Here is a 115,085-nt window from a genome sequence, read left to right as displayed (position 1 = left end):
AGAGCGGCATGCGCAACTCCCTGCTCCTGGCCATCGCCCCGACGGCGACCATCGCCTCCATCGCGGGCGTGTACGAGTGCATCGAGCCGCAGGTCTCCAACCTGTTCAAGCGCGAGACCCTGAGCGGGGAGTTCCTCCAGGTCAACGGCTACCTGGTGCAGGAGCTCAAGCGGCTCGGCGTCTGGGACGCCCAGACCCGCGAGGCGCTGCGCGAGGCCTCCGGCTCGGTCCAGGGCTTCGGCTGGATCCCGGCCGAGGTGCGCGAGCTGTACCGCACGGCGTGGGAGATCCCGCAGCGCGGACTGATCGACATGGCGGCGGCCCGTACGCCGTTCCTGGACCAGTCGCAGTCGCTGAACCTGTTCCTGGAGACGCCCACCATCGGCAAGCTCAGCTCGATGTACGCGTACGCCTGGAAGCAGGGCCTGAAGACCACGTACTACCTGCGCTCCCGCCCCGCGACGAAGATCGCCCGCGCCGCCTCCGGCAGCACGGTCCCGGCGGCCGCCACCCCGCTCCCGCAGGCCGTCGACGCCGACGCGCTGGCCTGCTCCCTTGAGAACCCCGAGTCCTGCGAGGCCTGCCAGTAATGTCCGACACCACCAAGAACCTCCTGGACCCGGGCTTCGAGCTCACGCTCCGCCCCATGCGCTACCCGGACTTCTACGAGCGCTACCGGGACGCGATCAAGAACACCTGGACCGTCGAGGAAGTCGACCTCCACTCGGACGTCGCGGACCTCGCGAAGCTGACGCCCTCCGAGCAGCACATGATCGGCCGCCTGGTCGCGTTCTTCGCGACGGGCGACTCGATCGTCTCGAACAACCTCGTGCTGACCCTGTACAAGCACATCAACTCCCCGGAGGCGCGCCTGTACCTGTCGCGCCAGCTCTTCGAGGAGGCCGTGCACGTCCAGTTCTACCTGACGCTGCTCGACACCTACCTGCCCGATCCGGACGACCGCGCGGCCGCCTTCGACGCGGTCGAGGAGATCCCCTCGATCCGCGAGAAGGCTCAGTTCTGCTTCCGCTGGATGGACTCGGTCGAGAAGATCGACCGCCTGGAGACGGCCTCCGACCGCCGCCGTTTCCTGCTGAACCTGATCTGCTTCGCCGCGTGCATCGAGGGCCTGTTCTTCTACGGGGCGTTCGCGTACGTGTACTGGTTCCGGTCGCGCGGCCTGCTGCACGGCCTGGCGACGGGCACCAACTGGGTGTTCCGCGACGAGAGCGCCCACATGAGCTTCGCCTTCGAGGTGATCGACACGGTCCGCAAGGAGGAGCCGGAGCTCTTCGACGACGCGCTCCAGCAGCAGGTCGTCGACATGCTGAAGGAGGCCGTGGAGGCGGAGCTGCAGTTCGGCCGCGACCTGTGCGGTGACGGCCTGCCGGGCATGAACACCGAGTCGATGCGCGAGTACCTGGAGTGCGTCGCGGACCAGCGCCTGGTCCGCCTCGGCTTCGCGCCCGTCTACGGCTCGCAGAACCCGTTCACCTTCATGGAGCTCCAGGGCGTCCAGGAGCTGACGAACTTCTTCGAGCGCCGCCCGTCGGCCTACCAGGTCGCGGTCGAGGGAACGGTCGACCTGGACGAAGACTTCTAAGCGGCCGTCATCTGCTGTCGGCGCCCCCGCCCTTGGGGAGACGGACCTGGGTGACCGGGACTTCGGGCGGGGGCGCTCTGCCGTTCCCGGCGGCGGCGCTCGTCGGCCGCGCGGATCTGCCGGTCGAGGCGGCGCTCGCGCGCGGCCCCGTAGAGGGCGGGGCCCAGGAGGAGGGCGGCGACGGCGAGGACGACGAGGTAGTCGAGGAATGTGTTCATGACTCCACTCTCGCCAGGGCGGCCGAAACCCGACAGTGGCAGGACTGTCATGGAAGAGCGAATTACTGCCACACTTCCTGGCACACTGGAAGCATGCTGAAGCCTTCCTCCCTCAACAACGTGGCCGTGGCCGTGGTGAACGGGGTCACCCCCTTCGAGATGGGCATCTTCTGCGAGGTCTTCGGGATCGACCGCAGCGCCATTGGCCTGCCGACCTACGATTTCGCCGTCTGCGCGATGGAGGAGAATCCGATCACCGTGGGCGACGGCCACTACAGCCTCACGCTCCCCCACGGACCCGAGCGGCTGGAGGAGGCGGACCTGATCTGCCTGCCCGCCGACCGCGAGGCCGCCACGCGCGTCTACCCGGAGCCCCTCCTGGAGTCCCTGCGGCGGGCCGTGGACCGGGGCGCGCGGGTGCTGAGCGTCTGCAGCGGGGCCTTCGTGCTGGGCGCGGCCGGGCTGCTCGACGACAAGCGCTGCACCACGCACTGGATGCACGCCCCGACCCTGGCGCGCCGCTTCCCGCGGGCCAGGGTCGACCCGGACGTGCTCTACGTGGACGAGGGCTCGGTGATCACCTCGGCCGGCACCGCCTCCGGGATCGACGCGTGCCTGCACCTCGTGCGTCAGGAGCAGGGCGCCGAGGTGGCCAACACCATCGCCCGGCGGATGGTCGTACCACCGCACCGCGACGGCGGGCAGGCCCAGTACATCCAGCGCCCGCTGCCGCGCACCTCCTGCGACACGGTGGGCGAGGTGATCGGCTGGATGGCCCGCCACCTGGAGGAGGAGATCACGGTCGAGCAGCTCGCGGAGCGGGCCCACATGTCCGCGCGGACCTTCGCCCGCCGCTTCCTCCAGGAGACGGGGACCACTCCGTACCAGTGGGTCCTGCGCCAGCGGGTCCTGCTGGCGCAGGAGCTGCTGGAGGCCACCGACGAGACGGTGGACGCGATCGCGGGCCGCTGCGGATTCGGCACCGCCGCGGCCCTGCGCCACCACTTCCTGCGGACGCTGAGCACCACCCCGAACGCCTTCCGGCGCACCTTCCGGGGCCCGGCCGCGGCCTGACGGCCGACGTGCTCCCGCCCCGCACACGAAAGGCGCCCCGCTCCTGACCGGAGCGGGGCGCCTTGTGCCTGCGGGAGGGGGCTACGCGTTCGGAACGGTCTCGTAGCGGGCGGTGCCCTCTTCCATCTGCCGCAGCGCGTCCTTGCGGTCCCGCTTCGAGAGCCGGTCGATGTACAGGTAGCCGTACAGGTGGTCGGTCTCGTGCTGGAGGCAGCGCGCGAAGTAGCCGGTGCCCCGGACCTTGATCGGGTTGCCCTGCGCGTCCTGGCCGGTCACCTCGGCGTAGTCCGGGCGGGCCAGCGAGGCGTAGGCGGTCGGGACCGACAGGCAGCCCTCGTTCGAGTCGTCCAGGATCCGGGCGCCGGCCGGCAGCTCGACGAGCTTCGGGTTGATCACCACGCCCGTGTGACGGTTGCCGTCGTCGTCCGGGCAGTCGTAGACGAAGACCTTGGCGTCGACGCCGATCTGGTTCGCGGCGAGGCCCACGCCCTCGGCGGCCTTCTGGCTGGCGAACATGTCGTCGATCAGCTGCGCCAGCTCGTCACCGAACTCGGTGACGTCCTTGCACTCCCGGTGCAGGACCGGGTTGCCGACCACCGTGATGGGGCGGGCCGTGCCGCGCTCGCGGTGGGCGAGCTCGCGCGCCTCACAGTCCTCGGTGTCCACGACGTACCCGTCGTTCACCTCGCCGGCCACACCGACCTCGACAACGTCGTTCTCCTGCTGCGCCATGTCCGCCGTACGCCTTCCGTAATTCCACCAGTCACCGATGTGCCGGTACAGACTACGGCCCCGGCTCAGCAGACCTCTTCGAGATCCCGCCACTCCCGGCTGTCCGGGCTGTCCGCGACCCAGCCGTCGAGCAGCCCGCGCACCAGGCCCGCCGGCGCCGCGATCCCGCACTCCCGCTCGGGCACCCACAGGGATCCGGACCCGGTCGTGCGGTGGCCCAGCGGGCCGGGGTGGCCCGGTTCGCTGTGGTCGTGCGGGTCCAGGTGCTCGCCGTCCCCCTCGCCGCTCGGCATCGCGCTCTCCGAGCAGGTCCGGCACAGCAGCCGCACCGAGGAGGACCAGTCCTCGGCGGCGAAGCCGGCGTCGGAGGCCAGCTGCTCCAGGGCGTTGCGGTCGGCCTCGGTGGCCGCCTCCAGGAGCACCACCCAGGTCGGCACCGGGGACGGCGCCCACAGCTCGATCTCGTCGAATACGGGGTACGAGGGCCCGGCCGCGGTCACGCGCTCGCCGTGCGGGACCCCGTCGTGCAGGACGACCTCGCCCCAGCGCCGCCCCGAGGAGGGCAGCGGGATCGACAGGACCTCCATGCGGGCCGGGTCCAGCCGGCGGCCCCAGACCACCTCGGCCTCGCCCTCGGGCGACAGCCGTACGGCCGCGCTCCCCAGCTCCATGCCGACCGGTTCGCCGTTGGCGTGCGGGCCGCCGCCCGCGCCGTGCGGGTCTCCGGGCACCTTCAGCCCGTACGCCTGCCACGCGCGGCGGGCCAGCGGCCAGTCCTGCAGCGCGGTCGCGGCGATGCCGACGTTCCACCAGTCCGGGGCGCCGGTCTCCCGGTCGAGCAGGGCCACGGCACGCAGCCCGGCGGCCCGCGCCTGCTCCCAGTCGTGGCGGAACTTGTGGAGCAGCGCCAGGTTGAACCAGGACTCGGACAGCCAGGGCTCCAGATCCGCCGCTCTGGTCAGGAGCGCACCCGCGTCCTCGTACCGACCGTCGCCGATCAGCGTGAACGCGCGGTCGGTGGCCTGCCGCCACGAGGCGGAGGGCCGATGCCGTACCTTCCCGAAGATCCTCACGATTCCCGCCTGCCGGACACTCTTGCTCGGGACACTGCTCCTGGGAACACTCTCACTGGCATCCAACCATGCCCACTCGGACGGCCGCTCATTACCCATGGGTTACCCAGGCGGGACGGGTACGACTCTGGCACGTCCACCCCGGGCGAGCACCCTGGCAAGACATTCCACGACTTCGGGCTGGTAATCGTGCCCGGTCCCCAGGCGCAGCCGCTCCAGGGCCTCCAATGAGCCGCCCGGGTGACGGGCACCGCCGACGAGATCGTCGTACGCGTTGACCGCGCGCACGATCCGGGCGGCGACGGGCTGCTCGCGGTACGGGTCCGCCTGCAGTTCCACCACCACCGCGACCTCGGCCGGGACCCCGGTCTGGCGGGCCACCTCCCCGCCGAGCCCGGCGATCCGGCGGGCCTCGGCCTCGGGCAGCTCGGCGGTGGCCCCCGCCGGAACCGGGTCGACGAGGGAGAGCTGCCCGATGTCGTGCATGAGGGCGGCGTACTCCAGCACCCTGAGCTCCCGCTCCGAGAGGCCCAGCTCCCGTCCCACGGCGCAGCTGAGGGCGGCGACCCGGCGAGAGTGGCCGGGCCGGGTGTAGCCGGCGATCTCGGTGGCACGGGCGAGGGAGGTGATGGTCTGGCGGTAGGTGGTGCGGATGGCGGTGATCCGGTGGAAGGACATCTGGGTCAGGAGCAGCGGCACGCTGAAGACGGGCACCGCCCACAGACCGGCGACGGCGACGCCGAGGGCCATGACCACGCCCGTGGCGCAGATCGCGGAGCCGATGCCCAGCTGGGCGCGGAGCTCGTCGCGGAGCAGCGGGGAGAACGGCCAGCCGGTGCGGGCCCCGGCGAGGACGGCGCCGAGGACCGCGTCGCACAGGGCCGTGAGCCCGAGGACGAAGACCAGGAAGAGCACGAGGTACGGGCCCTGGCCGACCCATTGCTCCAGCCGCCCGGAGTTGTAGAGCGGCTGGAAGCAGACGGCGGCGAAGGTGACGGTGAGGACGCGGCGGGCCAGGTGGTCGAGGGCGGGTCCGCGGCCCCGAGCGATGTGCGGGACGATCCCGAGGAGCGCGGCCGTGACGGCCACGGCGACGATCTGCAGGACCCCGTGGTGGGTGGAGGCTCCGGCGTTCTGCCCGAGCAGGGCGTACGCGAGCGCCCCGGCGGATCCGAGCGGCGCGGGCTGCTGGCGGGCGGCGTCGCCGCCGTCCCGGCGGGCGAGCTCCCCGATGGTGATCAGGGTGCCGAAGGCGAGGGCGATGCCCGGCTCCAGCAGGCCGGTCCACACGGTGTGCCCGAGCGCGGCCGCGGTCAGCGCCCCGGCGGCCCCGCGCACGACGGCGACGGCCCAGCGCCTCACGCCTTCGCTCCCGTGGCGGGGGCGGGTGGGGAACCGGGGGCTCCCGGCGCCTCCTCGACGGCCGCTCCGGGCTCGGCGGCGGGCCCCGGCACGCAGTGGCAGGGGTCCCCGGTCCCGGCGGCCGGCAGCGGGCTCCCGGCCGCGCGGGCCTGGGCGGCGGCTCCGCCCGGGGCGGCCTGGGCGGGCAGTGCGGTCAGCGCCGCGCCGGCGGGCACGGCCTCCCGTACGGCCCCCTCGGTCCCGGCGGCGGGAACCCCGTCGCCGCCGGCCGGGATCACCTGGAGGTCGTCGTCCGAGGTCACCTTCGGATGCCAGCCCTGGCTGCCGATCGCGTCGACCAGCGCCCGCACCATCTCGGGGTCGAACTGGGCCCCCGCGCAGCGTTCCAGCTCGGCCAGGGCCACCGGCACCGGCCGGGCCCTGCTGTACGACCGGGTCGAGGTCATCGCGTCGAAGGCGTCGGCGACCGCCACCACCCGGGCCAGCACCGGGATCTGTTCCCCGGTCAGCCCGTAGGGGTAGCCGGAGCCGTCCACCCGCTCGTGGTGGTGCAGGATCGCCGCCCGGGCCTCCCCCAGGAAGCCGATGCCGCGGACCATCTCGTGGCCGTACTCGGGGTGCAGTTCGATGATCCGGCGCTCTTCGGGGGTCAGCGGTCCGTCCTTGCGCAGCAGTCGGGTCGGTACGCCGAGCTTGCCCACGTCGTGCAGGATCCCGGCGATGCGCACCACCTCGAGGCGTTCCTCGCCCATGCCCAGCTCGCGGGCGATCATCGCCGAGGCCTGCCCGACCCGCTCGCTGTGGCCGCGGGTGTAGCGGTCCTTGATGTCGACGGCCTGGACCAGCGCCCGGATGGTGGCCTGGTGGGCGGCGCGCTCGCGGTGGTACTGGGCGAAGACCCAGCAGGAGATGTACATCGGCAGCATGACGAGCAGCGCGGCCGGAAGCCCGTACGGGCTGCGCCACATGACGGCCATCATCAGCCCGGCGAGACCGTGCACGCAGTGCGGGGCGAGGGACCGGGTCGCGATGCCCCGCCAGGCGGTGGCGGCGGGCCGGCGTTCGGCGGCGGCCAGGATGCCGCCGTCGAGGGCGGTCAGCACCAGGCAGAAGGCGACGGCCGCGGCGGCGGCGGGGAGCATCACGTACGGGAAGTCGGCGACCCAGGCGGCGGGGCCCGAGGCGCCGTCCGGGCCCGGTGGCCCGGTCCCGCCGGAGGAGCCGGCGCCCAGCGCCCCGGGCCCGCCCAGCAGCCCGTAGAGCTGTCCGGCGGTCCAGGCGGCTATGGACTGCTGCGCCCCGTGCCAGATGCGCCGCACCCAGGCGGGCCGCGCCGTCACGGTCCCGGCGAGTCCGCCGGGCAGTGCGACGAGGGCGGCGGCGGCCGGCGGCAGGAGGAACACGGCGGCCAGCACCACCGGGAAGAAGGAGCCGAGGCCTTCGGGCACGCGGCGGCCCATGAGCGGGCAGACCTTGACGAGTTCGCAGCCGAGGTAGAGCACGGAGAGCAGGCCGACGCCGGGCCACGGGGTGGCGGAACCGGTGACGGCGGGAGCGGCGCACGCGCAGGCGGCGATGACGGCGCACAGGACGTAGGCGCGCGCCAACGGCGGAAGTACCCGCATGGCGCTCTCCTCCCCCTGAGCCGTGCAAGTCAGGTACGAATCAAACCAGTACCCGAATGGGGAGAATAAGTGGGGCCGGGAGCGAGGTGGGCCACATTTTTGCATTGCGCCGTGCGGACGCCCCCGGATTACCACCTTCGAGTGAAGGAAGTGCCCTTCCGGGGGCGGCTGTTCGAGATTGTTCAATCGGGTACTACTTCATCGGCGAACTTGGCCGACTTTCAACTTTTCAGCCCGACGCGGATCTCGGCATCGGCTCGGCGACGGCCGGCTCGGGCGGCGCGGCCGTGATGTCGTGATCCGGCACGGCCTGCCCGGAACGGATGAGCTCGATCCGTCCCATCACCTTCGAGCGCAGGTCGGTCGGTACGTCGTCCGATCCGCAGCAGCGCTTGACCAGCTTCTTCACGGCCTGTTCCAGGCCGTACTTCTCCAGACAGGGATTGCACTCGCCGAAGTGCGCCTCGAACTTCGTGCAGTCACTGTCGGGCATCTCCTGGTCCAGGAACTCATAAAGATGGTCCAGGACCTCGGAGCACTCCGTCTCGTGCGCATCTCCGCAGCTCATGAGCCCGAGCCTTTCAGGTCGTTCGACTCTCCCGCGCCGGCCGGGACGAGCCCGCGCTCACGGGCGTAGTCCTCAAGCATTCCACGGAGTTGACGGCGGCCACGGTGCAGTCGCGACATGACCGTACCGATGGGTGTACCCATGATGTCCGCGATCTCCTTGTACGCAAAGCCCTCTACGTCGGCAAGATAGACCGCGATGCGGAACTCCTCCGGAATGGCCTGGAGCGCTTCCTTCACATCCGAATCGGGCAGGTGATCGAGCGCCTGCGACTCGGCGGAACGCAGCCCCGTCGACATGTGCGACTCGGCGCGCGCCAGCTGCCAGTCCTCGATCTCCTCCGCCGCACTGCGCTGGGGTTCGCGCTGCTTCTTGCGGTAAGAGTTGATGAAGGTGTTGGTGAGAATGCGGTACAGCCACGCCTTCAGGTTGGTGCCCTCGCGGAACTGGTGGAAGGACGCGTACGCCTTCGCGTACGTCTCCTGGACCAGGTCCTCGGCGTCGGCCGGATTGCGCGTCATGCGCAGCGCGGCCGAGTACATCTGGTCGAGGTAGCCGAGGGCATCCCTCTCGAAGCGCGCATTGCGCTCCGGAGTCGTCTCCTCCGCGTGGCCTTCGTCGGTCCCGGCGACAGGACCCACCTCCTCCGACTGCGTGGCGACTCCGAAAGCGGACCCGCTCGAATCGGAGAATAGTCGACCATCCCGGTCGCCCGCCGCCCGAACCGTGCCGCGCTTGGGCGCAGGCAGCACTGTCCAGTCCAGGTCAGCGGCCTGCGGACGGTTCTGGCTGATGACCTGGGTCATGCGTTGCCTCTCCTCCGACGTGTTCCTGTGCGTACCGACATCCGGGACAACAGACGGCCCGGGTGGCGCATTCCCCGGCGGGGCGCGGTGTGCGGACGAAAGTCACCTCGGGACCCGGTCGCAGGTCACACCGGGAGCCGCCCGAGCCACCCGGCCACCGCCCCGGTGATCACCGAGAGGGCCTCCTCCTGGGTGGGGCCGGTCCTCTTCGGCACGGCGAAGCCGTGGTCCCCGCCCTCCACTTCCACCAGCTCGTACGAGGCTCCGCGCGCTCCCCGCCCCGGGAACTCCTCCGGTCGCCCGAAGGCGTCGCGGCCTCCCTGGACCACCAGCGCCGGCCGTCCGGCGCCCAGCAGCTCCTCGGCGCGGGACTTCTCCGGACGGCCCGGCGGGTGCAGCGGGAAGGCCAGCGCGAGCACCCCGGCCGCGCCCAGTTCGGCGGCGGTGCGGCAGGCCACCCGGGCCCCGGCGCTGCGGCCGCCCGCGACGACGGGCAGACCGGGCTCCGCGAAGGCGGGCCACAGGGCCGTCCAGCCCGCGTCCAGCACCTTGGGGGCGGCGGCGACCTTCTTCCCGGCGACCCGCCAGGGCTGCTCGGCCAGCGCCACGCTGATCCCCAGGGCGGGCAGGGCGGCGGCCAGGGCCTGGAGGTCCCGGGCCTCGATGCCGCCGCCGGCTCCGTGGCCCAGGGCGAGCACCAGGCGGGCCTTGCCCGCCGGGGCCGGGTGCCAGGTGATGCGGGCCTCGCCCGCCGGGGTGTCGATGATCTCGGTGCGCTCGGCGCGCGTGCTGCTCATGCCCCGATCATGCCGGGCGGCGGCCGCCGCCGGGGTGACGCCGGGGCCGCCGGGAGCGCCGGGATCGCCGGGATCGCCGGGAGAGCCGACAGAGCCGGGGCGGGCGCCGGGGCGCGCGCCGGGTCCGTCAGAAGAGCGTGCCCTCCTCGGGTCCTTCCAGTTCCTCCAGCAGCTCGGGCCCGTTGTTGCGGACGTTGCTCGCGGCCGTGGACACCGGATAGGCGCGCATCAGCCCGCCGGGCGGCGGCGCCAGCAGGGCCTGGAGCTCGTCGGGGTCGGTCCGCGCCGGGTCCAGCCAGGCGTCCCACCGGTCCGGGGTGAGCATCAGCGGCATCCGGGGGTGGATGTCGGCGAGCGAGCGCGGCCCCTCGGCCGGGGCGACGCCGAGCGGGCCGGTCTCGGCCTCGGCGGTGATCACGGAGCAGGTGGCCCACCAGGCGAGCGGGTGCGTGTCGGGCAGGGTCCGGTCGCGCCAGAACTCGTATATCCCGGCCATGGCGAAGACGGAGCCGTCGGAGGGGAGGACGAAGTAGGGCTGCTTGCGCGTCCGCTTCTTCTTCCCCTCGACCTCGAGCTGCCGCTCGTCGTGGGCGGTGACCCACTCGTAGTAGCCGTCCGCCGGGATGATGCAGCGGCGCTGCGCGAAGGGGCGGCGGAAGGACGGCTTCTCGGCGATGGTCTCGGACCGGGCGTTGATCATCCGGGCGGCACCGTCGGGATTCTGCGCCCAGGACGGGACGAGCCCCCATTTCAGGACCCGCAGCTGGCGAACCGGACGCGGGCTCGGAGCGTCTTTCAGTGGACGGTCGAGGACGACGTGGACCTCTTTCGTCGGAGCCACGTTCCAGTCGGGTGCGAGCACCTCCTCGGGCTCCCACCGTTCCACCCCGAAGACCTCGGCCAGCTCCTCCGGCCCACGACTCGCCGCATACCTTCCGCACATGGCTGCCACACTGCCATGTCACCCGATCGCCACCACAAGGAGTCCGCCACCTCATGAACACCAGCACCGCGGCCGGCCTGTGGGACCGGCTCACCGGCATACAGGCGGCGCCCGACCAGTGGCTGGTGATCACGACGGGGCTGGTGGCGCTCGTCGCGGTGGGCCCCCGGCCGCTGTGGAAGCTGTCGCGCAACGCGATCACCATCGCGCACGAGGGCGGTCACGGGCTGCTGGCGCTGCTGACGGGCCGCAGCCTGGACGGGATCCGGCTGCACTCGGACACCAGCGGGGTCACCGTCAGCCGCGGCAAGCCCACCGGCCTCGGCATGGTCCTCACCGCCGCCGCCGGGTACACGGCGCCCTCCCTGCTCGGCCTCGGCGGGGCGGCCCTGCTCTCGGCGCACCGGATCACCCTGCTGCTGTGGGCGGCGACCGCCCTCCTGCTGGCCGTGCTGGTGATGATCCGCAACGCGTACGGGCTGCTGACGGTGGTGGTCACGGGCGCCACCTTCGTACTGGTCTCCTGGCTGGCCCCGGCGGACGTGCAGGCGGTCTTCGCGTACGCCGTGGTGTGGTTCCTGCTCCTCGGCGGCGTCCGGCCGGTCTTCGAGCTGGGGGCGAAGCGCCGGGGCGGCGGGGCGCCCGACTCCGACGCGGACCAGCTCGGACGGCTCACCCACGTGCACCCGGTGGTGTGGCTCCTGCTCTTCCACGTGGTGGCGCTGTGCTCGCTGATCGGCGGCGGCCGCTGGCTGCTGGCCCTGTGACCGGCCCCCGACCGACCGCCCACCGGCCGCCGCTCACCCCCTGAGCGCCCCCTGCCCGGCCGCGGACCGGCCCCGCCCGGCGGGTGTCCGCCCGCCGAGACTCCCCCGGTGATCAAGATCTGCGGCCGTGGGAAGCCACTAAAGTGGTGGCCATGACCGAGACTCCCGCTCTCCCCGCCCTCTGGCCCGCCCCGCTCGCCGACACCGCCGTCCAGGCCACCGTCACCGTGCCCGGGTCCAAATCGGTCACCAACCGCGCCCTCGTGCTCGCCGCGCTCGCCTCCGAGCCGGGCTGGGTCCGCCGCCCGCTGCGTTCGCGCGACTCCCAGCTGATGTCCGACGCGCTGCGCGCGCTGGGCGTCGGCATCGAGGAGACGGTCTCCTCCAGCTCCGCGGGCGAGGGCGACGCCGGCGAGGCCTGGCGGGTCATCCCGGCCGCACTGCACGGCCCGGCCACGGTCGACGTCGGCAACGCGGGCACGGTCATGCGCTTCCTGCCGCCCGTGGCCACCCTCGCCTCCGGCGACATCCGCTTCGACGGGGACCCGCGCTCCTACGAGCGCCCCCTGGGCCAGGTCATCACGGCGCTGCGCACGCTCGGCGCCCGCATCGACGACGACGGCCGCGGGGCGCTGCCGCTGACCGTCCAGGGCGGCGGGGCCCTGGAGGGCGGGACCGTGGAGATCGACGCGAGCAACTCCTCGCAGTTCGTCTCCGCGCTGCTGCTCTCCGCCCCGCGCTTCAACCAGGGCGTCGAGGTCCGGCACGTGGGCACCAACCTGCCGTCCATGCCGCACATCCGGATGACCGTGGAGATGCTGCGCGCGGCGGGCGCGCAGGTCGACACCCCCGAGTCCGGCGGCGAGAAGAACGTCTGGCGGGTCGCCCCCGGCGCCCTGCTCGGCCGCGACCTGGTCGTGGAGCCGGACCTGTCCAACGCGCAGCCGTTCATGGCGGCCGCCCTGATCACCGGCGGCACGGTCACCATCCCGGACTGGCCGCGCCGCACCACGCAGCCCGGTGACGCGCTGCGCCGGATCTTCACGGAGATGGGCGGCTCCTGCGAGCTGACGGACGCGGGCCTGGTCTTCACCGGCACCGGCAAGATCCACGGCATCGACGTGGACCTGCGCGAGGTCGGGGAGCTCACCCCGGGCATCGCGGCGGTCGCGGCACTGGCCGACTCGGAGTCGGTGCTGCGCGGGGTCGCGCACCTGCGGCTGCACGAGACGGACCGGCTGGCGGCGCTCACCAAGGAGATCAACGGGCTGGGCGGCGATGTCACGGAGACCGCGGACGGTCTGCGGATCCGGCCGCGCGCGCTGCACGGCGGCACCTTCCACACGTACGACGACCACCGGATGGCCACGGCCGGCGCGGTGATCGGCCTGGCGGTGGAGGGCGTGCTCATCGAGAACGTGGCGACGACCGCGAAGACCCTGCCGGACTTCCCGAAGATGTGGGCGGACATGCTCGCCCGGGCCGAAGCGGCTCCGGCAGGCGTGGGAGCGTAGGGCCCGTCATGCGCAGGTACGGGAAGCACACCGACGAGGACGACATCCGCCAGCGGCCCAACCCCAAGGGCAACCGGCCGCGTACGACCATCCGCCCCAAGCACGAGGACGCGGCCGAGGGCTTCGTCCTGACCGTGGACCGCGGCCGGCTCACCTGCCTGGTCGAGGACCGTCCGGTGCACGCGATGAAGGCCCGCGAGCTGGGCCGCAAGGCGGCGGTGGTCGGGGACCGGGTCTGGATCGTCGGTGACCTGTCCGGCAAGAAGGACACCCTCGCCCGCATCGTGCGGATCGAGGCGCGCAAGTCCGTCCTGCGGCGCACGGCCGACGACGACGATCCGTACGAGCGCGTCGTCGTCGCGAACGCCGACCAGCTGGCCATCGTGACGGCGCTGGCCGACCCGGAGCCGCGCCCCCGCATGATCGACCGCTGCCTGGTGGCCGCGTACGACGCCGGGCTGGAACCGCTGCTGGTGCTCACGAAGTCCGACCTGACCTCCGCGGACAAGATCCTGGAGATCTACTCGACTTTCGGCCTGAACTACGTGGTCACCAACCGCGAGGAGCTGGCGACGGGCGACGCGGCCGAACGGGTGCGCGAGCGCCTGAACGGCCGGATCACCGCCTTCGTCGGCCACTCGGGCGTCGGCAAGACCACGCTGGTGAACTCGCTGGTCGCCGAGGGCCGCCAGCGCGCGACCGGCGTGGTCAACGCGGTGACCGGTCGCGGCCGGCACACCACCACCTCGGCGCTCGCGCTGCCGCTGCCGGGCGGCGACGGCTGGGTCATCGACACCCCGGGCGTCCGGTCCTTCGGCCTGCACCACGTGGACCCGTCGCGGGTCATCCTGGCCTTCCCGGAGCTGGTGCCGGGGACCGAGCAGTGCCCGCGCGCGTGCAGCCACGACGAGCCGGACTGCGCGCTCGACAAGTGGGTGGAGGACGGTCACGCGGATCCGGCGCGGCTGTACTCCCTGCGACGGCTGCTGCAGACGCGGGAGCGCCGCGAGGGCGACTGATCGATGGGCGATCGATGGGCGATCGACCGGCGGGGTTTGCCGTACCCGATGTCTGGTAAATGCATAATCGCACCAAGTGACGCTCGGGCCCGGCCCGTGAACGCGTCACATGACGCGGGGAGGCGTACGCCATGGCGTGGCTGCTGGTCGTGGTCGCCGGGATCCTGGAAACGGGATTCGCGGTCTGCCTCAAGCTGTCGCACGGCTTCACCCGGCTGTGGCCGACCATCGCCTTCGCGTGCTTCGCACTCGGCAGCTTCGGCCTGCTGACGCTGGCCCTGAAGAAGCTGGACGTGGGGCCGGCCTACGCGGTGTGGACCGGCATCGGGGCGGCCGGTACCGCGATCTACGGGATGGTCTTCCTCGGGGACCTGGTCTCCACCCTCAAACTCGTCTCGATCTCGCTGGTGATCCTCGGCGTCATCGGGCTCCAGCTCTCGGGCTCGTCGCACTGAGCAGGCCGAGCAGCCCGGCGTGGCCCGGCGGCTCGGCCGGGGCGACCAGGTAGGACAGCGCGAGCCGCACGGCGAGCTCGCAGCGCTGCGCCCCCTCCTGCGCCCCGAACACGGCGTCGGCCCGCTCGCGGACCCCGCGGATCAGCTCGGCGGGCCCCAGCGCGGGCAGCCCCGGCCGGACCCCGCGGCCGGCCGGGACGGGTAAGTTGCCGTTCCAGCACCCGGTCAGCAGGGCCCGCGCGAGGGGTCGCTCGAAGCCCGCGCGCACGGTCCACTCCACGACCGCCGCCAGCCGCTCGGCCGGGGCGCCCGAGGAGGCCAGGGCCCGGTCCACCCCGTCGAGGTACCAGGCCGCGTCGCGCCGGACCAGGGCGTGCCCCAGCCCCGTCTTGCCCGCGAACTCGTTGTAGAGGGTCTGCCGCGAGACCCCGGCGGCGGCGGCCACGTCGATCATCCGCACGGCCGGCCACGGGCGCGCCGCGAGCGCCGCTCCCGCCGCTTCGAGCAAGGACTCCCGGGCCGTCGGCACCGTCGCCTCCCCTTCGACGCCTCCGGTCGACGTCTCAGCCAGAGTTGACGGACCGACAGATCCTGTCAAGGGTGCCCGTGCCGTACCGTGGACGCCTTCCGCGTCGCCCCGGCCGCCTCGGTAGGGTTCTGGCATGCCCGAGTATGACGATGACCTGCGCCTTGCCCTCGAACTCGCCGACGCGGCGGACGCCGCCACGATGGAGCGGTTCCGCGCCCTCGACCTGAAGGTCGAGACCAAGCCCGACATGACCCCGGTGAGCGAGGCCGACACCGCCACCGAGGAGATCATCCGGGCCGGGATCTCCGCCGCGCGGCCCGCCGACGCCATCCTGGGCGAGGAGTACGGCCTCAAGGGCGACGGCCCGCGCCGCTGGGTCGTGGACCCGATCGACGGTACGAAGAACTACGTGCGCGGCGTTCCGGTGTGGGCGACGCTGATCTCGCTCATGGAGGAGCAGGCCGACGGCGCCTTCCGCCCCGTCGTCGGCGTGGTGTCCGCGCCGGCACTGGGCCGCCGCTGGTGGGCGGCGCGCGGCCGGGGTGCCTTCACGGGCGGCGCGCTCGGCGAGACCACCGCGCTCGGCGTCTCCAAGGTCGCCACCCTCGGCGACGCCTCCTTCGCGTATTCCTCGCTGAGCGGCTGGGAGGAGCAGGGGCGGCTGCCCGGCTTCCTGGACCTGACCCGCGCGTGCTGGCGTACGCGGGGCTACGGCGATTTCTGGCCGTACATGATGGTCGCCGAGGGCTCGCTCGACCTGTGCGCCGAGCCGGAGCTGAACCTGTGGGACATGGCGGCCCTGGCCGTCGTGGTGGAGGAGGCCGGCGGCCGCTTCACCGCTCTGGACGGGGTGGACGGCGTGCACGGCGGCAACGCGGCGGCCTCCAACGGGCTGCTGCACGCGCAGATGCTGGACCTGCTGCGCCCGCGCGGCTGACGCGTACGGGCCGGGCGCCGGCCGCCGGCGGCGGTGGCCGGCGCCCGCGGGCGCCGAAAGCGCCCCTCACGCGCCTCCTTGCTGGCTTTGCCCGCGCGTGGGAATCTGAGACTCCTCCGCTTGTGCGCTTGTGAAGGACTTCTCTAAGTGCGGCCCTTCGCGCGCACCCCACCCAAGCGGAGGGACTCACCAGGAGGTGGCTCTCTTCATGCTCGTCCGCGACGCCATGAGCACCGTGATCCTCACCCTCGGACCCACTCACACCCTGCGGCAGGCAGCCTGCCTGATGTCCGGCCGGCGCGTCGGCGCCGCCGTCGTCCTCGACCCCGAACACAGCGGCATCGGCATCCTGACCGAGCGCGACATCCTCAACTCGATCGGCGCGGGCCACGATCCCGACCGGGAGTCCGTGGGCGCGCACACCACCAACAACGTGGTCTTCTGCACCCCCGACGCCACCGTGCAGGAAGCCGCCGAGGCGATGGCCCACGGCGGCTTCCGTCATCTGATCGTCCTGGAGCAGGGCGGCCCGGTGGGCATCGTGTCCGTACGCGATGTCATCCGCTGCTGGGCCCCGGCGCGGCGCACGGGCACACCCGCCGCCGTGCCCGCGTAGGAACGGCCGACGGGCCGGCGCCCCCCTCTGGGGAGCACCGGCCCGTCGGCCTGCTACGGCAAACCGTCCATCAGCCGCGGAGGGCCTGGACCGCGGCCTCCAGACGCTTGCCGAAGTCACCGTCCGCCTGGCGGAAGTTGTTGATCGCACGCTCGACGATGTCGTCGCGGGAGACCTTGGCGATGAAGCCGGAGAGGTTCTCGATCAGACGGGTCTTCTCGTCCTCCGAGTACAGGCGGTAGAGGTTGCCCGCCTGGACGAAGTCGTTGTCCTCGGAGTGCGAGGGCGCGGCGTGGTTGCCCGTGCCACCGGTGACGGCGGAGGAGACCCACAGCGGACGGTCCGTCTGGTGCGGGCCGCCGAAGCTGTTCGGCTCGTAGTTCTTCGCACCCGCGTGGCGGCCGTCGTACAGGTAGCCGTCGCGGGAGTTGGTGCGCGCCTCGGTGGCGTGCGGGCGGTTCACCGGCAGGTGGTCGGCGTTGATGCCGACGCGGTAGCGGTGGGCGTCGCCGTAGCCGAAGAGACGGCCCTGGAGCATCTTGTCCGGGGACGGACCGATGCCGGGGACGAAGTGCGCCGGGCTGAAGATCGACTGCTCGACCTCGGCGAAGACGTTCTCCGGGTTGCGGTTGAGCTCCAGCTTGCCGATCTCGATCAGCGGGTAGTCCGCGTGCGGCCACACCTTGGTGAGGTCGAACGGGTTGAAGCGGTACTCGGCCGCCTCGGCCGCCGGCATGATCTGGACCTGCACGGTCCAGGACGGGAAGTCACCGCGCTCGATGGACTCGCGCAGGTCGCGCTGGTGGGAGTCGGGGTCCTCACCGGCGAGCTGGTTGGCCTCGGCCTGGGTGAGGTTCTTGATGCCCTGGTCGGTCTTGAAGTGGTACTTGACCCAGAAGACCTCGCCGGCCTCGTTGTTCCACTGGAACGTGTGCGAGCCGAAGCCGTTCATGTGGCGGTAGGACGCCGGGATGCCGCGGTCACCGAACAGCCAGGTCACCTGGTGGGTGGACTCGGGCGACAGACCCCAGAAGTCCCAGACGTTGTCCGCCTCCTGCGAGCCCGTGTACGGGTCGCGCTTCTGGGTGTGGATGAAGTCGGGGAACTTGATGGCGTCCTTGATGAAGAACACCGGGGTGTTGTTGCCGACGAGGTCGTAGTTGCCCTCTTCGGTGTAGAACTTCAGGGCCCAGCCGCGGGGGTCACGGACCGCGTCGGCGCTGCCGAGGCTGCCCGCGACGGTGGAGAACCGCAGGAAGGTCTCGGTCTCCTTGCCGACCTCGGACAGGAACTTCGCACGGGTCCACTGCGAGACGTCACGGGTCAGCGTGAACGTGCCGTACGCACCGGCGCCACGGGCGTGCACCACGCGCTCCGGGATGCGCTCGCGGTTGAAGTGCGCGAGCTTCTCCAGCAGCAGCTGGTCCTGAACCAGAACGGGGCCGCCGATGCCGGCGGTCTCGCTGTTCTGGTTGTCAGCAACCGGAGCTCCGGCCTCCGTGGTGAGCGGTCCCTGCGTCGTCACTATGCGCCTCCTGCGTAAATTTGCTGCAAACCTGTCCTGCGCCCTAACCTAACCGATCCTATGATGGACTCTGTCTAAGTCAAGCGAGCATCCAAGTTGACACAGATTCGGGAGTTACACCGAATCCCCCCGCTGTTACGCTGGCGTGCATGAGTGACCTGCTGGAACGACTTCGCGGACGCGGATGGCGCATGACCGCACAGCGGCGCGTCGTGGCCGAGGTGCTCGACGGTGACCACGTTCACCTGACGGCCGACGAGGTGCACGCGCGCGCCGTGGACAGGCTGCCGGAGATCTCCCGCGCGACCGTCTACAACACGCTGGGCGAGCTCGTCACCCTCGGCGAGGTCCTGGAAGTTTCCACGGACCGGCGCGCCAAGCGGTACGACCCGAACGCCCACCGCCCCCACCAGCACCTGGTGTGCGCCCAGTGCGGGGCGATCCGCGACGTCCACCCGGCGGGCAACCCACTGGCCGACCTGCCGGACACGGAGCGCTTCGGCTTCACGGTGTCGGCGGTCGAGGTCACGTACCGCGGCGTGTGCCCGAACTGCGCCGGGGCCTGAAGAACGACGACACGACAACACGACGAAGGGCCGGGGCTCACCGAGCCCCGGCCCTTCTTTTTCGCACATGGGATCCAGTTGGATCCTTTGGATCCAACTGGCGCATTGCATCCAGGAACGACCGAAGGCCCGGATCCAGAGGATCCGGGCCTTCGAGCCTTCAGTAGCGGGGACAGGATTTGAACCTGCGACCTCTGGGTTATGAGCCCAGCGAGCTACCGAGCTGCTCCACCCCGCGTCGGTAAACCTGACTCTACGTGAACGGGGACGGCAGATGCAAATCAGTTGGCGAGCCCTACGCGGACAGCTCCTCGGCCAGGGCCTCGCGCAGCCGGCCGGCCCGCTCCGAGACCTCCGCCGGGCCCAGCTCCATGGCCCGGACGCACCACTTCTGCCCCTCCGTGAGGTCTCCCTGCCGGGCGGCGAGCAGGCCCAGCCGCAGCGCCGCCCGCCCGTGCCCGGCCACCGCCGCCCGGGTCCACCACAGCGCCGCCTCGGGCTCGTTGCCCTCGCGCGCCAGCAGCAGCCCCAGGTTGAAGGCGCCGTTGCGGGAGCCGGCCTCCGCCGCCTCCCGGTACCACCGCGCGGCGGCCGCCAGCTCGCCCCGCGCGGCGGCCAGCATGCCGACCCGGACCTGGGCACGCCGGTGCCCCAGCTCCGCGGCCCGCTCGTACCACTCCTCGCTCTCGGTGCGCGCGGCTCCGCCCACCGGCTCGCCCAGGGCGACCGGCTCGGGCGGCGGCGCCAACGACTCCAACAGCGCGGCCAGCCGGAAGGCGGCCTCCGCGCTGCCGCCGCCGGCCGCGCACCGCAGGTGGCGTTCCGCCGCCCGCTCCTCGCCGTCGCGGACCAGCGCGATGCCGACCTGGAGCGCCGCGTCGGTGTGTCCCGCCGAGGCCGCCCGCTCGTACCACTTCAGGGCCGTCCGGTCCTCGTCCCGGCTGGCGAAGAGGATCCCGAGGTTGAAGGCGGCGTCCACGCTCCCCGCCTCCGCCGCCTTCGAGAACCACGGCTCCGCGCCCTCCGCGTCGCCGCCCTGCAGCAGCAGGATGGCCAGCGCGTTGGCCGCCTCGCGGTGTCCCGCGTACGCGGCGCGCCGGTACCACTGCTCGGCCGGCCCGGTCCGCTCCTGGGCGGCGCAGAGCAGCGCGAGGTTGTACGCCCCGTTCTGGTCGCCCGCGTCCATCGCGGCCCGGTACCACTTCTCCGCCGTCTGGGTCTCGCCGCGCGCGGCGTGCAGCGCGCCGAGCGCGTTGGCCGCGTTGCCGTCGCCGTCCTGCGCGGCGCGCAGCCACCAGGTGGCCGCGTTCTCCTCGTCGCCGGCGTCGCGCAGCAGGAAGCCGAGGGCGCAGGCCGCCCGCGCCTCGCCCTGCTTGGCGGAGGTCAGGTACCAGCGCCCGGCCTCCTTCAGCTCCCCGCGCGCCTCCAGCAGCGCGCCCAGGTGCAGCCCGGCGCGCCGGTGGCCGCGCGCGGCGGCCTGCCGGTACCACTGCTCGGCCTCGGCCGGGTCGCCCTTCCTCAGGTGCCGGGCCAGCCGGTACGCGGCCTCGCGGTGCCCCTGCTCGGCGGCCGCGCGGAACCACCGCTCGACGCCCTTGTCCCCGCGGTGCTCCAGCAGGTCGGCGAGGCCGTAGGCGCCCAGGGCATGGCCGGATTCCGCCGCCTGGCGCATCCAGTACTCGGCGGCGGGCTCGTCGCCCCGCTCGCGGTAGTAGCGGCCCAGGGCGTGCGCGGCGGGAGCGGATCCGGCCACGGCGGCCACGCGCCACCAGCCGGCGGCCTCCTCTGGGTAGCCGCGCTGGTGCAGGAGTACGCCCAGGTTGTTGGCGGCCGCGCGGTCGCCCTCCCCGGTCGCCCCGCGCAGGTACGGCTCGGCTCCCGCGAGGTCGCCGCGGCGCAGCAGGAGGGCCCCGAGTACGCTCATCGCGCCCGGGTCCCCCTTGTCGGCGGCGACCCGGTGCCGGGCCTCCAGCGCGGCGTCGCCGGCCGCGTCGGTCAGCCCGAAGACCGCGTCGTCGAACAGCGCATCGACCGACACGTCTGACACGTCCGACACGTCCGGCGTGGTCGGCGCCGCGGCCGTGGTCCGTACCGGCCGCGTGGTCATCGCGGTCCGCACGTCAACGGCCTGAGCCGCCCCATCGGCCTCCGCATCCGATTCGGAGTCCGCCCTCACAAACCGCCCTGTCTCCAGCAGAGTTGACCTGTCCCCCATAAATCCCATCGTCGCATCACCTGCTACCCGCGTACACCTGGTATGTCGCAGTCAGTGAGGTCACTACAGCGTTTTGTCGACATGCCCACAGAGAGACAAGTCAAACACGCTCACACCCCAACTCACCCACCCCAGTGACCCCGCGTCGGCGAAAAACTCGATCGGGCATGACGAAGGCCCGGATCCATCGGATCCGGGCCTTCGTCTTCAGTAGCGGGGACAGGATTTGAACCTGCGACCTCTGGGTTATGAGCCCAGCGAGCTACCGAGCTGCTCCACCCCGCGTCGGTAAACCAACAGTAGCACGACGCGGGGTGGAACCATTACCGCTATCCGCTGGGCGTCGGGGTGGCCGCGGGCGCCGCCACCTTCGCCTCGGCCTCGATGGCCCGCTTCAGCGCGGCCTGCAGGTCGCTCTGGGCCTTTCCGTACGCCGCCCAGTCGCCGGCCTTGAGCGCCTTGTCGGCGTCGTCGACCGCCTTCTGCGCATCCGCGAGGGCCGCCTTGACCGTCGGGTCCTGGCTGGCCGGCGGCGGGGTGGTGGTCCCGTCGCCCGGCGGGGTCGTCGGCGGCGTGGTCGCCGACTCGGCCCCGAACACCACGTTCAGCGCCTTCTCCAGCGTGTCCTCGAAGGCCGTCTGGTCCCCGTAGGTCACCAGGACCTTCTTCAGCAGCGGGTACTTGAGGCCGCCACCGCGCACGTACACCGGCTCGACGTAGAGCATTCCCTTGTCGAGCGGGACCGTGAGCAGGTTGCCGTACTCCACCTGGGAATCGCCCCGGCTCAGGATGTTGATCTCCTGGGCGATCTCCGGCTTGGAGTTGAATCTCGCCTGGACGAGCTTCGGGCCGTCCACCGGGTTCTGGGTGGGCAGCTTCAGCAACTGGATCTTGCCGTAGTCCGCGGTGGTGGGATCGGCGTTGACCGCCATGAAGGCGCTCAGGTTGTCCCTGCCGTTCGGCGTGAGCGTCGTGGTCAGCGAGAAGGCCTGGTTGGGATCCTTCTGACCCGGCATCTTCATGGAGAGGTAGTACGGCGGAACGGCCGTCCCCGCCTTGGTGGTCGGGTCGTCCGGCACCGCCCAGACCTCGCTGCCGCTGAGGAAGGTCTGCGGGTCCGTGACGTGGTAGCGGGTCAGCAGCTCACGCTGGACCTTGAAGAGGTCCTGCGGGTAGCGCAGGTGCTCCATCAGGGCCGGCGAGATCGCCTTCTTGTCCTTCACCGTGCCGGGGAAGGCCTTCATCCACGTCTTGAGGACCGGGTCCTTGGTGTCCCACTGGTACAGCTTCACCGTGCCGTCGTAGGCGTCGACGGTGGCCTTGACCGAGTTCCGGATGTAGTTGACCTGGTTCTCCTGCGCGACCAAGGCGCGCTGGGAGTTGGTCAGCGAGTCCGCCGTCGTGTCACCGAGCTGGGTGCGGGACGCGTAGGGGTAGCCGTTGGTGGTGGTGTAGGCGTCCACGATCCACTGGACGCGGCCGTCGATCACCGCCGGGTACACGGCTCCATCGATCGTCAGCCACGGGGCGACCGCCTCGACCCGGGCCTTGGGCGTCCGGTTGTAGAGGATCTTCGACTTGTCGTCGATGGCGCCGGAGTAGAGGATCTGCGGCTCGCTGAAGGCCAGGGCGTACGCGGCGCGGTTGACCGGGTTGCCCAGGCTCACCCCGCTGTCGCCCTGGTAGGTGGTCTCCTTCTCGCCCGAGTCGTTGGCGTAGTCGAGCTCCTTCTGCGGTCCGCCGACGATCGAGTACTGCTTCGTCTGCTCGCCGTAGTAGATCCGCTGCTCGTACTCCCCGAGGTTGCCCTGCGCGGGCAGGCCCGACTCGGTGAACAGCGGCTCCCCGTTCGAGGTCACCTCGGTGCCCTTGGCCGCGACCACACCGAATCCGTGGGTGTAACGGAAGTGGTCGTTGATCCAGTTGTTCTTCGGGATGCCCGCGAGGTTGATCTCACGGAGCCCGATGACCGTGTCCTGGCCCTTGTACCGGTCGACCGCCAGCGTGGCCGGGAAACCGTAGTAGCCCTTGTTCTGCTGGAGCTGCTGGAAGGCCGGGGACACGATGTTCGGGTCGAGCAGGCGGACGCTCGCCGTGGTGTCGGCGTCCTGGCGGAGCTTCTTCTTGTCCGCCTTGGGGTCCGGCAGGCCCGGGTAGTCCGTGACCGAGGCGTCGGCGACCCCGTAGGCGTCGCGCGTCGCCTTGATGTTCTTCTGGACGTACGGGGATTCCTTGGCCTGCTCGTTCGGCTGGACCTGGAACTTCTGCACGATCGCCGGGTACAGCCCGCCGATCAGGATCGCCGAGAGCACCATCAGGCCGAAGCCGATGACCGGGAGCTGCCAGGTGCGGCGCCACAGCGTCGCGAAGAACAGCACCGCGCAGATCGCGGCGATGGCGACGAGGATCGTCTTGGCCGGCAGGTACGCGTTGGCGTCGACGTACCGCAGGCCGGTCCAGTTGTCGGCGGCCTTGAAGTCGCTGGACTTCACGGCGAGGCCGTACCGGTCGAGCCAGTACGCGACCGCCTTGAGCGTGACGAAGAGACCGAGCAGCACCGACAGGTGACCGGTCGCCGCGGCGGTGGCCCGCGCACCCGGGCTCGTGACGCGCAGTCCCCCGTAGAGGTAGTGCACGACGGCGGCGGCGATCACCGAGAGCACGACGGCGGCGAAGCCGAAGCCGAGCAGGAAGCGGTACCAGGGCAGGTCGAAGGTGTAGAACGACACGTCCAGGTTGAACTGGGGGTCCTTCGTGCCGAAGGGCACCCCGTTCACGTACATCAGCCAGGTCTTCCACTGGCCCGCCGCCGAGGCGCCCGCGATCAGGCCCACCAGCGCGGAGATGCCGAGCAGCAGCCACTTGCGGTACGGCGCGACGGTCATCCGGTAGCGGTCGAGGCTCTGCTGCTCCATCGACATCGCGCTGAGCGGCGGCCGCAGCCGGTGGGCCAGCCAGATGTTCAGCCCGACGGCGCCGGCCATGAGGAGGCCGAAGACGGCGAAGAGGCCGACCTTGGTCCACAGGGTCGTCGTGAAGACGGTGGAGTAGTTGACGGAGCGGAACCAGAGCCAGTCCGTCCAGAAACCGGCGAACATGATGAACGCCATGGCCAGGACGGCCAGCACGCCCAAGGTCATCAGAAGAGTCCGGGCGCGCCGGGAGGGGCGGCCGACTCTCATCCGTGGCCCGGAGGGGCCTCCGCCGCGGTCCGGCATCTGGAAAGCCAAGGTGCGCACCTCGAAAGTCGCTGTGTGTAAGTGATGCTGAGAGTTTTCAAAGCATGGGCCCCCGATCGTAGAGCCCACTCATGCAACTTACTGAGGCTTTAGTCAGTTCCCGGTATCCCGGGGAAAGGAGGCAGGATGTTGCCCATGTCCAACCTTTCGCCGTCCCCCGGCACCCCTATGGCGGCAAGCCCGCTGACCCGTGCCGTCCTCGAAATCGACGAGTACGCCTCCACCCTCGGCTGGGACAAGCCCGCCCGGCTCTTCGCCCTGGTCGACACGGCCAAGCTGCGCAAGGAGGCGCCGGGCGTCGCCCGCCAGCTCGGCCTCGACCAGGACGACACGGGCAAGAACCAGCTCACCCCGATCGAGCAGGACGAAGTGCCGGCCGGGACCCCGCTGGACAAGTTCCTGGGAACCATCGCCTGGCCCCCGTCGATCCTCGGCTGCGCGCTGACCGTGGAGCGCTTGATGCTGCCGCCGTCCGCCGAGTCCTCCGTACCGGAGGGGCTCACCGACAAGCAGCTCACCAAGTGGGTCGCCACCCACCCGGAGCGCCAGGAAGTGCGGCTGACCGTGGGCGTCCTGCGCGACGGATCGCGGGAGTCGGCCGTGCGGCTGCGGGACAAGGACTCGGCGAACGAGGTGCTGACCGGCGCGACGCTGGTGCCGGGGCTCGCCGAGGCGCTGGCCGCGACCTTCCTCGACTAGCGGGCAGGGCGGCGAGGCCGCCGAAGGATCGAGGCCGCCGAAGGACGCGGTCAGGGCTTGGCGCACTGCGTCAGCCCGGCCGTGTCCCCCTTGCCGATCTTCTCCAGCGCCTTCACGGCGTCGTCGATGGTGGAGACCTTGACCAGGGTCAGCCCGTCGGGCACGTCGCCCGCGGCGGAGGCGCAGTTCTCGGCGGGCGTCAGGAAGTACTGGGCGCCGGCCTGGCGGGCGCCGATGGTCTTCATCTGGATGCCGCCGATCGGGCCGACCTTGCCCGCGTCGTCGATGGTTCCGGTGCCGGCGATGAACTTGCCGCCGGTCAGGTTCTCCGGGGTGAGCTTGTCGACGATGCCGAGCGCGAACATCAGACCGGCGCTGGGGCCGCCGACGTCGGCGAGCTTGATGTCGATGGTGAACGGGAAGGTGTGGTCGGTGCCGGCCCGGATGCCGACGATCGCGTGACCGTCGTCCTCCGCCTTGCCCGCGATGATCGTGACCTTCGTCGTGCCGGTGGGCTCGCGGTGCGCCTTCTCGGCCTCGGCGGCCTCGGGGGCGGGCACGATGGTGAACTCGACCGGCTCGCCGGGCTTGTGCTTGGTGACCAGCTTGGCCACGTCCTCGGGAGCCTTGACGGGGGTCCCGTCCACGGCCTTGATGACGTCCCCGGCGTGCAGCTTGCCCTCGGAGGGGCTGCCCTTGACCACGGAGGCGACGATCACGCGGGCGGCGACCGGGATGCCGAGCTGCTTGAGGGCGGCCACCTTGGCGCTCTCCTGCGACTGGCTGAACTCCTCGGCGTTCTCCTGCGTGGACTCCTGCTCCGTCTTGCCGTCCGGGTACAGGTTCTCGTGCGGTACGACGATGTTGTCGCCCGCGGCCCAGCCGTAGACGGCCTCCAGCAGGTTCATGTCGTAGTCCGCGCCGGTGACGCGGACCGTCGTCATGTTCAGGTGCCCGCTGGTCGGGTACGTCTTGTGCCCCGAGATGTTCAGAACGGGCTCGCCGTGCGAGTCCCCGAGCGTGTTCACGGTCGGGCCCGGGCTCATCTCGGAGTACGGGGCCTTCATGAACACTCCCGCGCAGAGCAGCGCGAACAGCATGAGGGTGGAGGCGAGCATCGTCGCAGTGCGGCGTGGCATGGATCGACAGTACGTGACGGCCCTGAAGAGCGGCCCCCGGGGCCGGTCCGTACGGGGCCCGGCGCCCCGCGTCAGAGGGAGTCGACCGTGTCCTTCTTGCGGTCCGCGTCCGCGGCGGCCTTCGCCGCGCCCGGTTCGTTCTGGCCCATGGCCTCACGGAACCGCGCGTAGCCCGCGAGCTCGGATATGTCACCGGCCGTGCGGTCGCGTGCCGCCCAGCTGCCCCATATCGCCGCTCCGATCGCGGCGAACAGCGGAATCAGCAACCACGCCAAAGACGCCATGGGCGTGTCTCCCTACCCCGAAGTACGTGTTGTTGGTGGCTTCAACGCTGCTGCCCGGGAAGGGGTTACGCAAATCGAGGGCGTGTTGCGCGTCCGAACGGGGCAACAAGCGGGCCCCGACCCCTGCCTCAGCAGGCCCCGACCCACTCCTCCGTGCCGTCGGCGAAGGACCCATCCTCCACGGCCCCCCTCGCACTGCTCGGCGCCAGGGGCGCCTCACAGGCTTCGGCCGGCCGCGCCGGACTCCGTCCGCCGACCGACCCGCGGGCCTACCCGCCGACCCCTCGGTCAGCAGGCCCCGACCCACTCCTCCGTGCCGTCGGCGAAGGTCTGGTGCTTCCAGATCGGAACCTCGTGCTTGAGGTCGTCGATCAGCATCCGGGCGGCCTCGAAGGCCTCGCCTCGGTGCGGGCAGGACACGGCGACGATCACCGCGAGGTCGCCGACGGACAGGTCGCCGATGCGGTGGACGGCGGCGAGGGCGCGGACCGGGTACTTCTCCACGACGCGCTCGGCCACGCGGCGCATCTCCGCCTCGGCGGAGGGGTGGCAGGAGTAGCCGAGCTGGTCGACGTCCGCCCCGCTGTCGTGGTCGCGCACCGTGCCGACGAAGAGCGTCGTACCGCCCGTCGCATCGTCGCCGACGGCCTGGAAGACCTCGTCGATCGAGAGCGGGGTCTCACGGATTTCGAGCAGCCGGATCGGGTCCGGAGCGGCGTGCTCGCCGGGGTGATCGAAGTGCGGTGCCATACCTTCCATCGTGCCTTAGCCGCTGACCGGGCGGAATAGCAGTTTCACCAGGGCCCCACCGGCCCCTTTGGGAGCCTCCTACAGAAATCCGTCGGCTACGGGAGGGCGGCCCGGGCCGTCCAGCACCGTCCGGGGCACATCCAGCCCCTCCGGCGTTTGAGGAGCGGGGTCCGGGGCAGCGCCCCGGGAGCCCGGGCGCAGCCCGGGGCCGCTTGCGCGACGGCGGTGCACCCGGCCGGGACGGGCCGCCCGGGCCCCGTCAGATGCCCCGGCGGCGGCGCGCAGCGCGGATCGCGGCTGCGGCGCCCAGCAGCGCGACGGTGGCTCCCGCCGCCCCCGCGGCCGTCGCGTCCTTGCGTCCCAGTCGGCGCCCCGCGACGGTGTGCCGCCCCGCGACCTCCTGGAGCAGCTCCGCCAGCACCTCCTCGTTGGTCCAGCGCGGCCGCCACCCCGCCGCGTGCAGCCGGCTGACGCTGACCACCCACGGGTGCATCGTGTACGCGAGGTCCCCGGCCGGGGACGGGGTGAGGCCGATCCGGTGCAGCCGGGCCGCCGCGCCCAGGGCCACGGCCGACGGGAGCTCCATGCGGCGGATCCCGCTCAGCTCCTCGACCTCCTCCTGTTCGAGCCAGCCCTCGCAGCCGACCGCCAGTTCTCCCTCGACCTTTTCCAGGGCCGCGTACTCCAGCGCGCTGACCAGGTCCTCGACGTGGCAGAACTGCCAGGTCGGGCGGGAGCCCGCCACCACCAGCAGGCGCGGGGACTCGAAGTAGCGGGTCAGCGCGGTGTCCGTGCCGCCGACCAGTACGGCCGGGCGGACCACGGTGACGTTCAGGCCGGGGTGCGCGCGCGGCGCCCGGCGGCCCAGCCGCTCGATCTCCAGGAGGTCGCCGACGCCGGTCGCCTCGGCGGTGGCGCGCAGCTCGGCGTCCTCCGAGAGCGGGATGTCGTTGTCCGGCAGGGCCCCGTAGACCATCGCGGACGTGCAGAGCACGACCCGGTGCACTCCGGCCGCCGCGGCGGCGGTGAGCACGGTCTGGGTCCCCCGCACGTTGTACGCCGTACGGGCGGCCGGGTCCGTCTCCAGGTCGAGGTCGAGGGCGAGGTGCACCACGACGTCCGCGCCGCGCAGTTTCTCCGCGATCGCGGGGTCCCGTACGTCCAGGAGGTGCCACTGCGCGTCGGTGCAGTCCCCGCGCCGCTCGTCGATCGCGACGACCTGCTTGACCTCCTCGGACGCGGCCAGCCTGGTCACCAAGGCCGCCCCGACCCCCGAGGCGGCGCCGGTCACGGCGATCACGGGGCCTCGGCGCGCGGAACCGCCCGGGTTTCGCGTCCGGCGAACGCCTTGGGCGTCCTCGCCGTGCTCAGGGCGGTCTTCCGGGCCCTGCTCGTCCAAAGCGTGCGGATCTGGGGAACTCACCAGGCGTCTCCAGCGGTTGTCTTCAGTAGGGACGCGCCGTGGCGCGGACCCACCAGTCGATGTCCATCCTGCCGCAGCCCAGCAGCCCGCGGAGCACCGAGCCCGGAAGCGGGTCTGGTGTCTACGCTGGTGGTGTTGTCGACCCATTGCCCGCCGGCTCCCGCCGGCGGCCCTACGAGCCGAGGAAACCCGTGAGCGACACCCCATTCGGATTCGGCCTTCCGCCCGAGGAGCCGGACAACGGCGACGAGGGCAAGAAGAAGGGCAACCAGGGCGGTCAGAGCGGCCCGAATCCGTTCGGGTTCGGCACGGGCCTGCCCGGCGGCTCCGGCGGTCCGGGGGGCGCCGACAACCCCTTCGCCGCGATGTTCGGCTCCATGAACCCGAACGACCTCGGCGCCGCCTTCCAGCAGCTCGGCCAGATGCTGAGCTACGAGGGCGGTCCGGTCAACTGGGACATGGCCAAGGACATCGCCCGCCAGACCGTGGCCCAGGGCACCTCGGACGGGGTCAAGGACGCCAGTGTGGGCCTCGCCGAGAAGTCGGCGGTCGAGGAGGCCGTGCGCCTCGCCGACCACTGGCTCGACGACGTCACCTCGCTGCCGTCGGGCGCCGCCACCGCCGTGGCGTGGAGCCGCGCCGAATGGGTCGAGGCGACCCTGCCGGTGTGGAAGGAGCTCGTGGACCCGGTCGCCGAGCGCGTCGGCGCGGCCATGGGCGGCGTCCTGCCCGAGGAGATGCAGGCCATGGCGGGCCCGCTGCTCGGCATGATGCGCTCCATGGGCGGGGCCATGTTCGGCCAGCAGATCGGCCAGGCCGTGGGCACCCTCGCGGGCGAGGTCGTCGGCTCGACCGACGTCGGGCTCCCGCTGGGCCCGGCCGGCAAGGCAGCCCTGCTGCCGCTGAACATCGAGAGCTTCGGCAAGGACCTGGGCGTCTCCTCCGACGAGGTACGGCTGTACCTGGCGCTGCGCGAGGCCGCGCACGCGCGGCTCTTCGCGCACGTGCCGTGGCTGCGCTCGCACCTCTTCGGCGCGGTCGAGGGGTACGCGCGGGGCATCAAGGTCGACACCTCGAAGCTGGAGGACGTGGTCGGCCAGCTCGACCCGTCGAACCCGGAGCAGCTCCAGGAAGCCCTCCAGGGCGGCATGTTCCAGCCGCAGGACACCCCCGAGCAGAAGGCCGCGCTGGCCCGTCTGGAGACGGCGCTCGCGCTGGTCGAGGGCTGGGTGGACGCGGTCGTCCACGAGGCTGCCAAGCCCCGGCTGACCTCGGCCGACGCCATGCGCGAGACCATGCGCCGGCGGCGCGCCTCGGGCGGCCCGGCGGAGCAGACCTTCGCCACGCTGATCGGGCTGGAGCTGCGGCCGCGCCGGCTGCGCGACGCGTCGCGGCTGTGGGCCTCGCTCACCGACGCGCGCGGCGTGGACGGGCGCGACGGGCTGTGGGAGCACCCGGACATGCTGCCGACCGCTTCCGACCTGGACGACCCGGACGGGTTCGTGCACCGCGAGCAGCTCGACTTCTCCGAGATCGACAAGATGCTGGGCGAGGCCGCCCAGAAGCGCGAGCAGGACGGCGACGACACCAAGTGACCCTGCACGAAGACGCGGTCCTCGTCCTCAAGGGCTACGACGGTCAGCCCGAACTGCGCGAGGTCTACCTTGAGCACCTCGCGGCCCATCCCGGCGGGGTCTACAAGCCTTGCGAGGCGGGCCACGTCACCGGCAGCGCGCTGGTGATCGATCCGGAGCGCGAGCGCGTCCTGCTGACCCTGCACAAGAAGCTGGGCATGTGGCTCCAGATGGGCGGGCACTGCGAGCCGGGTGATGCCACCCTCGCCGACGCGGCCATGCGCGAGGCCCGCGAGGAGTCCGGCATCACCGACGGGCTGACCCTGCTGCCCGGCGGCCCGGTGCGCCTGGACCGGCACCCGATCCCGGCTCCGTGCAACTGGCACCTGGACGTGCAGTACGCGGTGCTGGCGCCGGCCGGGGCCCTCGAAGCGATCAGCGACGAGTCGCTGGACCTGCGCTGGTTCCCGTACGCCCAGGTGGCGGAGGTGGCCGACACCTCGGTGGTGCGGCTGCTGGAGGCGACCCTGGCGCGGCTCTGAGCCTGCGGGAACAGGGGGAAGGGGCGGCCCCGCCGATGCGGGGCCGCCCCTTCCGTCCGTCCATCCGTGCCCGGATCAGTTCCAGGCGTTGTTCTGGTTCTGCGCGTGGGCGCCTTGCTGGCCCATGCCGAACTGCGCGGCCGCGCCCTGACCGATCTGGGCGTTCTGCGGCGGGAGCGCCTCGCTGGGCTGGACCAGGGCGAAACCGGTGCCGAGGAAGCTCAGCTCCCAGCCCTCGCCGGTGTTGCCGCGCCGCCGCCAGACGCCGGTGGAGTGCGTCTGGGCCTGCATCTGCACGCGCAGCGAGGTGGACCAGGCGACGATGGCGTCCGCGTCGGCGTTGACGTACTTGTCGGGCGTGACCTGCAGCATCAGCGGCTGCCCGGAGGTCATCAGCGCGACCTTGCCGCGGCCGGTGATGTTGAGCTGGTACTTGCCGGAGCCGGAGATCCCGTACTGGCTGTCCACCGCGATGGCCTCGGTGTGCAGGGTGGAGTCCAGGGCCAGCACGTAGCTGCTGTCGACCGTGAGGCCCTCCTGGTCCACGTCCACGACGTGGACGTACTGCGCCAGGTTGGCGAGGTAGACCGTGCCCTGGCCGGAGCAGCGCATCAGGTCGAGGCCCTCGCCGGTGCGGGCGCGGGCATTGCGCTGGGTGGTGCTCTGGTACTCGCCGTCGAAGTCGATGATCCCCTGGTAGGCGACCATCGCGCCCTTGCGGGCGAGGACGTCGTCGGAGCCGCTCAGCGAGACCCGCAGCAGCTGCGGGTTCTGGACCGCGTACCGCTCCTGGGACTGCGCCTCTGCGTGGGCGAAAAGTGAGCTCTGCATGGTGTGTCTTCTCCCCCTCAGCCCCGGGCCCGGAGCCGGTCGGTGCTGTCCTCGCTGGGCTGTACGACGACGATGCCCTGGCCGGAGAAGGCCATCTGGTAGGCCTCCCCGCTGCCCCGGCCGAGCATCGACGAGGCCTTGAAGCTGCGCTTGCCCTTGACCTTGAGGTTCGGGGACCAGGCGACGAGCGCGTCGGGGTCGACGTACGTCTCGTCCTCGCCGCGGCCGCAGTCGACCACGATCGGCGTGCCGCGCGAGGTGATCGCGACCCAGCCGGTGCCGGCGACCGACACGTTGAACAGGCCCTGGCCGGCGAACTTGGCCATGCCCTTGACCCGCTCCACACCCCACTGGAGGTGGGCGTCGAAGGCGAGCAGGTTGGTGCCGTTGACGGAGAGCGAGTCGTTGTTGAGGTTGATCACGACGACGTCCGCGCCGTAGTCGGCGAGGTAGAGCAGGCCGTCGCCCGTGCACTTCATGAGCGGGGCGCCCTCGCCGGTGAGCCACTGCGAGGCCATCTGGCGGACGGCCGGCGGGTTGGGCTCGTACTGCACGAAGCCCTCGTAGGCGACCATCGATCCGGTGCGCGCGAAGAGGTCCTGGCCGCTCTGCATGGCGACCTTGAGCATCGCGCGGCCGTGGTTCTCCATGCGGGCCGTGACGGGGGTGGGGGCGTAGCCCGCGAGCTGCTGGTTCATTGCGTTCATGGCATTCATGTGGGGCTCCCTCAGACCTCGTACGGCTGGACGACGATGAAGTTGCCGGGAGCGCCGCGGAACTGGAGGTTCACGGTCTCCCCGCTGTGGCCGGGATACGCGTTGCGGCGCAGCCGGACCTGGCTGGAGATGATCACCTGGGAGGCGGCCGACCACGCGACGATGGCGTTGCTGTCCGCGAAGGTGGTCGGGGTGACGGGCAGGACGACGGGCACGCCGTGCGTCTTGACGATCACCGTGCCGGTGCCCTGGAACTGCATGGTGAACAGGGCGCCGCCCGGGATGCCGTGGCCCTCGATGCGGCGGACCTCGTGCTGGAGCGACTCGTCGAAGGCGAGCACGTTCTCGGCGGAGACGCAGATGGCGTCGCCCTGGAGCTCGATGGCGTGCAGGTGGGCGCCTTCCTCCGCGAGGAAGACCTGGCCGCGGCCGGCGCAGCGCATCAGCTGCATCTCCTGGCCGGTGGCGTTGCCGACGACGCGGCCGGCGAAGCCCGCGCCCTTGTAGCTGAAGTCGACCTTGCCCTGGTAGAGGACCATGCTGCCCTGGCGGGCGAGGACGGCCTGGCCGCCCATGGCCAGGTCGACGCGCATGAGCTGCTGGTTCTGCGGGGTCCAGCGGGCGCCGGTGGGTGCTTCCTTGTACGGCTGGAGGGCGGCGGCGAGTCCGGCGCCGGCGGCGGGCACCGCCGTCGCGGGCTGGCCGTAGCCCTGGGGCTGCTGGCCGAAGCCGGGCTGCTGGCCGTACGGGGGCTGCTGCTGGCCGGGGACCTGGCCGTACGAGGGCTGCGGCTGCTGCCCGTACGGCGCCGGGGCCGGGGCGGGCGGCGGGACCTGCCCGTAGGGCGCGGGGGCGGGCGGGGCCAGGGGGGCGCCCATCGGTGCGGCCATGGTGGGGGCCGCGTGGACGGGCTGCTGGTACGGCGCGGGGGCCGGGACCTGTGCCGGGGCGGGGGCCTGGGCGGGGGCCGGGGCCTGGGGCGGCGCGCCGAAGGAGGGCGCCGGGGCCGGGGGCTGCGCCTGGGCGGGAGCACCGAAGGAGGGTGCCGGGGCGGCGGCCTGCGGGGGCGGGGCGAAGCCGGGCGCTGCGGCCGGTGCCTGCGCCTGGGGTGCGGGCTGCTCCTCCTCGGCGACCTCGCCGCCGAAGTTCTGGAGCAGCGCGGCGAGCCCGCCGTCGAAGCCCTGGCCGACGGCGGCGAAGCGCCATACGTCCTTGAGGTAGAAGTCGCCGATCATCAGCGCGCGCTCGGTGCTGAACTCCGAGCCCGAGAAGGAGTACCGGACGACCTCCTCACCGCCCGCCACGATGCGGATGTAGCCGGGGCCGATCTGCGACATCTGCCCGGCGCCGTCGATCGAGGCGGCGAAGGAGAGCTTGTGGATGCCGGCCGGAATGCGGTCCAGGGTCACCCGGAAGGACTCCGTGTCGCCGGCCTGCGTGCCGAGCTGCTGGATGGACTCCTCGGGCGACTTCGGCTGGTTGAAGAAGACGAAGTAGCGGTCGTCCGAAAGCTGTTCGTTGACGTCGAGGCCGAAGCAGCTGATGTCGATGGCGAGTCCTGGCCCGGCGATCTGGACACCCACATAGAGGTCTGTGCCCGGTGTCAGATCACTGATTTTGGCCTTGTGACCGCGTTGGAATTCCCTGGCCATACGTAAGACCGTCCCCCATCCCGACTGTGAATGCGTGCCGCTCAGGCTAACGGCAACCTCGGACATCCGGCCAAGTCGGTACCGACCCGGTACATATCACGAGGCGTGACATGACGGGCATATAGCGGACAAATGCGGATCATTCCTCGCGGGCGGCGGGGACCGTCGGAAGGCGTTCGGCGGCGACGACTCCTTCGAGGTATCCGCGCGCCCGCTCGGTGCGCGGATACGCCTCCAGGAGTTCCCAGAAGCTGGGGCCGTGGCCGGGCACGAGGAGGTGCGCCAGCTCGTGCAGCAGCACGTAGTCGACGACGTACTCCGGCATCCCCTGGATGCGGTGCGAGAGCCGGATGCTGCCTTCGGCCGGGGTGCAGGAGCCCCAGCGGGTGTTCTGGTTGGTCACCCAGCGGACCGTGCGGGGGCGGGCGCGGCCACCGAAGTACTGCTCGGACAAACGCTCGGCGCGCTCGGCGAGTTCCGCGTCCCCGAGGGTGCGCTTGCTCTCCTGGGCCGCCAGCTTGTCGAGCATGACGCCCACCCAGCGCTGCTCCTCGGCCTCGGACATCCGGGCAGGGATGAGGACGACCGTACGATCACCCTCGCGGTAGGCGGATACGGTCCTTCGGCGGCGTGCGCTCCGGCGGACTTCGACGGCGCGCTGCGGTGGATCGGCGGACACGCCATGACGGTACCCGCTCGCCACGGCCGAAGTCCCGCCCCGCCCGCGGTCGAACACGAACCGATGCGCAGTCGGCGGCACGGATACTCCAAAGAACCCCAAGCATTCATTTCATATGCCCAATACCACTCGCCTGTGGACAAACTTGAGCAGGTCTTTCGCAGGGCGGGCAATCTTGCGGAAAGCGACGCGGCCGCAGGGGAATGCGGGGGCGTGAATCGAGCGGCGAATCGAGGGAGGACCGCGATGTATCCGAAGGTGAAGCCGGCGCTGGCCCGGGCCTGGCGGGATCTGCAGACGGTGCAATTCGGTGTGACGCCCGCACATGCGGTGGTGCTCGGCCCGGTGGACACGGCCACGGGCTCGCTCCTCGACCTGATCGACGGGACGCGGGGCATGGAGCTGCTCCGGTCGGAGGGCAAGGCGATGGGTCTCCCGGACGGCCGGGTCGACGAGGTGGTGCGCAGGCTCGCGGCGGCCGGGCTGCTCGACGACGCCACGGCGGGCGGCCCTCGCGCCCAGGCGGTGCGGGACCGCCCCGAGGCTCTGGAGCGGCTCGGCCCGGACCTGGGGTCGCTGTCCTTGGTCCGCCCCCGGCCGGGCGGGGACTTACAGGGGGTCGCCGCCCGCCGGGTGATACGGGTTCAAGTGCGCGGGAGCGGACGGGTGGGCGCGGTGATCGCCTCGGTCCTGGCCGGAGCGGGCATCGGCCGGGTCGAGGTGCTCGACGGGGGCCGCGCGCAGCCTGCGGACGTGGCACCGGGAGGTCTGGGCCCCGGCAGCGTGGGACGCCTGCGCGCCGAAGCCGCGCGGACGGCGGTCCGCGACGCCGCGCCCGGACGCGGGCCGCGGACCGGGGAGAGCGAGGGACCGGAGCCGGGGCTGGCCCTGGTGGTGGTCGCGCCCCGGGACGGGCTGCAGTCCTGGGCCCCCGATCCGGAGACGGCGGCCGACTGGGTCACCACCGGCACCCCGCACCTGTACGCGGGGGTACTGGAGGGCACCGGGCTGGTGGGGCCGCTGGTCCTGCCCGGAGCCACGGCCTGCGCCGGCTGTATGGAGCGCGACCGGATCGAGCGGGACCCGGCCTGGCCGCGCATGCTGGTCCAGTGGCGCTCGGCCCACCGCCGCCGGACCGCCGCCGCCTGCGACCTCGGCCTCTCCACGGCCGTGGCCGGCCTGGCCGCGGCCCACGCCCTGTCCTTCCTCGACGGCGAACTCCCCGCCTCCACCGGCACCCGCTGGGAGGCCTCCCTCCCGACGCTCACCTGGCAGTCCACCCCGGTCCAACCGCACCCCGACTGCCCGTGCGCGGCGGCCGGTGTCCTGGTGGAGCAGGGGGTGAGGGCATGAGGGGGCTAGGCAGGAGGCGCGGTCGTGAGCCTCGCCTCGAGTACCCGGCAGAACCCCTCGATGCGGGCCTCGGCTGCCGGGATCACGGGGATGAGGCTGCGGAGGTTGATGGGCAGGGCGTGCAGTTCCCCCGGCAGCGGAGCGGCTTCCAAAAACTCCGCGAGGCGCTCCTCGGCCCTCTCCCAGTCGGGCATCAGACAGTAGGCGAGAAGGAGGCTGTCCGCTTCGAGGACATCCGGCACTCCGGCATCAGGAGAGCTCCGCAGTTCCACCACGCGCGTCAGGTGGCGGTCACGATCCGGGTGCCCGAGCGCGGCCCTGACTACGGCCATCTCGTAGTGCGTCCACGCGTCATCGGGGTCGAGCGCGAGGGACCGGATGAGGTCGTTGAGCGCCTCGTCATAGTGACCGAGCAGGCGGTAAGCCAGACCTCGAGCGGTGAGTGTGGAGGCATCTGCGGGGCGGAGCTCGACCGCGCGACCGTAATCGACCAAGGCCTCTTCGTGCGAGCCCAGCAGGCGGCGGTAATCAGCCCTCCTTCTGATGCCCCAACTGTTGTCGGGGCTGATCTCACAGACGTGGTCCCAGTCGTCGAGGGCCCGCTCGAAGTGGCCGAGCTTCGCCCAGGTCATCGCGCGCAGGGAGAAAGCCCACGAATGGTCCGGCGCGAGATCGGTGGCGCGATCGAAATCGGCCAGGGCCTCGTCGTACCGTCCCAGCGACAGGAGGCTGTCCCCGCGGCCGGCCCATGCCCAGCCGGAGTTCGGGTCGAGTTCGATGGCCCGGGTGTAGTCCACCAAGGCATCCTCGTACCGCCCCGTCGCCCGATGGGTATCGGCTCTGCCGGCGACCGCTGTGGCGTCGTCAGGACTCACCTCGACGGCCCGCATGAAGTCGGCCAAGGCATCCTCGTTCCGCCCAAGACCGCGCAGGGTAAAGGCGCGGCTGATGAAGGCCCAGGCGTAGTCCGGAGAGAGCTCGATGGCCCGCCTGTAGTCCTCGAACGCCTCCGCGTCGCGGCTCATCGCCCTGAAGGTTTCGGCCCGACTAGTCAAAACCCAGGCCTTGTTGTTGCTCTGGATTGCCAGAGCTCGAGTGAAACCGGCCAGGGCTTCCTCGTATCGGGCCATCGAGTAATAGATCGCGGCGCGGCCGGTGAGCGCCTGGTGATCGTCCGGGCCGATCTGCGTCGCACGGTCGAGGTCGGCAAGGGCCTCCTCGTACCTGCCGGACAAGCGGTACAGGAACCCCCGCCTGATCAAGCTGGAGATCTGGTCCGGATCGAGTTCCATGGCCCGGGTGTAGTCCGCGATCGCCGCCTCGTTGCTCGATGTCAGCGTGTAGGCCAGGGCCCGGCCGGAGTAGGCGCGCTCGGCCTGGGGGTTCAGCGCGAGGGCATCGGTGTAGTCGGCTATGGCCTGCGCGTAGTCCTCGGCACTGTGGTGGTCCCGGCCGCGCAGGGTCAGGGCCAGGGCCCTGCCTTCGGGGGCGAGGCCGGCTCGGGTCAGGAGCAGCGTCAACGCCGCGGTGGCCGGGGCCGGCTGGTCCAGGGCCGTGCCGAGGTCCTGGGACCAGCGGGTGAGGTCCGGGGAGTCCGTGTCGCGCCCCGCCGCCGCCAGGACGGCGGTCCAGCGGCGGAGGGTGGTGATGCCGTGGTCGTAGGCGTCGACCAGGTCCCGGAGCAGGGACGGGAGGGCTGTGCGGGGGTCGGCGCAGAGGCGGTGGTAGGCCTCCTGCAGGCGGTGGCCGCGCCAGGTTTCGTCCGACCACCACCCCTCGGCCGGGGCCGTCGCCTCCTCCAGGCGCTCGCGCCGCCGCCGGAAGGCGTCGGCCAGCCGGGTGTGGAGCTGCTCCCACCGGATCGGGGACTGCCTGCGCTGCAGGCGCAGCATCGCGCTCCGGACCACCTCGTGATAGCGGCAGTGGCCCGAGCGGTCGGTGACGAAGGGCATCGACCGGAGCCAGCCGAAGAGTTCGGCCGCTTCCTCCTCGACCGCGGCCCGGTAGACGTCCTCGTCCAGCTCCTGCGGGAACGCGCAGGCCAGGGCCGCGGCCCGGTGGGCGGGGTCGGGCACCCACTTCAGGAACCGCTCGACGGCGGTGCCGCTCGGGTCCCCGATCTCCTCCACCTCCTCCACCGTGCCCGGCTGCGTCTCGGCCAGGGTCGAGACCAGGACCGGAAGCCGGCCCGACAGGCGCAAGATCACCTCCACGACCCGCTCGTCGGTGACTCCCTTTCCGGTGAGCAGGAGACGTGCCTCGGTCTCGGTGAAGACCTCCAGCGGCCAGTCGGTGACCAGGTCGTGCCAGTCCTCCCAGGTGCGGGCGGCCAGCTTCGACTGTCCGGCCAGGGTGACCAGCACGTTCGCGGGGAACTCCCCGTAGCGTTCGCTGCCCAGTACGTCGCGCAGCCAGGTGTCCAGCATGGGAGCGGTGCGCTCGTAGGTGTCGAAGAAGAGCACGATCCACGGGTGTCTGCGTGCCACCTCGGCGAGCTCTTCGAGGAACACCGGGGTCAACGCGTCCAGCGGGGAGAGGACCAGCTCCACGTCTCCGTGGCTGCGCAGCCGGGTGCTGAGGAGGGCCTTGACCCGGTCCGCGCCGGCGGCGACCTGGTTCGGGTCGACCACGCCGGTGAGCGCACCGACGCCCGGGATCATGCCGAGCCCGGCGAGGCCGAGCTGCGAGGCGATCATGCTGGAAGGGGACGGGGGCGGGGCGGCTCCGGTCACCGGGTCGGGCCCGGTGGCGGCCGCGAGGACTCCGGCGTCGGCCTCGTGCCGGCGCTGGCGATAGGTGGCCAGCAGCTTGTCGAAGCCCTTCATGGCCAGGCCGCGCTGGGTGAACTGGGCGCTGACGGCCTCCATCGTCTCGATGACGTCCGCGGCCGACTCGTCCACGGACGCGGTGACCGCCCCGGCCTCGCGGGCGATGGTCTCCAGGTGCCGTACCAGGGTCGATTTACCGACACCGCCGGGGCCTCGAATGTGGAAGAGGAACTGCGCCGCTTCCTCCGGGGGCTGCCTGAGGGCCACGCGAAAGGCGCTGACCTCGCCCTGTCTGCCGATGAAGCCGATGGAACGGCGTCGCCGGATCAGCTCCTGCCTCGAAGGTCCCCGTCCCGCCATCCCCCAGCCCTTCCACCGGTATTGCGCGGCTCGCTCCAGAACCATGCTGTCCCATGGGGGCGGCCGCCGTCCGCCGACCGGTGGATTCCCGCCGGGTTCCGGGCAGGAGACTCGGCCGGGGTGGGCGCTGAGGGCCATGACAGGATGCCTTTGGCCGGAAAGGCCTTCGGAGGACTCCCCCGAACGCCGCTTGCGGTTCAGCTGTCTGGGAATTGGAGGGGCTCATGTCTGATCTTCCCCGGAAGGCGGTCACCCGTACCGTCAAGCTGGCCGCGCTGCCGCTCGGCATAGCGGGCCGGGCCACTTGGGGGCTCGGCAAGCGGATCGGCGGCAAGTCGGCGGAGATAGTGGCGCGCGAGCTCCAGCAGCGCACCGCCGAGCAGCTGTTCCGCGTACTGGGAGAGCTGAAGGGGGGCGCCATGAAGTTCGGCCAGGCGCTCTCGGTCTTCGAGTCGGCGCTGCCCGAGGAAGTCGCCGGGCCCTACCGGGCCGCGCTGACGAAGTTGCAGGAGGCGGCCCCGCCGCTGCCCGCGGCCACCGTGCACCAGGTGCTGTCGGAGCGGCTCGGCGCGGACTGGCGGGATCTGTTCGAGGAGTTCGAGGACAAGCCCGCCGCGGCGGCCTCGATCGGGCAGGTGCACCGGGCTGTGTGGCACGACGGCCGCCAGGTGGCGGTCAAGGTCCAGTACCCGGGGGCCGGCGAGGCCCTGCTGTCGGACCTGAAGCAGCTGAGCCGGTTCGCGGGGCTGCTCGGGCCGCTGATCCCGGGCATGGACATCAAGCCCTTGATCAAGGAGCTGCGCGACCGGGTCTCGGAGGAGCTGGACTACGAGCTGGAGGCCGAGGCACAGCGGACGCACGCGGACGCCTTCGACGGCGACGAGGACGTGGTCGTGCCGGACGTGGTGCACCAGAGCGACCAGGTGCTGGTGACCGACTGGATCGAGGGGACCCCGCTGTCGGAGGTGATCGCCGACGGGACCCCGGAGGAGCGCGACCGCGCCGGACAGCTGCTGGCCCGGTTCCTCTTCTCCGGCCCCGCGCGCACCGGGCTGCTGCACGCCGACCCGCACCCGGGCAACTTCCGGCTGATCGCCGGGGCGGACGGCCGGACGCGACTGGGCGTACTGGACTTCGGAACCGTCGACCGGCTGCCGGGCGGCTGGCCCAAGCCCATCGGCCGGTCGCTGCGGATGGCGCTGGACGCCGATGCCGAAGGGGTCTACGGGCACCTGCGCGCGGAGGGGTTCGTGCGCGAGTCCATCGAGCTGGAAGCCGACGCCGTGCTCGACTACCTGAGGCCGATGCTCGAACCGGCCGAGGCCGAGGAGTTCACCTTCACGCGGACCTGGCTGCGCGGCCAGGCCGCGCGGATCGCCGACCCCCGCTCCCCCGCGCACCAGTTGGGCCGGCAGATCAACCTGCCGCCCTCCTACCTGCTGATCCACCGGGTGACGCTGAGCACCATCGGGGTGCTGTGCCAGCTCGGCGCCACGGTCAGGCTCCGCGAGGAACTGGACTCCTGGCTGCCGGGGTTCCTGCCCGACGAGGCCTGAGCCGGGCCGCGGCAGGCGGGCGCGGGCGGGCGCTCACCACCAGGCGGAGTCGAGGCGGCCTTCGATGGCGCGGAGGTTCGCACGCGCGCAGTCGACGCAGAAGTACTGTCTGGTCCCGTTCTCCACGGAGCAGGTCCAGGTGGGCGGGGCGCCGGCCGGGGACTGGGCGCCGCAGCGCGCGCAGACGACGGGCGGGGCCTCGGTTCCCGGCGGTGCCGGGTGGGGAGTCGGCTGGTCCACCTCCTGACGATATCCCCGCCGGGGCCGGCGGGCGGTCCGCAACGCACCGGGGGGACCGGCCCGTTCGGGCCGGTCCCCCCGGTGGTTTGTTTCGAGCCGTCTTCCAGCTCTGTCTTAGTGCATGACGGCCATGGCCAGCGCGCGCCGGGCGCGCAGCGAGACGCGCTCGGCTCGGCGCTGCATGCGCCGCGCGGCGACCAGGCGCACGGCGCGACGCTCGGCGTCGACCTCACGCATGCGGTCGTCCATATGGGCACGAGCCATGGCTTCTGGGATGAGTTGCATTTCGCGGGTCCTGTTCTGACGCGAGGTGATCGCGCCGGCGGTGATGAAGTCTGCGGTGGCGGAGCCGTGCGGCTGCTCGCTCGTGGTGGCGTGGGGGGACATGAGGGCCTGCTTCAGGGGGTCGTGCGTGAGGGGGCGGTCGATGGTTCCGTTGGCGGTCATGCCGCAACGACCGGGTTCTTGCGCGGACGGCCACGGGGACGCTTCCGGGCGACGACGACACCCTGGACGAAGAGCTCGCCTCCCCAGACACCCCAGGGCTCGCGGCGCTCCAGCGCACCGGCGAGGCAGGCCTCGACCAGCGGGCAGGTGCCGCAGAGGGACTTCGCGTACTCGACGTCGGCCGGGGACTCGGCGAAGAAGACCTCGGGGTCGTAGGTGCGACAGGCGACGGGCACGCCGAGGTTCTCGATGGCGTCGTCGAGCGCGGTCAGCGCGGTGAGGGGAGTCAAGGTGGAGTCCTCCGGGACTGCGGGCGGGGAGAGGGTCTGGGTCTTCGGTACGGACGGGGCGTGCGCTTCGAGTTGCACGGTGGTTTCTTCCTCGTCTTGTTCGTCTAGTCGTTCCGGCCGGTCGGCCGGGGGCGGCTGGGGTACCTCGCCCCTTCGGTCCGTCGTCCCCTGTTCGGGGACAAACAGAAGGGCCGCGGATCCCGGGTGGGGTTCCGCGGCCCTGAAGGCGCCGGTCTGATCGTCAGATCAGACTGGATCACTCCAGGGTTCGAGCCCGCGGTAGGCCCACATCAGGTGGTGCTGCTTCTTCGTCTGCTGCGTCTTGAATCCGACACTGGCGGCACCGGCACCGGCTGCGGCCGCAAAGGCATAGGCGCCATGCGCCTGGGCTTCTGCTGCCAGTACTGCCACCGGTGCCTGGGTCGGTCGCTCATTGCGCTCACGGATCGGCAGCGCGCTCGGCGCGGCGGGCCGGACGGAGCTGTCGGCGCAAATGGCGGACAGACCGGTGACCGGCAGACCGGTACCCGTGAGGGCAAGGAGCGTGGAGGAGCCGAGAGTGCAGGAAGCGGCGACCGAGCGATCGGTCATTTTGGTGGTGGTGATGAAGCTGGTCACTGGTCTCGCCTCCTCTCGGCGTCTCGGAGACTTCGGCCCGGAGGCCTGGTCCCATGCGTATTCGGATAAGTACAGCACGGATCGGGGGCTTCGGAGAAGCCACCGTTTCCGTTGCTAAGAACCTATGGGGCTTCGCTGGGCATGTGCAAACTATTTTTCCGACGAGTTTCTACGCGTCGCCAGGATCTTCCGTCCCGGGGTCCCCACCTGCACAGATGGCCAGCACGTCCGCTCCGTACCGCTCCAGCTTCCGGGCGCCCACGCCGGAGATCATCGAGAGCTCTCCCTCCTGCGAGGGTGCGGCCTCCGCGATGGCCATCAGCGTCTTGTCCGTGAAGACGCAGTAGCCGGGCATGCCCTGCTCCTTCGCCTGGACGGCGCGCCAGTCGCGCAGCCGCTCGTAGAGCCCTTCGTCCATGTCCGAAGGGCAGTCCTCGCAGCGCATCAGTTTCAGCTCGCCGGCGTCGGTCAGGGTCTTGCGGCAGACCCGGCACACGGCCGGGCCGCGGCGGCCCCGTTTGCGGGCACCGGGCTCGACCGGACCGCCCGGCCTGCTTCCCGGTGCCAGGGAGCCCGGCCTCAGGCCGTTCAGGAAGCGACTGGGGCGTCGGGACCCGCGGCCGCCCGGAGTCCGGGAGAGGGCCCAGGAGAGCGTCAGGTGGTGCCGGGCGCGGGTGACGCCGACGTAGAGCAGCCGGCGCTCCTCCTCGACCTGCTCGTCCGTCTTCGCATAGGTGATCGGGATCATGCCGTCGGTCAGGCCCACGAGGAACACGGCATCCCACTCCAGGCCCTTCGCCGCGTGCAGCGAGGCGAGGGTGACGCCTTGGACGGTCGGGGCGTGCTGGGCGGCCTTGCGTTCGTCCAGCTCGATCGTCAGGTCGGCCAGGGTCGCGGACGGCCGGCTGCGGGCGAAGTCCTCGGCGAGCCGGACCAGCGCGGCCAGCGATTCCCACTGGTCACGGACGGCGCCGGAACCGGCGGGCGGTTCGCCGGTCCAGCCGGTGGAGCTGAGGACGGCCCGGACCTGGGAGCCGAGCTCCACGACGTCGTCGAGCAGCCGGTCGTTGCCGCCGGAGCGGGCGGCTCCGCGCAGGGCGAGGATCGCCTTCTGCACCTCGGCGCGCTCGAAGAAGCGCTCGGCTCCGCGCAGTTGGTAGGGGACTCCGGCGTCGGCGAGGGCCTGCTCGTAGACCTCGGACTGGGCGTTGATGCGGTAGAGCACGGCGATCTCGCCCGCCGGGACGCCGGCCGCGACGAGGTCCCGGATCCGGTGGGCGATGCCCTCGGCCTCGGCGGGCTCGTCGGGGTACTCGGCGTAGACCGGGTCGGGGCCGGTCTCGCGCTGGGAGACCAACTCCAGGCGGTGCTCGGCGGCGCGGCCCTTGGCCTGGGCGAGGAGCCCGTTGGCGAGGTGGACCACCTGCGGCGTGGAGCGGTAGTCGCGGACCAGCTTGACCAGGGTGGCCTGCGGGTACTTGGTGCGGAAGTTCAGCAGGTGGTCGGGGGTGGCACCGGTGAAGGAGTAGATCGTCTGGCTGGCGTCGCCGACCACGCAGAGGGTGTCGCGCTCGCCGAGCCAGAGGTCCAGCAGCCGCTGCTGGAGCGGGCTGACGTCCTGGTACTCGTCGACGACGAAGTGCTGGTACTGGGTGCGGATCTGCTCGGCGATGTCGTGGCGGTCCTGCAGGATACCGACGGTGAGGAGCAGCACGTCCTCGAAGTCGATCATGCCGCGGTCGCGCTTGAGCTGCTCGTACGTCCCGTAGATCTGGGCGATCTCGGCCAGGTCCCGGGGGGCCTCGCGGCCGGACTTGCGGGCGGCCGCCGGATAGTCGGCGGGCACCGTCTGGGTGACCTTCGCCCACTCGATCTCGCCGGTGACATCGCGCAGCTCGCCCCGGTCGAGGCGGATGCGGCAGCGCGCGCCCGCCTCGGCGACGAACTGGATCTTGCGCTCGAGCAGCCGGGGCACGTCGCCGCCGACCGCCTTGGGCCAGAAGTACTGGAGCTGGCGCAGGGCGGCGGAGTGGAAGGTCCGCGCCTGCACCCCGCCCGCGCCCAGCTCGCGCAGGCGGCCGCGCATCTCGCCGGCGGCCCGGTTGGTGAAGGTGACGGCCAGCACGCTCGCCGGCATCAGCTGGCCGGAACGGACCCCGTAGGCGATGCGGTGGGTGATCGCCCGGGTCTTGCCCGTGCCGGCGCCCGCGAGCACGCACACCGGCCCGCGCAGGGTCGTCGCGACCTCGCGCTGCTCCGGGTCCAGGCCCAGGAGCACCGCGTCGGCCGAGTCGGCGCCGGGCGTGAAGGATGAGGAGTGCGTTGCTGATGTCACCCCGCCATGCTGCCAGGTCTCGTGGGGAGGCCGGGAAATCCGTCCACAGGCCGCCGGTACTCGTCCGACGGGAACATGGTCGTACCGGAGCGGGGTACGGGCACCCTCCCGCGGGCGGGCGGGAATGGGCGCGCGGTCCCGTACGTTCAACCACTCGGGCCAACCGGGCCGACGAGCATCCACGAATGGAGAGCGCAGCATGCAGGACGCGGGAACGGTCACGATGTACAGCACGACCTGGTGCGGCTACTGCCGTCGGCTGAAGAGCCAGATGGACCGGGAAGGCATCGCCTACACCGAGATCAACATCGAGCTCGACCCCGAGTCCGCGGCGTTCGTGGAGAAGGCGAACGGCGGCAACCAGACGGTTCCCACCGTCCTCGTCACCTCCTCCGCGGGCAGCGAGTCCGTCATGACGAACCCGAGCCTGGCCCAGGTCAAGCAGGCCCTCGCCGTCTGATGTGCTGAACACCACGCACGGAAAGCCCCCGCCGAGGCGGGGGCTTCTGCGTTCGCGATCACTTGGACGAGCTTGAACAAGGGGGAGGGAGCGGCACGTGACCACGACCGTGTTTCGCATCGGTGGGGATCTGGAAGTGCGCAGGCTCGGTTTCGGGGCCATGCACCTGGCCACGGACCCGGGTCCGGGCCGTGAGGGTTCCCTCGCGGTGGCCCGGCGGGCCGTCGAGCTGGGCGTCACGCTGATCGACACCGCCCACATGTACGGCTGGGGCGCCAACGAGGAGCTGCTGGCCGAGGCCCTGCACCCGTATCCGGACGGGGTCCTCGTCACCACCAAGGTCGGCATCGCCCGATCCGTCCCGTCGGGCGACTGGACGCAGGACGCGCGGCCGGCCGCGCTGCGCGAGCAGGTCGAGCAGGCGCTGCGCCGGCTGCGGGTCGAGCGGATCGAGCTGCTCCAGCTGCACCGCATCGATCCGCGGACGCCGCTCGCCGATCAGATCGGCGCGCTGCGGGACCTGCGGGCCGAGGGCAAGGTCGGCCGGATCGGGCTGTCGGAGGTCACCGTCGGCGAACTCGGCGCGGCCCGGGAGATCGTCGACATCGCGAGCGTGCAGAACCGCTACAACCTGCTCGACCGGGAGCACGAGCCCGTGCTCGCGGCTTGCGAGGCGGCGGGCATCGCGTTCCTGCCCTGGGCCACCGTCGCCCGGGGGCGGTCCGGGGCGACCGCCGAGATCGCCGCCGTGGCGGCCGAGGCCGGGGCCACCCCCACGCAGGTGGCACTCGCCTGGCTCCTGGGCCGCTCGCCGGTCATCCTCCCGATCCCGGGCACGGCCCGGATCTCCCACCTGGAGGAGAACCTCGCGGCGGAAGGCCTCCGGCTGACCGAAACCCAGCGCGCCCGCCTCGACCGGCTGTCCGAGCAGTCCGGCCGGAGCTAGCAGTCCGAGCAGTCCGGCCAGGGCCGGCAGAGCGGGCAGTCCGGCCAGGGTGAGCAGGCGTGAGCCACGAAGGCCCCCGCCGGAGCGGGGGCCTTCGCCGGTGTACGGGTGGGGCGGGTCAGGCGTTCGTGACCGGCTTCGGGAGCGGCTTTCCGTACCAGAGCTCGACCAGGCGGGCCGCGATGGAGATGCCCGCCGGCGGGAGGACCTCGCCGGACTCGATCGCCGTGCGCAGGTCGTCGCGGGAGAACCAGCGGGCCTCCTGGATCTCGTCGCCGTCGACCTCGATGTCGAAGGTCACGGCGCGCGCCGTGAAGCCCAGCATCAGGCTGTACGGGAACGGCCAGGGCTGGCTGGCGACGTAGTCGACCTCGCCGACCTTGACGCCCGCCTCCTCCCACACCTCGCGGATCACCGACTGCTCGATCGACTCGCCCGGCTCCACGAATCCCGCGAGGGTGGAGAAGCGGCCCTCGGGCCAGTGCACCTGGCGGCCCAGCAGCGCGCGGTCCTGATCGTCCGTGACCAGCATGATCACGGCCGGGTCGGTCCGCGGGTAGTGCTCGGCCCCGCAGCCCGGGCAGCGGCGGATGTGCCCGGCCGCGGCGACCACCGTGCGCTCGCCGCAGCGGGAGCAGAAACGGTGCATGCGCTGCCAGTTCTCCAGCGCCACCGCGTGCACCATCAGCCCGGCGTCCCGCGCGGAGAGCAGCATTCCGGCCTCGCGCAGGCCGGCCGGGCGGGCCGACTGGTCCATGCGGCCGGGCAGCGAGTCCTTCTGCAGCGCGAAGTACCGTACGCCGTCCTCGTCGGTCCCCAGGAAGTACCGGTGGGTCTCGGTGACCGGGGCCTCGAAGGCCGGGGTCATCACGATCGCGGTGCCGCCGTCGGGGGCGTCGTCGATCAGGACCTGGCCGCCCGAGACGACGAAGACACGGGTGCTGGGGTGGCTCCACGCCGCGGCGAGCCACGCCTCGTCGAGGCGGTGGTGCGCGGCGCGGTCGATTCCGCTGGGCGCGGCCAGCGAGATCGGGCGCTCGGACTCGGTATGGGTGCTCACAGGTACTTCCAACTCCCCCGGTGGCGGGACACAGGCAGGCTCAGCAGGACGGACGGGTGTGCGGTGGCGTGTGCGGCGTGCAAGGCGCGTGCGGCGCCTGTGGCGTCGTCAAGCGGACGCCGGCTTCCAGTGGGCGGCCAAGTCGCCCCAGAGGTAGGCGGCCGTCTCGACCCCCTTGGCGAGCAGGTCGAGCTCGACCTTCTCGTTCGGCGAGTGCCAGCCGTCGGAGGGCACGGAGATCCCGAGGAAGAGGACGGGGGCGTTCAGCACGTCCTGGAGGTCGGCCGCCGGCCCCGAGCCGCCTTCCCGCGTGAAGCGGACCTTCTGGCCGAAGGCCCTGCTCATGGCGCGTACGACCGACTGCAGCGCCGGGTGGTCCAGCGGGGTCAGGCACGGCCGGGTCGGGGCGCCGAAGGTGATGGCATGCCGGATCCCGGCCGGGACGCGCTCCGCGACCCAGGCCGTCACGGCCGTCTCGACCTCGTAGGGGTCCTGCCCGGAGACCAGGCGGAACGACAGCTTCAGGTGCGCCGAGGCGGGCACGATGGTCTTGCCGCCGGGTCCCTGGTAGCCGCCGCCGATGCCGTTGACCTCGGCGGTCGGGCGGGCCCAGACGCGCTCCAGCGTGGAGTAGCCGGCCTCGCCCGAGGCCGCGTAGGACTTGGCCGTACGGAGCCACTCGCTCTCGTCGAAGGGGAGCTCGGCGATCAGCGCCCGCTCCGCGTCGGTGAGCTCGGCGATGTTGTCGTAGAAGCCGGGGATCGTGACCCGCTCGTCCGCGTCGTGCAGGGCCGCGACGAGGCGGGCGGCGACGGTGGCCGGATTCGGCACGGCGCCGCCGAAGGCACCCGAGTGGATGTCCTGGTCGGGGCCGAAGAAGTCGATCTCGCAGTCGGCGACGCCGCGCATGCCGGTGCAGACGGTGGGCGTGGTTTCGGACCACATGCCGGTGTCGGAGACGATCACGACGTCGGCGGCGAGGCGGGCCGCCTCGCGCTCCACGAGGGCGCGGAAGTGCGGGGAACCGGACTCTTCCTCGCCCTCGATGATCAGCTTGAGGTGCACGGCGGGGGCGGACGCGCCGGTCGCGGCGAGGTGGGCCCGGACGCCGAGGGTGTGGAAGAAGACCTGTCCCTTGTCGTCGGCGGCGCCGCGCCCGTACATCCGGCCGTCCTTGATCACCGGCTCGAACGGGTCGGTGTGCCAGCCGTCGGCGAGGGCCGCGGGCTGCACGTCGTGGTGCCCGTAGACGAGGACGGTGGGGGCGGCGGGGTCCTCGCTCGGCCATTCGGCGAAGACGGCGGGGGCGCCGGCCGTCTGCCAGACCTCGGTGACCGGGAAACCGGTCTCCTTGAGCTTCGCGGCCAGCCAGTCGGCGCTGCGCCGTACGTCGTCCGCGTGCTCCGGCTGGGCCGAGACGGAGGGGATGCGGAGCCAGTCGGCGAGGTCGTCGAGGAAGGCCGCGCGGTGGGTTTCGATGTACGTGCGGACGACGCTGTCCGCCGGGGTGTCGCTCATGGCCACGAGCCTAGCCGTCCGTTCGATGGTCACTTTCCGTGTCCGTTTTGCCTTGGAGGATCTGCTCAAGACGAGCACGGTCGGGAAGGTTCCGGGGGCGGATCACGCGGCCGCTGCGGACGTGCAGGAACACTGCCGTGACCCGGGAGAGGGGGGTGTTCGTGGCCTCCGCCCAGGCCAGGCGGTAGACGGCCAGCTGGAGGGGGTCGGCCTCCGTGGTGCGGCCGGTCTTCCAGTCGACGATCTCGTAGCCGGCGCTGCCGCCGTCCGGCTCCTCGGTGCGGTAGACGGCGTCGATCCGGCCGCGGATCACCCGGCCGGCGAGGGTCAGCTGGACCGGGACCTCCATGCGGAACGGGGTCCGGTCGGCGTACGCGCTCCGCTCGAAGGCCGCCTTGAGGGAGTCGAGGTCGGCCTCGTCGGCGATGTCCTGGTCGGAGCCGTCCCCTCCGGGGGGCTGGGCTCCGGGGAGGTCGGTGAGGGGGTCGAGGACGTCGAGGTGCGGCAGCGGGAGCTCCTCGAAGCGGGACTCCACCCAGGCGTGGAACCGGGTGCCCTGACGGGCGGCCGGCTGCGGGGGCTTGGGCATGGGGCGGGCGAGGTCGCGTACGAAGCCCTGCTCGTCGGAGGCGAGACGGAGCAGCTGGCTCGCGGAGAGCGCGGGTGGGAGCTCCACGTCGCGGACGGCCTCGCGGGCTCGGCGGAGTTCGCCCTCCAGGGCGTCGAGGTCGCGGTCCCAGGAGGCGATGGCTCTTGCGTCCTCGGGGGTGAGCGGGCCGGTACCGGGTACGGCCACGGGGCCGGGCCACGGGACGGCTTCGCCGGGTGTCACGGGGCGCGGGCGGGGCCCGGGCTCGGCCCAGTCGGCTTCCTCCGGCCACAGGTCGTCGCCGGGCGCGGCGGGGCGCGGCGGGGGCTTGGCGGCGGCCCAGTCGGCGTCCCCGGCCGCGTCCTCGTCCGCGTCCTCGGGCCACAAGTCGTCGTCGGCTGCACCGGGCGCGGCGGGGCGCGGGCGGGGTGCGGACCGGGACGGGGCTGCGTCCTCCGGCCACAGGGGGTCGGCGCTGCCGGGCGCGGCGGGGTACGGCTGGGGTGCGGACCGGGACGGGGCTGCGTCCTCCGGCCACAGGGGGTCGGCGGTGCCGGGCGCGGCCGGGACCGGGCGGGACGTGGAGCGGGCGGTGTCCTGCGGCCACAGGGGGGTCGGGGGGGCTTCTTCCCCCGCCCCGCCCCTTCCCGAAACCGGGGCTTCGCCCCGGACCCCCTGCGGGGTGCCGCCCGCGGCGGCGTGCACGCCTGTGCCGGGGTGGCCTGCGGGCGCACCCCGGCCCGGCCCGGTCTGCGGCCTGGTGGCGGCCGTGGCGGTCGGCCCGTCGGCCGGGTCCGGCCTCGGGATCGCCGCGGCGGTGGGCCCTTCGGCCTGGTCGGGCCACGGGGCGTCCCCCCCGGCGGCTGCTTCAGCCGGGTCCGGCCACGGGGCCGGGGGCTCATCGTCGTAGGCGGGGTCTTCGCAGTGCGGGGGCCAGAGGTAGGCGTCCTCCGGGGCGGCCGGGTACTCCGGTGCCTCCGGGGGGTCGGCGTACCCCGACCGGCCCGGTGTCCGCGCGCGGTCCGAGGCGCCCGGGGTCCCCCGGTGGCCCGAGGACCCCTCGCGGGTCGGGTGGAGGTAGGACTCGACCAGGGTGGCGGCGGCTCGGCGGAGGGTGAGGGAGGTGGGGTCCAGGGGGAGCGGCCAGGAGTGGTCGGGGGTGGAGTCCGTGGAGAGGGCCGGGTTCTCCGCGTCCGGGGCGGGGGTGTCGGCCCAGGCTTCGATCTCGCCGTGGCCCGCGGCGCAGTGTTCGTACAGGGCGGAGAGGAAGGAGGACGGGCCGCGCGGCTTCTTCTGGGTCGGGCCCCACCAGTGGCCCGAGGCCAGGAGGAGCGAGCGCGGGCGGGTGAAGGTGACGTAGCCGAGGCGGAGCTCCTCTACGGCCTTGTGGGACTTGAGGGCCGACTTGAAGGCGCGCAGGCCCGGCGAGGTCCATTCCGGTGTGGGCGGGAGGGTCGGCGCGTCCCCGCGCAGGGCGTACGGGAGGACCTTCGCGTACGAGGTCCAGGCCTCCGGGGCCTTCTCCTTCGGGAAGGAGCCGGCGGAGAGGTCGGGGACCACCACCACGTCCCATTCCAGGCCCTTGGACTTGTGGGCCGTGAGGACCTTGACCGTGTTCTCCCCGCCGGGGAGAGCGTGGTCCAGGCCCTTTTCGTACTGGGCCGCCGTGCGCAGGAAGCCGAGGAAGGCGAGGAGGGAGGCCTCGCCGTCGAGGGAGGCGAAGCCGGCCGCCACGTCCATGAAGCTCGACAGGGTCTCCCGGCGGCGGGCCGCCAGGGCGTGCGGGGACGAGGCCAGCTCCACGTCGAGGCCGGTCGTCGCCAGGACGCGGTGCAGGACGTCCATCAGGGGGTCCGAGAGGGAACGCCGCAGGTCGCGCAGTTCCTGGGCCAGGTGCGCGAAGCGGACCCGGGCGGCCGCGGAGAAGGGCAGCTGGTCGGGTGCGGACTGGCCCGCGCCGTCCAGGAAGGTTTCCAGGGCGTCGGCCAGCGACACGATCTCCGCCGGGTCCACGCCCTCCACCGCCGCCGCGAGGCGGTCGTCGTCGGAGGAGGAGGGGGAGGAGCGGGAGATCAGCGTGCGGGCGCGCCGGCCCAGCAGCGCCAGGTCGCGGGCGCCGATCCGCCAGCGCGGCCCGATGAGCAGCCGGACGAGCGCGGCGTTGGCTCCCGGGTCCTGGAGGACCTCGCAGACGGCGACGAGGTCCGCGACCTCCGGGAGGTGGAGCAGGCCGGACAGGCCGACCACTTCGACCGGGACGTCGCGCTCGACGAGGACCGCCTGGATCCGCGCGAAGTCCCCGCCCGAGCGGCACAGTACGGCGATCTCGCGCGGCTCGGTTCCCGTACGGACCAGGTGGGCGATGGAGTCGCCGATCCAGTCGAGCTCCTGGGCGTGGGTCTCCAGCAGCGCGCACCGGACGGAGCCGTCGCGCTCCGCACCCGGTGCGGGGCGCAGGGCCTCGACTCCCTCGTGCAGGGCGCGCAGCGGGACGGCGAGCTCGTTGGCCAGGTCCAGGAGGCGGCCGCCGCTGCGCCGGTTCTCGCTGAGGGAGAAGCGGGTGGCGGGACTGCCGTCGGCGTACGGGAAGTGCTCGGGGAAGTCGTCCAGGTTGGCCACGGAGGCGCCGCGCCAGCCGTAGATGGCCTGGCAGGGGTCGCCGACGGCGGTCACCGCGTGCCCGGTGCCGGCGCCGAACAGCCCGGACAGCAGCAGTCGCTGTGCGACCGAGGTGTCCTGGTACTCGTCGAGCAGGACGACGCGGAACTCCTCGCGCAGCAGGGCGCCGACCTCGGGCCGGGTGGTGGCGAGCTGCGCGGAGAGGGCTATCTGGTCGCCGAAGTCGAGGAGGTCGCGGGAGCGTTTGGCGGCGCGGTAGCGGGAGACGAGCTCGAGGAGTTCGAGGCGGCCGCGGACCGCCTCGGGCACCTTGCGCAGGTCCTCGTTGCTCAGCTTCACGTCCGCGAGGGCGGAGAGCAGCTCCGTGTCGTACGCGCGCAGGCGCTCCGGCGGTACGAGGTGCTCGGAGAGCTCCCCGTCGAGCGCGAGCAGGTCGCTGACCAGGTCGGGAACGGATTTGGTGAGGGACGGGTAGGGCCCGGGGGCCTCGCGCAGTACACGGGCGGCGAGCTGGAAGCGGGTGGCGTCGGCGAGCAGCCGGGCGCTGGGCTCCAGGCCGATGCGCAGGCCGTGGTCCTTGAGGAGCTGTCCGGCGAAGGCGTGGTAGGTGGCGATGCGCGGCTCCCCTCCCGCGGAGTCGGCCTCGGCCGGGGAGGGGTCCGGATCGGTGATCCCGGCCCGCGCGAGGGCGGTCCGTACCCGCTCGGCGAGCTCGCCGGCGGCCTTGTTGGTGAAGGTCAGGCCGAGCACCTGCTCGGGTGCGACCGCGCCGGTGCCGACGAGCCAGACCACGCGGGCGGCCATGACGGTGGTCTTGCCGGAGCCGGCGCCGGCCACGATGACCTGCGGGGCGGGCGGGGCGGTGACGCAGGCCATCTGTTCGGGCGTGAAGGGGATCCCCAGGAGCTCCTTGAGCTGCTCGGGATCGGTGAGGGCCGGTTGGCCCCGGGGCACACGGCCCTGGGGAACGGGGCCCTGGGGAACGGGGCCCTGGGGAACGGACGGACGCGCGGACACGTAAAAAGGCTAGCCGCACGCACCGACAGTCCCCGCCGCGCGGCCTACTCCACCGTCTGGCGGCCCTCCGGGCGGGCGCTGCACGAGGCGCGGAAGGAGCAGTGGTCGCAGTGCTTGCCCAGGACGGGCGCGAAGCGCTCGTCGAGGACCCGGCCGGCCGCGGTGGCGAGCAGGTCGCCGACCCATTCGCCGGGAGCGCCGCCCTCCAGGGCCTGCTGCGCCTGGATCTTGGGCACGGTGTCGCCGCCGTCGCGCTGGGCGGCGCCCTGGCGCAGCTGCACGAGTTCGGCGCCGCCCGGTGCGGGGCGCAGTCCGTCGAAGACGTCGTCGACGGCGCCCTCGCGCACGGCGAGCTGGTACACGGCGAGCTGCGGGTGCCGTTCGACCTCCTTGGCGGTCGGCGCGGACTTGCCGGTCTTGAAGTCGACGACGTACGCCCGGCCCTGCGCGTCCGCCTCGACCCGGTCCATGGAGCCGCGCACCCGGACGGCGTACTCCCCCGCTTCGAGGGTGACGTCGAAGTCGTGCTCGGTGGCCACGGCCGCCCGGCCGCCGCGGTCGGTGGTGTGCCAGCGCAGGAAGCGCTCCAGGGCGGCGCGGGCGTTGTCCTTCTCCTGGCGGGACTTCCAGGGGGCGTCGAAGGCGAGCGAGTCCCAGACGGAGTCGAGGCGTTCCATGAGGACGGCGAGGTCGGCGGGAGTGCGGCCGGAGGCGACCTCGTCGGCGAGGACGTGGACGACGTTGCCGAAGCCCTGGGCGGCGGTGGAGGGGGCGTCGGCCTTGACCTCGCGGCCAAGGAACCACTGGAGGGAGCAGGTGTTGGCGAGCTGCTCCAGGGCGGAGCCGGACAGGGCGACGGGGTGGTCGCGGTCGCGGAGCGGGACGCTGCTGCGGGTGGGCTCGTACAGGCCCCACCAGCGCTGCGGGTGCGCGGCGGGGACCAGCGGGCGGTCCTCGTCGTCGGTGAGCACGGCGAGCCGGGCGAGGCGCCGGGCGGCGGCGTCGCGCAGGGCGGGCGAGGCGTCGGGGTCGACGGTGGTGGCGCGGAGTTCCGCGACGAGCGCGGGGACGGCGAGGGGGCGCCGGGGGCGGCCGGTGACGTCCTTGACGGGGACGCCGAGCTCGGTGAGGAGGCGGGAGGGCTGGTCGCCGTCCTCGGCGGGGGCCTTGACGGCGGTGACGACGAGGCGGTCGCGGGCGCGGGTGGCGGCGACGTAGAACAGGCGGCGCTCCTCGGCGAGGAGCGCGCCGGGGGTGAGGGGTTCGGCGAGGCCGTCGCGTCCGATGCGGTCGGCTTCGAGGAGGGAGCCGCGGCGGCGCAGGTCGGGCCAGAGCCCTTCCTGGACGCCCGCGACGACGACGAGGCCCCACTCCAGGCCCTTGGAGCGGTGCGCGGTCATCAGGCGGACGGCTTCCCGGCGGGTGGCGCGGGGGGTGAGGGTGTCTCCGGCGATGTCCTCGGCCTCGAGCTGTTCGAGGAAGTTGAGGGCGCCGCGGCCGCCGGTACGTTCCTCCGCGCGGGCGGCGGTGTCGAAGAGCGCGCAGACGGCGTCGAGGTCACGGTCGGCGTTGCGGCCGGCGGGCCCGCCGCGGCGGGCGCTGCGTTCGAGGCGCTGCGGCCAGGGGGTGCCGTCCCAGAGGGTCCACAGGACCTCCTCGGCGGTGCCGCCGCCGGCGAGGAGTTCGCGGGCCTTGCGCAGCAGCAGGCCGAGGCGCTGCGCTCCGCGGGCGTAGGCGGGGTCGTGGGCGACGAGCCGCTCCGGCTCCGCGAGGGCGCGGGCGAGGAGGACGTCGGAGGGCGCGGGGGTGCGGACGCCGGCGGCCCGCTCCTCGTCGCGCAGGGCGCGGCCGAGCCGGCGGAGGTCGGCGGCGTCCATCCCGCCGAGCGGCGAGGACAGCAGCACGAGCGCGGCCTCGACCCCGATCCACGCTTCGCCTGCGGCGGGCTCGCCGGATCCGGGTCCGGCCTCGGTGCCGGGCCCGCCGGCGCCGCCTTCGGCGGCGGGTGAGGTGTCCCGCCCACCCGCCCCGTCCGCACCGGCAAGCCCGCCCTCGCCACCGGAAACGGCCCCGACTCCGTCGGGGAGCACGCCCTGCGCCCCGGCGGGGGCGGCGGCGGAGCCGGACAGGCCGGTGCCGGCCGCGGCGGCGGACGAAGTCTCCCGCCCACCCGCCCCAAAAGTGCGAGCAGGCTCGCCCGCACCGCCGACCGCGTCGGGAAGCTCGCCCTCCGGCACGGCCGGGACGTCAGCGGAGCCGGACAGGCCGGTGCCGCCTACCTCGGCGAGGGAGGCATCCCGGGCATCCGCCTCGGAAGTGCGAGTGGGCTCGCCCGCACCGCCGACCGCGTCAGGAAGCACGCCCTGCGCCCCGGCCGGGGCGGCGGCGGAGCCGGACAGGCCGGTGCCGGCCGTGGCGGCGGAGCCGGGCGGAACGGTGCCGCCTGCCGCGGCGAGGGGGGCATCCCGGGCATCCGCCCCGGAAGTGCGCGTGGGCTCGCTCGCAGTGGCGTCCGCGGTGACGGAAGCGGGGTCGGCTTCGTCGGGGAGGTCGTCCTGGGGTGGCGGGGCCTCGGCGGATGCGGGGGTGGCCGGGTCGGGTGGGGTCGGCGCGGTGTGGGATTCCGCGAGGGTGCGGAGGGCCGTGAGGAGGGGGGCTATGGCCGGCTCGTGGCGGAGGGGGGCGTCCGTGCCGTCGGTTTCGGCCGGGACTCCCGCCGCGATCAGGGCGCGGCGCATCTGCGGCAGGGTGCGGCCGCCCGCGCGGACCAGGACGGCCATGTCCTGCCACGGCACGCCCTCCTCCAGGTGGGCCCGGCGCAGGATGTCGGCGATGTTGTCCAGTTCCGCGCCGGCCGTGGGGTAGGTGAACACCTCGACCCGGCCGCCCTCGCGGGTCGACGCGAGCGCGCGGTGGGCCCGTACCGCCGCCGAGGGCAGGCGCGGCACCTGCATGCGGGTGGTCAGGTGGCGGGTGGCGGTCAGGAGGACCGAGGCCGAGCGGCGGGAGATCGTCAGGGCGTGGACCTGCGCTCCGGGGAAGGAGGTCTCGAAGTCCAGGATGTTGTTGATGTCCGCGCCGCGGAAGGCGTAGATCGACTGGTCGGGGTCGCCGAAGGCGGTCAGCCGGCCGGAGGGGCCGGCCAGCGCGCGCAGCAGGCGCAGTTGCGAGGCGTCCGTGTCCTGGTACTCGTCCACGTAGATCACGTCGTACAGGGACGACAGCGACGGGGTGCGCTCCGCGAGGAGGACCGCGCGGTGGAGGAGTTCCGCGTAGTCCAGGGTGCCCTGGAGGTCCAGGACGTCCAGGTATTCGGCGAGGAAGGCCGCCGCCGCCTTCCAGTCCGGGCGGCCGATGCGGGACGCGAAGTCGGACAGGGCCGTCGGGCCCAGGCCCAGCTCGCGGGCTCGGGCGAGCACCGCGCGGACCTCGTCCGCGAAGCCCCGCGTGGTCAGCGCGGCCCGCAGGTCGTCCGGCCAGCGGATCGAGCGGATCCGGCGCTGGCCTTCGAGGAGGGTACGGACCATGACGTCCTGCTCCGGGCCGGAGAGGAGGCGCAGCGGGTCCGCGAAGAGTTCGGCGTCCTGGTGGGCGCGGACCAGTCCGTAACAGAAGGAGTGGAAGGTGGTGGCCTGCGGGGCGCGCGCCCCGCCGAGCCGCAGGGCGGTCCGGTCGCGCAGTTCCACCGCGGCCTTGCGGCTGAAGGTGAGGATCAGGACGCGGGCGGGGTCGGTCCCGGACTCCACGCGGGCGGCGACCGCCTCGACCAGGGTGGTCGTCTTTCCGGTGCCCGGTCCGGCCAGGACGAGCAGCGGGCCGCCGGTGTGCTCAACCACCGCCCGCTGCGCTGCGTCCAGCACAGGGGGATCCACCCGCTCCGCACCGGTACGCACCAGGCGGTACGCGTCCGGGGTCCGCGTACGCCGCCGCTCGGTGCGGTGGCCGTCGGAGGAAGAGGTGTTCACGTGGGGTGCCGGTCCTGGTGGGTCTGCCGTTGCGGCGGTCGCTGCCGCAGCGGTTGCTGCTGCTGTGGTGACGGCCCGGGCGGTGGCCGCGGCCGAAGCCTTGGCCGAAGCGGTGGCCGAAGCCGAAGCCGAAGAGGCAACGCTACGGCACGGCGCGCGGCGGGCGCAGTTTCCCCGGGAGTCCCGTCCTCACTGCCATCCGGTCCCCCGCATCCCCCGTACGGGGTTTCGCACGTCCCTTCGACCACCCCTCCGGGCCGCACATGGCCGAAGCTGTCACATGTGACCTTCGTCCCGCGCTGTGTCCCCGTCGTGGTCCCCGTCGTGCCCGTCCCAGCGTGCCCGCCGCATGTCGAGCCGCGGTTCGCCGTCGCCGGTGAGCCGCAGCGGGGTGGCCTCGGCCCGGTAGTTCTCCAGCGCCCGCCGCTCGCTGCCGGGCAGCGGACGGCCGTCCGCCCGCACCACGCGCCACCAGGGCACGGCTCCGCCGTACAGGGCCATGGCCCGGCCCACTTGACGCGGCCCGCCCTCGCCGAGCCACTCCGCGATGTCGCCGTACGTCATCACCCGGCCGGGCGGAATCCGCTCGGCCGCCTCCAGCACCCGCTCCGCGTACGCCGGCAGCTCTTCGCTCATTCGGCCCATGGTGCCGCACCGGACCCACAGGGGAGCGGCAAGCGCGTGGAAGCCGGTGTTCCGGACCGGCTCGCACCCTGCTGCCCCCCGCGGGCGTCGGTCCATGCCACCATCTTCCGGGCGGTGACGCGTGATACGTGATCAAGAAGAGACGGAAGTGACGGGAAAGGAGCAGGGTGTGAGTCCTCCGGACGGCGCGGCGGCGAACGACGGCGCGCGCCCAGACGAAGGCCCGCCACAGGGCCGCGAGGACGCGCACGCGGACCTGCCGGCGGCTCCCTCTCAGGCCCAGACCGAGGCCCAGACCGAGGCCCAGCCCCAGGCCCAGGCCCAGGCGGCGGTTCCGCCTCCGGCCCCCGCTCCGGACCCGGCCCCCGAGGACGTCGAGACCCCGCACGGCCACACCCCGACGGCCGCCGACCAGGTCGAGGTCGACGAGCCGCTGCTCGCCGCCCGGGTGCACCGCCCCTCCGACCTCGTACGCCTCCTCGTCGGAATCCTCGGCATCGCCGTCGTCCTCGCCATCGCCGCCTTCGCCCACGGCACCACCGCGGGTCTGGAAGCCGACATCAGCAACGGCACGGGCCAGGCGCCCGACGTGCTGATCAAGGTCGCCGGGCTGGTCTCGAGCATCGCCGTGCTCCTCGTCCCGGTGGCTTTCGCCATCGAGAGGCTGATCAAACGCGACGGACTGCGCATCGCCGACGGCGTGCTCGCCGCCGTCCTCGCGCACGGGGTCACCCTCGCCACCGATCTCTGGGTCTCCCAGGCCGCGCCCACGACCATCCAGGAGGCCCTCACCCGTCCCACCATGGCCGACGGGGCCCTCACCGATCCGGTCCACGGCTACCTCGCGCCCGTGATCGCGTACATGACGGCCGTCGGGATGACCCGGCGTCCCCGCTGGCGCGTCGCCCTGTGGGTGGTCCTGCTGCTGGACGCCTTCGCGATGCTGGTCGGCGGCTACACCACCCCCTTCTCGATCATCCTGACCGTGCTGATCGGCTGGAGCGTCGCGTACGGAACCCTGTACGCGGTCGGCTCGCCGAACGTCCGCCCCACCGGGCAGAACCTCCTCGCGGGACTGCGCCGGGTCGGCTTCCAGCCGGTCAGCGCGATGCGCGCCGAGTCCCCGGAAGGCGGCGACAGCACCGAGGTCAGCGACCGCGGGCGGCGCTACCACGTCACCCTGGAGGACGGCCCGCCCCTCGACGTCACCGTCGTGGACCGGGAGCAGCAGGCCCAGGGCTTCTACTACCGGGTCTGGCGCCGCCTGACGCTGCGGGGGATCACCACCCGGCGCAGTCTGCAGTCCCTGCGCCAGGCGCTGGAGCAGGAGGCGCTGCTCGCGTACGCGGCCATCGCCGCCGGAGCCAACGCGCCCAAGCTGATCGCCACCTCCGAGCTGGGTCCGGACGCCGTGATGCTCGTCTACGAGCACCTGGGCGGCCGGAGCCTGGACCAGCTGGCCGACGAGGAGATCACCGACGAGCTGAGCCGCAACGCCTGGCAGCAGGTACGGGCCCTGCAGTCCCGGCGGATCGCGCACCGGCGGCTGACCGGGGACGCGCTCGTGGTGGATCGTTCCGGCAGCGGCACCGGCGCCACCGCCGGCGGTGGCGCCGCGGCGGGCACCATCACCCTGACCGATCTGCGCGGCGGCGAGATCGCGGCCGGCGACCTCGTGCTGCGCATGGACATCGCGCAGCTGCTCACCACCCTCGGCCTGCGGGTCGGCGCCGAGCGCTCGGTCGCCTCGGCGGTGTCGGTGCTCGGCCCGGACGCGGTGGCGGACTGCCTGCCGCTGCTCCAGCCGATCGCGCTGAGCCGCTCCACGCGGGCGACGCTGCGCAAGCTGGCGCGGGAGCGGGCGGACCGCGAGCGGGAAGCCGTACTGGAGTCCTCGCGGGCGGCGAAGGCCTTGCGCGAGGCGGGCTCCGCCTCGCCCGCCACCCGCTCAGCCGTCGAGAAGAAGGCCGAGAAGAAGGCTTTGGACGACGCGCTCGACGGGGCCCGCGAGGAGGATCTGCTGAGCCAGATCCGCCAGCAGGTGCTGCTGATCCGCCCGCAGGCGCCGGTGGAACCGGCCCGGCTGGAGCGGATCCGGCCGCGCACGCTGGTGTCGTTCATCGCGGGCGCGTTCGGCGCGTACTTCCTGGTCACCCAGATCGCGCACGTCGACTTCGCCACCACGATCGGCGACGCGCAGTGGGGCTGGGTCGGGGTGGCGCTCGCCTTCTCGGCGCTCACCTATTTCGCGGCGGCGATGAGCCTGCTGGGCTTCGTACCCGAGCGGGTGCCGTTCCTGCGGACCGTACTGGCCCAGGTCGCCGGATCCTTCGTGAAGCTGGTGGCTCCGGCCGCGGTCGGCGGTGTCGCGCTGAACACCCGCTTCCTCCAGCGGGCGGGCATCCGGCCCGGACTCGCCGTGGCCAGCGTGGGCGCCTCGCAGCTCTTCGGGCTGGCGAGCCACATCCTGCTGCTGCTGTCCTTCGGCTATCTGACGGGGACCGAGAAGACCCCCGAGATGACCCCGTCGAGGACGGTCATCGCCGGTCTGCTGACGGTGGCCGTGCTGGTGCTCGTGGTGACGGCCGTGCCCTTCCTGCGGAAGTTCGTGGCGACCCGGGTACGGGCCCTGTTCGCCGGAGTGGTCCCGCGCATGCTGGACGTGCTCCAGCGGCCGCAGAAACTCCTGACCGGCATCGGCGGAATGCTGCTGCTGACGGGCTGCTTCGTGATGTGCCTGGACGCCTCGATCCGCGCCTTCGGCGGCGGCGAGGCCATCAGCTACGCGAGCATCGCGGTGGTCTTCCTGGCCGGCAACGCCCTCGGCTCGGCCGCTCCGACACCGGGCGGCATCGGAGCGGTGGAGGGCGCGCTGACGCTGGGCCTGGTCGCGGCGGGGCTGGACGGCCAGGTGGCCTTCTCGGCGGTGCTGCTGTTCCGCGTGGTGACGTTCTGGCTGCCGGTGCTGCCGGGGTGGATCTCCTTCAACTTCCTGACGCGCAAGGAAGCGATCTAAATCCCCTGGAGCCCGGTCGGAGCCCTGCTTAGGGTGGCCGGATGAACGGGACCAGCGGGGCAAGCAGCACGAGCGGCATACAGGTCGTATCCGACCGGGCCGAGTGGCGGGTCGGCTTCGAGGAGCGGGTGCTCTCCGGGTACCGGGCCGCGGGGTGCTCGGAGCCCCTCGCCCGGGCCCTGCTGGAGCGGGCGCTGAAGGGCGTCGACGGCTGGACGGTGGCCACGGACGGCGACGCCGGATGGATCGCGGTCGGGGTGTCCGAGGACAACGGAGCCACCGTGGGCCGGATCCACGACCTGACGGCAGTGGCACCGGAGGCGGCGGCCGCGGCCCGCACGTGGGCCGAGCGGTGGTGCGCCGAGCGGGGCGCAGGGCGGGTGGAGGTCCGGCTCAGCGGCGGATCGGGAGCCGGGGCCGAAGCCGCAGCCGAACCGGGACCCGCGGCCACAACCACAACCACAGCCGGACTGTTCGCCGGCTACCCCGTGCGCGGCCAGAACCGGATGCGCGCCGTGGCCGAGCGCCCCGAGCTGCCGCCGGGCCTGGGCGTCCGCCGGCTCACCCAGGAGGAGTACCCCGGCTGGTACGCCGGCGAGGTGGCCGCGTACGTCGCGGACATCGTCCGGGCCGGAGCCCTGACCCCGGAGCAGGCCCGGGCCAAGTCCGACGAGGACTTCGCCCGGTACCTCCCGCAGGGTTACCGCACCCCCGGGCACGCCTTCTACGCGATGGAGGCGGACGGGCAGGTGATCGGCACGGGCTGGGTGAACCACGGCCACCTGCCGGGCGTCACCTTCGGCTTCTCGCTGGAGGTGTACGAGGAGCACCGCGGCAAGGGCTTCGGCCGCGCCGCGATGTCCGTCGGCGAGTGGGCCGTCCGGCAGGGCGGCGACGAGGCGCTGATGTTCAACGTGTTCGGCGGCAACGAGGTGGCGATGAGCCTGTACGACCGCACGGGCTTCGCCGTCCTGGACGAGTTCCGCTCCCTGCCCCTCTGAAACACCCCCGGCGTCGCACCCGTCAGAAGATCAGCAGCAGCGAAGCCGGCAGGGCCGCAGACCCGACGATTTCGACGGTGCCGACCACCGCCACCTTGAGCCCGCGGCCGGGGAGCGCCGCGGCCCGGGCCAGGTAGGCCGCGAAGGGGAGGGCCAGCCACGGGGAGAGGCAGGCCGCCAGGGCGGTGGCCATCGCGTGGTAGGCCACCGAACCGCGGTAGTACGTACGGGAGTTCCGCTCCCTGATCATCGTCTTCACGTACGGGACCGTGCCCGCGAAGTACAGCAGGCAGGCGGCGGCCGGCGCCCAGGGCAGGCCGCCCCCTCCGAGCCGCGCCGCCACCAGCAGCATCCCGCACGCCGGGACCACCGCGGCCAGTCCGTTGGCCAGGGCGCGCTCGCGGTTCCGCAGCGCGAACCAGGAGTTCACGGCCACGAAGGGCGCCGCCGCCGCGCCCGCGAGCAGCAGCCAGGGGTGGAGCACCGCGAGCGGGATCCCCGCCAGGGCGGTCGCCGCGCCGAGTACGAGGGCCGGGCGGACGTGCCGCCGCGCCACCTCCGGGCGCCTGGCCGCGACCCGGCGCAGGCGCAGCCACTGCTGGGCGTGGAAGACCGCCGCGTAGCCGAGGAGCCAGGCCGTCAGGAGCAGGGCGTGCTGCCATCCGGGCCGCGGCGAGAGGAACGTGCCCGCGAGGAAGGGCACCGTGAGCATCGCCCACGCCCCGTGCTGGTCCGGGATCCAGGAGACCTTCTTCGGCGGCACGTTCTGCGACCTTCCCCGCTAATTGGTATTCGGGCTCGTAATTTTCCGGCCGTACAAAGGAGTTGGCCTTCTCCAGCGTGGCATCCACTCGACCTGTGAAAGACCGGAATTAGGTCACGCCCGTACGGGACCTTTGTCATCGGATTCGCCTCCGCGCCGGGCGTAGCGTCGTGTCTGGGTCATCTTGCCCGGACCCCACGCACCGCCTTTTATTCCGGCCTGGAGGGTCGCCTTGAACGAGCGCCACATACGCGACGGACACCAGGACGCCGCCGAATCGCTGATCAAGGCGGGCAGCTTCTTCAGGACCGCCGAGGTCTCCGGCGACCTGCGGACCGTCCACCACACCGGCGGCCGCGCCGCGGAGGCCTTCTACCGCGACCGGTGGAGCCACGACAAGGTCGTGTACTCCACCCACGGCGTGAACTGCACGGGCTCCTGCCGGTGGAAGGTCTACGTCAAGGACGGGATCATCACCTGGGAGACGCAGTCCACCGACTATCCCTCGGTGGGTCCCGACAGCCCCGAGTACGAGCCCCGCGGCTGCCCGCGCGGCGCCTCGTTCTCCTGGTACTCCTACTCCCCCACCCGGGTGCGCTACCCGTACGTGCGCGGCGCCCTGCTGGAGATGTACCGCGAGGCCAAGGCGCGCCTCGGCGACCCGGTCGAGGCCTGGGCCGACGTCCAGTCCGACCCGGTGCGCCGGCGTACGTACCAGCAGGCGCGCGGCAAGGGCGGGCTGGTGCGGGCGACGTGGGAGGAGGCGACGGAGATCGTCGCGGCCGCCCACGTGCACACGATCAAGGAGCACGGTCCGGACCGTGTCGCCGGCTTCTCGCCGATCCCGGCGATGTCGATGGCCTCGCACGCGGCCGGCGCCCGCTTCCACTCGCTCATCGGTGCGCCGATGCTGTCCTTCTACGACTGGTACGCCGACCTTCCGGTCGCCTCCCCGCAGGTCTTCGGGGACCAGACGGACGTCCCGGAGTCGGGTGACTGGTGGGACGCCGCGTACCTGATGATGTGGGGCTCGAACGTTCCCGTCACGCGTACCCCGGACGCCCACTGGATGGCCGAGGCCCGCTACCGCGGCCAGAAGGTCGTCACCGTTTCCCCCGATTACGCGGACAACACCAAATTCGCCGATGAATGGATGCACCCGCACCCCGGTACGGACGGTGCGCTGGCCCTCGCGATGGGCCATGTCATCCTCAAGGAATTCTTCGTCGACCAGCAGACTCCCTTCTTCACGGACTACGTCCGGCAGTACACGGACCTGCCTTTCCTGGTGTCCCTCAGTGAAACCGAACAGGGCTTGGTTCCCGGCAAGTTCGTCACCGCCGCCGATCTCGGTCAGGACACTGAGAACGCGCAGTGGAAGACCGTCCTGATCGACGACACGACCGGCGAGGCCGTCGTCCCGAACGGCACGCTCGGCCACCGCTGGGGCAAGAACGAGAAGCCCGAGTGGAATCTCGAACTCGGCGACACCGTCCCGCGCCTGACCCTCCACGCCGCCGACGGCGAGGGCGTGGAGATCACCCTCCCCCGCTTCGAGGACGACGAGCAGGGCGTGGGCGAGGACGGGAAGCCGCGCGGCACCATCCGCCGCGGTGTGCCCGTACGGCGCCTGGCGACCGCGGGCGGGGAGCGGCTGGTCACCACCGTCTTCGACCTGATGCTCGCCCAGTACGGGGTCGGCCGCGAGGGCCTGCCCGGCGTGTGGCCCACGGGCTACGAGGACGCGAGCGCCCCGGGCACCCCCGGCTGGCAGGAGTCGCTGACCTCGGTCCCGGCGGCCCAGGCGGCGCGCGTGGCACGGGAGTTCGCGCAGACCGCCGAGCAGTCCCGGGGCCGCTGCATGATCCTGATGGGCGCGGGCACCAACCACTGGTTCCACTCCGAGACCATCTACCGCTCCTTCCTGGCCCTGCTCACCCTCACCGGCTGCCAGGGCCGCAACGGCGGCGGCTGGGGCCACTACGTCGGCCAGGAGAAGTGCCGCCCGGTCACCGGCTGGGCGACGCTGGCCGCCGCCTCCGACTGGTCGCGCCCGCCGCGCCAGATGATCGGCGCGGCCTGGTTCTACCTGCACACCGACCAGTGGCGCTACGACACGCTTCCGGCGGAGGCGCTCGCCTCCCCGCTCGCTTCCGGCGCCTTCGAGGGCATGACGGGCTCGGACTGCCTGGCGGCGAGCGCCCGGATGGGCTGGATGCCCTCGTACCCGACCTTCGACCGCAACCCGCTGGACCTGGGCGAGGCCGAGGACCCGGTGGCGTCCGCCGTCGAGCAGCTCAGGAGCGGCGAGCTCGGTTTCGCCGGCGAGGACCCGGACGCCCCGGGCAACTGGCCTCGCGTGCTCAACGTGTGGCGGGCCAACCTGCTGGGCTCCAGTTCCAAGGGCAACGAGTACTTCCTCAAGCACCTCCTGGGGACCCACTCCAACCTGCCCGAGGACGGGCCGCGCTGCACGCCGAAGGACGTGACGTACCGGGAGGAGGACGTGGAGGGCAAGCTCGACCTGCTCATGTCCATGGACTTCCGGATGACGTCCACGACGCTGCTGTCGGACGTGGTGTTCCCGGCGGCCACCTGGTACGAGAAGCACGACCTGTCCTCCACGGACATGCACCCCTTCCTGCACGCCTTCACCCCGGCCGTGGACCCGCCGTGGCAGGCGCGCTCCGACTACGACGCCTTCAAGGGGCTGGCCGAGCGGTTCGGTGAGCTCGCGAAGACGCACCTGGGCGTGCGCAAGGACCTGGTCGCCACCGCCCTGCAGCACGACACCCCGGGCGGTGAGATGGCGCAGCCCGGCGGGGTCGCGCTGGACTGGTCGAAGGGCGAGTGCGAGCCCGTACCGGGCCGGACCATGTACAACCTGGCGGTCGTGGAGCGGGACTACGGGGCGGTCGGCGAGAAGTTCGCCGCGCTCGGCCCGCTCGTCGACACGCTGGGCGTGACCACGAAGGCGGTCACCTTCGACGTGGCCGAAGAGGTGGCCTACCTCGGCGCGAAGAACGGCACGGTCCGCGGCGGCGTCGCCGACGGCCGCCCGCGCCTGGAGACGGCCCAGCAGGCCTGCGAGGCGATCCTCTCGCTGTCCGGCACCAGCAACGGCCGCCTCGCCACGCAGGGGTTCGAGACCCTGGAGAAGAAGGTCGGCACCCCGATGGCCCACCTGGCCGCCGAGGCCGAGGGCAAGCGGATCACCTTCGCCGACACCCAGGCCCGCCCGGTCCCGGTGATCACCTCGCCGGAGTGGTCGGGCTCCGAGTCCGGTGGGCGCCGGTACACGGCCTTCACGATCAACACCGAGCACCTCAAGCCCTGGCACACCCTCACCGGCCGCCAGCACTTCTTCATCGACCACGACTGGCTGCACGAGGTCGGGGAGTCCCTCCCCGTCTACAAGCCGCCGCTGAACATGCACACCCTGTACGGGGAGCCCGAGCTCGGCACGATCGACGAGAAGGCGAAGTCGGTGGCCGTCCGGTACCTGACCCCGCACAACAAGTGGGCGATCCACAGCCAGTACCAGGACAACCTCTACATGATGACCCTGGGACGCGGCGGCCAGACGGTCTGGATGTCCCCGCAGGACGCCGAGGCGATCGGCGTCGCGGACAACGACTGGATCGAAGCGGTCAACCGCAACGGCGTGATCACCGCCCGCGCGATCGTCTCCCACAAGATGCCGCCCGGCACGGTCTACATGAACCACGCGCAGGAGCGCACGGTCGGCGTCCCCAAGACGGAGAAGACCGGCCGCCGCGGCGGCATCCACAACTCGCTGACCCGGGTGATGCTCAAGCCCACCCACCTCATCGGCGGCTACGCCCAGCTGACCTGGGCCTTCAACTACCTCGGCCCGACCGGAAACCAGCGCGACGAGGTGACGGTCATCCGCCGCCGCGACCAGAAGGTGGAGTTCTAAGTGATGCCCCGTGGCGAAGCCACTATCGGACGTGTGATGGCACAGGTCGCGATGGTCATGAACCTCGACAAGTGCATCGGCTGCCACACCTGCTCGGTCACCTGCAAGCAGGCGTGGACCAACCGGCAGGGCACCGAATACGTCTGGTTCAACAACGTCGAGACCCTCCCCGGCCAGGGTTACCCGCGCCGCTGGGAGGATCAGGAGAAGTGGAAGGGCGGCTGGGAGCGCACCCGCTCCGGCAAGCTCCGCCTCAAGGCGGGCGGCCGGCTCGCCAAGCTGGGCAAAATCTTCGCGAACCCGGACCTGCCGGAGATCGACGACTACTACCAGCCCTGGACCTACGAGTACAAGAACCTCACCGAGGCCCCGGCGGGCGACGACATGCCCACCGCCCGGCCCGTCTCCCAGCTCACCGGCGAGCCCATCGACAAGATCGAGTGGGGTCCGAACTGGGACGACAACCTCGGCGGCGCGCCCACGCACGCCCCGCAGGACCCGATCATCGAGAAGATCCGCGACGCGGTCGGCGAGAAGATCCGCTTCGAGTTCGAGCAGAGCTTCATGTTCTACCTCCCGCGGATCTGCGAGCACTGCCTCAACCCCGCGTGCGTCTCCTCCTGTCCCTCCGGCGCGATGTACAAGCGCGAGGAGGACGGCATCGTCCTGGTCGACCAGGACCAGTGCCGCGGCTGGCGGATGTGCGTGACCGGATGCCCGTACAAGAAGGTGTACTTCAACCACCAGACCGGCAAGGCCGAGAAGTGCACCTTCTGCTTCCCGCGCATCGAGGTCGGCATGCCGACCGTGTGCTCGGAGACGTGCGTGGGCCGGATGCGCTACCTCGGCGTGATGCTCTACGACGCCGACAAGGTGGCCGAGGCCGCAGCGGTCGAGGACGAGCACGATCTGTACCCCTTCCAGGTGGAGTGCTTCCTCGACCCCGCGGACCCCGCCGTGATCGCCGCCGCCCGCGCGGCCGGCATCACCGACGAGTGGCTCGACGCGGCCCGCAACTCCCCGGTCTACGACCTGATCGCCACCTACCAGGTCGCCCTCCCCCTCCACCCGGAGTACCGGACGATGCCGATGGTCTGGTACGTCCCGCCGCTCTCCCCCGTGGTCGAGGCCGTCGCCGCCACCGGCAGCGACGGCGAGGACGCCGGAAACCTCTTCGGTGCCATCGAGTCCCTGCGCATCCCCGTCGAGTACCTCGCGGAGGTCCTGACCGCCGGCGACACCGTGCCCGTGGAGGCGGTGCTGCGCCGGATGGCCGCGATGCGCGCCTACATGCGCCGGGTCAACCTGGGCGAGGAGCGCGACGAGTCGATCGCGCGGGCCGTCGGGCTGTCCGGGCAGGAGATGGAGGACATGTTCCGGCTCCTCGCCATCGCCAAGATCGAGGACCGCTTCGTGATCCCCAGCGCCGCCCGCGCCGAGGCCGACGCGCTCGCCGACTCGCACCCGCTGAACGACGCGGAGCAGGGCTGCCCCGTCGCCGCACTGCCCGAACCCCGGGTGATGCTCAATCTCGGGGATACCAGGAGGCGTTCGTGATCCGGAATCCGATGAGTGGTGACGCACTGGTGCGGCTGGTCGCGGGCTGCGTACTGCAGTACCCCGGCGACTACTTCCACGACGAACTCCCGCGGCTCCGTGCGGCCCTCGCCGGGGCGCCCGCCGAACCGGCCGCGCTGCTCGGCGCGTTCCTGGACGAGGCCGAGGTCCAGACCCCGATCGAGCTGTGCTCCCAGTACACCTCCACCTTCGACACCCGCAACCGGCGCTGCCTCTACCTCACCTGGTGGGTCGACGGGGACACTCGCCGGCGCGGGCTGTCCCTGGTCCGGCTGAAGCGGATCTACCGGGACTTCGGGCTGGAGTTCGCGGGTGAGGAACTGCCCGACTTCCTCCCGGTGGCCCTGGAGTTCGCCGCCCGCGAGGAGGAGGCCGGCACCCGGCTGCTCCAGGAGCACCGGGCCGGGCTGGAGCTGCTGCGCCTGGCGCTCACCGAGTTCGGATCCCCGTACGCCCGGATCCTGGAGGCCGTCTGCGCGACGCTGCCCGGGCCCTCCCCCGAGACCAAGGCGGAGGCGAAGGCCCTCGCGAGGAACGGGCCGCCGCAGGAGCTGGTGGGCGCGGGCTCGGCGCTCGAACCGTTCGGGCCGGGCCTCGACATGCCGGCCGACTTCCCCGGAGCGGTCCCGACCGACCTCCCCTGGCCCACGACGGCCTACTCGACCGCTGCCGCCGCCTCCGAAAGGATGCCCGCCTGATGGACCTCCTCCTGTGGGGCGTACTCCCGTACGTCTCGATCGCCCTGCTCATCGCGGGCACGGTCTGGCGGGCCCGCTTCGACAAGTTCGGCTGGACCACGCACTCCTCGCAGCTGCACGAGTCGCGGCTGCTGCGCATCGGCTCGCCGCTCTTCCACTTCGGCATGCTCTTCGTGATCGTGGGCCACGTGGTCGGCCTGCTCATCCCCAAGAGCTGGACCGACGCGGTGGGCCTGAGCGACCACGCGTACCACCTGATGGCGCTCTCCACCGGCACGGTCGCGGGCGTCGCGGCCGCCGTGGGCATCGGGATCCTGGTCTACCGGCGCTTCAAGGTGCCGGCCGTGCGCAGGGCGACGCTGCGCAGCGACCACCTGATGTACTCGTTCCTGCTCGGCGCGATGATCCTCGGGCTGACGGCGACCCTGCTGAACTCGGCCGGGATGACGGACGGTTACAACTACCGCGACGGCATCTCCCCGTGGTTCCGCAGCCTGTTCACCTTCACCCCGGACTACCACCTGATGGCGGGCGCCCCGCTCGCCTTCAAGGTCCACATCCTCTTCGGGTTCACGCTGTTCGCGCTGATCCCGTACTCGCGCCTGGTGCACATGTTCTCGGTGCCGCTGAAGTACCTGTTCCGGCCGTACGTGGTCTACCGCAAGCGGGACCCCGAGCAGCTCGCCAACCGCCCGAGCAAGCGCGGCTGGGAGCGCGTCTCGTGACCTCTCGCCCCGCACACACCACCCGGTCCTCCCACACCGTCGTGCGGCAGCCCCGCCGCGCGGTCTCCGACCGGCCCTTCATCGTCATCTGGGAGGCCACCCGGGCCTGCCCGCTGGCCTGTCTGCACTGCCGGGCCGAGGCGCAGACCCTGCGCCACCCCGAGGAGCTCGACGGGGCGGACGCCCGCCGGGTGATGGACCAGATCGCCGCCTTCGGCAAGCCCGGCCCGCTCTTCGTGATCACCGGCGGGGACCCCTTCCAGCGCACCGACCTCACCGACCTGGTCGCGTACGGGACCTCGCTCGGCCTGCGGGTCGCGGTGTCCCCGTCGGGCACGCCGACGCTGACCCGGGAGAACCTCGTAGCGGTCCGGGAAGCGGGGGCCATCGCGCTCTCGCTCTCCCTGGACGGTTCCACGCCCGAGCGCCACGACGCCTTCCGGGGCGTGCCCGGGGTCTACGACTGGACGCTGGAGGGCTGGCGGGCCGCCCGGGAGCTCGGACTCAAGGTGCAGATCAACACCACGGTCACCCGCGACAGCCTGGAGGACCTCGCCGACATAGCGGCACTGGTCAAGCGCGAGGGCGCGATGCTGTGGTCGGGCTTCGTCCTGGTCCCGACCGGGCGCGGGGAACAGCTGGACTCCCTGACCGCCGCCGAGATCGAGGACGTCCTGCACTTCCTGTACGACTGCGGGGCGGTGATGGCGACCAAGACGACGGAGGGCCACCACTTCCGGCGGGTCGCGCTGCAGCGCACCGTCCTGGACGCGCGCGGCGAGAAGCCCGTCCTGGGCCCGCTCCACGAGCGCCTCTCGGCCCGAGCCCGCGAGCTGGGGGTCTTCGACGGGGAGCGGCGGGCCGTGCGCCGGCCGCCCATGGACGTCTCCTCGGGCCGCGGCTTCGTCTTCATCTCGCACACGGGCGAGGTGCACCCCAGCGGCTTCCTGCCGCTCTCGGCGGGCAACGTGAAGAACCACCCGCTGACCGAGATCTACCGGGGATCGGCGCTCTTCACCAAGCTCCGCGACCCCTCGCTGCTGCGCGGCACGTGCGGGGCGTGCGAGTTCAAGACGGTGTGCGGGGGGTCGCGCTCCCGGGCGTACGGCTTCACGCGCGACGTGCTCGAAGCGGACCCGTACTGCGCGTACGAGCCCGGCAGCTTCCCCTACCAGGAGGAACTCAGGGCTCTGGCCGAAAGCATGAGGCGCTGACCCACCCCGCTCCCATACGTTTCATATGGGAACATATCGACCACGGCCTCGGGGCCACGGGAGAACACAATGCGTTCAGTGATCGTCATCGGTGGCGGGATCAGCGGTCTGGCCGCCGCGTGGCAGTTGCGCGGCCAGGCCGATGTGACCGTCCTGGAGAGCCACGCCAAGGTCGGCGGGAAGCTCCGGACCGGCACCATCGCCGGCATCACCGTCGACGAGGGCGCCGAATCCCTCATGGCCCTGCGCCCGGAAGCCGTGGAACTGGCCGCCGCCGTCGGACTCGGCGAGGCCCTCTGCGACCCCGCGAAGGCCGCCACCACCATCTGGACCAACGGCGCCCTGCGCCCGCTGCCCGCCGGACACGTGATGGGCGTCCCCACCGACCCCTCCGCGCTGGCCGGCACCGGACTGCTCTCCCCCGAGGGCCTGCGACGCGTCGCCGCCGAGGAGACCCTCCCGGCCACCCCGCTCACCGAGGACTGCTCGGTCGCCGAGTACCTGGGCGGCCGCTTCGGCCAGGAGGCCGTGGACCGGCTCATCGAACCCATGCTGGGCGGCGTCTACGCCGGCCTCGCCGACCGGCTCTCGCTGCGCGCGGCCATGCCCCGGATCGCGGCCCTCGCGGAGCAGGGCACCCCGCTCCTCCCGGCCCTGCGTCGGATGCGCGCCGCCGGCGCCCCCCGCTCGGGGGCCGTGGCCGTCCAGGGCGTCGTCGGCGGCACCGGGCGCTTCCCGGCGGCCGTCGCGGAAGCCTGCGGAGCCCGCATCCTCACCGGGACGACGGCCCGCTCGCTCCAGCGGGTCACCGACGGCCGCTGGCGCGTCCAGGCGATGACCGGCGACGGCGCGCTGACGATGGAGGCCGACGCGGTGATCCTCGCCCTTCCCGCCTTCGCGGCGGCGGAGCTGCTGCGCCCGCACTCCCCGCTCGCCGAGGCCGAGCTCTCCTCGATCCCGCACGCCTCGACGGCCGTCATCACCATGGCCTTCTCCCGCGCCCAGGCCCACTTCCTCCCCGAGGGCAACGGCTTCCTGGTCCCGCCGGTCGACGGCCACACCCTGAAGGCCGCCTCCTTCCTCTCCAACAAGTGGTCCTGGCTGCACGACGCAGCCCCCGAGACCTTCGTGCTCCGCGCCTCCATCGGCCGCATCGGGGAGGACGAACTGCTCGGCCGCCCCGACCGCCACCTGGTCCGCTCGGCCATCGCCGAGCTCCACCACGCGGTGGGCCCCATGGGCGAACCCCTGGCCACCCGCGTCACCCGCTGGGACCGGGGCCTGCCCCAGTACGGCGTCGGGCACCGCGAGCGCGTCGCCCGCATCCGCGAGGCCGCCGGCAAGCTCCCGGGCATCGCCCTGTGCGGAGCGGCGTACGAGGGCGTGGGCGTCGCCGCCTGCGTCGCGACGGGGCGCGCGGCCGCGAAGCAGGTCCTGGCCCGGCCGTAGCGCGCGGCGTTCGTATCGGGCGGGTATCAGCGGACGCTCGGCTTTTCATCTCATCGGCCCGCGGGGCCGCGGCTACGGAATGTACGGCTGCCGCGGCCCTATCGTCTTCATCGGTACCCGTCCGCACCCGTCCGCACCCGTCCGCCGCACAGGAGTCGTCCCCCGTGTCCTCCCCCACCCCGGCTCCCGCCGCCCCGCGACCCGTTCGCTTGCTGCTGGTGGAGGACGACGAGCTGATGCGCCGCTCGTTCACCGTCTCCCTGGAGCGCTACGGGTACACGGTGCGGGCCGCCGCCGACGGGCTCACGGGCCTCGAATCCTTCCGCGACGAGGACTTCGACCTGCTGATCCTCGACGTGATGCTGCCCGGCCTCGACGGGATCGGCCTGTGCCGCAAGGTCCGGGAGACCAGCCTGGTCCCCGTCCTGATGATGTCGGCCCGCGGCGACGGGCTGGACATCGTCGCCGGCCTGGAGGCCGGGGCGGACGACTACGTGGTCAAGCCCGTGGACACCAACGTGCTCGTGGCCCGCATCCGCTCGCTGCTGCGGCGCGCCACCTACGCCCCCGCCCCGGCGGGGGCGGCCACAGAACAAGAACCCGGACCGTCCGAGGGGGAACTGCTGACCTTCGGGGACCTGACCCTGCACACCGGCGGCCTGGACGTGGCCGTCGGCGGAACCCCGGTGGCGCTCACCCCGACCGAGCTGAAGCTGCTGTTGGAGTTCGCCGCCCACCCGGGCATCGTGCTCGAGCGGCACACCCTGCTGCGCAACGTCTGGGACTACGGCTGGGACGGCGACAGCCGGGTCGTCGACCTGTGCGTGCAGCGGCTGCGCGGCAAGCTCGGCCGGGACCGGATCGAAACGGTCCGCGGCTTCGGCTACAAGCTCAAGCGCTGAGACCGGTGACCCCCTTCGAGAAGCCGCGGCCGGGCCGCGTCCCCCTGCGCTGGAAGATCGCCGCCCTGGCCGCGGCCACGGCCTGCCTGGTCGCGGTGGCGGTGGGCCTGCTCGTGCACTTCTGGACCGCGTCGGACATCCGGTCCCGGGCCGAGATGCGGGCCTTCAACACCGTGCACTCGGCCATGGACACCTACCGGCGCACCGGAACCCTCATCGAGGGAGCCGAGCTCGATCCGCCCGGACTGCCCGCAGCACTGCGCGACCCGGCCGACGGCGACCGGCACACGGCGTACGACGGGCACGTCGACGGGAACAGCGGGCCGACCGCCTGGGCCGCGCAGCGCGTCGGCGGCCCCGGCAGCCCGGTGCTGGCCTACGGCGTCAACACGAACCCGGATCTCTACGGACTGCGCCGGCTCGACGCCACCATGACGGTGGCCTCCCTGATCGCCCTCGCCGCGGCCACGCCCCTCGCGGTCTACGGCGCCGGGCTCCTCGGCCGCCGGCTGAGCCGGGTCTCCGAGACCGCGAGCCGGATCTCCGCCGGGGACCTGGACGCCCGCACCGGCCCCACCCGGGGTCGCGACGAGGTCGACGACATCGCCGCCACCGTCGACCTCATGGCCGACACCCTCGGCCGCAAACTGCGCGACGAGCGCCGGTTCACCGCCGACGTGGCCCACGAACTGCGCACGCCCGTCGGCGGTCTGCTGGCCGCGGCCGACCTGCTGGCGCCCGGGGAGACGGAGGACCTGCTCCGGGCCCGGGTACGCGATCTGCGCGGACTGGTCGAGGACCTCCTGGAGATCTCCCGGCTCGACGCGGGCGCCGAACTGCCGGTCCACGCCCGGGTCCCGCTCGGCGCGGTCGTCTCCGAGGCCGTGGCGCGCACGGGCCTCGCCGCGGAGATCGACGTCACCGGACAGGCCGAGGGCGTGGAGACCGACCCGCGCCGCCTCGAACGGATCGTCGGCAACCTCGTCGTCAACGCCCACCGGCACGGGCGGACCCCGGTCCGGGTCACCGTCCAGGGCCGCACGGTCGTCGTACGCGACCACGGCCCCGGCTTCCCCGCCGACCTGCTGAGCCACGGCCCGCGCCGCTTCCACACGGGCCGGGCGGAGCGCGGCTCGGGCCACGGCCTGGGCCTGACCATCGCCCTGGGCCAGGCCCGGGTCCTCGGCGCCGACCTCCGCTTCGCCAACGCCCCGGACGGCGGCGCGGTCGCCACACTGCACCTGCCCACCTGACCACCGCGCACCAGCCAAATCCAGCCCCGCCGGCGTTGAGACGCGGGGTCCGGGGGCGCAGCCCCAGCGGGTCCGGGGGCGCAGCCCCAGCGGGTCCGGGGGCGCAGCCCCAGCGGGTCCGGGGGCGCAGCCCCAGCGGGTCCGGGGGCGCAGCCCCAGCGGGTCCGGGGGCGCAGCCCCAGCGGGTCCGGGGGCGCAGCCCCAGCGGGTCCGGGGGCGCAGCCCCAGCGGGTCCGGGGGCGCAGCCCCAGCGGGTCCGGGGGCGCAGCCCCAGCGGGTCCGGGGGCGCAGCCCCAGCGGGTCCGGGGGCGCAGCCCCAGCGGGTCCGGGGGCGCAGCCCGGGGAACGGTGGAAGGGCGGGTAGGGGACATCGCCCCGCGCAGCGGCAGCCACCCGCCCACTACCGGACCGATACACACCGGAGCGGCCCCCGATACACGACGGCCCGGGCCCCGATACGTCCCCCGGACACCCTTCGAAGTGCAGCTTCCCGCGCCGAAGAGGAGTCCCCGTGACCGCCGCCCCCCATGCCCCGCACCCGCTCCACGCGCCGACCGGCATCGCGGCCGCCACCGCCGGCCTCTCTAAGGTCTACGGCAGTGGCGACACCCGGGTCGTCGCCCTGGACGACGTCAGCGTCTCCTTCCGCGAGGGCGAGTTCACCGCGATCATGGGCCCGTCCGGCTGCGGCAAGTCCACCCTGATGCACTGCGCCGCCGGTCTCGACTCCTTCAGCTCCGGCTCCGTCCGCATCGGCACCACCGAGCTGGGCACGCTCGGCGACGAACAGCTCACCCGGCTGCGCCGCGACCGGGTCGGCTTCATCTTCCAGGCGTTCAACCTGCTGCCGACCCTGACCGCGCTGGAGAACATCACCCTGCCGCTGACCATCGCCGGCCGTAAGCCCGACCGGCAGTGGCTGGACCACGTGGTGTCGATGACCGGCCTCGCCGATCGCCTCGGCCACCGTCCCGGCCAGCTCTCCGGCGGTCAGCAGCAGCGCGTGGCGGTGGCCCGGGCCCTCGTCTCCCGCCCGGCGATCATCTTCGGCGACGAGCCCACCGGAAACCTGGACTCCCGGGCCGGCGCCGAGGTCCTCGGCTTCCTGCGCGACTCGGTCCGCGAGCTGCGCCAGACCGTGGTCATGGTCACCCACGACCCCGTGGCCGCCGCCCACGCCGACCGCGTGGTCTTCCTCTCCGACGGACGGCTGGTCGACGAGATGCCCCGGCCCACCGCGGACCGGGTGCTGGACCGGATGAAGGCCTTCGACGCCCGCTCCCGCACGAGCTGACCCCTCCGCGCTCCCGTCAGCACCGCGCCCCCGCACCGCACCAGCCGCCCGCCCGCTCCCCCGGGCCCGCCTCTCCCAGGATCCGCATCCCCATGCTCCGTACCGCCCTGCGCAACGTGCTCGCGCACAAGGCCCGCCTCCTGATGACCGTGTTCGCGGTCATGCTCGGGGTCACCTTCGTCACCGGCAGCCTCGTCTACGGGGACAGCCTGAGGCAGGCCGCCGTCGACCGGGCGAGCGCCGGCTACGACCGCATCTCCCTCAACGTCTCGCCCAACACCCTGCCCGGCGGCCCGCCGGCCTCCCTCGACGCCGGCACCTCCGCCTCCCTGGCCCGGGTCCCCGGTGTCGCCGCCGCCGCGGGCCGGGTCAACGGCTTCGCCGCCGTCGCCGACCGCGAGGGACGTCTGCTGGGCAACGGCGAGTTCCGCAAGGGCGGCAATTTCGCCCCGGGCAAGGACGGAACGGACCCCGCGTACCGGTTCACCGCGGGCAAGGGACCGACCGGCGAGCACGAAGTCGCCCTGGACGAGGCCGGCGCGGCCAAGGGCGGCTACCGCGTCGGCGACACCGTGCGCGTGGGTACGGGCACGGGCGCCGCTTCGTACGCGCTCAGCGGTGTCTTCCGCACCGACGCCTCCAAGCTCTCCACCGGCGGAAGCCTGGTGCTGTTCACCGACGCCACCGCCCAGAAGCTGTTCCTCCGGCCCGGCCGGTACACGAACATCGAGATCACGGCCGTACCCGGCACCGACGTGACGCAGCTCCTCGGCCGGGTCGAAGCGGTGATCCCCAAGGACTCCACCGTGGTCACCGGCGCCCAGCTCGCCCGGCTCCAGGCGAACATGGCCTCCAGCGACAGCGACACCATGAGCCAGATCATGCTGGGCTTCGCCGCGGTCGCCCTGTTCGTGGCCACCTTCCTCATCTCCAACACCTTCACCATGCTGGTGTCCCGGCGCACCAGGGAACTGGCCCTGATGCGGGCCGTCGGCGCCACCCGCAAGCAGGTCCGCCGCATCCTGCTGACCGAATCCGTCCTCGTCGGGCTGATCGCCTCGGTGGCCGGCATCCTGGCCGGCACCGGGGTCGCCGCCCTGCTCCAGGCCCTCTTCTCCGCCGCCGACGGCCCGGCCGCCCCGCTGACCCTCCTCCCCTCCACCCTGATCGTCGCGCTGGTGGTCGGCACCGCCCTGCCCGTGATCGCCGCCTGGGTGCCGGTCCGCCGGGCCATGACCATCCCGCCCGTGGCCGCGCTCGGCGCCGCCGAGCCCGCCGCGCCCGCACGGGCCGGCTCCCTGCGCACCGGGATCGGCGCCGCCCTGCTGCTCACCGGCGCGGCGACCACCCTGTACGGCGCCCTCACCACCGGCGAGGACGCCCGGACCGTCATCGGTCTCGGCGCGGCCCTCACCCTGACCGGCGCGATCGCCCTCATCCCGCTCCTGTCCCGGCCGTTCACCGCCGTGCTCCGGCCGCTGCTGGTCCGGGTGAGCCCGGTGCAGGGCGAGCTCGCCGCCCGCAACACCGTGCGCGACCCCCGTCGTACGGGCGCCACGGCCGCCGCGCTGGCCATCGCCCTCGCGCTCGCCTCCGGCCTGTCGGTCCTCGGGGCCTCAGCCACCCGGTACCTCGAGGGCGCGACCACCCGCGACATCACCGGCGACTACCTGGTGAAGGCCGCCCCGGGCGGCCCGCGGATGACCCCCGCCACCGCCGCGCTCCTCAAGAACCTGCCGGACGCCTCCTCCAGCCCGCTCAACCAGTCCACCGAGTACCGGATCGGCGGCGTCTCCTCCGTCCTGACCGGCGTCGACCCCGCGACCATCGGCCGGCTCCTGCGGTACGAGGTCACGGAGGGCTCCCTCGACGGCCTCGGCGCCGGCCGGATCGCCGTGGCCGACTACAAGGCCAGGGCGAACGGCTGGAAGGTCGGCCAGAGCCTGCCGGTGGAACGGCAGGGCAAGCGGGGAGAGGTCACCATCGGCGCCGTCTACCAGGCGGACGAGCAGAGCAACGTGCTGCCCAGCATCACCGCACCCGACTCGCTGGTCGCCCGCTACGACGCGACCCCGCACACCGACGCGATCGTCGTGGCCACCGGCGGCGGACCCGGCCGGGCCGCCCTCGCGGGCATCACCAAGGCGCTCGGCGACAACCCCGCCCTCTCCGTCCTCGACAAGGAGGACATCCGCACCGAGGACACCAGCGGCATCGGCGAGCAACTGAACGTCTTCTACGCCCTGCTCGGCATGGCCCTGGTGATCGCCGCCCTGGGCATCGCCAACACCCTCGCGATGTCCGTGCTCGAACGCCGCAAGGAGATCGGCACGCTCCGCGCCCTCGGCCTGGACCGCGCCGGAGTGACCCGGATGATCCGCATGGAGGCCCTGCTCGTCGGCGCCCTCGGCGCGGCCGTCGGCACGGTCATGGGCGTGTTCACCGGTTGGGCGCTCGGCCGCACCCTCCAGGAGAGCGTCGTGGGATACGCCCTGGTCATCCCCTGGGGACGGCTCGCCCTCGGGGTGCTGCTCGCCCTCGCCGGAGCCCTTCTCGCCTCCCTTGGGCCGGCCCGCCGGGCCGCCCGCGTGGACATCCCGGCGGCGACCGCGGCGCACTGACGGCCCGCCGGCCGCTCGTCCGCCCCCCGCCCCCGCTTGACCCGGATGGGTCAGCGCGGGGGCGGGGCGTGCGTGGCGCGCACAGGATGAAGGCATGCCGACACACGCCCTCCGGGTGGCCGCTGCCGCCACCGCTGCCGCCGCACTGCTCGCCACCAGTGCCTGTTCCGAAAGTGGGGGCGAGAAGAAGAGGGGCAAGGACGGCGCCGCACAGGGCATCAAGAAACCCAAGTGGGGAGAGTGCGGGGCCCCCACCCCCGCCGAGGGCGTCGGGCAGGTACCCGGCAAGGACTGGCAGTGCGCCGTCGTCGACGTGCCCCTCGATTACGCCGAGCCGGAAGGGGAGACCATCCCGCTGGCGCTGATCCGGGCGAAGGCCCGCGATCAGGACAAGCGGATCGGCTCGCTCGTCTTCAACTTCGGCGGCCCCGGCGGCTCCGGCATCAGCACCCTGCCCGGCGCCGCGAAGGAGTACGCGGCCCTGCGCGAGCGCTACGACCTGGTCAGCTTCGACCCGCGCGGGGTGGGCCGCAGCGCGCCCGTGCTGTGCGAGGACGACAAGCAGCTGGACGCGTACTACGCCGCCGACTCCAGCCCCTCGACGCCGGAGGAGGAGAAGCAGTACCTCGCCACCTCCAAGAAGTACAAGGACGCCTGCGAGGTGAAGTCCGGCAAGGTGCTGCCCCACGTGGGCACCGAGAACGCGGCCCGTGACCTGGACCGGATCCGTCAGGCCCTCGGCGACGAGAAGCTGTACTACTTCGGCATCTCCTACGGCACCGAGCTCGGCGGGGTCTACGCCCACCTCTTCCCCAAGAACGTCGGCCGGGCCGTCTTCGACGCCGTGGTCGATCCGACCAAGAACTCCGAGCAGGGCGCCCTCGGCCAGGCCAAGGGCTTCCAGCTCGCGCTCGGCAACTTCGCCCAGGACTGCGTGAACCGCGGCGACTCCTGCGTCCTGCAGGGCAGCACCGCCAAGGAGATCGAGGCGAACATCATCAAGCTCCAGAAGGAGCTCGCGGCCAAGCCCATCCCCGGCTCCGGCGACCGGCTGCTCACGGAGGACGCCGCGACCAACGGCATCGCCTTCGCCCTGTACTCCAAGGAGGCCTGGCCGCTGCTGGAACAGGGCCTGGACGAGGCCGAGGGCGGCCAGGGGCAGCTGCTGCTCGCCATGTCGGACGCCCTCAACGGCCGGGACCCCAAGGGCACTTACAGCAACATCGGGTCGGCAAACACCGCCATCAGCTGCGCCGACTCCAAGGACCGCTACACCCTGGCGCAGACCAAGGCGAAGCTGCCCGAGTTCCGCGCCGCCTCGCCCGTCTTCGGGGACTTCCTCGGCTGGGCCATGATGGGCTGCACCGACTGGCCCGTCGCGGGTGCCTGGAACACCCCGGACGTGTCCGCTCCCGGATCGGCGCCCATCCTGGTGATCGGCAACACCGGTGACCCGGCGACCCCGTACGAGGGCGCCCGCAAGATGGTGGAGCGGCTCGGCCCCGGCGTCGGCGTGGAGCTCACCTTCAAGGGCGAGGGGCACGGCGCCTACAACAGCGGCGACCCCTGCGTGCAGCAGGCCGTCGACTCCTACCTGCTCGACGGGAAGGTGCCCGGCGCGGGCACCGTCTGCACGGCGTCGAAGTCACCGGCCCCGACCTCGCCCGTCTAGGCCCTGCGGGAAAGGGCCCCGGAACATGCCGGAGGGGCCGCACCCCGCGCGAGCGGGATACGGCCCCTCCGGGCGACTGCTTAGTAGACCGGCTTCTCGGGCTCGATCTGGTGGACCCAGCCGATGACGCCGCCGCCGACGTGGACCGCGTCCGCGAAGCCCGCGGACTTCAGGACCGCGAGGACTTCCGCACTGCGGACACCCGTCTTGCAGTGCAAGACGATGCGCTTGTCCTGCGGCAGGTCCGCGAGGGCGGTGCCCATCAGGAACTCGCCCTTGGGGATCAGCTTCGCGCCGGGGATCGAGACGATCTCGTACTCGTTGATCTCGCGGACGTCGATGATCTCGATCGGCTCGTCGTTGTCGATCCACTCCTTGAGCTGCTTGGGAGTGATCGTCGAGCCGAGCGCGGCCTCCTGGGCCTCCTCCGACACGACGCCGCAGAAGGCCTCGTAGTCGATGAGCTCGGTGACGGTCGCGTTCGGACCGCAGACCGCGCAGTCGGGGTCCTTGCGGACCTTGACCTGGCGGTACTGCATCTCCAGGGCGTCGTAGATCATCAGACGGCCGACCAGCGACTCGCCGACGCCGGTGAGGACCTTGATGGCCTCGGTGACCTGGATGGACCCGATGGACGCGCAGAGCACGCCCAGCACGCCGCCCTCGGCGCAGCTCGGGACCATGCCCGGCGGGGGCGGCTCCGGGTAGAGGCAGCGGTAGCACGGGCCGTGCTCGGACCAGAAGACCGAGGCCTGGCCGTCGAAGCGGTAGATCGAGCCCCACACGTACGGCTTGTTCAGCAGCACGCAGGCGTCGTTCACGAGGTAGCGCGTGGCGAAGTTGTCCGTGCCGTCGACGATGAGGTCGTACTGGCTGAAGATCTCCATCACGTTGTCGGCTTCGAGCCGCTCTTCGTGGAGGACCACGTTCACGTACGGGTTGATGCCCAGCACGCTGTCGCGGGCCGACTCGGCCTTGGAACGGCCGATGTCCGCCTGACTGTGGATGATCTGGCGCTGCAGGTTCGACTCGTCGACCTCGTCGAACTCCACGATGCCCAGCGTGCCGACGCCGGCCGCGGCCAGGTACATGAGGGCGGGCGAGCCGAGGCCGCCCGCGCCCACGGCCAGCACCTTGGCGTTCTTCAGGCGCTTCTGGCCGTCCATCCCCACGTCGGGGATGATCAGGTGGCGGGAGTACCGACGGACCTCGTCAACGGTGAGCTCAGCAGCTGGCTCTACCAGGGGTGGCAGCGACACGGGGACTCCGTAGATGATTAAGTCTTAACGGTGGTTCTTCCCGTAACACTGCCACGCCCTCCTTCATTCCGAGACACCCGGTCCGATCCGCGAGACGATTTCGTCCCAATACCCGGGCATCGAGGCCCAGGGATCCAGCGGAGCGGCCCCGCGCCGGTCGGTGAACCAGATGGTCCCCGCGCCCTGCCAGCGGGCGATCCGGAGCGCTTCCTCCAGGTGCGTGCGCGGTACTCCGTGCACGAGGTGGCAGAACGTCTCCGGCGGGTGGTCGGCCGTCCACTCCGCCACCTGCGACCAGCGGTAGTCGGCCCAGCTCCCGGAGAAGGTGACCAGCTGGTCCGCGGTTTCCGTGTACCCCTCGCAGGGGTGCGTGCCGTGTCCGAGGACGATCCGCAGCCCCTCGCCGAGTCCCCGCAGGGTGTCCACGACCCGGCGTACGGAGGCCAGCTCCGCGTTCCCGGCCGGGGCGTCCGCGAGGTAGAAGCCGTCGGCTCCGTACCAGTCGCGGAAGCGGTGGGCGTCGGAGACGAGCTCCCCGAACGACCGCTCTCCGTCTCGCATCGCGAGATGCCCGAGGACCGCGCCGCCCGCGCCGCGGAGCTTCGCGGCCGCCTCCGTACAGTGCGGGTCGGGCCGGCCGCCCGGCCCGTCCGTGACGTTGAGGACGGCCCAGTGCAGCGGCGTGCCGGGCCGGGTCAGCTCGGCCCACTCCACCGGGGCCAGCAGCGGATGCGCGTACCCGGGGACCCCTAATCCCAGCCGGCCCGCCTCGGTGGCCGCCTGGCCGGCGGCCGGCGGGGTGGTCAGATGCGGCACGCCGCCTCCATCCAGATGTCCGCGAGGGATTCCTCCAGGTTGATCCGCGGCCGCCAGCCGAGCCGGTCGCGGGCGGTACGGACATCCGCCTGCTGCCAGGCTCCGCAGCCGTCCGGGTAGGGGTACGGGGGCTGGGCCGTCGCGGCGGCGAGCTGCTCGGCCGTGGCCTCGGAACGCGGGGAGCCGATGGCGGCGAGCCCGGTGGGCCGGCCGGGGTGTCCGTGCGCCTGCGGGTGCTGCGCGTGCTGTCCGTGCTGCGGTACGTCGATCTCGTGCAGCGAGCCTCCGTACCCGGCGACCCGCGCCAGCACGGCGGCCGCGTCGCGCAGCCGGACCGCCCGGCCGGTGCCGATGTTGACGACGCCCTGGGCCGCCGACAGCGAGGCGGCGTGCACCGCCCGCGCCACGTCGCGTACGTCGACGAAGTCGCGCTGGACGCCGAGCCCGCTGAGCTTGAGCTCGCCGTCCCCGGACTGCATCGCGCGCCGCATGGCCTCGGCGAGCCGGCCGAGGGGGGATCCGGCGGGGGTGCCGGGGCCGACGGGCGAGAAGACCCGCAGGACGACGGCGTCCAGCCCGGAGCCGAGGACGAGCTCGGTGGCGGCCAGTTTGCTGACTCCGTACGGCCCTCCGGGTCTGGGCACGGCGTCCTCGGCCGTGGAGGACCCGGGCTGGCTGGGCCCGTACTCGGCGGCGCAGCCGAGCTGGACGAGCCGGGCGCCGCAGCCGCTGCGGCGCAGCGATTCGCAGATCGTGGCGACGGCGACGGTGTTGTGCCGGGTGAGCTCGCGGGCGCCGCCCCGGGTGGCTCCCGCGCAGTTGATGACGACGCCCGGGTGGACGGCGTCGAGGAACCGGGTGAGCGCGCCGGGGCTGCCGGTGGCGAGGTCGAAGCGGACGTCGGCGTCGTCGCCGCGGCCGAGCGCGGTGAGCTGGACCGCGGGGTCGGCGAGCAGGCGGTCCGCGACGTAGCGTCCGAGGTATCCGTTGGCTCCGATCAGCAACACCCTCATCGCGCGGCCCCTTGGTTGGTTGGCTGGCCGGTCATCGTGATCCCTTCGTGGAAACCCCCTGCTTTGGCTGGGGGAGGAAACAAAGCTCCTGCGGAGCAGGAAAACCGCTGGGACTCGCCGCCACGGCGAATCGCAGTGCTCTGGCGGTCAGGCGGCATCGGTGGTCTTTCGTTCGGGCCTTGTGCTGTAGGCGTAGCCGTCTGCCCGCTGGAGGAGGCGGAAGCGTTTGTGCCGGACGCCTTGGACGATGCCGTGAGCGGTGGTGATGTTGAAGCTGCCGGTGGATCGGACAGCGATGCGTCCGGTGTGGGTGCCGGCGTTCTTGCCTGTGGGAACGACTGCGCGGGCGAGGTCGCCGGTGGCGTAGCCGAAGAACTGTTTGTGCCGGGGCATCCGTAGTCGGGGGAAGCCGTGCTTGTCCGGCCGGGTGCGGGTGTGGGTGCCGCGCCCTGCGCATCCGGTGACCAGGACAGGGCTTCGAGGGCCCGCCATAGTGCCCACCTGGTGGAGTCGAACGCGACCCGTTCCACATGCACGCTGCGGACGGGAGCCCAGCGGGCCAGCCGGTTCGTCCACGACAGGGTGGTGACCACGCGATGACGGAGAGACGGGGCGAGCCAGCCCTTCGGCTTCGTGCGGTTGAGGAAACGCGGGGCGCGGTGACGCAGGTTCCGGGTACGGCGGCCCCGCCGGTAGGCGGCGCGCTGCTCCATCTTCTTGCGGATGGTCGCGCCCCGGTGATCAAGCTGGATGCTGTACCGGCCCCGACGCTCCCCCGCCTCGGCGGTGAACACGGCGATACCGGTGTGCTTGCTGCCGGGATCGATACCCAGCTCTACCCCGTCGATCTCGCTTTCGGCGACGGTGCGGTCCTTCAACCGGATAACGAACGGTGTGTGCCGGTGGACGACGGCACGTCCCTTCGTGAGCAGCTTCCGTGCCCGCGCTGGGTTGGTGGGCTGCAACGGCCTGTGGTGCTTGTCTAGTACAAAAACATGAGGGTGCCGCTCACGCGGCTCCTCCCCGGCCCCGGAGGACTGGAGGGTGACGCCTCTGCCGCCGGATGAAGCTGCAGAGGTCTCCTCTCGCACATGTTCCGCACCCGGTGCCCTACGGCCTTCGAGCCCCGTTTCGTCCCCGATCCGGGGGGTGTCTGCTGACTCGAATTCGAGAGCGAGCTGCTGAGGAAGCACAGCGCGGTCGGTCTTCTGTCGTGAGCGGAACGTAGCCAACTGGTTCACCTCCAATATGGGTGTTGGCTGGTGCTGGTAACGGCGGCCGTCAGTCCATCGGGCTGAAAGCCCCCTCCTTCAGAAGGGGGATCCCGTTACGTCCTGTGTCTCCTTGCTGGATGGGTGGATCGGGGTGGCGGGTACGGCGCTTCGGTGTCTGCTTCCGAAGGAATCAGGGCCGCCGCGCGTGCGCGGAGGCCCGCGACAGCGCGAGGACGGCGGGTACGAGGACTCCCGCCACGGCGGCGAACGGCGCCGCCGGGACCGGGAGCAGGGCGAGTACGAGGGCCGGGGCCGCCGCGAGTGCTCCGCGGGGGGCTCCGTGGCGGAGCAGCAGCCGGGTCAGGAAGAGCAGCAGCGCGAGGGGTACGGCCACCGCCAGGGGGGCCCCGGTCAGTGCGGCCGCCCCCGCGGCGGCGGCGGCGTACAGCGCGAGCGTCCCGAGGAGCAGGGGTCTCACCCCGTCGGCGAAGTCCTCCAGGGCCCGGCTCCCGGCGAGGCGGCGCCGGGCGCGGGCCGCGAAGACGGCGCCGGCCAGGTGCCCGGGGGCGACGGCCAGGGCCAGGGCGGTCCCGAGCGGGGTGCCGTGGCGGTGGACGGCCCAGCCGAGGGCGGCGGCGGCCAGCAGGTACACGGCGGCGGGGAAGCGGCCCCCGGCGGCCCGGCCCGGCCGTCCGAGCCCGGCGACGGTGACGAGCGCGGCGAGGGCTCCGGCCCAGGGCACCCCGGCGGCGCTCGCGCCGAGGGCGAGGGCCCCGGGCAGCAGCGCGTAGCCGAAGCCGCGTACCGCCTTGGCCTGGACCGGGATCCCCGCCTGCGGGGCCGGTGTGGTGCCGTCGCGGGGGGTCCGGGCGTAGAGCTCCTCCGCGAGGGAGAAGACGTCCCGGTGGCGGAAGCGGGCGGCGGTGCGGTCGGTGATGCCGTGCGCCTCCAGCCCGGCGGCGATCTCCAGCGGGTCCACGGCGTGCTCGCAGAGCTCCCGGTGGCGGTGGAGCAGCGCCTTGACGGGATCCCCGCCGGAGCGTGCCCTGCGGGGCGGGGTCGGAGGCGGGTCCAGCGGGGGGATGGCTTCGTCCAGCGGCACGGTCATGCGGAGGCCTCCGAACCGGCGGCGTGCGCGGCCCGCGCGGCGGGCACCATGACGCGGTCCGCGCCCGGTGCCGTGCCCGCGCCCGGTGCCGTGCCCGCGCCCGGTGCCGCACCCGCGCCCTCGGCGTGGCCCGTGCGCGGGGCCTGGTCGGCGGCCCGGTCCGGGTCGGGTGGGTCGGGCACGTCGGCCTCCGCGCCGGCGGCGGGCCACGCCTCACCCGGAGGCGGGCCGGCGCCTTCCCCGCGGGCCGATGCGTCGGCCGGGTCGGGGGCCGGGCCCTCGGAAGGGGCGGACGGGGTCACGGGTCCGGGGTGGGGCGTGGCCCAGGTGGGGGTGGCCCAGTGGCCCGGGACCCGGGCCTCGGGCGGCTGCTCGAAGGGCACGCCGGTGCCGTCGGGACGGGCCGGGCCGTGGGCGAGCAGCCGGAGGTAGGACTCCTGGAAGGCGGCGACGTTCTGCTCGACGGTGAAGAGTTCGAGGGCCCGTGCCCGGGCGGCCGAGCCGAGCCGCTGGGCCCGCTCGGGGTCCCGCAGCAGCGAGACGCAGGCCTCGGCGAGCGCGCGCGGGTTGCGCGGCGGCACGACGAGCCCGGTTCCGCCGATCACCTCGACGACGGCGCCGACGTCGGTGGACACGGTGGCCCGGCCGCAGAACATGGCCTCGGCCAGGGTGATGGGGAAGCCCTCGATGACGGAGGAGAGCACCACCACCCGCCCGGAGCCGTACGCGTCGGCCGGGGACGGTGCGTCGGGTCCGCCGATCTCCTCGAAGGTGACCGGGTTCTCGCCGACCGCGTGCGCGTCGGCGGCCTCGTCGGGGAAGAGCTGCGCGGCGAGCGAGCGGCAGTCGGCCAGGTAGCCGTGCCCGACGGCCCGGTTGCCGGATCCGCCCGCCGTCGCGAAGATCCTCAGCCGCGCGAGCGGTTCGGCCCTGCGCACCTCGGCGAAGGCGTGCAGCAGGGCGATCAGATCCTTGGCGGGGTCCACCCGGCCGACCCAGACGAGGGTGTGCGGGTCCCCGCACGCCGGGTCCTCGCCGACCGCGGCGAATCGGTCCGCCTCCATCCCGGGGTAGACCGTGCGCAGCCGCTCGCGGGAGGCCCCGCATCGTTCCTGCCAGCGCCGGGCGTGCGCGTTGCCGGGGGTGAGCAGGTCGGCCTGGGAGTAGATCTCGCCGGCCAGCCGGGTGTGGAACGCAGCGAGCAGGGCCCGTACGGCCGGCCGCTCGTCCCGCGCGGAGGTCGCGGAGTGGGCGAGGTAGTGGGCCCGGAGCTGGACCCCGTACTCGGTGACCAGGAGCGGCACTCCGAAGAAGCGTTTGGCCAGGAGTCCGGGCAGCGCCGCGACGCCGCCCGCGGCGGCGTGGCAGACGTCGACCTCGCTGAGCTCCTCGTACCAGTCCAGGGACAACGGCCGCAGCATCCGCTCCAGTTCGTCCACGAACTCCAGCAGGTCCGCGACCTGCGCCCGCTGCACTTCCCTGCTCGCCTCCGGGGCGCGACAGGCGGACTCCACGGCCCGTACGGCGGTCTCGGAGCGCAGCGCCGCGTACAGCCCGCCCTGTTCCGAGGCGAGAGCGGCCAGCCCGTACAGCCCGTCCGCGAACCGCGCGGGGTCGGCTCCGCATGTCCCGCGGACCAGTTCCGTGAAGGCGACGGCGAAGCGGCGGCGTTCACGGCGGCGGTAGCTGCGTCCGTCGTCGGCCGGCGCCCACAGCGGGGCGGTCCGCACCCGGGTGACGTGGGAGGGCAGCGGCACCCGGCCGCGCTCCTCCTGCTCGGCGCTGCGGCTCAGGGCGTAGAGCTCGAACTCGTGCTGGGGAAGCCCGCGCACGAGCCGGTCGCACCACAGCCTCGCTTCCCCCGTCGCATACGGATAACCACCTTCCGTGAGCAGTCCGATCCGCACGAGTGGCACCCCCGATCTCCCGTTTCAGGCGGTCTCCGTCGGTCCGGCGACCCGCCGGATACGAACTCAAGCGGATATGCCGAAGGCGCGACGGACGGTTGTCCGTCGCGCCACCGGAAGGGGTGAAGAGTCGTAACTTTCCCGTACGGTTCGCGTTCGAGCGCGCTAAGTACGCCGAGGAAGACGGGGAGCGGTCTACGAGGCCCCCGCGAGCACTCCCCCGGAACGGCGCCGGCCGAGCCTGCGGGCGGCGGCCACGGCGGGGTCGAGGGACGGGACGGCGGCGAGCAGCTCGCGGGTGTAGGCGTGCGCCGGCCGGTCGTAGACCTCGTCGACGGGACCCTCCTCCACGATCACCCCGCCCCGCATGACGGCGACCCGGTCGCTGACCTGACGCACCACCGCGAGGTCGTGCGCGATGAAGACCAGCGCGATCCCGAGTTCCCGCTGGAGCTCGGCCAGCAGGGCGGTGACCTGCGCCTGCGTGGTCACGTCGAGGGCCGAGACGGGCTCGTCGCAGACGATCAGCCGGGGCCGGGGCGCGAGGGCCCGGGCGATCCCGACGCGCTGGCGCTGGCCGCCGCTGAACTCGTGCGGGTAGCGGTCGTAGTGCGCCTCTTCCAGGCCCACCCGGACGAGCAGTTCACCGACCCGGGCCCGGATCGCCCGCCGGTCGCTCTCCCCCGCCGCCCGCAGCGGGTCCGCGATGGACTCGCCGATCGAACGGCGCGGGTTGAGCGAGGACACCGGGTCCTGGAAGACCATCTGCACCCCGGGCACCAGGCCGACGCTCTCCACCCCGTCCCGCCGGACCTGCCCGGAACTGGGCTCCAGCAGCCCGACGAGCATCCGCCCGAGGGTGCTCTTGCCGCTGCCGCTCTCCCCCACGATCCCCAGCGTCTCCCCGCCCCGCACGGACACCGACACCCCACCGACGGCCTCCACCCGCCGCTTCCCCCGCCCGAACTCCTTCCGCAGCGAAAACGCCTCGACTACGGGCACGGAATCCGGCTCAGCCACATTCAGCTCAGCCACATCCAGCCCCTCCGGCGTTTGAGGCGCGGGCACGGGCAGCGCCCGTACAGCCCCCGGCCAGGGCACCCGCACCGCGTCGAGCCGCGGCACCGCCGCCAGCAGCGCCCCGGTGTACGGATCAGCGGGCGCCGACAGCACGGAGCCGACCGCCCCCCGCTCCACCACCGCCCCGTCCCGCATCACCAGCACGTCGTCCACGTTCTCCGCCGCCACCCCCACGTCGTGCGTGACCAGCAGCAGTCCGAGCCCCCGCTCCTCCCGCAGCCCGTGCAGCAGGTCGAGGATCTGCGCCTGGACGGTGACGTCGAGCGCCGTGGTCGGTTCGTCCGCGATCAACAGCTTCGGCTCGCACGCCAGCGCCATCGCGATCAGGGCCCGTTGCCGCATGCCCCCGCTGAACTCGTGCGGCCGCGCCCGGGAGCGGCGTACCGCGTCGGGTATGCCCACCCGGTCGAGCACCTCCACCGCCCGGGCCCGGGCCGCGCGCCGCGAGGCGCAGACGTGCACCCGGTACACCTCGGCGATCTGGTCGCCGATGGCGTAGTACGGGTCCAGGGAGCTCAGCGGGTCCTGGAAGACCATCGCGGCGACGGCCCCGCGCAGCTCCCGGAGCTGGGCCGGGGAGGCCGCGCCCACGTCGGTGCCGCCGACCCGGACGGTGCCGCCGAGCCTCGCCCCGGTCCCGTGGTGCAGCCCCAACAGGGCTGTGGCGACTGTGGACTTGCCGCTTCCGGACTCCCCCACGATGCCCAGCGCGCGGCCGGGCTCCAGAGTGAAGGACACCCCGTCCACGGCCCGTACGTACTCCCCCGGCCGGCCGACCGGGAACTCGACGGTGAGGCCGGCGACCTCCACCAGCGGTGCGTGCGTCATGCCAGAACCACCCTTCGGTCCGCGACGGCGTACAGCACGTCGGCGACGACACCCGCGAGCACGACGGCCGCGCCGATGGCGAGGACCACGCCCACCACCACGGGGAGGTCCACCACGCGGACGCCGTCGATGAGGGTCTTGCCGAGCCCGGGGATCCCGAACAGCGATTCGGTCAGCACGGCGCCGCCGATCATCGTGCCGAAGTCCACCGCGCTGAGCGCGATCACGGGTGCGACCGCCCCGCGCACGGCGTGCCGGGTCACGACGGCCCGCTCCCCCACCCCGTAGGCGCGGAAGGTGCGGATGTGGTCCTCGGCGAGCGTCTCCAGCGTGGAACTGCGGCTCAGCCGGGCGTACTTGGCGCTCTCGAAGAAACCGAGGGTCACCCGGGGCAGCAGCATGTTCCACGCCCACTGCTCGGGGTCGTCGCCGAGCGGTACGTACGTGGGGAAGGGCAGCCACTGCAGGTAGGCGCAGACGGCCATGAGCAGCAGCAGCCCGAGGATGAAGACGGGGGTCCCGGTGGCGGCGAGCGTGAGCACGGTCAACGCCCGCTCGGTGAATCCGCCCCGGCGCAGCGCGGACAGCAGTCCGGTGCCGACACCGATGACGAGCCAGATCACCAGCGCGCCCAGCGCCAGCGACAGGGTGGCGGGGAGCCGCTCCAGCAGCAGCTCGGTGACCTGCTGGTCGTTCTGGTACGAGAATCCCAGGCAGGGCGCGTCGCAGTGCAGGACGAGTCCGGCGCCGCCGGAGTAGTCCCGGCCCACGAGGAGCCCCTGGAGGAAGTGCAGGTACTGCGTGACCACCGACGCGTTGAGCCCGAGCTGTTCGCGCACCTGGGCGATCTGCGCCGGGTTGCAGCGCTCCCCGCAGGCGAGGCGGGCGGGGTCGCCGGGGACGAGGTAGAAGAGGCCGTAGATCACGACGGACAGGGCGAGCAGCACGATCAGTGCGCCGCCGGTCCGTTTGAGCACGAAGCTGGTCACGCCTTGCGCTCCTTTCTGGTGCCGACCCGCAGCCGCGAGCCCTCGCGCGGGTCGAGGGCCGTACGGACGGCGTCGCCGAGCACCGTGAAGGCGAGCACGGTGACGAAGAGCAGCCCGGCGGGGAGCAGGACGTAGGTGGGGTCGGCGCGGAACCAGGTCTGGGCGCTGGACAGCATCTGTCCCCACGAGGGGGTGGGCGGTTTCACGCCGACCCCGAGGAAGGACAGCGAGGCCTCGACCACCATGGCGGTGGGAACCTTGATCGCGGCGAGGGTGATGACGGGCGCGGCCAGCGAGGGCAGCAGCTCCCGGCGGGCGATCCGCAGGGCGCCGTTGCCCGAGAGCCGGGCGGCGTCCACGAAGTCCAGCTCCTTGAGGGAGAGGGTCTGGGCGCGCACCATCCGGGCGACGCCGCCCCAGTCGAGCAGCCCGATGACGAGGATCAGCAGCAGTGGCCGCGGGAACCCGGGCGGGACGACGGCGGTGAGGGCGATGGCGATCACCAGCAGGGGCAGGGCGATCATCACGTCGGTGAACCGGCTGACGACCTGCCCGGCGAACCGGCCGCCGAGTGCGGCGGCGAGCCCGACGGCCACCCCGACGAGGACCTGGACGACGGTGGCGCCGAGCGCGACGAGCAGCGAGATCCGGGCCCCGTAGAGCAGCCGGGTGAACAGGTCGCGGCCGGTGCCCGGTTCGACGCCGAGCCAGTGCTCGCCGGAGATCCCGCCGAAGGAGCCGAGCGGGACGCCTCCGCGGGCGGAGTCGACGAGCTCGTCGTGGTAGGCGTTCGGGTCCTGGCCGGTGAGGTGGGCGAACAGCGGTGCGGTGAGGGCGAGGAGGACGAGGAGCGCGAGGACGGCGGCCGCCGCCACGGCCGAGGGCCGGGCGCGCAGCCGCCGCAGTATCTGCCGCCCGGGGCCCGGGCCCGGGGCGGCTGCCCCGGGCCCGGCCGCCGGCCGGCCGGCGAGGAGGGCCACTTGACGGAGACCTGCGAGACGTCGAGGACGCCGGTCCAGTCGCTGATGACGACGTTCTTGACGTCCTTGCCGACGAGCCGCTTGTAGACCGGGTGGAAGAGCGGGACGTCGAGCGCCTGCTCGCCGATCTTCTTGTCGAGGGCGCCCCAGCGCTTGCCGGCCGCCGCGAGGTCGGTCAGCTTGGCGATCTCGTCGATCTCGGCGTTGATCGCAGGGTCGTTGAGCTGGGCGTGGTTGTAGTTGGTGCCGTTGGTGACGATCTGCCGGCCGTCGTAGATCGGCGCGAGGAAGGGTGCGCCGGACGGCCAGTCGGCGCCCCAGCGGGAGAGGAAGAAGCCGGGGGTGTTCTTGACGTCCCAGCGCTTCTCGTTGAAGAAGATGTCGGCCACGCAGTGCGCGGTCACGCCAAGCAGCGCCAGCTCAGTGACTCCTCCCCCTCCTGAAGGAGGGGGCTTCTCGCTATGCCGTATTGGCGTTGCGACGGACCAGCCCGGCCCGTAGAACGTTCAGGGCGCCCACCGTGTCCGCGTGCGCGATGTGGCCGCAAGACTGGCAGTGGAACTTCTCCTGCGTGGGCCGGTTCTCCTTGGCGGTGTGCCCGCATTCGGGGCACTGCCTGGAGGTGTTGCGGGGGTCCACGGCGATCACTTCCCGACCGGCGCTTTCAGCCTTGCTGGTGAGGATCGTGAGGAACACCCCCCATCCGGCATCGTTGATCGAGCGGTTGAGACCGGCCTTCGCGGCGGCCCCGTTGGGCAGGAATCCGCCCGGTGTTTCGGGGTCGGGTTTCGCGGTGGGGCCTTGACCATGCTGCGAATCCTGAGGTCTTCGTGCGCGATGAAGTCGTGCGCGCGGACCAGACCCAGGGCGGTCTTGTGCGCGTGATCGAGGCGCTGACGCCGGACCTTGCGGTGCAGCTCGGTGACCTTCTCGACGGCCCTGCGATGGTTGGCGGTGCGCTTGTCCCGGCGGACACGCGGGAACCGCGAGAGGGCCTGCTGTGCGGCTAGCAGTCGGGCAGCGGCACGGCGGCCATGGCGCGGGTTGGGTACGAAGGCGCCGTTGGAGTCGGTGAGGAAGCTGGCGATCCCGAGGTCGATGCCGACCACGGACCCAGTCGTGGGCAGCGGCTCGGGCTGGTGCTGCTCGGCGGTCAGGACCACGTACCAGCGGCGTCCTTCGCGCTTGGCCGAGACGGTCTTGACCTTGCCGACGACCGACCGGTGCGGGTTGACCTTGATATGCCTACGCCTTGCAGGCGGACCCGTGTGACGGGGTCGTGCGGGGTGGCATCCCACCGGCAGCCATCGCCGTCCCTGGGGAAATCGACCGTGTCGAACCAGTTGACGCCACGGAAGCGTGGGTAGCCCGGAGTCTCGCCGGACTTGGTCCGGCGGAAGAACGCGGCGAACGCCTTGTCCAGCCGGCGAAGCGTCGCCTGCTGGGAGGAGAACGACCAGCGCCCTTGCCGCTCCGGGTCGAACGCCCGGATTTCCTTGAGCTGCGCGGACTGCTGCCCGTACTTGACGGACGTCTTCGATACGTGCCGGTAAGCGACACGGCGTTCCTGCAAAGCCCCGTTGTACAGCGAGCAGTGATCACGCAGCATCTCGCCCAGCGCGATCGCCTGGCCCGCGGTGGGCCGCATGAGGAACTTGTACGCACGGATCACCGGCCCACCTCCGTTCGGTCAAGGTGTCCTCAACCTAGCGGGGGCCACTGACAACGTGACGAACTCCGGCCCTCCGCGTCTCCGGGCCGGGATTCCCAGCGAGATCAGGGGATGGCGGCGCTCGCGGTAGTGGTGTGCAGGTGCGGTATGCGCAGAGCGATGCCCAACCATCGGACGGCTTGTCAACGCGGATGATCAACTCCCGGGATACACCCAGGGGTTGGGTTTGCACTTGACGTTGTTGATGTCCAGGGACTTCGTCTGCTGCTGCATGATCGGGGCGAGCGCGCCCGGTGTCTGGCAGCTCACATGGCCGTGGCCGAGCCGGTGGCCGACCTCGTGGTTGATCAGCATCTGGCGGTAGGCGAACATCTGGTCCGCGCCGTACGTCGCCGAACCCTGCGACCAGCGGTACGCGTTGATCATCACGCGGTCGGTCGACGCGGAGTCGCAGGAGACGTTGTCGATGGTGGTGTCGAGCCCGGACTTCTTGCACCAGACTCCGGTCGTCCCGGGGCTGGCCAGCGTGATCACGAAATCGGCCTCGCCGCCCGGCACCCGCTCGAAGGTCTTCGTACCGCCGTGACCCCAGCTGCGGTCGTCGTTCAGCGTGCGGTGCACGGCCTCGGCGAAGAGCTGCGGATCCAGGCCCAGCCCCTGCTCCACGTCGACGCGGTAGCGGACCACCTGCCCCTTGCCGGGCGCCTTCGCCACCCCGGGCACGGTGTCGAAGACGCCGGAGCCCTTCAGCTTCTCGTCGATCGGGAACTGCTGCGCCATCTTCTGGTCGTACGTGAGCTCCGGCGCGGCCTTGAGCGCCGCGGAGGCGTCCGGGGTGGGCCGGTCGTCGGAGCGGGACGCGGCGGAGTTGCCCTGGGCGGTGTGGCTGTTGCCCTCGTCGGAGGCGCGCACGGTGTCCTTGCCGCTGTCGCTCTCGGAGGCCGCCTGGCCCGCGACGACGACGGCGAGCGCCACGGTGACGGCCGCCGCGGCCATCCCGGCGTACGTACGGCCCTTCCCGCCGCGCCCGGCCGCGGGCGGGGCCCCCTGCGCCTCTTCTGCGGGGGTGACGACCGGCGTGCGCGGCGCGGGGATCCGGCGGCGCGACCCGGTGGCCGTGAAGGCGTCCTCGGCGACGAGGTCCCGGGCGGCGGGGACCGCGCGGTAGGAGCCCGTCGCGGTGAAGGCGTCCTCGTGGAGCGGGATCCGGCGGTGGGAGCCCGTCGCGGTGAAGGCGTCGTCGGCGACCGGGACCGCGCGGTGTGAACCCGTCGTGGTGAAGGCGTCCCCGGCGACGGGAATCCGGCGGTGCGAGCCCGTCGCGGTCATCGGCGAGTCGAGGGTGACCTGCGGGAAACCGACCGCGGGGGTACCGAAGGCCGGGGCTTCGTAAACCGGGGCGTCGTAAACCGGGGCGTCGTAGACCGGAGCGTCGTAGACCGGGGCGTCGTACACCCGGGTGTCGTAGGCCGGGGCAGGTGCGCCCGCGGCAGCGGCCGCCGGCCGGGTGCGGGGGGCCCCGCGCCAGTCCCCGTAGGCCGCGCCGGTACCCGCGGCAGCGCCCCAGGCCCCGCCGGGCTCGTGCTGTTCGGGATGGCCGCCGCGCGCGCCGGACACCGGCTCGTGGCGCGGCGGGGCCGCGTACCCGCGCGGGGCGGCGGCCGGTTCGGCCCACCCGGCCTGGGCCGGGGCGGCGGTCCGTGCACCGGCCCGTTCGGCCGGCCGCGGATGCTCTGGGCCGGGGCCGGGAGCTTTGGCGGGCTCCTTGCGACTATGTCGTCCCACGTCTCAGCCCTTGCCGTCCTCGTCGGTGTTCACGTTCTCCACGGTGTGCACGGTCTCCCCGTCGCCGGTGGCGTCCAGCAGCTCCCGGAAGGCGGCCGCGACCACCTCGGGGTACTCCATCATCGCCACGTGCCCCGCCTCCGGCAGGGACAGCAGCCGCGAACCCCGGAAGGACGCGGCGGCCTTGCGCGCCATACGGTACGAGACGAGCTGGTCCCGGCCACCGTAGACCAGCAGGGTCGGCGCGAGCACCCGCTGCGCCTGGCGCCACAGTCCGTGCTGGCCACCGAGGGTGTACGCGTCGACGATGCCGCGCGAGGAACGGGTCATCGCGTCCCAGAAGTACGGCAGTGCGAGCCGCCGTTCCATTTCCTCGACGGCCGCCTCGAACGCCTCGGGCGTCACCCGCGAGGGGTCCCCGTAGCAGAGGTCCGTCACCCCCCGGGTGCGCCGCTCGGCGCTCAGACCTCGGGTGAGCCGGCCGAAGAGTCCGGCCACTCCGGGGACGGCGAGCAGCGCGGTCGGCACGGCCGACTTCTGCACGCGCAGTTCGGGCAGGGCCGGGGAGACCAGCGTCAGCGTGCGCACCAGGTCGGGCCGGACGGCCGCGACCCGGGTGGAGACGGCGCCGCCGAGGGAGTTCCCGAAGAGGTGCACCGGTCCGCGCCCGGCGGCGTCGAGGTGGCGGATGACGACGCGCGCGAGCCCGGTCACCGAGTAGTCGCGGTCGGCGGGCGGCGGGGACCAGCCGAAACCGGGCAGGTCCACGGCCTCGCCGTCGACACGATCGGCCAGCCGCGCCATCAGCGCGGACCAGTTCTGCGAAGACCCGCCGAGCCCGTGGACGAAGAGCGCGGGCGGCAAACCCGCCCGGACCGCCGGGCGGTACCGCACGTTCATTTCCAGCCCGGGCAGCCGGTCGGTGCGCAGCTGCTCCCCTTCGGCCACTCGCACGGCTCCCACCTGGGAAGACTCGTTGGAAGGCGAGGGGTCGGCGGACCGCACACCCGGCAGCTCGGTCGAAGACATGGGGCAATGTTACGAGACGATCACGCGGCGCCCCTTGTGTTCGCCGTCACAGATGCTTGCGGCACCGCCTAGCGGGGTATGCGCGATCCTCCTAGGCTCGTAAGTGGAAAGGGGTGCGCTCCATGACTGTCGACCCTGCGGAACCGGACACCTTCCAGTCAGAGCAGCCGCAAACCCTCGACGTGGAAGCCCCCGAGGCGGACGCGGCGGAACAGAACGCGGAGTTGAATCCGATCGAGGACGATCCGCTGACCCCCGTGGGCCAGCGCGAAGCCTCCGACGGGGACGCCGCCGAGCAGACCAGGGTGGTGGCCCTGGACGAGGACGATTACCGCTGAGCAAGCGCTGACCAGCATCTCCGGTGGGTAACCGGCGGTCCGTACCGCGAGAAAACTCGGCTTGAACCCTCCAGATTCGGTTACCGAAAAGTACGATGGCCGCGCGGCGCAAGGCGCACTGTGTACTAGAGAAAGTGGGAGGCGGCGTGACAGCCATCGAGCAGACCGAGGCAGCGCGTCCGCGGGGCACGCGACTTCCGCGCCGGGCCCGGCGCAACCAGCTCCTGGGCGCCGCCCAGGAGGTCTTCGTCGCGCAGGGTTACCACGCTGCGGCCATGGACGACATCGCGGAGCGTGCCGGAGTCAGCAAGCCGGTGCTCTACCAGCACTTCCCCGGAAAACTCGACCTCTACCTGGCGCTGCTCGACCAGCACTGCGAGGCCCTGCTGCTCGCCGTGCGCACCGCTCTGGCGTCGACCAACGACAACAAGATGCGCGTCGCCGCGACCATGGACGCCTATTTCGCGTACGTCGAGGACGAGGGCGGCGCCTTCCGCCTCGTCTTCGAGTCGGACCTGACGAACGAGCCGGCGGTGCGTGAGCGCGTCGACCGCGTCTCGCTGCAGTGCGCCGAGGCCATCTCGGACGTCATCGCCGAGGACACCGGCCTGTCGAAGGACGAGTCGATGCTGCTGGCCGTGGGCCTGGGCGGGGTCTCGCAGGTCGTGGCCCGGTACTGGCTGTCGAGCGAGAGCCCGGTCGCCCGTGACACCGCGGTGGGCCTGCTGACCTCCCTCGCCTGGCGCGGAATCGCCGGCTTCCCGCTGCACCCGACGGACGTCTGACCGGCGGCCGACCGGGGCCGGCCCGGCTTTCCGGGCCGGCCCCGGCGGTCCCCGCCGGTCTGACCGGCGGCTGTTCGCTGCGAGCGTTTCCGCCGCGCGGCGGACACGTCCTCTCTCCGGGCTAATGTGGACCGGGTAACGGCGCGGCTGATCGCGCGAACCGGACCGTCGGAGGGACAAGGCCGTGGAGGTCAAGATCGGCGTGCAGCACGCACCCCGGGAGATCGTGCTCGAGAGCGACCTGAGTGCCGAGGAGCTGGAGAGCATCGTCACCGCCGCCCTGTCCGGCTCGGCGCCGCTGCTGAGCCTCACGGACATCAAGGGCCGCAAGGTCCTGGTTCCGTCCGAGCGCCTGTCGTACGTCGACCTGGGCGAGCCCAGCGCGCGCAAGGTCGGCTTCGGCGCACTCTGAGCCGGACGCTCCCCACACTGCGGAGCACCCAGAAGTACCGAGAACGGCCCGGTGGACGACTCCGCCGGGCCGTTTCCGTTTCCTCCGCTTCGGGTAGGACCGCTGTAAGCAACACGCTCCCGGTACGCCCCGGTACGTCCGCCGTTCGTCCGCCGTTCGAGAGGAACCCCCATGCTGCTGATCGAGGCGCTCGGCTCCGCTCTCCTGGGCCTCGCCCTGGCCGGGGCGGCCGTCCGTGCGCTCGGCCCGCGGCTGCCCTCTCCGCGGGCGGTGCTGGTGAGCGGAGTGGCGGGCGCCCTCTTCGGGGCCTATCTGACGCACACCGCGCTGGGCCCCGGGCACAACACCCTGTTCGCGACCCTCATCGGCGGCGCGCTGGTCTCGGCGGTGGTCCTGTCCCTACTGCTGCGGCCCGCCGGCCGGACGGCGAGGCCGTCCCACCGGACTCCGTTTTCGGTTCCGACGCGGGGCTAGACGGCCCCACTGACCCAAGGCCCCACTGACCGAAGCCCCACTGACCCAAGACGCCGGCCCCCGTGCGGAAGCTTCCGCACGGGGGCCGGCGTACGTCTGTCCCGGGTCCCTGATCAGGCCGCGAGGCCCAGGGCCGCCATGCGCTTGGTGTGCGCCTTGGTGATCCGGGTGAACATCTCGCCGACGGCCGCCAGGTCGAAGCCTGCCGCCATCCCGTCCACCCCGCCGACCAGCATGGTGGAGAGCGCGTCGCGCTCGGCGACCACGCGCTGCGCCTGCGACAGGGCCTCGCCCATCAGCCGGCGGGCCCACAGCGCGAGCCGGCCGCCGCAGCGCGGGTCGGCCTCGATGGCGGCGCGCACCTTCTCCACGGCGAAACCGCCGTGGCCGGTGTCGTCGAGCACGCTCACGACGAGCCCGCGGGTGTCCGTGTCGAGGTGGGTGGCCACCTCGCGGTAGAAGTCGCTGGCGATGGAGTCGCCGACGTAGGCCTTGACCAGGCCTTCCAGCCAGTCCGACGGGGCGGTCTGGCGGTGGAAGTCGTCGACGCCCTTCGCGAAGGGCTCCATCGCGGCGGTGGCGTCCTCGTCGATCGCGGTGAGCCGGTCACGCAGGCGCTCGAAGTGGTGGAACTCGGCGGAGGCCATCTTCGCGAGCTCGGCCTTGTCCCCGAGGGTGGGCGCGAGCTTCGCGTCCTCCGCGAGGCGTTCGAAGGCCGCGAGTTCGCCGTACGCGAGCGCCCCGAGCAGATCCACCACGGCGGCCCGGTACTGCGGCGAGGCGGAGGCCGTGACCCAGTCCTGGGCGGCGATGCCGGCTGCCTCGGAGGGGGCGCTTTCGTCGGCGGGCGATGCGTTTTCAACGGTCGACATGCTCCGCACAATAGCTCGCCGAAAGGCACCGTGAACCACCTGCTCAGTCCACGTAAACGCGCCTACCTGGTGAATTCACCCGACACAGCTGCGAGATTCCGGGGTACAGTGGTAATGCGCCTGCCGAACACTCGGCGGGCCATCCGAATGAGGATGCCCGGTCGGTGGCCCGATCGGCTCCACCCGACCGCCCTCGGCGTGATGCGTACGTTCATACGTACCGCCTCCCACGAGGGGCCCCCTCAGCGGCATAAAGCGCCTGAGCGATGGCTCGTGGTCCCGCGCAGCTTCGTACGTACGCAGTAGTACTGCAAGCCCGGCACGGTACGACCCCCTTCGCCGCCTCGCGCCGCGTCTCACAGAAGAGGCAGCACCCTGACTACGTTCCGAGACCTCGGGATCTTTCCCGAGACGGCCGAAGCCCTTGAGGCCGTCGGCATTGTGTCCCCCTTCCCGATCCAGGAGATGACCCTCCCCGTCGCCATGTCCGGCACGGACGTCATCGGCCAGGCCAAGACCGGTACCGGCAAGACGCTCGGTTTCGGCCTCCCCCTGCTGGAGCGCGTCGTCGTCCCCGCGGACGTCGAGGCGGGCCGTTCCACACCGGAGCAGCTCACCGACGCCCCGCAGGCCCTCGTGGTGGTTCCGACCCGCGAGCTCTGCACCCAGGTCACCAACGACCTCCTCACCGCGGGCAAGGTCCGCAACGTCCGCGTCCTCGCCATATACGGCGGCCGCGCGTACGAGCCGCAGGTCGAGGCGCTCAAGAAGGGCGTCGACGTCATCGTCGGCACCCCGGGCCGCCTGCTCGACCTGGCCGGGCAGAAGAAGCTCGACCTCTCCAAGGTCAAGGCCCTCGTCCTCGACGAGGCCGACGAAATGCTCGACCTGGGCTTCCTGCCCGACGTCGAGAGGATCATGAGCTACCTGCCGGCCAAGCGTCAGACGATGCTGTTCTCGGCGACCATGCCGGGCGCCGTCATCGGACTGGCCCGCCGGTACATGACGCAGCCGACGCACATCCGCGCCGTCTCCGAGGACGGCGAGGGCGCGACCGTCGCCAACACCACGCAGCACGTCTTCCGTGCGCACAACATGGACAAGCCGGAGCTCGTCTCCCGCATCCTGCAGGCCGAAGGCCGCGGGCTCGCCATGATCTTCTGCCGCACCAAGCGCACGGCGGCCGACATCGCCGAGCAGCTCGAGAAGCGCGGCTTCGCCTCCGGCGCCGTCCACGGCGACCTGGGCCAGGGCGCCCGCGAGCAGGCGCTGCGCGCCTTCCGCAACGGCAAGGTCGACGTGCTGGTCTGCACCGACGTCGCCGCGCGCGGTATCGATGTCGAGGGTGTCACCCACGTCATCAACTACCAGACGCCCGAGGACGAGAAGACCTTCCTGCACCGCGTGGGCCGCACCGGCCGCGCGGGCAAGAAGGGCATCGCCGTCACCCTGGTCGACTGGGACGACATCCCGCGCTGGCAGCTGATCAACAAGGCGCTGGAGCTGGACTTCCACGACCCGGTGGAGACGTACTCCACGTCCCCGCACCTGTACGAGCAGATGAACATCCCGGCCGGCACCAAGGGCGTCCTGCCGCGCGCCGAGCGCACGCGGGCCGGTCTGAAGGCCGAGAACCTGGAAGACCTGGGCGAGACCGGCGGCCGCGGTGCACGTGGCGGTCGCGACGGTGGCCGTGACAGCGGTCGCGACGGCGGTCGTGACCGTGGACGCGACGCCGGACGTGACGGTGGCCGCGGCGTGGCCGCCCCGGTCGCCGAGGAGCGTGCACCCCGCACCCCGCGCCAGCGTCGCCGCACCCGTGGCGGCTCGGACCAGGGCGCCGAGCTCCTGACCCCGGTGACCACCGAGGCCGCCCCGGTCAGCCCGGTCGCCCCGGCGGTCCAGGCGCAGGCGGTCCAGGCGCAGGCGGTCCAGGCCCCCGAGGCTCCGGCCGCCGACGAGGCGCGCAAGCCGCGCCGTCGCCGGACCCGGTCGGCCGCTCCGGCCGCCACCTTCGTCGCCCCCGCGACGGCACTGGAGCCCCTGGCCCCGTTCGTCGTGGAGCCCGAGGTCGACTTCCAGATGGCCCCGTTGGTGGAGCCGGTCCGGGAGCGCCGCACCAGCGCCCCCCGGAGCAGCGCCCCGCGTGCCCGCGCTCCCCGCAAGGCCGCCGCCGCTCCGGCCGCCGCCCCGGTGGCCGAGGTCGTCGCCCAGGCCGCCGTGGTCGAGGCTCCGGCCGCTGCGGTCGTCGCCGCTGCCGCCGTCGCCGAGGAGGCCCCGGTCAAGCCGAAGCGCACGCGGACCCGCAAGGTCGCCGCTGCCGCCCCGGTCGCCGAGGTCGTCGCCGAGGCCGCCGCTCCGGTGGCGGAGGAGGCTCCGGTCAAGCCGAAGCGCACCCGCACCCGCAAGGTCGCCGCTGCCGCCCCGGAGGCTCCGGCCGCCGAGGCAGCCGCTCCGGCCGAGGAGGCTCCGGCCAAGCCGAAGCGCACGCGGACCCGCAAGGCCGTCGCCGCGGTGGAGACCCCGGAGGCGTAACGCCCTGCCGATGGCCCCGGTCCCCTTTCGAGGGGGCCGGGGCCATCGGCGTACCCGGGCCCGGGCGGAGCTCCCGTACGGGCGTACGGGCCGGTAACCTCGGGCCATGAGCAAGCCGCCGACCCTCACGCTCCCGCCCGCAGCCCGCGCGTACCGGCTGACCACGGCCCGCGGCGAGTTCGCCGTGCACGAGGCCGTGCCCGGCGGGCCGGCCCGCGGCACCGCCCTGCTGGTGCCCGGCTACACCGGCAGCAAGGAGGACTTCATCGGCCTCCTCGGGCCGCTGGCCGCTGCCGGATACCGCGTCGTCGCCGTCGACGGCCGCGGCCAGCACGAGAGCGGCGGCCCGCGCACGCAGGCCCCGTACGCCCTGGCGGAACTGGCGCACGACGTCCTCGCGCAGACCGCCGCCCTGGACGCGGCCGGGCCGGTGCACCTGCTCGGGCATTCGCTGGGCGGGCTGATCGTCCGGGCGGCCGTGGTCCGCGATCCGGCCCCGTACGCCAGCCTCACGCTGCTGAGCAGCGGCCCGGGCGCCGTCTGCGCCGACCAGCAGGGCCGTACGAAGCTGCTGGTCTCGGCGCTGGAGGCGATGGGCGACGACATGCCGGGCATCTGGGAGGCCATGCGCGCCATGGATCCGCGCGACGCGCCGCCCGAGGATCCGGCCCTCGCGGCCTTCCTGCGTGCCCGCTGGCTGGGGACCGTCCCCGAGCAGCTGATGGTCACCGGCCGGGCGCTGATCGAGGAGCCGGACCGGATCGACGAGCTCGCCGCCGCGGCGCCCGGACTGGCGAAGCTGGTGCTGTCCGGGGAGTCGGACCCGGTGTGGCCGGTGGCGGAGATGGACGCGATGGCGCGGCGGCTGGGCGCGGCGCGGGTGGTGGTCCCGGGGACGGAACACTCTCCGAACGCCGAGGATCCGGCGGCCGTGGCGGCGGCGCTGGCGGCGTTCTGGGGGGCTTCTGACGTCTCCGGTACCCGTTAGTACTTAGGCAAGGAAAAAATTTCCTTAGCGTAGGGAATGTTTGCGGCTTACACTTCGTTAACCCTGTACAAGGAAGAACACTGACGAAGGGAGAAGCCCCATGCGCTTCGAGATTCTGCGCCTGGACGACGTCGACGGATCTGCCGTGGACAGCACCGTCGTGGACGCGGCCTCCGTCAACCGGATCGTGCAGCAGGCCGCGGCCGTCGGCCAGCGCATCCTGATCCGACCGGCTGAGACCGTGTCCAACTGACCGCGTCCACCTATTCGCCGAACGCCCCCGCACCGATCCCGGTGCGGGGGCGTTCGCATGCGCGGCGGGTGGCGCGCGAATCCATCGACTACGCGGTGTGGATCACCTGGAGCACGCCGTTGATGATCTGCTGGACGGCGATCGCGGACAGCATCATGCCCGCCAGGCGCGTCACGAGGACCACGCCACCGTCCTTGATCACGCGGATGATGACGAGCGAGTAGCGCATCACCACCCACAGCACGATGTGCATCGCGATGATCGCGGCCCACACCGAGACCTGCCCGGTGACCCCGTCGGCCTTCTGCACGGCCAGGATGACCGAGACGATCGCGCCGGGCCCGGCGAGCAGCGGCATGCCGAGCGGGACGAGCGCGACGTTCACGTCCTTGGTCTGCTTCGGCTCGTCGGTCTTGCCGGTGAGCAGGTCGAGCGCGATGAGCAGGAGCAGCAGCCCGCCCGCGATCATCAGGGCCGGCACGGAGACGTGCAGGTAGTCGAGGATCTGCTGGCCGCAGATGCCGAAGACCGCGATGACGCCGAAGGCGACGCAGACGGCCTGCCAGGCCATGCGGCGCTGCACCTTGGCGGGGCGGCCGGAGGTCAGCGCGAGGAAGATGGGCGTGATCCCCGGAGGGTCCATAATCACAAAAAGCGTGAGAAAGAGGGATCCGAAGACGGCGAAATCGAGCACAGTGATGCCTTGCAGGAGAGGGGTGTCACGAAAAAAAGGGGGGAGGGCGGGAGGGGCGGCGGCAGCGGTCAGCCGCGTACGCGTCCACCGGCGCCGGGGACCGGGAACGCCCCGGTGGCACGGCGGGTGATCTCGCCGTAGATCTCGGGGTCGGTCGTGTACTCGCCGAGCCGACAGGTCTTGCGGCTGCCGTGGTAATCGCTGGATCCGGTGGTCAGCAGACCGAGGTCGCCGGCCAGGCCGCGCAGGCGCGCGCGGGTGGGCTCGTCGTGGTCCATGTGGTCGACCTCGATGCCGTCGAGACCGGCCGAGGCGAGGGCGGCTATCGCGCTCTCGGGCACGCAGGTGCCGCGCTTGACGGCGGCGGGGTGGGCGAAGACGGTGACCCCGCCGGCCGCCTTGACCAGGCGGATCGCATCGAAGGGGTCGAGCTCGTGCTTCTCGGCGTACGCGCGGCCGCCGTCGGCGAGCCAGTCCGCGGTGAACGCGTCCGACACGGTGCGCACGACGCCCAGCTCGACGAGCGCGGCGGCGATGTGCGGGCGCCCCACGGATCCCTCACCGGCGATCCGGGCCACCTGCTCCCAGGTGATGTCCACCCCGAGGCCCCGCAGCTTGCCGATCATGGCCTGCGCGCGGGGGGTGCGGTCGTCGCGCACGAGCTCCCGCTCACGGAAGAGCTCGGGCTCCTCGGGGTCGAAGAGGTACGCCAGCATGTGCATGCCGATGCCGTCGAGACGGCAGCTCAGCTCGGCGCCGGTGACCAGGGTCAGCCCCTGGGGCAGCGCGGCGATGGCCTCGCGGTACCCGGCGACGGTGTCGTGGTCGGTCAGCGCCACCACGTCGAGCCCCGCACCGGCGGCATTGCGCACCAGCTCGGCGGGGGTGTCCGTACCGTCCGAGGCCGTGGAGTGGGCGTGCAGATCGATGCGCACAGCCGGACTCCAGGGTTCACACGCGGACGGGGGACACTCCAGGATACCGTCCGCTTTTCCCGGTACGGGCCCCACCGGACCGGCCGCGCCGAGGGCCGCCTGCCCTGCCGCACCGGGGGCCACCGGGCCAACCCCGTCCCGGACCGCCGGACGGAGTCCGGCGCAGCACCGCGAAGCCGGTGAGGCCCGCCAGGGCCGAGCCGTGCGAGCGGCGCGTCAAGAGGACAAAATGCGGGGGCTCAGGGCGCCGCAGGGCAGCAGCTCCACCTCGGATCCCGCGTCGCGCAGGTCGGTCAGGACCAGTTCGTCGTACATCAGCAGGCCCGACTGCTCCGGCCAGACGATCGCCCACAGCCACAGCCCGCGCGCCTCGCCTGCGAAGACGGCCCGGTCCTCGGGGACGCCGGTGACGTGCCAGAGGGGTGTCGGGCGCCCGGCGGCGACCACCTTGGCGTGCGGCGGAGCGGAGACGTTCATGTAGCGGCCGGGGTCGGGGGCGTCGAGACCGGCGAACCGCGCGCCCAGGCCGACGCCCAGCTCCTCGGCGATCAGCAGCAGCTCGCCGATGCCGCCGAGCGGGCCGGGACCCGAGCAGGCCACGGCGGTGGCCCGGCCGCCGCTGCGGTCGTCACCGGCCGAGGCGACTCCGGTGAACAGCCAGCCGACGGGCAGCGGCCAGGGCATCCACACCGGTACCTGCGCCCGGTTCACCACCACGCCCAGACCTTCGACGCTCGGCGGGATCACGGGCTGCAGGGGATGGACGGTGCCGTGCACCGCACACTGCCAGGAGTCGGCGAAAAGACCGGGCGCCCTGACCCGGCCACCACACTTCGGGCAACTCGGTTCGCCCCTCATAAGAAGCCACGCTCCTCCCCGCCGCGCGCCCCGTCAAGACGCGCTCACCCGTCCGGGCGGCCGGGCGGCGGCCGGATGCTCAGTCCAGTGCGACTGCCGTACGCAGAGGGTCCCGCAGATCGGTGCCGCGCGCGAGCCAGCGTTCCTGCAGGGCGGCGGCGCCGTGGACCCTCTTCCACGCCGCCTCGTTCGCCGTCATCGGGAGGAGCGGGAAGAAGGAGACGGGGTCCATGGGGTCGTCAAGGGCGAGGTCCTCCACCAGACCGCCGGGCTCCGCCACGAGGACGGAGGTGAACGGCGCCCCGTCCCAGAGGGGTTCGCCCACGTCCAGCGAGGCGCCGGGCGTCACGACGAGTCCTTCCACCTGGGGCGAGGCCGCCAGTACGGCCAGCGGCCGCAGCAGCTTGTCGGTGGGCGCGAGCCCGCCCCGTACGGTCAGGACGAGCTCCGCCCGCGGGCCGCGGACCGGGTCGGAGACCACCGCCGTCGGATCGGTCATGGGCTGGGCGGACATGCCGAGGGTCGCGTACCGCACGAGCTCGCCCTCGGTGAAGCGGAGGACTTCGAAACGGTCGGTGCCCAGGAAGGTGACGGCGGCGCGGGCATCGGGTTCGCCGAGGGCGGCGCGCAGCCGGGCTTCCACAAGGGCCAGAATTTCTGCCATGGACCGAGCATAGAACTCGTATCAGCCGGGTAAAGAGCGGCTCTTGACCATCCGTCGGCTGATATCGTTGACCGCTGGTCGGGGACGCTCTCAGAAGAGAAGTTTCAGTGCCCCGGCGACAGGACGTCCCCTACGGGGGACCGGCCGGAGGAGGTGGGGCTGCGGTGCATCGAAGTCGATCGCACAGTACGTGCGGTACCTCTCGCTCTTCCACTTCGCCGACGGGCGCGCCGCGCCCCCTTTGATCCGCGCGTCTTTGAATCGACACGTCGGATCGGTCGAAGAGCGACGGAAGAACTGTGTCCTCCCGTCCTGATCCTTCCGCCTGCCCGCCCGGACTGCCGACCGGGTGAGCGTGCCGTCCGGAAGGACCTCCCACCCGTACGGTCCGCAGCCGTGCGCGCGAAGGAGCCTGCCATGTCGATGCTGCCCTACCTCCGTGCCGCCGTCCGCCCCGCGCTGCGCAGGTCCACCCCGGCCCAGCCCGGATACGACACCACCCGCGACCCGTCCGCGAACAGCGCGGTGGTCGACTGCGCCGTCTACCGCGACGGGCGGCGCGACGTGCGTGCGCGGGGGGCCTCCTGCCTGACGCCCCGTGAGGCGCTGCGCGAGGTCCGCGAGGACGGCGGTTTCGCGTGGATCGGTCTGCACGAACCGACGGAGGCCGAGTTCGCGGGGATCGCCGCCGTGTTCGGGCTGCACCCGCTCGCCGTGGAGGACGCGGTGCACGCGCACCAGCGGCCGAAGCTGGAGCGCTACGACGACACCCTCTTCACCGTCTTCAAGACGATCCACTACGTCGAGCACGCCGAACTCACCGCCACCAGCGAGGTGGTGGAGACCGGCGAGGTGATGTGCTTCACCGGCCCCGACTTCGTCATCACCGTCCGGCACGGCGGCCACGGCTCCCTCAAGGGCCTGCGGCACCGCCTCCAGGACGACCCGGCGCTCCTCGCCAAGGGGCCGTCCGCCGTCCTGCACTCCCTCGCCGACCACGTGGTCGACGGGTACATCGCTGTCGCCGCGGCCGTGCAGGACGACATCGACGAGGTGGAGAGCGAGGTCTTCGCCGCCCCCGCCAAGGGCGCCGCGCGCGGCGGCGACGCGGGCCGCATCTACCAGCTCAAGCGCGAGGTGCTGGAGTTCAAGCGGGCCGTCTCCCCGCTGCTGCGTCCCATGGAGCTGCTCAGCGAGCGCCCGATGCGGCTGGTGGAGCCCGACATCCAAAAGTACTTCCGCGACGTCGCCGACCACCTGGCCCGCGTGCACGAGCAGGTCGTCGGCTTCGACGAGCTGCTGAACTCCATCCTCCAGGCCAACCTGGCGCAGGCGACCGTCGCGCAGAACGAGGACATGCGCAAGATCACCTCCTGGGCGGCGATCATCGCCGTGCCCACGATGATCTGCGGGGTGTACGGGATGAACTTCGAGCACATGCCGGAGCTCCAGTGGCGCTACGGCTACCCGATGGTGATGGCCGCCATCGCCGGGACCTGCTTCACCATCCACCGGGCCCTGCGCCGCCACGGCTGGCTGTGAGCGTGCGGGAGGCGCTGGCTACCCTGTGCGCATGACTCTCAGCGCGCTCGATCTGGCCCTCGTCGAGGAGGCCACCAAGAAGTCCGGCCTCATCTGGGTCCGCGGCTCCGGGGCCGACCGCGGCCTGTGGCACGCCTGGGTGGACGGCGCGGCGCACGTGCTCGGCGACGGGCCCGGGGAGCAGCCGTTCCCGGGGCTCTCGGACGGGGCGGCGGCCGAGGTGACCGTGCGCAGCAAGGACAAGGGCGGCCGGCTCGTCGCGTGGACGGCGACCGTACGCGAGCTCGTGCCCGGCAGCGAGCCGTGGGAGGCCGCGGTGGCCGAGCTCAAGGGCAAGCGGCTCAACGCGCCCGACTCCGCCGAGATGACCGAGCGCTGGGCGCGGGAGTGCCGGCTGCTGCGCCTGGAGCCGGAGGCGGTCCGGGCCGCCCTCCCCGAGGGTTCGCTGGCGGCGGCTCCGCTGGGCTCCCCGGCGACGACCCGCCGGCCCATCCCGGCCGGGCTGCCGAAGCTGCTGCTGAAGCGGAAGAAGAAGGCGACCCGCTAGGGCTGGCGGCCCGCCGGGGATCTACGCCGGCTTAGCCCTGCGGGTTCGCGCCCTGGCCGGAGCCCTGCCCCGAGCCCTGGCCGGTGCCGCCCGCCTGCTCCTTGGTCGTGGGCAGTTCGGAACCGTAGTCCACCGTCTGGTCCGGCTCGGGCGCGGTCAGCTCGACCGGCGCGCCCCATTCCGCGAGGGTCACCCGGCCGGCGCCGCCCGCGCGTTCCATGAGGAGCGGGTAGGGGGTGCCCTCCAGGGAGACCGTCAGCTTGCCGCCCTTGCCCTTGTCCGCCGAGACCTGGACCGCCCGGGTGGGCCCGACCTTGGTGTAGTCCTCGCCCTTGGTGAGCTTCCCGTCGAGCCCGAGCAGCCCGTCGAGCATGACCTGCATGTCGGTGAAACCGCGGAACTGCTTGTACGAGGGGTCGCCCTCGGGCACCTTCACGAACTTGTCGCCGAGCTTGCCGGCCGCCTCGGACTGCCCCCAGAACGCGGCGCCCGCCTTGAGGTAGAGCTGCTCCCCGACCCGCAGCAGCTGGAAGGTGGTGTCGTCCTGGGACTTCACCTCGCCGGAGCCGCCGTCCGCCCCGAGCCGCATGTCCAGTGTGAAGGACTTGCCGCCGCTGACGAGCGTGCCGGAGAGGTGGACCGACTGGGCCCCGGTGACGGCCGTCTTCGCCTTGTCCTCGATCTGGTCGGCGGACAGTTTGCCGACCCCGTTCGTCCCCTCGTCGGGGTCCGCCCCGCACCCCGTGCCGACGACGGCCAGGCCCGCGCAGAGGGCACTGACGAAGGCGGCCCGGCGCAGCCGCGGGGCGGGGAAATAGGCGGTCACGGGCAGGTGCCCCTCTCGTTGCGTCGGCGAGCAGCTGGCAGCGTACCCGCCCGTACGCGGCCCTCCGCGCGGCGCCCGTGCGCAGCTCGTGGGGACGCGCGTACGGAGGCCGCGGGGGCGCCGCGCGGACGCCGTGGGGACGCCGGGGGGATGCCCGGGCGGACGGCCCCACCAGGAGGTTGCGTGCGGTACGGGCTAACCTGAGGGCGGCAGTACCGGTGATCGACGGATGACGCAGCTCGTAGGAGGCGCTCGGATGGCGGCAGGCGCCCCACGGATCTTCGTCTCGCATCTGTCGGGTGTGCCCGTCTTCGACCCCAACGGCGACCAGGTGGGCCGGGTACGCGACCTCGTCGCGATGCTGCGCGTGGGCGGGCGGCCGCCCCGGCTGCTCGGTCTGGTGGTCGAGGTCGTCAGCCGTCGGCGGATCTTCCTGCCCATGACCCGGGTGACGGGCGTCGAGTCCGGCCAGGTGATCACCACCGGCGTGGTCAACATGCGGCGCTTCGAGCAGCGTCCCACCGAGCGGCTGATCCTCGGCGAACTGCTGGACCGGCGGGTGCGCCTGGTCGCGGACGACGAGGAGGTCACCGTCCTGGACGTGGCCATCCAGCAGCTGCCGGCCCGCCGCGACTGGGAGATCGACCGGATCTTCGTACGGAAGGGCAAGTCGGGCGCGCTGCGGCGGCGCGGCGAGACCCTGACCGTGGAGTGGTCGGCGGTGACCGGCTTCTCGCTGGAGGAGCACGGGCAGGGCGCCGAGAACCTGGTCGCCACCTTCGAGCAGATGCGCCCCGCGGACGTGGCGAACGTCCTGCACCACCTGACGCCGAAGCGGCGTGCCGAGGTGGCGAGCGCACTGGACGACGACCGGCTCGCGGACGTCATGGAGGAACTGCCCGAGGACGAGCAGGTGGAGATCCTCGGGAAGCTGAAGGAGGAGCGCGCGGCCGACGTCCTGGAGGCGATGGACCCGGACGACGCGGCCGACCTGCTCTCGGAGCTGCCGGAGGACGACAAGGAGCGGCTGCTGACGCTGATGCGGCCGGACGACGCCGCCGACGTGCGGCGCCTGCTGTCGTACGAGGAGAACACCGCGGGCGGTCTGATGACCACGGAGCCGATCGTGCTGCGGCCCGACGCTACGGTCGCCGACGCGCTGGCCCGCGTACGGCAGTCGGACCTGTCGCCGGCGCTGGCGGCGCAGGTGTACGTGTGCCGGCCGCCGGACGAGACCCCCACGGGCAAGTACCTGGGCACGGTGCACTTCCAGCGGCTGCTGCGCGATCCGCCGTTCACCCTGGTCAGCTCGATCGTGGACACGGGGCTGGCGCCGCTGCGGCCGGACGCCTCGCTGCCGGTGGTGACCAGCTACCTGGCCGCGTACAACATGGTCGCGGTCCCGGTCGTCGACGAGAGCGGCTCGCTGCTGGGTGCGGTCACCGTCGACGACGTACTGGACCACCTGCTGCCGGACGACTGGCGGGAGACGGACTTCCACTCGGAGGGCCCCGGGGGTCCCGAGGATTCCGAGCGTGCGGAAGGGGCCCTCCGTGGGAACTGAGCGGGGGCGCGGCGAGCAGCCGCGCGAGCGGCGCAAGGAGCAGATCCGGGAACGGCGCGAGCAGGCGCGGGCGCAGGCCCGCGAGTACGGGTTGGCGGAGGCGGCCGCGGAGCGGGCGGAACGTTCCTCTTTCGAGCGCGGCGAGCGGGCGAAGGCCGGCCAGGCGACGGGATCGAGCGCGCTGTCGCGCTCGCGCACCCGCCTCGACCTGCCGCGCCCGGCCCGCCGGAGGCTGCTGCCCGAGTACGACCCGGAAGCCTTCGGGCGGCTCTCGGAGCGGGTCGCGCGGTTCCTCGGCACGGGCCGGTTCATCGTCTGGATGACCGTCGTCATCATCATCTGGGTGCTCTGGAACATCTTTGCGCCCCAGAGCGTGCGCTTCGACCAGTACCCCTTCATCTTCCTGACCCTGATGCTGTCGCTCCAGGCCTCCTACGCGGCCCCGCTGATCCTGCTGGCGCAGAACCGCCAGGACGACCGGGACCGGGTCAACCTGGAGCAGGACCGCAAGCAGAACGAACGCTCGCTGGCCGACACCGAGTACCTGACCCGGGAGATCGCGGCGCTGCGGATGGGCCTGGGAGAGGTCGCCACGCGCGACTGGATCCGGTCCGAGTTCCAGGATCTGATCAAGGAGATGGACGAACGGCGGCTATTCCCGCTCGAGAGTGACGAAGGCGACCGCTAGCGGGCTTTCCTGAGGCCCGCCACCGCGCCGTACCATCGGGGCATGGCTACCGACACAAGCTCCGCCGACGCCGCCGCCGTGCCCGAGCAGGACGCGATCCTGGACGCGCTGGCAACGGTGAACGACCCCGAGATCCACCGGCCCATCACCGAGCTGGGCATGGTCAAATCGGTGGAGATCGGTGACGGCGGCGAGGTCGCCGTCACCGTGTTCCTGACCGTGTCGGGCTGCCCCATGCGCGAGACCATCACCAACCTGGTCACCGAGGCCGTGCAGGGCGTCCCCGGCGTGACCTCGGTCGCCGTCACCCTGGACGTGATGAGCGACGAGCAGCGCAAGGACCTCGCGGCGACCCTGCGCGGCGGCACCGCCGAGCGCGAGGTCCCCTTCGCCCAGCCCGGCTCGCTGACCCGCGTCTACGCGGTCGCCTCCGGAAAGGGCGGCGTCGGCAAGTCCTCGGTCACCGTGAACCTCGCGGCGGCGATGGCGGCCGACGGCCTGAAGGTCGGCGTCGTCGACGCCGACATCTACGGCCACAGCGTGCCGCGCATGCTCGGTGTGGAGGGCCGCCCCACCCAGGTCGAGAACATGATCATGCCGCCGTCGGCGCACGGCGTGAAGGTCATCTCCATCGGCATGTTCACCCCGGGCAACGCGCCCGTGGTGTGGCGCGGTCCCATGCTGCACCGGGCCCTCCAGCAGTTCCTGGCCGACGTGTACTGGGGCGACCTGGACGTCCTGCTGCTCGACCTGCCGCCGGGCACGGGCGACATCGCGATCTCCGTGGCCCAGCTCGTGCCGAACGCCGAGATCCTCGTCGTGACCACCCCGCAGCAGGCGGCGGCCGAGGTCGCGGAGCGGGCCGGCTCGATCGCCGTGCAGACCCACCAGAAGATCGTCGGCGTCGTGGAGAACATGTCCGGGCTGCCCTGCCCGCACTGCGACGAGATGGTCGACGTGTTCGGCTCCGGCGGTGGCCAGAAGGTCGCCGACGGCCTGACCAAGACGATCGGCGCGAACGTGCCGGTGCTGGGCTCGATCCCGATCGACGTCCGCCTGCGCGAGGGCGGCGACGACGGCACCCCGGTCGTCCTGTCCGACCCCGACTCCCCCGCCGGCGCGGCCCTGCGCGCCATCGCGGGCAAGCTCGGCGGCCGCGCCCGCGGCCTGGCCGGCATGTCCCTGGGGATCACCCCGCGCAACAAGTTCTGACGCACGCGCGCAAAGGGGGCTCAGCGAGGGAATTCCCTCGCTGAGCCCCCTTTGCGTGTCCTGCTCTTGTGTCCCGCTCTCGTGTCCCGCTCTTGTTTCCTACTCGTACGCCGCCAGGTCCCCGATCACCGAGAAGCCGAGCCCGTACGCGCTCATCCCGCGCCCGTACGCACCCAAGTGCACCCCGCTCCCGGTCGATCCGGCGAGGACCCACCCGAACTCCGACTCGCGGTAGTGGAACGGCGTCGGCTCCCCGTCCACCGGCAGCGACAGCGTCGACCAGTCCGGCCCCGCGAGGTCGTCGGCGAGTTCCCACGCGGCCTCGGTCTGCTGGTCGAGCCAGTCGTCGCGCAGGCTGTGGTCCATCTGCCCCGGCCAGCTGTAGGCCAGCAGCCCCGAGCCGGCCAGCCAGGCCGCCGAGGAGACCGAGGTGGCCTCCAGGACGCCGGTGCCGTCGGCGGTGCGCCGCAGCGGGTTGCTGGCCACGGTCACGACCACCGCGAAGCGCTCCTTCTCCCCGGTGGCGATCTCGCCGCGGGCGGAGGGCTCGTCCCCGTGACCGGTCGAGCCGTGTTCCACGCTGCCGTCGGCGCCTGCGGCGACCTGCATCAGCCAGCGGGGGCCGGTGAAGGCACCGTCCAGCCCGTACCAGGGGAAGTCGGCCCGCAGGTACCCCTCGGCCGCCCGGCGGGCGGCAGGGACGGGCGGGGCGGCCGCGTCCGGGGACTGCGGAGGGTCCTGGGGTGCGGGCGTCTGTGCCTCGGCGGGCTGTGTGCCTACCCGGCTACTGCTCGTCGTCTCCATCTGAGCGGCCTCTCGTTCCGTGGGATCCGGAACGGCCCACCCCCCTCGGGCGTCCTGGGTCCGGACTCAAAGGAGGATAGCCATCCGACCGCGGTTCACCGGGCAGGCAGGCGCGCGCGTGGTCCCGGGTGGCGTCAGGTCGCGTCGGCGTCGAAGCGCGTGAGCTGCTCCTGCGCCGGGGTCGCGGGCTTCTTGACCATGTCCGGTCCGGCGCCCGGCGTGGCGGCCGGGAGGGCTCCGCCGGCGGCCGCGGCCGCTTCGGATTCCTTGCCGTTGACCGCGTCGGTGACGTCGTTCAGTTCCTTGCGGAGATCGAAGCTGCTCCGGATCTCCTTCAGGTCCTCGTTCTCGGTCAGCTGCTTGCGGATGAAGTTCTTCGGGTTCAGGTCCTCGAACTCGAAGTCCTTGAATTCCGGGCCGAGCTCGGAGCGGATGTCCTGCTTCGCGCTGTCGGAGAACGCGCGGATCTTCCGGATGACGCCCGTGACGTCCTGGATGACCTTGGGCAGCTTGTCCGGGCCGAAGATGAGAATGGCGAGCACCACGATCGTGACCAGCTCGAGTGCGCCTATGTCGTTGAACACCTTGCCCCGCTCCTCGGCTCTCTTCACGTCAGGCCTGTCACACGGTACCCGGCCCGGTCCGCAGGCCAATACATCAGGACCGGCTGATTACCGGACGGATTCGGCTTTCACCCGCCCGTCACGATCCGTTCGCCGAGCCGAGGACCACTTCCAGCGTGCGCTCCCGGCCCTCGCGCAGCACGGTGAGGGTGAGCCGGTCGCCCGGCCGGTGGGCGCGGATCTTGATCACGAGCTCGTCGCCGCCGTGCACCCGTACCCCGTCCACCTTGGTGATCACATCGCCCGGCCTGATCCCCGCGCGGGCCCCGGGCCCGCCCGCGGTGACGGTCGGCTTCCCGTCCTCGCCCTTCTTCTCCCCCACCCGGGCCCCGTCTCCGGGGTAGTCCATGTCCAGGGTGACGCCGATGACGGGGTGGGTGGCGCGGCCGGTGCGCATCAGCTCCTCCGCGACGCGCTTGCCCTGGTTCACCGGGATGGCGAAGCCGAGGCCGATGCTGCCGCGCTGCTGTCCGGAGCTGTCCCCGCCGTCGCCCCCGCGGATGGCGCTGTTGATGCCGATGACCTGGGCCTTGGCGTCGAGGAGGGGTCCGCCGGAGTTGCCGGGGTTGATGGGGGCGTCGGTCTGCAGGGCATCGACGTAGCTGACGTCGCTGCCGTCGCCCTTGTCGCCGCCTGCGGTGATGGGGCGGCCGGTGGCGCTGATGATGCCGGCGGTGACGGTGTTGGACAGGTCGAAGGGGGCCCCGATGGCCACGACGGGGTCGCCGACCTCGACGTTCTCGGAGTTGCCGAGCGCGAGCGGCCGCAGGCCCCGTACCCCGTCGACCTTGACGACGGCCAGGTCGTATCCGGTGTCGCCGCCGACCAGCTCGGCGGCCACGCTCTCACCGGTGCTGAAGGTGACCGTTATGCTCCGGGCCCCGTTGACCACGTGGTTGTTCGTGAGGATGTGGCCCTGCCCGTCGAGGACGAAGCCGGTGCCGGTCGAACTGTTCTCCGCGCCGTTGACGTGCAGGGTGACCACGCCGGGCAGCGCGGTGGCGGCGATCCCGGCGACGCTGTCGGGAGCACGGCCGCGGTCGGCCTTGGCCGCCTGCGGGAGTTCGAGGCGGGTGCCGGCCTGCCGCTCGGCGAGGACGCCGGCGTAGCCGCCGATGCCCCCGGCCAGGAGCGCGGTCCCCAGAGCGAGGACGATGCCCTGACGCAGCCGGATCCGGCGGGACCCCGCCCGGCCGCGGTCCACCGCCTGGAGCGGCCGCGCACCCCACGGGTCGTACCGCGGCTCCGTGCCCGTGTCCGTATCCGTGTCCGGCACGGTCCGCGGGGTCGGTACGGATCCCTCGTGCGCGCCGACGGGATCCGCGGGCCGGCTCCACCACCGGGGCACCGGGGCGGGGGCCGGCGCGGCCACCGGATCCGGGTCCGGATCCGCGGGCGACTCGGCCCGTGGGGCCGGTACGGATGCCTCGTGCGCGCCGACGGGATCCGCGGGCCGGCTCCACCACCGGGGCAGGAGGCCGGGAACCGGATCCGCCGCCGGATCGGTCTGCTGACTGTCGGACATGGGTGCTCCCCGCCTGCCTGTCGCTCTCCGCCGGCCGCCCGGGGCGGCGTATCTGGCGGAGATTCAACCAGGTCGCCCGTGCCGCCCGCCCCGGCGGGCCGGACAGGCGGGACGGCGACAGGACCGAGACAGGACTGACAGGCGGGCCGGCCCAAGATCCGAAGGAGACGGCCTGGACGGCCCGGGGCCCGTCCGCTAGGGCCTGTCGTCAAACTCCCGTAGTCGCCCGAAGGGCGAGGCAGACGGGAGTTTGACGACAGGCCCTAGCGGTACAGGGACACCGGGCGCGCGGAGCCGGCCGGGCGGGAGGGCGTCGGGGAGGCAGCGAGGGGCGTGACCGAGCGGAGCGTCGGCACGGCGCCCGGCTTCGGCAGCCGGTTCTCCCGGACCACCGCATCGGCCACCGGGACCACGGGTCCCGTGCGCGCGGCCGGAGCCTCGCCCCGGGCATTGGGCTCGACCGCTTCCATCGGCAGCGAGCCGCCGAGCGCGATCGCGGCGAGCGACACCGCTCCCGCGGCCACGAACGCGAAGCGGCGCCGCTGCCGGCCCACCTCGTGTATCCGGAAGCCCTGTTGCTGCGGCGCGGCGGCGGCCGCGGGCGACGCGTAGCCGAAGGTCGCGAAGGGGTCGGCTCCCGCCGGCGGGCCGAAGGGGCCGGAAGGCCCTGACGGGCCCTCGGAGCCGCTTCCCGGCAGCCCCTGCAACCGCGCCAGCAGCCCGGCCGACAGCGGAGGCGGCGCGCTCTCCACGAACATGGTCTTCAGGCGCCGCTGCGCATCGGCCTCGGCCTTGCACTTGGGACACGTCGCCAGGTGCGCCAGCACCCGCTCGCGCGCGTCGTGGCCCAACTCCCCGTCCACGAGGGCGGCGAGCCGGTCG

General features: G+C 72.5%; 98 protein-coding genes, 2 tRNA genes and 2 pseudogenes (2 of these 102 running past the window's edge). 42 read left to right on the top strand and 60 right to left on the bottom strand.

The annotated features are described in order from the left end of the window. Positions 1–590 carry the final stretch of a ribonucleoside-diphosphate reductase subunit alpha gene (locus OG247_RS28420; protein ID WP_327254880.1) on the top strand. It extends 1,813 nt beyond the left edge of the window, so 590 of the gene's 2,403 nt are visible here — the last part of the coding sequence; the start codon falls outside the window, past its left edge; the stop codon is at positions 588–590. After that, a complete protein-coding gene (locus tag OG247_RS28415; RefSeq protein WP_327254879.1) occupies positions 590–1,603 on the top strand; it encodes a ribonucleotide-diphosphate reductase subunit beta in 1,014 nt (337 codons plus the stop codon). Before OG247_RS28420 ends, OG247_RS28415 begins: the two co-directional genes overlap by 1 nt. On the opposite strand, the gene OG247_RS28410 is transcribed toward OG247_RS28415, so the two are convergent. Continuing rightward, on the bottom strand, positions 1,600–1,821 hold the full coding sequence (locus tag OG247_RS28410; protein WP_327254878.1) for a hypothetical protein: 222 nt from the start codon (positions 1,819–1,821) through the stop codon (positions 1,600–1,602). The genes OG247_RS28415 and OG247_RS28410 overlap by 4 nt on opposite strands. A 93-nt stretch (positions 1,822–1,914) precedes the next feature. On the opposite strand from OG247_RS28410, the gene OG247_RS28405 reads away from it, so the two are divergent. Beyond that, a complete protein-coding gene (locus OG247_RS28405) occupies positions 1,915–2,895 on the top strand; it encodes a helix-turn-helix domain-containing protein (RefSeq protein WP_327254877.1) in 981 nt (326 codons plus the stop codon). An 81-nt stretch (positions 2,896–2,976) separates the two neighbouring features. Here the strand turns inward: OG247_RS28405 and def are convergent, their stop codons facing one another. The 8 genes from def to OG247_RS28365 form a co-directional block, all read right to left on the bottom strand. Beyond that, entirely contained in the window at positions 2,977–3,627 is a 651-nt protein-coding gene (gene def / locus OG247_RS28400; RefSeq protein ID WP_266904664.1) for a peptide deformylase, read from the bottom strand. Positions 3,628–3,692: 65 nt separating this feature from the next. After that, a complete protein-coding gene (locus OG247_RS28395) occupies positions 3,693–4,700 on the bottom strand; it encodes a tetratricopeptide repeat protein (RefSeq protein ID WP_327254876.1) in 1,008 nt (335 codons plus the stop codon). Between the two features lie 102 nt (positions 4,701–4,802). Next, complete coding sequence (locus OG247_RS28390; protein WP_327254875.1) at positions 4,803–6,062, bottom strand: HD-GYP domain-containing protein; 1,260 nt, start codon at positions 6,060–6,062, stop codon at positions 4,803–4,805. Beyond that, a complete protein-coding gene (locus OG247_RS28385) occupies positions 6,059–7,687 on the bottom strand; it encodes an HD-GYP domain-containing protein (RefSeq protein WP_327254874.1) in 1,629 nt (542 codons plus the stop codon). Before OG247_RS28385 ends, OG247_RS28390 begins: the two co-directional genes overlap by 4 nt. A 229-nt stretch (positions 7,688–7,916) precedes the next feature. Beyond that, the gene (gene rsrA / locus OG247_RS28380) at positions 7,917–8,255 is read right to left on the bottom strand and encodes a mycothiol system anti-sigma-R factor (protein WP_327254873.1); all 339 of its coding nucleotides are present in this window, start codon (positions 8,253–8,255) and stop codon (positions 7,917–7,919) included. Beyond that, positions 8,252–8,896: a sigma-70 family RNA polymerase sigma factor gene (locus tag OG247_RS28375; RefSeq protein ID WP_008741505.1), complete on the bottom strand. Its 645-nt coding sequence runs from the start codon at positions 8,894–8,896 to the stop codon at positions 8,252–8,254. Before OG247_RS28375 ends, rsrA begins: the two co-directional genes overlap by 4 nt. A gap of 290 nt (positions 8,897–9,186) precedes the next feature. Further along, a complete protein-coding gene (locus OG247_RS28370; protein WP_327254872.1) occupies positions 9,187–9,858 on the bottom strand; it encodes an alpha/beta hydrolase family protein in 672 nt (223 codons plus the stop codon). Positions 9,859–9,985: 127 nt separating this feature from the next. Then, on the bottom strand, positions 9,986–10,801 hold the full coding sequence (locus tag OG247_RS28365; protein ID WP_327254871.1) for an SOS response-associated peptidase: 816 nt from the start codon (positions 10,799–10,801) through the stop codon (positions 9,986–9,988). Between the two features lie 53 nt (positions 10,802–10,854). Between OG247_RS28365 and OG247_RS28360 the strand changes: the two genes are divergently transcribed. The 4 genes from OG247_RS28360 to OG247_RS28345 all read left to right on the top strand — a co-directional run bounded on the left by OG247_RS28360 (position 10,855) and on the right by OG247_RS28345 (position 14,556). Beyond that, positions 10,855–11,568: a M50 family metallopeptidase gene (locus OG247_RS28360; RefSeq protein WP_327254870.1), complete on the top strand. Its 714-nt coding sequence runs from the start codon at positions 10,855–10,857 to the stop codon at positions 11,566–11,568. Between the two features lie 152 nt (positions 11,569–11,720). Beyond that, positions 11,721–13,082, top strand: a complete 1,362-nt coding sequence (gene aroA, locus OG247_RS28355) for a 3-phosphoshikimate 1-carboxyvinyltransferase (RefSeq protein WP_327254869.1) — start codon at positions 11,721–11,723, stop codon at positions 13,080–13,082. Between the two features lie 8 nt (positions 13,083–13,090). Continuing rightward, on the top strand, positions 13,091–14,101 hold the full coding sequence (gene rsgA / locus OG247_RS28350) for a ribosome small subunit-dependent GTPase A (protein ID WP_327254868.1): 1,011 nt from the start codon (positions 13,091–13,093) through the stop codon (positions 14,099–14,101). A 131-nt stretch (positions 14,102–14,232) separates the two neighbouring features. Continuing rightward, a complete protein-coding gene (locus OG247_RS28345) occupies positions 14,233–14,556 on the top strand; it encodes a DMT family transporter (RefSeq protein WP_112447780.1) in 324 nt (107 codons plus the stop codon). Here the strand turns inward: OG247_RS28345 and OG247_RS28340 are convergent. Next, positions 14,522–15,085: a TetR/AcrR family transcriptional regulator gene (locus tag OG247_RS28340; protein WP_327254867.1), complete on the bottom strand. Its 564-nt coding sequence runs from the start codon at positions 15,083–15,085 to the stop codon at positions 14,522–14,524. The two genes, OG247_RS28345 and OG247_RS28340, sit on opposite strands and share 35 nt — an antisense overlap. 133 nt (positions 15,086–15,218) lie before the next feature. On the opposite strand from OG247_RS28340, the gene hisN reads away from it, so the two are divergent. Both hisN and OG247_RS28330 read left to right on the top strand, forming a co-directional pair. Then, on the top strand, positions 15,219–16,022 hold the full coding sequence (gene hisN, locus OG247_RS28335) for a histidinol-phosphatase (protein ID WP_327254866.1): 804 nt from the start codon (positions 15,219–15,221) through the stop codon (positions 16,020–16,022). Between the two features lie 208 nt (positions 16,023–16,230). Next, positions 16,231–16,638, top strand: coding sequence for a CBS domain-containing protein (locus tag OG247_RS28330; RefSeq protein ID WP_327257662.1), 408 nt, complete (start codon positions 16,231–16,233; stop codon positions 16,636–16,638). 70 nt (positions 16,639–16,708) lie between these two features. On the opposite strand, the gene OG247_RS28325 is transcribed toward OG247_RS28330, so the two are convergent. After that, a complete protein-coding gene (locus OG247_RS28325) occupies positions 16,709–18,163 on the bottom strand; it encodes a catalase (RefSeq protein ID WP_327254865.1) in 1,455 nt (484 codons plus the stop codon). Between the two features lie 149 nt (positions 18,164–18,312). Here OG247_RS28325 and OG247_RS28320 point away from each other — a divergent pair, with 149 nt between their 5' ends. Next, entirely contained in the window at positions 18,313–18,729 is a 417-nt protein-coding gene (locus tag OG247_RS28320) for a Fur family transcriptional regulator (protein WP_327254864.1), read from the top strand. Positions 18,730–18,893: 164 nt separating this feature from the next. Here OG247_RS28320 and OG247_RS28315 read toward each other — a convergent pair. The 4 genes from OG247_RS28315 to OG247_RS28300 all read right to left on the bottom strand — a co-directional run bounded on the left by OG247_RS28315 (position 18,894) and on the right by OG247_RS28300 (position 24,183). After that, positions 18,894–18,967, bottom strand: a tRNA-Met gene (locus OG247_RS28315). A gap of 57 nt (positions 18,968–19,024) precedes the next feature. Beyond that, on the bottom strand, positions 19,025–20,953 hold the full coding sequence (locus OG247_RS28310; protein ID WP_327254863.1) for a tetratricopeptide repeat protein: 1,929 nt from the start codon (positions 20,951–20,953) through the stop codon (positions 19,025–19,027). A 202-nt stretch (positions 20,954–21,155) separates the two neighbouring features. Continuing rightward, positions 21,156–21,229 (bottom strand) — tRNA-Met (locus OG247_RS28305). 44 nt (positions 21,230–21,273) lie between these two features. Next, complete coding sequence (locus OG247_RS28300; protein WP_327254862.1) at positions 21,274–24,183, bottom strand: UPF0182 family membrane protein; 2,910 nt, start codon at positions 24,181–24,183, stop codon at positions 21,274–21,276. A 126-nt stretch (positions 24,184–24,309) separates the two neighbouring features. Here OG247_RS28300 and OG247_RS28295 point away from each other — a divergent pair, with 126 nt between their 5' ends. Continuing rightward, complete coding sequence (locus tag OG247_RS28295) at positions 24,310–24,882, top strand: PPA1309 family protein (protein WP_327254861.1); 573 nt, start codon at positions 24,310–24,312, stop codon at positions 24,880–24,882. Positions 24,883–24,932: 50 nt separating this feature from the next. Here OG247_RS28295 and OG247_RS28290 read toward each other — a convergent pair whose 3' ends face one another. From OG247_RS28290 to OG247_RS28275, 4 genes are all read right to left on the bottom strand, one after another. Next, positions 24,933–26,021, bottom strand: a complete 1,089-nt coding sequence (locus OG247_RS28290; RefSeq protein WP_327254860.1) for a YlbL family protein — start codon at positions 26,019–26,021, stop codon at positions 24,933–24,935. Between the two features lie 71 nt (positions 26,022–26,092). Continuing rightward, positions 26,093–26,305, bottom strand: a complete 213-nt coding sequence (locus OG247_RS28285) for a hypothetical protein (RefSeq protein WP_327254859.1) — start codon at positions 26,303–26,305, stop codon at positions 26,093–26,095. 288 nt (positions 26,306–26,593) lie between these two features. Continuing rightward, positions 26,594–27,055: a molybdenum cofactor biosynthesis protein MoaE gene (locus OG247_RS28280; protein WP_327254858.1), complete on the bottom strand. Its 462-nt coding sequence runs from the start codon at positions 27,053–27,055 to the stop codon at positions 26,594–26,596. 259 nt (positions 27,056–27,314) lie between these two features. Then, the gene (locus tag OG247_RS28275; RefSeq protein WP_327254857.1) at positions 27,315–28,478 is read right to left on the bottom strand and encodes an SDR family oxidoreductase; all 1,164 of its coding nucleotides are present in this window, start codon (positions 28,476–28,478) and stop codon (positions 27,315–27,317) included. Positions 28,479–28,669: 191 nt separating this feature from the next. Between OG247_RS28275 and OG247_RS28270 the strand changes: the two genes are divergently transcribed. Further along, the gene (locus OG247_RS28270) at positions 28,670–30,073 is read left to right on the top strand and encodes a zinc-dependent metalloprotease (protein WP_327254856.1); all 1,404 of its coding nucleotides are present in this window, start codon (positions 28,670–28,672) and stop codon (positions 30,071–30,073) included. Continuing rightward, positions 30,070–30,594: an NUDIX hydrolase gene (locus OG247_RS28265; protein WP_327254855.1), complete on the top strand. Its 525-nt coding sequence runs from the start codon at positions 30,070–30,072 to the stop codon at positions 30,592–30,594. The genes OG247_RS28270 and OG247_RS28265 overlap by 4 nt, the downstream gene beginning before the upstream one ends. A gap of 75 nt (positions 30,595–30,669) precedes the next feature. Here OG247_RS28265 and OG247_RS28260 read toward each other — a convergent pair whose 3' ends face one another. The 4 genes from OG247_RS28260 to OG247_RS28245 all read right to left on the bottom strand — a co-directional run bounded on the left by OG247_RS28260 (position 30,670) and on the right by OG247_RS28245 (position 34,472). Then, a complete protein-coding gene (locus OG247_RS28260) occupies positions 30,670–31,425 on the bottom strand; it encodes an AIM24 family protein (RefSeq protein ID WP_327254854.1) in 756 nt (251 codons plus the stop codon). 17 nt (positions 31,426–31,442) lie between these two features. Continuing rightward, the gene (locus tag OG247_RS28255; RefSeq protein ID WP_327257661.1) at positions 31,443–32,123 is read right to left on the bottom strand and encodes an AIM24 family protein; all 681 of its coding nucleotides are present in this window, start codon (positions 32,121–32,123) and stop codon (positions 31,443–31,445) included. A 29-nt stretch (positions 32,124–32,152) separates the two neighbouring features. Then, positions 32,153–33,793, bottom strand: coding sequence for a TerD family protein (locus tag OG247_RS28250; RefSeq protein WP_327254853.1), 1,641 nt, complete (start codon positions 33,791–33,793; stop codon positions 32,153–32,155). 139 nt (positions 33,794–33,932) lie between these two features. After that, on the bottom strand, positions 33,933–34,472 hold the full coding sequence (locus tag OG247_RS28245) for a M48 metallopeptidase family protein (protein ID WP_327254852.1): 540 nt from the start codon (positions 34,470–34,472) through the stop codon (positions 33,933–33,935). A gap of 246 nt (positions 34,473–34,718) precedes the next feature. Between OG247_RS28245 and OG247_RS28240 the strand changes: the two genes are divergently transcribed. Beyond that, on the top strand, positions 34,719–35,825 hold the full coding sequence (locus OG247_RS28240; RefSeq protein ID WP_327254851.1) for a TOMM precursor leader peptide-binding protein: 1,107 nt from the start codon (positions 34,719–34,721) through the stop codon (positions 35,823–35,825). A gap of 5 nt (positions 35,826–35,830) precedes the next feature. On the opposite strand, the gene OG247_RS28235 is transcribed toward OG247_RS28240, so the two are convergent. Then, a complete protein-coding gene (locus OG247_RS28235) occupies positions 35,831–38,953 on the bottom strand; it encodes a tetratricopeptide repeat protein (RefSeq protein ID WP_327254850.1) in 3,123 nt (1,040 codons plus the stop codon). Between the two features lie 224 nt (positions 38,954–39,177). Here OG247_RS28235 and OG247_RS28230 point away from each other — a divergent pair, with 224 nt between their 5' ends. Then, entirely contained in the window at positions 39,178–40,509 is a 1,332-nt protein-coding gene (locus OG247_RS28230) for an ABC1 kinase family protein (protein ID WP_327254849.1), read from the top strand. 33 nt (positions 40,510–40,542) lie between these two features. Here the strand turns inward: OG247_RS28230 and OG247_RS28225 are convergent, their stop codons facing one another. From OG247_RS28225 to OG247_RS28205, 5 genes are all read right to left on the bottom strand, one after another. Beyond that, positions 40,543–40,749, bottom strand: a complete 207-nt coding sequence (locus OG247_RS28225) for a hypothetical protein (RefSeq protein WP_243336061.1) — start codon at positions 40,747–40,749, stop codon at positions 40,543–40,545. A 114-nt stretch (positions 40,750–40,863) separates the two neighbouring features. Then, positions 40,864–41,196 carry a hypothetical protein gene (locus tag OG247_RS28220; protein ID WP_254384046.1) on the bottom strand — a complete coding sequence of 111 codons (333 nt, stop codon included), beginning with the start codon at positions 41,194–41,196 and terminating at the stop codon, positions 40,864–40,866. Further along, a complete protein-coding gene (locus OG247_RS28215; RefSeq protein ID WP_214949242.1) occupies positions 41,193–41,564 on the bottom strand; it encodes a WhiB family transcriptional regulator in 372 nt (123 codons plus the stop codon). Before OG247_RS28215 ends, OG247_RS28220 begins: the two co-directional genes overlap by 4 nt. Before the next feature lie 168 nt (positions 41,565–41,732). Beyond that, positions 41,733–42,104 (bottom strand): hypothetical protein, encoded by a 372-nt coding sequence (locus tag OG247_RS28210; RefSeq protein ID WP_327254848.1) that lies wholly within the window; start codon positions 42,102–42,104, stop codon positions 41,733–41,735. 169 nt (positions 42,105–42,273) lie between these two features. Next, complete coding sequence (locus tag OG247_RS28205) at positions 42,274–44,439, bottom strand: ATP-dependent DNA helicase UvrD2 (RefSeq protein ID WP_327254847.1); 2,166 nt, start codon at positions 44,437–44,439, stop codon at positions 42,274–42,276. 199 nt (positions 44,440–44,638) lie between these two features. Here OG247_RS28205 and OG247_RS28200 point away from each other — a divergent pair, with 199 nt between their 5' ends. Both OG247_RS28200 and OG247_RS28195 read left to right on the top strand, forming a co-directional pair. After that, the gene (locus OG247_RS28200) at positions 44,639–44,899 is read left to right on the top strand and encodes a mycoredoxin (RefSeq protein WP_327254846.1); all 261 of its coding nucleotides are present in this window, start codon (positions 44,639–44,641) and stop codon (positions 44,897–44,899) included. A gap of 97 nt (positions 44,900–44,996) precedes the next feature. Further along, positions 44,997–45,845, top strand: coding sequence for an aldo/keto reductase (locus OG247_RS28195; RefSeq protein ID WP_327254845.1), 849 nt, complete (start codon positions 44,997–44,999; stop codon positions 45,843–45,845). Between the two features lie 118 nt (positions 45,846–45,963). Here the strand turns inward: OG247_RS28195 and nudC are convergent, their stop codons facing one another. From nudC to OG247_RS28170, 5 genes are all read right to left on the bottom strand, one after another. Beyond that, positions 45,964–46,917: an NAD(+) diphosphatase gene (gene nudC, locus OG247_RS28190; RefSeq protein WP_442813432.1), complete on the bottom strand. Its 954-nt coding sequence runs from the start codon at positions 46,915–46,917 to the stop codon at positions 45,964–45,966. Positions 46,918–47,013: 96 nt separating this feature from the next. Then, positions 47,014–48,423: a dipeptidase gene (locus OG247_RS28185; protein WP_327254843.1), complete on the bottom strand. Its 1,410-nt coding sequence runs from the start codon at positions 48,421–48,423 to the stop codon at positions 47,014–47,016. 10 nt (positions 48,424–48,433) lie between these two features. Next, entirely contained in the window at positions 48,434–52,585 is a 4,152-nt protein-coding gene (locus tag OG247_RS28180; protein ID WP_327257660.1) for an ATP-dependent DNA helicase, read from the bottom strand. A gap of 107 nt (positions 52,586–52,692) precedes the next feature. Beyond that, positions 52,693–56,613, bottom strand: a complete 3,921-nt coding sequence (locus tag OG247_RS28175) for a UvrD-helicase domain-containing protein (RefSeq protein WP_327254842.1) — start codon at positions 56,611–56,613, stop codon at positions 52,693–52,695. Positions 56,614–56,889: 276 nt separating this feature from the next. Continuing rightward, complete coding sequence (locus OG247_RS28170; protein WP_442813431.1) at positions 56,890–57,249, bottom strand: MGMT family protein; 360 nt, start codon at positions 57,247–57,249, stop codon at positions 56,890–56,892. Positions 57,250–57,427: 178 nt separating this feature from the next. Between OG247_RS28170 and OG247_RS28165 the strand changes: the two genes are divergently transcribed. Beyond that, entirely contained in the window at positions 57,428–60,274 is a 2,847-nt protein-coding gene (locus OG247_RS28165; RefSeq protein ID WP_327254840.1) for a lysylphosphatidylglycerol synthase transmembrane domain-containing protein, read from the top strand. A 41-nt stretch (positions 60,275–60,315) separates the two neighbouring features. After that, the gene (locus OG247_RS28160; RefSeq protein ID WP_327254839.1) at positions 60,316–61,275 is read left to right on the top strand and encodes a GNAT family N-acetyltransferase; all 960 of its coding nucleotides are present in this window, start codon (positions 60,316–60,318) and stop codon (positions 61,273–61,275) included. A gap of 22 nt (positions 61,276–61,297) precedes the next feature. Here the strand turns inward: OG247_RS28160 and OG247_RS28155 are convergent, their stop codons facing one another. Further along, positions 61,298–62,038, bottom strand: a complete 741-nt coding sequence (locus OG247_RS28155; RefSeq protein WP_327254838.1) for a YwiC-like family protein — start codon at positions 62,036–62,038, stop codon at positions 61,298–61,300. A gap of 247 nt (positions 62,039–62,285) precedes the next feature. Here OG247_RS28155 and OG247_RS28150 point away from each other — a divergent pair, with 247 nt between their 5' ends. The 11 genes from OG247_RS28150 (at position 62,286) to OG247_RS28100 (ending at position 79,384) form a co-directional block, all read left to right on the top strand. Then, positions 62,286–65,978: a nitrate reductase subunit alpha gene (locus OG247_RS28150; protein WP_442813664.1), complete on the top strand. Its 3,693-nt coding sequence runs from the start codon at positions 62,286–62,288 to the stop codon at positions 65,976–65,978. Between the two features lie 3 nt (positions 65,979–65,981). Further along, positions 65,982–67,535 (top strand): nitrate reductase subunit beta, encoded by a 1,554-nt coding sequence (narH, locus tag OG247_RS28145; RefSeq protein WP_442813430.1) that lies wholly within the window; start codon positions 65,982–65,984, stop codon positions 67,533–67,535. Between the two features lie 11 nt (positions 67,536–67,546). Continuing rightward, positions 67,547–68,254 (top strand): nitrate reductase molybdenum cofactor assembly chaperone, encoded by a 708-nt coding sequence (gene narJ, locus OG247_RS28140; RefSeq protein ID WP_327257658.1) that lies wholly within the window; start codon positions 67,547–67,549, stop codon positions 68,252–68,254. Continuing rightward, entirely contained in the window at positions 68,254–68,979 is a 726-nt protein-coding gene (narI, locus tag OG247_RS28135; RefSeq protein WP_327254836.1) for a respiratory nitrate reductase subunit gamma, read from the top strand. Before narJ ends, narI begins: the two co-directional genes overlap by 1 nt. Further along, on the top strand, positions 68,976–70,193 hold the full coding sequence (locus OG247_RS28130) for a TIGR04053 family radical SAM/SPASM domain-containing protein (protein WP_327254835.1): 1,218 nt from the start codon (positions 68,976–68,978) through the stop codon (positions 70,191–70,193). Before narI ends, OG247_RS28130 begins: the two co-directional genes overlap by 4 nt. 69 nt (positions 70,194–70,262) lie before the next feature. Further along, a complete protein-coding gene (hemG, locus tag OG247_RS28125) occupies positions 70,263–71,642 on the top strand; it encodes a protoporphyrinogen oxidase (RefSeq protein WP_327254834.1) in 1,380 nt (459 codons plus the stop codon). A 164-nt stretch (positions 71,643–71,806) separates the two neighbouring features. Then, positions 71,807–72,544, top strand: coding sequence for a two-component system response regulator CseB (cseB, locus tag OG247_RS28120; RefSeq protein WP_327254833.1), 738 nt, complete (start codon positions 71,807–71,809; stop codon positions 72,542–72,544). Between the two features lie 5 nt (positions 72,545–72,549). Further along, positions 72,550–73,797 (top strand): sensor histidine kinase, encoded by a 1,248-nt coding sequence (locus tag OG247_RS28115; protein ID WP_327254832.1) that lies wholly within the window; start codon positions 72,550–72,552, stop codon positions 73,795–73,797. 511 nt (positions 73,798–74,308) lie between these two features. Beyond that, positions 74,309–75,091 carry an ABC transporter ATP-binding protein gene (locus tag OG247_RS28110; RefSeq protein WP_442813428.1) on the top strand — a complete coding sequence of 261 codons (783 nt, stop codon included), beginning with the start codon at positions 74,309–74,311 and terminating at the stop codon, positions 75,089–75,091. A gap of 92 nt (positions 75,092–75,183) precedes the next feature. Further along, positions 75,184–77,712: an ABC transporter permease gene (locus OG247_RS28105; protein ID WP_327254831.1), complete on the top strand. Its 2,529-nt coding sequence runs from the start codon at positions 75,184–75,186 to the stop codon at positions 77,710–77,712. 94 nt (positions 77,713–77,806) lie between these two features. Then, positions 77,807–79,384, top strand: coding sequence for an alpha/beta hydrolase (locus OG247_RS28100; RefSeq protein ID WP_327254830.1), 1,578 nt, complete (start codon positions 77,807–77,809; stop codon positions 79,382–79,384). 80 nt (positions 79,385–79,464) lie between these two features. On the opposite strand, the gene moeZ is transcribed toward OG247_RS28100, so the two are convergent. From moeZ to OG247_RS28025, 15 genes and pseudogenes are all read right to left on the bottom strand, one after another. Continuing rightward, the gene (gene moeZ, locus OG247_RS28095) at positions 79,465–80,643 is read right to left on the bottom strand and encodes an adenylyltransferase/sulfurtransferase MoeZ (protein WP_327254829.1); all 1,179 of its coding nucleotides are present in this window, start codon (positions 80,641–80,643) and stop codon (positions 79,465–79,467) included. Positions 80,644–80,706: 63 nt separating this feature from the next. Then, positions 80,707–81,459 (bottom strand): spherulation-specific family 4 protein, encoded by a 753-nt coding sequence (locus OG247_RS28090; RefSeq protein ID WP_327254828.1) that lies wholly within the window; start codon positions 81,457–81,459, stop codon positions 80,707–80,709. Further along, entirely contained in the window at positions 81,447–82,472 is a 1,026-nt protein-coding gene (locus OG247_RS28085) for an NAD-dependent epimerase/dehydratase (protein ID WP_327254827.1), read from the bottom strand. The genes OG247_RS28090 and OG247_RS28085 overlap by 13 nt, the downstream gene beginning before the upstream one ends. A gap of 147 nt (positions 82,473–82,619) precedes the next feature. After that, positions 82,620–82,964 carry a hypothetical protein gene (locus OG247_RS28080; RefSeq protein ID WP_327257831.1) on the bottom strand — a complete coding sequence of 115 codons (345 nt, stop codon included), beginning with the start codon at positions 82,962–82,964 and terminating at the stop codon, positions 82,620–82,622. Positions 82,965–83,035: 71 nt separating this feature from the next. Then, a pseudogene (iscB, locus tag OG247_RS28075) lies at positions 83,036–83,563 on the bottom strand (RNA-guided endonuclease IscB); the annotation flags it as partial. 313 nt (positions 83,564–83,876) lie between these two features. Next, on the bottom strand, positions 83,877–84,794 hold the full coding sequence (locus tag OG247_RS28070; RefSeq protein ID WP_327254826.1) for a hypothetical protein: 918 nt from the start codon (positions 84,792–84,794) through the stop codon (positions 83,877–83,879). Further along, entirely contained in the window at positions 84,791–86,701 is a 1,911-nt protein-coding gene (locus tag OG247_RS28065) for a DUF3492 domain-containing protein (protein ID WP_327257656.1), read from the bottom strand. The genes OG247_RS28070 and OG247_RS28065 overlap by 4 nt, the downstream gene beginning before the upstream one ends. A gap of 195 nt (positions 86,702–86,896) precedes the next feature. After that, positions 86,897–88,609 carry an ABC transporter ATP-binding protein gene (locus OG247_RS28060; protein ID WP_327254825.1) on the bottom strand — a complete coding sequence of 571 codons (1,713 nt, stop codon included), beginning with the start codon at positions 88,607–88,609 and terminating at the stop codon, positions 86,897–86,899. Beyond that, positions 88,606–89,598 (bottom strand): ABC transporter permease, encoded by a 993-nt coding sequence (locus OG247_RS28055; protein ID WP_327254824.1) that lies wholly within the window; start codon positions 89,596–89,598, stop codon positions 88,606–88,608. The genes OG247_RS28060 and OG247_RS28055 overlap by 4 nt, the downstream gene beginning before the upstream one ends. Continuing rightward, positions 89,595–90,578, bottom strand: coding sequence for an ABC transporter permease (locus tag OG247_RS28050; protein WP_442813427.1), 984 nt, complete (start codon positions 90,576–90,578; stop codon positions 89,595–89,597). The genes OG247_RS28055 and OG247_RS28050 overlap by 4 nt, the downstream gene beginning before the upstream one ends. Further along, positions 90,578–90,943: pseudogene (locus OG247_RS28045) on the bottom strand (ABC transporter substrate-binding protein); the annotation flags it as partial. The pseudogene OG247_RS28045 and the gene OG247_RS28050, both read right to left, overlap by 1 nt. A gap of 94 nt (positions 90,944–91,037) precedes the next feature. Further along, the gene (locus OG247_RS28040) at positions 91,038–91,226 is read right to left on the bottom strand and encodes a zinc ribbon domain-containing protein (protein WP_327254823.1); all 189 of its coding nucleotides are present in this window, start codon (positions 91,224–91,226) and stop codon (positions 91,038–91,040) included. Beyond that, positions 91,223–91,876, bottom strand: a complete 654-nt coding sequence (locus tag OG247_RS28035; RefSeq protein ID WP_327254822.1) for an RNA-guided endonuclease InsQ/TnpB family protein — start codon at positions 91,874–91,876, stop codon at positions 91,223–91,225. The genes OG247_RS28040 and OG247_RS28035 overlap by 4 nt, the downstream gene beginning before the upstream one ends. A 569-nt stretch (positions 91,877–92,445) precedes the next feature. Beyond that, complete coding sequence (locus tag OG247_RS28030) at positions 92,446–94,035, bottom strand: DUF3152 domain-containing protein (RefSeq protein ID WP_327254821.1); 1,590 nt, start codon at positions 94,033–94,035, stop codon at positions 92,446–92,448. 3 nt (positions 94,036–94,038) lie between these two features. Continuing rightward, positions 94,039–95,064, bottom strand: coding sequence for an alpha/beta fold hydrolase (locus OG247_RS28025; protein ID WP_327254820.1), 1,026 nt, complete (start codon positions 95,062–95,064; stop codon positions 94,039–94,041). 122 nt (positions 95,065–95,186) lie between these two features. On the opposite strand from OG247_RS28025, the gene OG247_RS28020 reads away from it, so the two are divergent. The 4 genes from OG247_RS28020 (at position 95,187) to OG247_RS28005 (ending at position 97,073) form a co-directional block, all read left to right on the top strand. Then, a complete protein-coding gene (locus tag OG247_RS28020) occupies positions 95,187–95,402 on the top strand; it encodes a hypothetical protein (RefSeq protein ID WP_327254819.1) in 216 nt (71 codons plus the stop codon). A 146-nt stretch (positions 95,403–95,548) separates the two neighbouring features. Then, a complete protein-coding gene (locus tag OG247_RS28015) occupies positions 95,549–96,187 on the top strand; it encodes a TetR/AcrR family transcriptional regulator (protein WP_214949215.1) in 639 nt (212 codons plus the stop codon). 184 nt (positions 96,188–96,371) lie between these two features. Then, positions 96,372–96,599: a DUF3107 domain-containing protein gene (locus OG247_RS28010; RefSeq protein WP_243335978.1), complete on the top strand. Its 228-nt coding sequence runs from the start codon at positions 96,372–96,374 to the stop codon at positions 96,597–96,599. A gap of 171 nt (positions 96,600–96,770) precedes the next feature. Further along, positions 96,771–97,073 (top strand): hypothetical protein, encoded by a 303-nt coding sequence (locus OG247_RS28005; RefSeq protein WP_327254818.1) that lies wholly within the window; start codon positions 96,771–96,773, stop codon positions 97,071–97,073. Between the two features lie 113 nt (positions 97,074–97,186). Here the strand turns inward: OG247_RS28005 and OG247_RS28000 are convergent, their stop codons facing one another. Beyond that, a complete protein-coding gene (locus tag OG247_RS28000) occupies positions 97,187–97,945 on the bottom strand; it encodes a ferritin-like fold-containing protein (RefSeq protein ID WP_327254817.1) in 759 nt (252 codons plus the stop codon). Between the two features lie 465 nt (positions 97,946–98,410). On the opposite strand from OG247_RS28000, the gene OG247_RS27995 reads away from it, so the two are divergent. The 3 genes from OG247_RS27995 (at position 98,411) to OG247_RS27985 (ending at position 101,721) form a co-directional block, all read left to right on the top strand. Next, positions 98,411–100,480, top strand: a complete 2,070-nt coding sequence (locus OG247_RS27995) for a DEAD/DEAH box helicase (RefSeq protein WP_327254816.1) — start codon at positions 98,411–98,413, stop codon at positions 100,478–100,480. A 106-nt stretch (positions 100,481–100,586) separates the two neighbouring features. Continuing rightward, a complete protein-coding gene (locus OG247_RS27990) occupies positions 100,587–101,468 on the top strand; it encodes an alpha/beta fold hydrolase (protein ID WP_327254815.1) in 882 nt (293 codons plus the stop codon). A gap of 100 nt (positions 101,469–101,568) precedes the next feature. Beyond that, complete coding sequence (locus tag OG247_RS27985; protein WP_243335969.1) at positions 101,569–101,721, top strand: hypothetical protein; 153 nt, start codon at positions 101,569–101,571, stop codon at positions 101,719–101,721. 88 nt (positions 101,722–101,809) lie between these two features. Here OG247_RS27985 and OG247_RS27980 read toward each other — a convergent pair whose 3' ends face one another. The 4 genes from OG247_RS27980 to OG247_RS27965 form a co-directional block, all read right to left on the bottom strand. Continuing rightward, positions 101,810–102,415 carry a MarC family protein gene (locus OG247_RS27980; RefSeq protein ID WP_327254814.1) on the bottom strand — a complete coding sequence of 202 codons (606 nt, stop codon included), beginning with the start codon at positions 102,413–102,415 and terminating at the stop codon, positions 101,810–101,812. Positions 102,416–102,483: 68 nt separating this feature from the next. After that, positions 102,484–103,350, bottom strand: a complete 867-nt coding sequence (locus OG247_RS27975) for a PHP domain-containing protein (RefSeq protein ID WP_327254813.1) — start codon at positions 103,348–103,350, stop codon at positions 102,484–102,486. A 216-nt stretch (positions 103,351–103,566) separates the two neighbouring features. Continuing rightward, positions 103,567–104,208 carry a DUF6758 family protein gene (locus OG247_RS27970; RefSeq protein ID WP_327254812.1) on the bottom strand — a complete coding sequence of 214 codons (642 nt, stop codon included), beginning with the start codon at positions 104,206–104,208 and terminating at the stop codon, positions 103,567–103,569. 79 nt (positions 104,209–104,287) lie between these two features. Next, positions 104,288–104,872 carry a suppressor of fused domain protein gene (locus OG247_RS27965; protein WP_327254811.1) on the bottom strand — a complete coding sequence of 195 codons (585 nt, stop codon included), beginning with the start codon at positions 104,870–104,872 and terminating at the stop codon, positions 104,288–104,290. Between the two features lie 417 nt (positions 104,873–105,289). Between OG247_RS27965 and OG247_RS27960 the strand changes: the two genes are divergently transcribed. Next, positions 105,290–106,414 (top strand): magnesium and cobalt transport protein CorA, encoded by a 1,125-nt coding sequence (locus OG247_RS27960; RefSeq protein ID WP_327254810.1) that lies wholly within the window; start codon positions 105,290–105,292, stop codon positions 106,412–106,414. A 31-nt stretch (positions 106,415–106,445) separates the two neighbouring features. Then, on the top strand, positions 106,446–106,961 hold the full coding sequence (locus OG247_RS27955; protein WP_327254809.1) for a hypothetical protein: 516 nt from the start codon (positions 106,446–106,448) through the stop codon (positions 106,959–106,961). Positions 106,962–106,992: 31 nt separating this feature from the next. Here the strand turns inward: OG247_RS27955 and OG247_RS27950 are convergent, their stop codons facing one another. Continuing rightward, the gene (locus OG247_RS27950; protein ID WP_327254808.1) at positions 106,993–107,787 is read right to left on the bottom strand and encodes a hypothetical protein; all 795 of its coding nucleotides are present in this window, start codon (positions 107,785–107,787) and stop codon (positions 106,993–106,995) included. Between the two features lie 256 nt (positions 107,788–108,043). Between OG247_RS27950 and OG247_RS27945 the strand changes: the two genes are divergently transcribed. The 3 genes from OG247_RS27945 (at position 108,044) to OG247_RS27935 (ending at position 111,251) form a co-directional block, all read left to right on the top strand. Then, positions 108,044–109,351 carry a magnesium transporter MgtE N-terminal domain-containing protein gene (locus tag OG247_RS27945; protein WP_327254807.1) on the top strand — a complete coding sequence of 436 codons (1,308 nt, stop codon included), beginning with the start codon at positions 108,044–108,046 and terminating at the stop codon, positions 109,349–109,351. A 181-nt stretch (positions 109,352–109,532) separates the two neighbouring features. Further along, the gene (locus OG247_RS27940; RefSeq protein ID WP_327257654.1) at positions 109,533–110,039 is read left to right on the top strand and encodes a DUF1003 domain-containing protein; all 507 of its coding nucleotides are present in this window, start codon (positions 109,533–109,535) and stop codon (positions 110,037–110,039) included. A gap of 42 nt (positions 110,040–110,081) precedes the next feature. Further along, the gene (locus OG247_RS27935) at positions 110,082–111,251 is read left to right on the top strand and encodes an Mrp/NBP35 family ATP-binding protein (RefSeq protein ID WP_442813426.1); all 1,170 of its coding nucleotides are present in this window, start codon (positions 110,082–110,084) and stop codon (positions 111,249–111,251) included. Between the two features lie 99 nt (positions 111,252–111,350). Here the strand turns inward: OG247_RS27935 and OG247_RS27930 are convergent, their stop codons facing one another. The 4 genes from OG247_RS27930 to OG247_RS44890 all read right to left on the bottom strand — a co-directional run. After that, positions 111,351–112,055 (bottom strand): hypothetical protein, encoded by a 705-nt coding sequence (locus OG247_RS27930; RefSeq protein ID WP_327254806.1) that lies wholly within the window; start codon positions 112,053–112,055, stop codon positions 111,351–111,353. Between the two features lie 134 nt (positions 112,056–112,189). Beyond that, the gene (locus tag OG247_RS27925; RefSeq protein ID WP_327257652.1) at positions 112,190–112,639 is read right to left on the bottom strand and encodes a sec-independent translocase; all 450 of its coding nucleotides are present in this window, start codon (positions 112,637–112,639) and stop codon (positions 112,190–112,192) included. Between the two features lie 118 nt (positions 112,640–112,757). Continuing rightward, entirely contained in the window at positions 112,758–114,203 is a 1,446-nt protein-coding gene (locus OG247_RS27920) for a S1C family serine protease (protein ID WP_327254805.1), read from the bottom strand. 263 nt (positions 114,204–114,466) lie between these two features. Further along, a protein-coding gene (locus tag OG247_RS44890) for an anti-sigma factor family protein (RefSeq protein WP_442813425.1) crosses the window boundary here: on the bottom strand, positions 114,467–115,085 show its 3' portion. Its footprint extends 83 nt past the window's final position; only the last 619 of its 702 coding nucleotides appear in the window; its start codon lies off the right edge, out of view — the gene reads right to left on this strand; it ends in the stop codon at positions 114,467–114,469.

Source organism: Streptomyces sp. NBC_01244 (assembly GCF_035987325.1).
Taxonomy (GTDB): Bacteria; Actinomycetota; Actinomycetes; order Streptomycetales; family Streptomycetaceae; genus Streptomyces.
Note: the sequence above shows the minus strand (reverse complement) of the source record. Positions and strands in the feature narration are given on the sequence as shown.

Coding starts and splice junctions, on each gene's coding strand:
- OG247_RS28415 (WP_327254879.1), top strand. CDS start 590: ATGTCCGACACCACCAAGAACCTCCTGGACCCGGGCTTCGAGCTCACG.
- OG247_RS28410 (WP_327254878.1), bottom strand. CDS start 1,821: ATGAACACATTCCTCGACTACCTCGTCGTCCTCGCCGTCGCCGCCCTC.
- OG247_RS28405 (WP_327254877.1), top strand. CDS start 1,915: ATGCTGAAGCCTTCCTCCCTCAACAACGTGGCCGTGGCCGTGGTGAAC.
- def (WP_266904664.1), bottom strand. CDS start 3,627: ATGGCGCAGCAGGAGAACGACGTTGTCGAGGTCGGTGTGGCCGGCGAG.
- OG247_RS28385 (WP_327254874.1), bottom strand. CDS start 7,687: ATGCGGGTACTTCCGCCGTTGGCGCGCGCCTACGTCCTGTGCGCCGTC.
- rsrA (WP_327254873.1), bottom strand. CDS start 8,255: ATGAGCTGCGGAGATGCGCACGAGACGGAGTGCTCCGAGGTCCTGGAC.
- OG247_RS28370 (WP_327254872.1), bottom strand. CDS start 9,858: ATGAGCAGCACGCGCGCCGAGCGCACCGAGATCATCGACACCCCGGCG.
- OG247_RS28365 (WP_327254871.1), bottom strand. CDS start 10,801: ATGTGCGGAAGGTATGCGGCGAGTCGTGGGCCGGAGGAGCTGGCCGAG.
- OG247_RS28360 (WP_327254870.1), top strand. CDS start 10,855: ATGAACACCAGCACCGCGGCCGGCCTGTGGGACCGGCTCACCGGCATA.
- aroA (WP_327254869.1), top strand. CDS start 11,721: ATGACCGAGACTCCCGCTCTCCCCGCCCTCTGGCCCGCCCCGCTCGCC.
- rsgA (WP_327254868.1), top strand. CDS start 13,091: ATGCGCAGGTACGGGAAGCACACCGACGAGGACGACATCCGCCAGCGG.
- OG247_RS28345 (WP_112447780.1), top strand. CDS start 14,233: ATGGCGTGGCTGCTGGTCGTGGTCGCCGGGATCCTGGAAACGGGATTC.
- hisN (WP_327254866.1), top strand. CDS start 15,219: ATGCCCGAGTATGACGATGACCTGCGCCTTGCCCTCGAACTCGCCGAC.
- OG247_RS28330 (WP_327257662.1), top strand. CDS start 16,231: ATGCTCGTCCGCGACGCCATGAGCACCGTGATCCTCACCCTCGGACCC.
- OG247_RS28320 (WP_327254864.1), top strand. CDS start 18,313: ATGAGTGACCTGCTGGAACGACTTCGCGGACGCGGATGGCGCATGACC.
- OG247_RS28310 (WP_327254863.1), bottom strand. CDS start 20,953: ATGGGATTTATGGGGGACAGGTCAACTCTGCTGGAGACAGGGCGGTTT.
- OG247_RS28295 (WP_327254861.1), top strand. CDS start 24,310: ATGTTGCCCATGTCCAACCTTTCGCCGTCCCCCGGCACCCCTATGGCG.
- OG247_RS28290 (WP_327254860.1), bottom strand. CDS start 26,021: ATGCCACGCCGCACTGCGACGATGCTCGCCTCCACCCTCATGCTGTTC.
- OG247_RS28285 (WP_327254859.1), bottom strand. CDS start 26,305: ATGGCGTCTTTGGCGTGGTTGCTGATTCCGCTGTTCGCCGCGATCGGA.
- OG247_RS28280 (WP_327254858.1), bottom strand. CDS start 27,055: ATGGCACCGCACTTCGATCACCCCGGCGAGCACGCCGCTCCGGACCCG.
- OG247_RS28260 (WP_327254854.1), bottom strand. CDS start 31,425: ATGCAGAGCTCACTTTTCGCCCACGCAGAGGCGCAGTCCCAGGAGCGG.
- OG247_RS28255 (WP_327257661.1), bottom strand. CDS start 32,123: ATGAACCAGCAGCTCGCGGGCTACGCCCCCACCCCCGTCACGGCCCGC.
- OG247_RS28250 (WP_327254853.1), bottom strand. CDS start 33,793: ATGGCCAGGGAATTCCAACGCGGTCACAAGGCCAAAATCAGTGATCTG.
- OG247_RS28240 (WP_327254851.1), top strand. CDS start 34,719: ATGTATCCGAAGGTGAAGCCGGCGCTGGCCCGGGCCTGGCGGGATCTG.
- OG247_RS28235 (WP_327254850.1), bottom strand. CDS start 38,953: ATGGCGGGACGGGGACCTTCGAGGCAGGAGCTGATCCGGCGACGCCGT.
- OG247_RS28230 (WP_327254849.1), top strand. CDS start 39,178: ATGTCTGATCTTCCCCGGAAGGCGGTCACCCGTACCGTCAAGCTGGCC.
- OG247_RS28220 (WP_254384046.1), bottom strand. CDS start 41,196: ATGACCGCCAACGGAACCATCGACCGCCCCCTCACGCACGACCCCCTG.
- OG247_RS28200 (WP_327254846.1), top strand. CDS start 44,639: ATGCAGGACGCGGGAACGGTCACGATGTACAGCACGACCTGGTGCGGC.
- OG247_RS28185 (WP_327254843.1), bottom strand. CDS start 48,423: ATGAGCGACACCCCGGCGGACAGCGTCGTCCGCACGTACATCGAAACC.
- OG247_RS28170 (WP_442813431.1), bottom strand. CDS start 57,249: ATGAGCGAAGAGCTGCCGGCGTACGCGGAGCGGGTGCTGGAGGCGGCC.
- OG247_RS28160 (WP_327254839.1), top strand. CDS start 60,316: ATGAACGGGACCAGCGGGGCAAGCAGCACGAGCGGCATACAGGTCGTA.
- narH (WP_442813430.1), top strand. CDS start 65,982: ATGCCCCGTGGCGAAGCCACTATCGGACGTGTGATGGCACAGGTCGCG.
- narJ (WP_327257658.1), top strand. CDS start 67,547: ATGAGTGGTGACGCACTGGTGCGGCTGGTCGCGGGCTGCGTACTGCAG.
- narI (WP_327254836.1), top strand. CDS start 68,254: ATGGACCTCCTCCTGTGGGGCGTACTCCCGTACGTCTCGATCGCCCTG.
- hemG (WP_327254834.1), top strand. CDS start 70,263: ATGCGTTCAGTGATCGTCATCGGTGGCGGGATCAGCGGTCTGGCCGCC.
- OG247_RS28105 (WP_327254831.1), top strand. CDS start 75,184: ATGCTCCGTACCGCCCTGCGCAACGTGCTCGCGCACAAGGCCCGCCTC.
- OG247_RS28100 (WP_327254830.1), top strand. CDS start 77,807: ATGCCGACACACGCCCTCCGGGTGGCCGCTGCCGCCACCGCTGCCGCC.
- OG247_RS28085 (WP_327254827.1), bottom strand. CDS start 82,472: ATGAGGGTGTTGCTGATCGGAGCCAACGGATACCTCGGACGCTACGTC.
- OG247_RS28080 (WP_327257831.1), bottom strand. CDS start 82,964: ATGGCGGGCCCTCGAAGCCCTGTCCTGGTCACCGGATGCGCAGGGCGC.
- OG247_RS28070 (WP_327254826.1), bottom strand. CDS start 84,794: ATGACCGTGCCGCTGGACGAAGCCATCCCCCCGCTGGACCCGCCTCCG.
- OG247_RS28060 (WP_327254825.1), bottom strand. CDS start 88,609: ATGACGCACGCACCGCTGGTGGAGGTCGCCGGCCTCACCGTCGAGTTC.
- OG247_RS28025 (WP_327254820.1), bottom strand. CDS start 95,064: ATGTCTTCGACCGAGCTGCCGGGTGTGCGGTCCGCCGACCCCTCGCCT.
- OG247_RS28020 (WP_327254819.1), top strand. CDS start 95,187: ATGACTGTCGACCCTGCGGAACCGGACACCTTCCAGTCAGAGCAGCCG.
- OG247_RS28005 (WP_327254818.1), top strand. CDS start 96,771: ATGCTGCTGATCGAGGCGCTCGGCTCCGCTCTCCTGGGCCTCGCCCTG.
- OG247_RS28000 (WP_327254817.1), bottom strand. CDS start 97,945: ATGTCGACCGTTGAAAACGCATCGCCCGCCGACGAAAGCGCCCCCTCC.
- OG247_RS27995 (WP_327254816.1), top strand. CDS start 98,411: ATGACCCTCCCCGTCGCCATGTCCGGCACGGACGTCATCGGCCAGGCC.
- OG247_RS27990 (WP_327254815.1), top strand. CDS start 100,587: ATGAGCAAGCCGCCGACCCTCACGCTCCCGCCCGCAGCCCGCGCGTAC.
- OG247_RS27985 (WP_243335969.1), top strand. CDS start 101,569: ATGCGCTTCGAGATTCTGCGCCTGGACGACGTCGACGGATCTGCCGTG.
- OG247_RS27970 (WP_327254812.1), bottom strand. CDS start 104,208: ATGAGGGGCGAACCGAGTTGCCCGAAGTGTGGTGGCCGGGTCAGGGCG.
- OG247_RS27965 (WP_327254811.1), bottom strand. CDS start 104,872: ATGGCAGAAATTCTGGCCCTTGTGGAAGCCCGGCTGCGCGCCGCCCTC.
- OG247_RS27960 (WP_327254810.1), top strand. CDS start 105,290: ATGTCGATGCTGCCCTACCTCCGTGCCGCCGTCCGCCCCGCGCTGCGC.
- OG247_RS27955 (WP_327254809.1), top strand. CDS start 106,446: ATGACTCTCAGCGCGCTCGATCTGGCCCTCGTCGAGGAGGCCACCAAG.
- OG247_RS27945 (WP_327254807.1), top strand. CDS start 108,044: ATGGCGGCAGGCGCCCCACGGATCTTCGTCTCGCATCTGTCGGGTGTG.
- OG247_RS27935 (WP_442813426.1), top strand. CDS start 110,082: ATGGCTACCGACACAAGCTCCGCCGACGCCGCCGCCGTGCCCGAGCAG.
- OG247_RS27930 (WP_327254806.1), bottom strand. CDS start 112,055: ATGGAGACGACGAGCAGTAGCCGGGTAGGCACACAGCCCGCCGAGGCA.
- OG247_RS27920 (WP_327254805.1), bottom strand. CDS start 114,203: ATGTCCGACAGTCAGCAGACCGATCCGGCGGCGGATCCGGTTCCCGGC.